Raw genomic sequence first — 113,049 nt, forward strand, 5'->3', positions numbered from 1 at the left:
CCCACGTCATTGGTCACCGCCGCAGTTTTGGTGCCGTTGATCGAAGCGTTCTCGGTAACCCGCAGCTCGGTTTTATCGTCGTCGGTGTTGCCGTCTTCGTCGTCAGCATCGTCCGTCACATCCGTCACGTTGTTGCCTGTGCCGGACGGAGGCGTACCGATCACGGTGGCCGTGTTCAACAAACCACCAGCGTCGATGTCGGCTTGGTCCACAAGATAAGTCGCTGTGAACGACACGCTCTCACCAGGCGCCAGAGTCGTCGAACCGTTGGTTTCGATCGTGAAGGACGACAGGCTGTTCGCAGGAGCGGTGCCGTCCGCTTGCGTCAACGTATCGCTGTTCACGCCCACGTTCGTCAGAGTGACGTTACCCGTGTTCGTCGCCGTCACGGTGTAGGTCACTGTATCGCCAACGCCAAAGCCATCGCTGTCCACATCGTTGGTCACCGCCGCAGTTTTGGTGCCGTTGATGCTGGGATCCTGCGTAATTGCCTTGGACGTGGCAGACCCATTCCCTGCACCAACCGTCGTGTTACCAGTCGAGCTAGTCTCAACGCTTTCAGGCGTGATTGAATTACGCGGCGTACCTGTGAAGGTAGCGATGTTGGAAACGCCACCAGCATCGATGTCATCTTGGGTCAGGACATAAGACGCGGTGTAGGTCCATGTTTCGCCAACCGCCAATGTCGTGTCTACGGTATTATCGTTCGTCGACGGAGCCGTCATGGTCAAGGTCGCGCCCGTACCATCGGTTCCGCGTGTCAGAGTATCGTTCGACAGGGATACAGACTCGTAGTCGACCTCACCCGTGTTCGACACTGTGATCTCAAAGTTCACGGTATCGCCGGCAGAATCCTTCAAGTCGCCATTCGTATCAGCAATCGACGTGACCGTCTTTTGAGCGGTCAACTCTCGGATCAGGATTTGACGCTGAGTGACCGTACCAGAATATTTACTATTCGTCGGCGTCCCCGATGTTTCATTGCCCGAAGCGGAGCTTTCGAGGTCAATGTAATTGGTGCCATCGACGGTGTATGGGAGGGTCGCAATGTTCTCAATCGTGTCGGCGTTCAAGTCCGCTGCAACGAGTGTGTAAGAATAGGTCCATACGCAGGTTTCGTTTGCAGATAGAACCGCATCACCGTTGTTTGCGCCCCCAGAACATGAAGCAGACGACAGAGTCCCCGCCGGAGTGATCGCCGCAGCAATACTGTTTGTTGTTCTTGTGAACGTATCGGTCAACGAACCCATGGTGACATCGACAACGCCGATGTTTTCAGCGGTGATCGTATATTGAAGGGTGTCACCAATGTCCGCGCCGTCAGAGAGCGAACTAATGACTGGCAACGTTTTGGTAAGACGCAGAAGCGGATCCGCACCAACGATGGTCAATTCATCGGTTGTAACATCCGTAATCTGGTTGAAGTAGGGCAAAGTCGCAGTGATCGTCGCGTTCACATCATAAGTGCCCGTCGAAATGCCCGTGGTGGTTGTCAGGGACCAGGTAACCGCGCTTACGGTGTAGTTGGCTCCTGAAGTACAGGTAGTCCCGTCTGCAAGTTGGCTGTCACCCTGAATCGTGTAACCCACGGAAGTATAAATCGTTCCATCGACCTCGACAGAAATGGTCTCGGTGCTCACAGTGCTGTCAGTTGAGGATGTGACGAGACAGGCTTCACCTGTTAGGGTCGGCAATGCAGTGGTAGAGGGGCTAACAAGGTTCACGGTTTGCGACGACACCGTGATCGGACCATAGGGGCGTTGCGCTTTAACCTGCGCCAAGTATGCGTTCAAATCCGCTACATCAACGGGGTCATTTGAACCGCTCAAATCAGTCACGTTATCCGTGATCGAAAATTCCGAAACGGTATGAGGTGGACGAACCAACCCATAATTCGAAGTACCATCCAAGGTGATAGTGAACCCACCACCACTGATCGTGTAGGTCTGAAACCCTTCGGCAGACGCCGACGGTGTAAAGCCGAAGACTGTCAGGTCAGAGCCATTCTTCATTTTCCAGCTGACGTTGCCGGGAATTCGATATGTCGTCGAGCCTTGCATAAGAACAAGGGTTACCGGGATGTCGTTGCCCGTCGGCGATTCAAAGACAGCGGTCGAAGAGTTTTGCTGCACGAGTGAGGTGCTAATGCCAAGCGTACTCAACCTAATGACATTATTGGCCTTAGTGTTGGAGGTACCGATTGTCCCTACAAACCCCTCGGCGAAAGGCACCGAGATAATATCCGCATGCGCGACGGTCGAACCCGCCACAGAAAGGAAAAAAACAAATAATCTTAACGAAAGTGCGGAACGCAAATGTTGAGTTAGACGAACCTTCGACACTGCGACATCAATCACCGCCCCAACGTACATAAGGAGCGTGTTGAGGACTGCGAGGATGAAACGGAACATTTAAGGCACTCTCTGTTTGCGTTAGACAACCAGAGAGGAACTATCTGATAACTCAGATTTAATGATTATCGCTTACGAAGAGTTAAAAATGCATTCCGAAGTATCCGGAATTCCCAAAGGGGTAGCGTAGCACCTACGTCGGTGGATCAGCCTAACTTAAAGTGCGTAGATGCACCCTTATTTTTGAAACTTCTCAAAATTTTGCTAAGTTTCGTTCGGTGGTGAACAGAACGTAATTCTCTTTACACCAAACCCCAGGATTGAACTTTCTTGATCAAACAATAAAATTTATACATCTGGGATACTCATTTTACCGCAATCAAACGGTGTATCGGCGGACGTTTGATCCGTCCGCCAACAAGCCCGATCAGTAGAACATCGCGATGTTGTTGATCAGGATGATCCGGATTGCCTCTAGGCCCAAAAGCGCAACAACCGGCGACAGATCCAACCCACCCATGCGCGGCAGGAAATTCCGCAGCGGGCGGTAAATCGGGTCGAGCAACCGCTCAAGACCATACCAAACCTGCGCAACCAGAGGCTGACGCACGTTGAGAACTTGGAAGCTGATCAGCCAGCTCATGATAAAGTGAGCGAAGATCATAAAACGGGCCACGCCGATAATCATCAGCAGGATTTGGAAGATAGAGGTCATATCGCGTCCTTTCAGTTGCTCATCAGGTAATGTGCGCAGGGCCATTCGGCAATCCCTGCCCCAACGTTCCAGTTGACCTTGGGTGCGGCTGACGTTTCTTTGCATCTGCAGAATGAAAGGTCACACATGTATCCGTTCCTCCGATTGATTTGGCAGATGTTCGTTCATCGCAACGACCCAAAGGTGAAGTTTGGTGAAACCTATGTGACCCATCATATCTGCTGGCCGTGGGACCTAGACCTCTGGTGGGAACTGAACAACGGACGAACGCTGACCCTGTTTGACATGGGGCGTTTGCCGCTCGGTCAGGCGTCTGGCCTTCTCAAGGCGCTCAAACAGAACGGGTGGGGCCTAACGGTTGCTGGTTCGACCCCGCGTTATCGCCGTCGTATCCGCATGTTCGATAAAATCACGATGAAGTCCGTGCCCGTCGGCTGGGACGATAAATTCATTTACATTGAGCAGAGCATGTGGCTCTCGAACGGGGAATGCGCAAACCACGTTCTGATCCGTTCGGCTGTGACCAGTAAATCAGGCATCGTTGCCCCTGAAAAAGTCGCTGCCTGTATGGGCCACACAGGCCCATCGCCAGACTTGGGCGAATGGGTCAAAGCGTGGATCGATGCAGAGACCAAACGTCCTTGGCCGCCGCAACACTGATAACACCCTGTTACTAAAGGTTTGCTTGCCAGACCGACGGTTTCTCTGATCTATATCGATCAAACGGTTGGGGAAACATTATGTCAGTATCAGCGAAAAAGCGCATCTGGGGCTGGATGGCCTTTGATTGGGCGCAACAGCCTTATTACACGCTCGGCCTGACGTTTATCTTTGGCCCCTATTTCGCTGCCGTCGCAGCCGACTGGTTCACCGCGAGCGGTTCCGCAACACCCGAAGCCGACGCGCAATCGCTCTGGTCCCTCGGCTCTGCCATCGCGGGCGTGATCATCGCAATCTCAGCGCCATTCATGGGAGCTTGGGCCGACCTCAGCGGACGTAAAATCCCGTGGATCGCCTTCTTTTCAGTGATTTACGTGGTGTCCTCTGCCTTCCTCTGGGGCCTGACACCAGACGGTGCCACCCTCACCATCTCGCTGATCATCTTCTACATCGGCTTCATCGCCGCTGAATCTGGTCTGAATTTCGTCAACGCGATCCTACCCTCGCTCGGCACGGACCAAGAGGTCGGCAAAATCTCTGGCTCAGCCTCTGCCTTTGGCTACTGGGGCGGCGTGGTATCGCTGTTCATCATGCTCTTGCTGTTTGCCGAAGGTGACAGCGGCAAAACGCTTTTGGGCATCGACCCCATCTTTGGCCTCGACGCCTCGACCCGCGAAGGTACCCGTTCGGTCGGTCCCTTCATCGCGATCTGGTATCTCGTGTTCATGATCCCGTTCTTCCTCTGGGTCCGAGATGACACCTCAACGCCTCGCCGCAAAACCAGCTTTGACGAAGTCGTCCCCGAACTGATCCGCGCGGTGAAATCCATCGGTCAAAGCCGCAGCCTGACCTCGTTCCTCGTGGGTTCGATGCTCTACCGTGACGCACTGAACGCTCTTTATGCCTTTGGCGGCGTCTACGCGAAATTGGTGCTGGGTTGGGCAACGATGCAGATCGGCGTCTTTGGTATCATCGGCGCAATCACCGCAGCGATCGTTACATGGATCGGCGGCATAGCTGACAAACGCTACGGCCCTAAAACGGTGATCACAGCGGCCATCGTCGTCCTTATGGTGGTCTGCACCATCATCGTCAGCATGTCGCGCACTCACATTGGCCCGATAGCCTTGCCCGAAGGATCGAGCCTGCCCGATATCATCTTCTACATCTGTGGGGCCGCGATTGGCGGTGCGGGCGGTGCGCTCTATTCTGCATCGCGCTCTTTGATGGTGCGCCACACGAACCCCGAACGCCCCGCCGAAGCCTTTGGCCTCTTTGCTCTCACAGGCAAGGCAACCGCGTTCCTCGCGCCCATGATGATCGGCATCACGACCTACGCCACGGGCAGCAACCAGTTGGGCTTTATCCCTGTAATCGTCCTTTTCCTGATCGGTCTTCTAATGCTACGCTGGGTCAACAGCGAAGGAGATCGCGCAGCATGGTCCGCACACTAGGGGCATTGTGTGTATTGCTGGCCCTCACGGCCTGCAAGGCAAACGACACCGCACAGACAACGACATCGGTGATGTCGTCACAATCTTCGAACGACACACGCGTCGCCAAAGAGGTGTTCGGCCACATCCCGACACCCAGCAACGGCGCGTCGGAGGCCATCGGTTCCTACGCCCGTGGGTGCCAATCCGGCGCGATGGAGCTGCCTGAAAACGGTCAAACATGGCAAGCGATGCGCCTTAGCCGTAACCGCAACTGGGGCCAGCCGCAGCTTGTGTCCTTTGTCGAAGACCTCAGCGCCTTTGCCGCGACCCAGCCAGGTTGGGACGGCCTTTATATTGGCGACATGAGCCAACCGCGTGGCGGCCCGATGCTGACAGGACACGCCAGCCACCAAATCGGCCTCGACGTCGATATCTGGATGCTTCCCCCCAGCCGCCTCGACCTGTCCGAGGCAGAGCGCGAAAGCCTCTCCTCCATCACCATGCAACGTGCGAACGGTGCCTACACCAACAACGATTGGTCGCCACAACACGAGGCCATCCTTCGTCGCGCCGCCGAAGACCCCCGCGTCGCCCGTATCTTTGTGTTCGCAGGGGCCAAGGTCGAAATGTGTAAGAACGCGACAGGCGACCGTGATTGGCTCCGCAAAATCCGTCCATGGTGGGGCCACCACTACCATTTCCACGTGCGTTTGAACTGTCCCGCTGGCGATGACGCCTGTCAGGATCAGGCCCCTATTCCTGCGGGCGATGGCTGCGAAGATGCGGAAAAATGGGTGAATGACATCCTCAATCCGCCGCCGCCCTCTGGCCAACCGCCTGCTCCGCCACGTGGTCCACTGCGGATGAATGACCTTCCCGATCAATGCGCTGTGGTCGCTGGACGCTGACATTGAAACACTGGATTACTGTTGCATTCGCCCTGCTCGGGGCCACCCCTGCGCTGTCCGAAGCCCAACTTGTCGCCAAGTTCGCCTTCAACATCCCAGGAGCGGAGGAGCTGTCCGCCATTGAGCTAGACCCAACGGGCACGGACTTCACCATGGTCACGGACCGCGGCTATCTCATGAAGGGCGAATTGACTCGAAACGACGAGGTTCTGACGGGCTTGTCCGTCAGACAAATGATCCCCCTAAACGGAGAGGATGGTCGGCCTCTGCCCGAAGGACAGACCGACTCCGAAGGGATCGCCTTTGGTCCCGACGGCCAGATTTATATCAGTTTCGAAGGCCGTTCCCGCATCATGGCCTACGATCAGCCCGACGGCCCTGCCCTGCCATTTACACGCGCCGCCGACTTTGACAGTTTTCAATCGAACGCTGGGCTAGAGGCTCTCGCCACTGGGCCAGATGGCACGATCTACACCGTCCCCGAACGCTCTGGCCGCTTTGACCTACCGTTTCCCGTCTACCGCTACCGCAATGATTGGGACGTCGCTTTTACCATCCCGCGCAGCGACTCTTTCCTCGTAACGGGCGCGGACATCGGACCCGATGGGAAATTTTACCTGCTTGAACGCGATTTCCTCGGCGTTGGATTTCGGTCCCGTGTTCGTCGTTTCGACATGGACGGCACGAATGAGGAAACCCTCCTCCAGACCGAACTGCGCACCCACAGCAACCTCGAAGGCATCGCCGTCTGGCGCGATACAACAGGCCATATCCGCTTCACCATGGTATCCGACAACGGCCAGACCTTTGGCCCGAGCACTCTGGTGGAGTATCAACTGACCGATTGACAGAAGGTCGCAGCGGCACTAATCAACCGCGTCCCCGAAAGGGGCCAAGTCGCCGCTACCTTGTAAAAACGGAATATAGACATGACCCGTATCCTCTTTGGCGTTCTCGCCATGGCCATCGTTGTGGTGGCCTCGAACATCCTCGTTCAGTTCCTCATCCTTGATGGGATCCTAACTTGGGGTGCCTTCACTTATCCGATCGCGTTCCTCGTGACCGACATCATGAACCGCGTCTATGGCGCGCAGGCAGCTCGCAAGGTGATCCTTGCTGGCTTTGTCGTCGGTATCGTCTGCTCGCTGATCGGCAACCAGATCCAACTCGAGTTCGGCCCAGCCGTTCCGCTGCGTATCGCGATCGCGTCTGCAACGGCGTTCCTCGTCGCGCAACTCCTTGATGTTGCTATCTTTAACCGCCTTCGTGATGGCAACTGGTGGAAAGCTCCGATCATCTCGACTGTCATCTCATCGACCGTTGATGCTGTGCTTTTCTTCACCATCGCTTTTGCTGCGTTCATCAATTTCGGGGAAACGGCGAATGCTGAGATTTCTTGGGCTTGGGACGCGATGCCGTTGATGACGGTGGGCGCTGAGATGCCGTTTTGGGTGACTTTGGGCGTTGCGGACTATGCCGTGAAACTGGCGATTGCGCTTCTCGCGCTTGTGCCTTTCCGCGTCATTGTCGGCCAAATGTTGGCCAAAAAATCGGCAGCGTAACAAAAGTTTCACTAAATCTGGCACAAAAAGTTTTGACATACACGACATCTGTGTCACCCTGAGTTTACAGGCGAAACTCATTGAAAGGAGGTGATCCAGTGTCAAGAAAGGTATTGGAGAATGGTGTCGGGACAGCTTGGGGGGATCGCAGCTAAGGCAGCCCTTGGCTGACGACGAACTCAGGTGGGACGACCTAACCGCACCCACCTCCTGGACTTTCGAAGGGTCGCCTCATCGCCGGGGCGGCCCTTTTCCTTGCAATCGAACCTGTTTCGGGCAGATTCAGGACGTATTTGGGGAGCCACGGACGGTATCCAGATACCGCAAAACCCGCAATCGCACCCTTTTCGCCGCAAAACAGGTCTTATTTACGCTTATGCTACGGATTTCTAACGAAATCACCCTGCAAGACTGGGAACTGACCGAGCAATTTGTCCGCGCCTCCGGCCCCGGCGGTCAGAACGTGAACAAAGTGTCAACAGCGGTCGAGCTGCGGTTCGAGGCCGAACGCAGCCCCTCTCTGACCGATGCGGTGAAGCGACGACTGCGGCGCATCGCGGGGTCCAAATGGACGACCGAGGGCGCCATCGTGATCTTTGTGCAGGACACCCGTTCGCAGGCCACCAACCGAGAGATCGCCCGCGACCGCCTCGCCCAGATGATCCTCAAAGCCACCCACGTCCCCAAACGCCGCATCCCCACAAAGCCCACGAAGGGGTCGGTCAGGAGACGGCTTGAGGCGAAGAAGATCAGGGGGGAGGTTAAGGCGCTCAGGGGGAAGGTGGAGTAAGAATCACTAAGTCGTGCCCGAAATCGTTTTTGATTTTGGCCTCTTAGCACCGCTTTTTACACCATCAATGTGTTCAAAAAGGTTCGCAGATACAGTCCGCCACAACGGGTCTAATATCACTTTGACACCTTCTCGCCGCGCAAGTTTCGCGGCAGGCACAAAATCTTCATCCCCTGTAACTAGGATAATCGTTTCAGCTTGTTTCTTTAGAGCAAGAGACGCGATATCTACACCAATACGAATATCGACTGTCTTCTGACGCAATCCAGGCACGAAGTCATCGTCAGCGAGATCAGCAACAGTGCGCTTACCACTAAGTAGATCTTTTTGTGCCTCTTCTTTGATGATCCACGAACGTTCTTTGCGAACTTCCCCCAATCTCACTGCTGTGTTTGGCGACTTTCTCAACTGTTCAAAGAGCGCAAGCCTAAATCTTGCTTCCTCGGTTTTAGAATAGTCAAACCCTAAACCTGAAATAGGCTTATGAGCCTTCTCTAAATACGGAAGTGCGTCATAATAGAAAATTCTGTAGAGCATTGAACGCGCGTGAGGCAGCCGCTCAACTTTGTTCTGCTGTTCCAGATGACTAACAACCAAGGTCCAAATTGAGCGGCAAACAGCTTGGGCATCGGTCTTGTCGACATCGGGAAACACTGTAGGAAGTCGCTTTAGAAAGAAGCCACCATCAATAAGTATCGCAACTTTACCCAAACCAACTTCCTAAACAAATAAGCCCCAAGGGATCGGCTGCTGTCATGATTGCGAGGACTGCAGCTTACTGCCGAGGGGCGAATACCTTCTAGATAACTTGTGCACGAATCCAGTGTCAACAAAAAAGGTTGAAACCTCGTTAAACCCTAACCTCCCGCGCCTCCTGCTCGCCGACTCCAAACACGCGTTTGTAGCGGGCGACTTCGTCGGTGGGGCCCATGGCTTTGTTGGGGTTGTCGGAGAGTTTGACGGTGGGGGCGCCGTTGGCTTCGACCGCTTTACAGACGAGCGAGAAGGGGGCGAGGGCGTCTCCGTCGGTGAGGCCGATAAAGTCGTTGGTGAGCATGGTGCCCCAGCCAAAGGAGGCCTTTACGCGCCCACGGAACTGGTCTGACAGTTCGTGGATTTTGTGCACGTCCAGCCCGTCCGAGAAGATGATGAGCTTTTTCGTGGGATCTTCGCCACGGGCCTTCCACCATTGGATCGCGGTCTCGGCCCCTTCGGCGGGATCGCCAGAGTCGATGCGGATGCCCGTCCACTGGGCGAGCCAATCGGGGGCGTTGTCGAGGAAGCCCTTGGTCCCGTAGGTGTCGGGCAGGATGATGCGGAGGTTGCCGTCGTGTTCCTCGTGCCAATCGGCGAGCACGTCATAGGGCGCGCGGCGGAGGTCCTCGTCGGTTTGGGCGAGGGCGGCGTAGACCATGGGAAGCTCGTGGGCGTTGGTGCCGATGGCTTCGATGTCGCGCTTCATGGCGATTTTGCAGTTTGAGGTGCCGATGAATTTTTCGCCGAGGCCTTCGATGAGGGCCTGAACGCACCAGTCCTGCCAGAGGAAGCCGTGGCGGCGGCGGGTGCCGAAGTCCGCGAGTTTCAGGTCGGGGATCGTGCGGAGGGATTCCACCTTTTCCCAGAGTTTCGTCATGCCGCGTGCGTAGAGCACTTTGAGTTCGAATTTGCCCATGGTGTTGAGGACAGCGCGGGAGCGGAGTTCCATCAGGATGGCGAGCGCGGGGATTTCCCAGAGCATGACCTCGGGCCAGGAGCCTTCGAAGGTGAGTTCGTATTGGCCGTCGTGTTTTTCGAGGTGGTAGGCGGGCAGGCGGAGGTTCTCGAACCACTCCATAAAGTCGGGGCGGAACATCTGGCGTTTGCCGTAGAAGGTGTTGCCGCGCAGCCAAGTGGATTCCCCGCGGGTGAGCGACAGGGACCGTACGTGGTCGAGTTGTTCGCGCAATTCGCCTTCGTCGATCATGTCGGCAAGGCGGATGTGTTTGGCGCGGTTGATCAGGCTAAAGGTCACGCGGGTGTCGCGTTTGTTGCGGAACACCGACTGACACATCAGGAGCTTGTAGAAGTCCGTATCGATGAGCGACCGCACGATGGGATCGATCTTCCATTTGTGGTTATAGACGCGAGTTGCGAGATCGACCATGACACGGGGCCTTTCGGATTACGTTAGGGCCGCTTAGATCAAAGATCAGGGGGCAGGTGCAAGGTTCACTTGTCCCGAGGGGTCCAATCGGGTGGATTTGCGTTGCGGCGAAGGCGCAGGGCGAGGCCCAGCGTGACGCCTGTGCCTATGGCGATGGTGAGGTCAGTGAGGACCGTCAGGCCGAGCGTGATCAGGAGGAGCGCGACGTTTGCACGGTCGTCGCGCATCCATTCGCCCCATTTGTGCGGCTCTGCCATGTTCCATGCTGTGAGGATCAGGAGACCAGCCAGCGCGGGCATGGCCAGACCAGAGGCGAGCGGGGCTGCGACCCACATCACGACGAGGATCACCAGCGCGTGGATCATACCAGCGAGCGGTGTCCGGCCCCCTGCCCGCACGTTGGTCGCGGTGCGTGCGATGGCGCCTGTCGCGGGCAGTCCGCCAAAGAGCGGCGAGGCGAGGTTGGCGATGCCTTGAGCCAAAAGCTCTGCGTTTGGTTTATGACGGTCCGAAATCATGCGGTCGGCGACGATGGCGGACAGTAGGGATTCAATACCCGCAAGGAAGGCGATGATCAGGGCTGAGGGGAAGAGTTCCCTCAGGCGGGCGAAATCCATGTCGGGGAGCTGCGGGGCAGGTAGAGATGCGGAGAGCGTGCCGAAACGGTCGGCAATCGTGTCAACGGGTAGGTTAAACAGCGGCACAGCGACCGAGGTCGCGGCGACAGCGACGATCAAACCCGGCCAACGGGGGGCGGCACGGCGCAGCGTATAGATCAATACCATCGTGACCAGAGTGACCCCAACAGCGGCGAGGGAAAGGGTGTCTCGGGCTTCCCACAGGGCGGGGATTTTCTCGATCATATCGGCGGGTAGATGGTCCATCGTCAGGCCCAGACCGTCCTTGATCTGGCTGGATGCGATGATGACGGCGATGCCGATGGTAAAGCCGTTGATGACGGCTTCGGGGATATGTCGGATAAGGGTGCCAGCGCGCAGCAGGGCAGCAGCGATCAGGATGATCCCTGCCATGAAGGTCGCGATCAGCAGACCATCGAACCCGTGGCGGGCAATCACGCCATAGACAACGACGATAAAGGCTCCTGTCGGTCCACCGATCTGCACGCGGCTGCCGCCAAAGGTCGAGATCAGGAAGCCCGCGACAATCGCAGTGACCAGCCCCGTCGACGGATCAGCGCCCGAAGCAATCGCAATCGCGAGGCTCAGCGGCAAAGCCACCATCGCCACGGTGATGCCAGCAAACACATCGGCACGCAGACTGGCCAGCGTGGTCGCTGGCAGGGTCGATAGCAATTTGGGGGTCATGATGTCCGTCCTCTCGGGCGGATGCTGATCCTCAAATGCTGTTATTGCAAGGAAATTTAGAGGACCGATACGCCTGCGCTTTTCATCCCCTCAATGGCGGCGGCAAGCGATCCGTCAAAGTCGATCCCACGGCAGAGGTCGGTTCGAACGGTCACTTTGAACCCGAGGTTCGCCGCATCAACCGCCGAATAGTTCACGCAGAAATCCGTCGCGAGGCCCACGAGGGTGACGTCGGTGATGCCGCGCGTTCGAAGATAACCTTCGAGGCCCGTTGGGGTGGTATGGTCGTTCTCGAAGAAGGCAGAGTAGCTGTCGATGGCGGGGTTCATGCCCTTGCGGATGATCAGGTCGGCATCGGTACGGAGTGCTGCGTGGAAATCGGCGCCCGTGGTGCCTTGGATACAGTGATCGGGCCAGAGGACCTGCGGGCCGTAGGGCATGTCGATCAGTTCGAGCGGGGATTTTCCTGCGTGAGACGAGGCAAAGGACGAATGGCCCGCGGGGTGCCAGTCTTGGGTCAGTACAACGACCCCGAAGTCATCCATCAGCGCGTTGATCCCGCTGACGATGTCATCCCCACCCGCAACGGCGAGCGCACCACCGGGGCAGAAGTCGTTTTGAACATCGATGACGATTAGCGCATGGGTTTTGGGGTGCATGGGACTCTCCGTTTCAGGCGTGGCCATACCCTAGCGGTTGCAGGACGACCGTCAATGCGCCTACCTCGTTTGGCCAGACTTGCCCGCACGCCGCGACAGGCGTATGGAAACCCCATGTATACTGTCTGCGCGCTCTATCATTTCACCCCGTTCCCCGACCCCGCCGCAATCCGTGGGCCGCTCCTTGAGCTGTGCCAACGCGAAGGGATCACGGGGTCGCTCCTCCTTGCGAAAGAGGGGATCAACGGCACCGTTGCTGGCTCTGAAGCTGCGATCAACACCATGCTGGCGCATATCCGTGCGCTGCCTGGCTGTGCCGATCTGGTCTGGAAGAACTCGACCGCGAAGGATCAGCCCTTTGGCAAAATGAAGGTGCGCCTGAAGAAAGAGATCGTGACCATGGGCCAGCCGGACATCGATCCGCGTGCTGCCGTGGGCCACTACGTCGAGCCGAAAGATTGGAACGATCTGATCACCGCGCCCGACGTTGTGGTGATCGATACGCGCAACGACTACGAATATTCGATCGGCACCTTTGAAGGTGCGATTGATCCGCAGACCAAATCGTTCCGCGAGTTCCCGCAGTGGTGGGAAGAGAACAAAGATCGGTTCCACAACAAACGGATCGCGATGTTCTGCACGGGCGGTATTCGCTGCGAGAAATCGACGAATTTCGTGAAACAACAAGGCATTGACGAGGTTTACCACCTCAAGGGCGGCATCCTGAAATACCTCGAAGAGGTGCCTCAGGAAGACAGCAAATGGCAGGGTGATTGCTACGTGTTCGACGGACGTGTGTCAGTTGGGCATGGGTTAGTTGAGGGTCCGCATGAGCTCTGCCATGCGTGCCGTCGTCCTGTGATGCCAGAGGACAAATCGCGCCCCGAATGGGAAGACGGCGTATCCTGTCACCAGTGCGTTAACGAGACCTCGGACGAGGATAAGGCGCGGTTCCGTATGCGCCAGAAACAGATCGAGCTTGCCCGTGAACGGGGCGAAAAGCACTTGGGTCGTTAACCCGCACGAAGCCCCGTTTCGACCAACAGGCCAAGGCGTTTGGCCTCGTAATAGTAGCCGCGCGCATACCACATGATCGCTTCGTCCTCGTCTCCGCCAGAGACGAGCCATGCGCCGCGCAAATAACGTCCCGCGTACTGCAGGTTAGTTTCTGCGTCCAAAAGACCGCTGTCAGGGCCTTCATACCCCATCGTCCGCGCCGTCTGCGGAAGGATCTGCATGAGGCCGTAATAGGGGCCATTGCGGGCACCCGCGCGGTAATCGCTTTCGCGCTGGATCACACGGTGTAGCAGCGTTCTAGGTATTTCATGCCTATCCGCCCATTTGTTGACCAAGACCCGCATTTCAGGCGTCTCACCCGGGAAAAGCGGCGGGTTATAGCCGTGGTCGAAAGTGGTCAAATCCCCGCCTTTGCCGCAAGCAGCGAGCGCGGAGAGGGTAACAAACATGGCGTGGCGACGTGTGATCATGGCCTGTCTTAGCGCGGGGCGATACCGTCGGATAGTGGGTGCGAAAAGATCGGCGAACTTGCGCCAAGCGGTTTGCCCCTTTACCCCTTAATCATACGACAGCGGGAGGCACGAGATGCTGGGCTATCTAACACTGATTTTCAGTTGCCAATTGATCGGCGAAGTCATCGTGGGCACGCTCGCCCTACCCGTCCCCGGCCCCGTGGTCGGCATGGTCCTGTTATTTATCTATCTGATAATACGTGGTTTTGTCCCAGAGGATTTAGGCGAAGTAGCGGGCGGATTGCAGAAATACATGTCGCTGTTGTTCGTGCCCGCGGGCGCTGGCGTCATGATGCATTTCGGGCTGATCGGTGAGGCGGCATTGCCCATTGCGGCGGCATTGGTCGTCAGCACGCTGGTCACAATCGCGGTGACAGCGCTCATCATGAGCCGCCTGATGAAGCGAGGCAACTGATGGAAAACCTTCGCGATACATGGGTTTATCTGAGCGCCTCACCGCTGTTTCACCTGACGTTGACGCTGGTCGCGTTTCAGGGGGCGTTTTGGCTGTTCGAAAGGGCGGGGCGTAACCCGATTTTGAATCCCGTTCTAATTTCGGTGATCGTGATCGTCGGCGTGTTGATTTCGACGGGGACAAGTTACCCGCAATACTTTGAAGGCGCACAGTTCGTGCATTTCCTCCTTGGCCCTGCGACAGTGTCACTGGCGGTTCCGCTCTATCGGCAATTGGCAAAGGTCAGACAGTCGGCCTTGGCAATTGGCGTGAGCCTGCTCTGTGGGTCGTTAACCGCGATTTTCACCGCTGTCGGCATGGCTTGGCTACTAGGCGGTGGGCCAGACATCCTCGCCACCCTCGCGCCGAAATCGATCACCGCGCCCGTCGCAATGGCTGTCGCGGAAAAGATCGGTGGACTACCGTCACTCACCGCGGTCGTCGTGATTATCACCGGCATTTTCGGCGCGATGTTCGGGACGTTCATCCTGAATGCGGTCGGGGTCAAAGACTGGGCCGCGCGTGGGTTCGCGATGGGCACGGCGAGCCATGGGATCGGGACGGCGCGGGCGCTTCAGGTCAACGAAGTCGCGGGGGCGTTTGCGGGATTAGCGATGGGCCTCAATGCCTTAGCGACCGCGATCTTGCTGCCTGTGCTCTGGGCAATCGTGTTCTGATCAGACATCGCCTTCGGTCCGAATGTAGATCGTTTCGCCGCAGTGTTTGCAGTGAACGGCGTCCGCATCGTGGAGGATGAGGCCGCAGGTCTTGCATTCCTGTCGGACCTTGGACGGGCGAAAGAGGACTTGGAGGAGGCGCAAAAACAGCGTCACGCCAAAGATCATGACGCCGACTGACAGCATACGACCCCACGGTCCCGTAAGGGTAATGTCGCCGAAGCCCGTCGTGGTCAGTGTCGTCACAGTGAAATAGAGCGCGTCGGCGTAGTTGCGGATCTCTGTGTTCACGTTGACTTGAGTCGCGTAGATGAGACCGGTCATGACAAAGAGGAACACGCCGAGGTTCAGGGAGGCGAGGACGATATCTTCGTTCTTTCGGAAGAAGCTGAAGTCCTGACGAAGTCTGCTAAGTAATTGATATGTATGCAGCAAACGGAGCGTGCGTAGGATACGGAGGAAGCCGACGCCTTCGCCTGTGACCGGCGCGAGGAAGGATAGTACCGCTGCAACATCAGCCCATGTCGCGAGGCGGAATGCCATGAGGCGTTTTTCTTTTTCGATCCAGAAGCGGATGAAGAAGTCCGTCAGGATCAAAACGCCGAATACCGCATCGATGATTTCGATGGTGACGGTATGGTCATAGAATGATGTTCCAATCACAAAGAGGATCGTGGCTATGTCGAACACAAGGACGCCGTAGCGAAACCGATGCGCGGCGACGGTGTCGTCTTCGTAGAGGGAACGTATTTTTTCCATATCGTCGGGCCGAAAGCAAAAGACCCGCCCAGTTGGGGCGGGTCAGATTGTTTAGAAGTCGAGGTTTTCGACGCTCAGCGCGTTTTGCTGGATAAAGTCGCGCCGTGGTTCTACTTCATCGCCCATCAGCTTGCTAAAGATGTCGTCGGCCTCAACCAGATCGTCGATCTTAACCTGCAAGAATGTGCGTGCATCTGGGTCCAGCGTGGTTTCCCAAAGCTGGTCAGGGTTCATTTCGCCCAGACCTTTATAACGTTGAATCGAAAGACCTTTTTCTCCCTCTTCGAGGATCGCTTGCAGCAGGCCGAGCGGACCGTAGATGACCTGAACGCGGTCTTTGCGGATCAGTTTCGCGGGTTCGTTGTAGACTTCTTGCAGCGCCTCGGTGAAGGAGCCAGTTTTGCGCGCCTCGCCAGAGCGGAGCATACCGCCGTCAAGGGTGCGGACCTCTTCTACGCCGCGCAGAATACGGGCGAGGCGGATGCCGTGATCCTGAGTGATACGGCCCGTCCAACCGCGTTCGTATTCGAGCGCGATAAGGTCCAGACGTTTCGCGACCTTGTCCGCGACGCCCTGAAGGTCAGCGTCCACAGCACCCGGAACAAAGGCACCAGCGACAGCGGCCTGTTCAAGGATGTGGCGCGGGTAGTGGGTCGGGAAAGCGTCGATCACGCGTTTCAGACTGCGTGCGTTTTCGACAACGCGGAGCAAGTCCTGACCCGCAAGTTCAGCGCCATTCGACAGACGCAGGATCGCGCCATCCACGCCCTGCTGGATCAGGTATTCATCCATCGCGGCCTGATCTTTGAGGTAAACCTCTGATTTACCGCGCGAAACCTTATAGAGCGGGGGCTGCGCGATATAGAGGTGACCTGCTTCGATCAGTTGCGGCATCTGACGGAAGAAGAAGGTCAAGAGCAGCGTTCTAATGTGTGCACCGTCTACGTCCGCGTCAGTCATGATGACAATCTTGTGGTAGCGGAGTTTCGACAGATTGAATTCGTCGCGACCAATGCCAGTTCCGAGCGCCATGACGAGGTTGCCGATTTCCTGCGACGACAACATGCGGTCAAAACGAGCGCGTTCGACGTTCAGAATCTTACCTTTGAGAGGCAAGATAGCCTGCGTGCTACGGTCACGACCTGTCTGCGCGGAACCACCTGCGGAGTCACCCTCGACGAGGAAGACTTCGGTCTTGGACGGGTCTTTTTCCGAACAATCCTTGAGTTTGCCAGCGAGGAAGTTGACGTCCATCGCAGTTTTGCGGCGAGTCAATTCACGCGCTTTGCGGGCTGCCTCGCGAGCGAGAGCGGCCTCGATGATTTTGCCAACGATCTGTTTGGCTTCGTTCGGGTTTTCCTCGAACCATTCAGACAGTTTTTCGCCAACGAGGTTCTCAACCGCAGGACGGACCTCGGATGAGACGAGTTTGTCTTTGGTCTGGGACGAGAACTTCGGATCGGGCACTTTGACCGAGAGAACGCAGGTCAGACCTTCGCGGGCGTCGTCGCCAGAGAAGGAAACCTTTTCCCTTTTCGCGATCCCGCTTTCCTGCGCGTATTTGGTCAGGGTGCGGGTCAACGCGGCGCGGAAGCCCGCCAAGTGGGTGCCGCCATCGCGCTGCGGGATGTTGTTGGTAAAGGGCAGAACGTTTTCATGGTAACTGTCGTTCCACCACATCGCGACCTCAACGCCGATGCCGTCACGTTCACCGTTCACAAAGATCGGCTCTGGGAACATCGGGTGTTTGGAGCGGTCGAGGTATTTCACAAACTCCTTAACGCCACCGTCGTAGAACAGTTCCGTCTTGATCGCTTCGGCCGGACGCTCATCTTCGACGAGAATGCGGACGCCAGAGTTCAGGAAGGCCAGTTCGCGCAGACGCTTTTCCAGAACATCGTAGCTGTATTCGAGGTTCAAGAAGGTGCCGTCGGGCGAATTCGTGCGGGAGGACGCCATAAAGCGGACCTGCGTGCCTTTTTTGCCCGGAGTGTCGCCGACCACGCGGAGCGGTTCGACGGTCACGCCTTTTTCAAAGCGGACGTAGTGTTCTTTGTCGTTGCGCCAGATGCGCAGTTCGAGCCAGTCGGACAGCGCGTTCACAACGGAAATACCCACGCCGTGCAGACCGCCAGAGACCTTGTAGGAGTTCTGGTCGAACTTACCGCCCGCGTGCAGCTGGGTCATGATAACCTCAGCGGCGGAGATGCCTTCTTCGGAGTGCATGTCGACGGGGATACCGCGACCGTTGTCGGTCACGGAAACAGAGCTATCCGCGTGAATTTTCACAGAAACATGGTCGGCGTGGCCAGCTAGTGCTTCGTCGATGCCGTTATCGACGGCCTCATAGATCATGTGGTGCAGGCCAGACCCGTCGTCGGTGTCGCCAATATACATCCCAGGGCGCTTGCGGACAGCGTCCAAGCCCTTGAGAACTTTAATAGAATCGGCGCCATATTCGGCTGGCTGCTGCTCTTGATCGGACATTCGGTGTTTTCCCGTTATTCAGTTGCCAAAATATAGAAAATTGGCGGGGGAATGTCACGCAATTCGCACCATATTTTGTGTTTATAAAAAGGGTATAACGACCCCGACAGCTACCAGTAGCCACCCTGCCGTCAGGTTCATCCGTTTGAGCGCGCGTGGTGAGGTCAGAAGCGCCCGCACCTTGCCTATAAATGCGCCCATGATGAGGTTGCCGATCAGCGGCACGATGGCCGAAAGCGCACCGATGGCGACGATGTCCGCGACGGTGAGTTGGGACAGGTCAAAGAAGCCCGGCAGCATGCCCATGTAGAACAAAATCGCCTTGGGGTTCCCGATGATCACGGCGAGGCCCGCGACAAAGCCTGCGATGACGCCTGGACGGGTTAGGCGGCTGTCAGAGGCGATGGATTTGTCGGCGTTGCGGATGACCATGTAGCCCATGAACAGGAACGTCACCGAGGCCACGTAGCGCATCAGGTCCAAGAAGCCCGCGTATTGACTCACGATCCACGACACGCCGAGGATGGCGAGGACGGACCACATGACATCGCCGACCACCACGCCAAGGGCGAGTGGCCATGCGGCGCGAAACCCGCCCGACATAGCACGCGCCATGAGCGCGACCCAGACAGGACCGGGGGTCATGAACAGAATGAAAAGCGCGCCTGCGTAAAGCGCAAGCTGTTGAATCGTCAGGGTCATTCGGACCTCGGTAAAGTTAAGCTGCCGTCGTCGGAGAGCGGCCAAAATGGATTGTGAGCGAGTTCCCAAACGTGACCGTCGAGGTCGGCGTAGTAGCCAGAGTAACCGCCCCAGAACACTTTTTCGGGCCGTTTCAGGCAGGTCGCGCCTGCGGACAAGGCAAGGTCAAAGGCAGCGTCGACGTCTTCGACAGTGTTGAAATTCTGCGCCAATGTGACTGCCCCCGTCCCGAGCTGCGCGTCTGGGCGACCTTGGTCTTTCGCCAGTTCGTCGAGCGGGAACAGGCCTAAGAGTTGCCCGTGGAGTTGGTAGAATGTCACTCCAGGCTGCTCTTCGGCGGGTGACCAGCCGAGGGCCGCGTAGAAGGCCTTGGATTGTTCGAGGTCTGCCACGCCGAGGGTGATCAAGGTGACGCGCTGAGGGGTCATGGCAAATCCTTTTGGGTGGTAATGGACGTGCCATTATCTTCTGTGATTTCAATATATTGCGCGCGCGATTGCAGTTCTTCGAACAGTTCTGGACCCGTGCCAGTCATGAACGCCTGTGCCCCCAACGCGCATATTTCATCATAGAGCGCGGCGCGGCGGCCCGCGTCAAGGTGGGCTGCAACTTCGTCCAGCAAAAGGATCGGCGGGGCGCCGAAATCACGAGCCAAAGCGCGACCATTGGCGAGGATCAGCGAGATCAGAAGCGCCTTTTGTTCACCCGTCGAGCAATCAGAGGCGGGAACGCCTTTGGCGCGGAATGTGGCGTCCAGATCGCTGCGATGCGGGCCGATCAGGGTGCGGCCAGCGGACATATCGCGCTGACGATTGGCTGCGAATTGGTCGCGCAGGGTGGTTTCGTCCTCGGCCAAGTCCTCTGCATGGGTCAGCGCCAAATCCGCGATGGGAAAGGCGGTTTCGGCAGCGTCTTGGGCATCATGAAGCTCTGCTATGGCGCGGTTACGATTGGCGGTAATCGCAATGCCAGCCTGCGCCATCTGCGTCTCTAGAGCGGCATACCAATGGGCATCACGCACCATGTCTTTGAGCAGACGATTGCGTTCGCGCATGGCCTTTTCATAGGTCAGAACGGCCTCTGCGTGGGAGGGTTCAAAGCTCATCGTCATACGATCAAGGAAGCGACGACGCCCGTCCGCCCCTTCGAGCCAGAGGCGATCCATGGAGGGCACGAGCCAGAGGACGCGAGCAATGCGGCCCAGTGCGACTTGCGGCGCGGCTTTACCATCAATGCGAAGCTGGCGGCCTTTGTCAGGCTCCATCCACGTCTCGACCTCGTGAAACTGATGGAGAGACGTAATTTCCGCGCTGATTTTCCAGCCGAGCGCCTCTTGCTTGCGGATCATATCCTCGGCTGCGGCGCGACGAAGGCCACGACCGGGGGAGAGGAGCGAGACGGCCTCTAGAATGTTGGTCTTGCCCGCGCCATTCGGCCCATAGATCGCAACGGGGCGGCCATCAAATTCGGCCACGGCGCGCTTGTGCGACCGAAAGTGCGAAAGCTTGAGCACATCAACAGAAAGGCCGCTCATGCGCGGCCCTCCCTCATTCCAGTCTGTCGGTGGCTGCTGACCAAGGTCAGACGCGCATCGGCATGACGACGTAGACGGCAGAGGTGTCGTTACCCTCGCGCATCAGGGTCGGGTCGCCAGACGAGTTGAACAGGAATACTGCGTTTTCGCGGTCCACTTGGGAGGCGATTTCAAGCAAGTATTTGGCGTTAAAGCCGATTTCCAGACGTTCGTCGTCATAGGCAACAGCCAGCTCTTCGGTCGCGGCACCGCTGTCAGGGGCGTTGACGGAGAGAACCAGACGGTCCTCGTCGAGCGAGAGTTTCACGGCGCGGGAGCGTTCGGACGACACGGTTGCCACACGGTCCACGGCCTTTGCGAAATCGCTCGCGTCGACTTCGAGCCTACGGGTGTTCCCCTGTGGGATCACGCGGGTGTAGTCGGGGAAGGTGCCATCGATGACCTTGGACGTCAGGGTGATGTTCGGTGTCGCAAAGCGGACTTTGGTTTCCGAAACCGATACGGCGATCTGCATATCGTCATCGTCGAGCAGCTTGCGAAGTTCGCCAACGGTTTTGCGCGGAACGATTACGCCCGGCATATCGCTTGCGCCATCAGGCAGAGCGGCGTCGATGCGGGCCAGACGGTGACCGTCGGTCGCAACGCAGCGCAGCGCGGGGCCGTCTTCGCCCGTGGCGACGTGCATGTAGACGCCGTTCAGGTAATAACGGGTTTCTTCGGTCGAGATCGCGAATTTCGATTTATCGAACAGACGGCGCAGAACGGGTGCAGGTGCAGCAAAGTTCGTCGCGTAGTCAGACGACGCCATCACGGGGAAATCTTCTTTGGGAAGGGTCGCGAGGCTAAAGTTCGAACGACCTGCTTCGATGGTCAGGCGGCCTTTGACGCCGTCTTCGGTCAGGGTGACCAGCGCGCCATCGGGCAGTTTGCGAACGATTTCGTTCAAGGTAACGGCGGCGACCGTGGTGGCGCCAGCGCGTTCGACCATTGCGGATGCTTTATCAACGACTTCGATGTCGAGGTCGGTGGCGCGGAACTGAACGCTATCGCCTTCGGCTTCTATCAAGACGTTGGCCAGAATTGGAATAGTGTTCCGGCGTTCAACAACCGATTGGGCTTGTGCGACTGCCTTGAGCAAAACCGCGCGTTCGATACTGAATTTCATGTCCCTCGCTCCGCTTCTCGGACCTGACAAGGCCGGGAGGTGAAAACTATACGTTTCCCCTCTCGGCTCAAGCTCTTTTTGTCACTGTTTAATACTGCGCGTGCAGCGTCAAGACGCGAGCGTGCGGCGAAGCAGTTCCAATTCGTCGGAAAGTTGCGAATCTGCCGCGGAAAGTTCGTCTATGCGGCGCACGCCGTGCATCACGGTCGTATGGTCGCGGCCACCGAATTTCCGACCGATTTCCGGCAAGGAACGGTTGGTCAGCTGTTTCGCCAGCCACATCGCAACCTGACGCGGACGAGCATAGGCGCGCAGACGTTTCGGGCCGATGAGGTCGGACAGGCGGATGTTAAAGTGCTCTGCGACCTTGCGCTGAATTTCGTCGATGGTCACGCGACGTTCGGACGATTTCAGAAGGTCGGCAAGGCAGTCTTGCGTCATCTCTAGGGTGATCGGCTTACCCACCAGCGATGCCATCGCAAAGAGACGGTTCAGCGCACCTTCGAGAACGCGGACGTTCGTTGTGATCTTGTGCGCAAGGAATTCCAACACACCGTTGTCGATCTGAAGACCTGGGAATTGTTCTGCGTAGAGTTCCGCTTTGGTCTGGAGAATGCCGACGCGGAGTTCGTAATCGGTCGGGTGCAGGTCAACGACGAGGCCACACTGGAGACGCGATTTGATGCGGTCTTCAAGGTCTTTGATTTCACCCGGCGCACGGTCAGCAGAAATGATGATCTGTTTGCGGGATTCAACGAGCGCGTTGAAGGTGTGGAAGAACTCTTCTTGGGTCGAGTCTTTGCCCGCGATGAACTGCACGTCGTCGACCATCAGGACGTCGACCGAACGGAACATCTGTTTGAAGTCGATCATCTTGCGATCTTTGAGCGCCGAGATGAAGCGATACATGAATTGCTCAGCCGAGAGATACACCACGTTCTTTTCCGGCGAACGGCGGCGGATTTCATGGGCAACGGCGTGCATCAGGTGGGTTTTACCCAGACCAACGCCACCATAAAGGAAGAGCGGGTTAAAGGTGACGGGGCCACCTTCGGCAACGCGACGGGCCGCAGCGTGAGCGAGCTCGTTCGGTTTTCCGACGACGAAATTCTCGAATGTGTAACGCGGGTCCAGCGTTGCATCGGGAATCGAGGGATCGATGCTCGCAGGGGACTGGCGCACAGGCGCAGCTGCAACAGGCGCGGGACGGGCGCTGTTGGCGGCGGGGCGCACATCAAACGCGAGGCGTTCGACTTGGGCACCATTGCGGTTCAAATGATAGATAATCTGGTCCGCATAGTTTTGCGTGACGTAGTTACCAAAGAACGAGGTCGGCGCTGTAAATTGTGCCACGCCTTCGTTCACACTTACTAATTCAAGCGGCTCGATCCAGTTCGCAAAATTTCCAGTCCCCACACTGTTTTTTAGCGTTTCGCGAATCGTGCCCCACATAGTCGTCGTCATATCCCAATGCCTGTCCCATACGTTTCTTGCGATAGGTTTCCCCCGACACATCAACTCCACAAAAGACAAAGCACCATCGTTTGCCCGATCCCAAATTCGGACAGCCAAGGTCACCTGCATCTCTGGTCTGGATCCGTTTTACCGCCTGTCGGACGGCACATAACGAGCCCAATATGGGGTGTGCGTTCGTCACCCTGCCAGAGTGAAAAACGTCAGAACATTGTGGCCGTACTAAATGGTACTGACCAGGTGAGCGCAAAAATCAGGTGTCATCCAGAGCAGATCCGGATGCTACAATGACATCACTTTCACCATGCTCCCCCAGGAACGATGTGAATCGCTGAGTGACACTAGCAACCTCACTCGGACCGCTTCAACACAACAACGATCTTGACTCGGACTTTGGCCAAAAAGAATCTGTTCGTTTTTTGAAAGCGCTTATAAAATTGGGGTTCGGTGGTAAGTGGGCAACAAAAAACGCGCCCCGAGAGGCGCGTTCATTTTTCGTTTTTCTACCCTAAAGGATGGAATCAGGCGATCGCTTTAACACGCGATGCAAGGCGCGACATTTTGCGCGATGCGGTGTTCTTGTGGAAGATGCCTTTGGTGACGCCACGCATCAGTTCCGGCTGAGCAGCTTTCAGAGCTGCAGCAGCTGCGTCTTTGTCGCCCGAAGCGATTGCTTCTTCGACTTTACGCAGGAATGTGCGGATGCGCGAACGGCGCATTTTGTTGATGTCAGCGCGAACAACGTTCTGACGGGCGCGTTTTTTGGACTGCGGCGTGTTTGCCATGTGCGGTTCCCCTCTCTCGGGCTAATTTGAATATCGTTCATGCAACGGAGCCCGACCGGGTTTCTGAACCGGCTGATTCTGGCCAGAGCGGGCCTCACACGCATGTATCGGGCGGCGTTTAAGGCCCGCCGCCCAAAAAGGCAAGTGTTTTAGCGGTCGCGGAACTGCGGTTCGCGCTTTTCGAGGAAGGCAGCCATGCCTTCTTTTTGGTCTTCGGTCGCAAAGAGCGAGTAGAACACTGCACGTTCGTAAGCGACGCCTTCGGAGAGCGAGGTTTCGAACGCCTTGTTCACGCAGTCCTTCGCAGCAGCAGCAGCGATCAGCGATTTCTCTGCGATCTTACCAGCGGCGGCCAGTGCTTCTTCTTTCAGCTTTTTCGCAGGAACGACGCGGGACACAAGGCCCGAACGCTCTGCTTCTTCGGCATCCATAAAGCGGCCCGTCAGGTGCATATCCATCGATTTGGATTTGCCGACGTAGCGTGACAGGCGCTGCGTGCCGCCGATACCAGCGATCACACCAAGGTTGATCTCGGGCTGGCCGAATTTAGCGTTGTCGCCTGCGATGATGAAATCGCACATCATTGCGAGTTCACAGCCACCGCCCAGCGCGTAGCCAGCAACGGCTGCGATAATCGGTTTCTTTGTGTTGTTGAAACGGTCGCTTTCGGTCGCAAAGAACTTTGCGCTGACCATATCAACGAAGGATTTTTCCGACATTTCGGAGATGTCAGCACCAGCGGCAAATGCCTTTTCTGAACCAGTGATGACGATGCAGCGGACCTTCTCGTTTTCATCAGCGGCTTCGAGTGCATCGCACAGTTCGCCGAGAAGTTTCGAGTTCAGCGCATTGAGAGCCTCGGGACGGTTCAGGGTTATCAGTGCGACGTATCCCTGAACGTCGACGATGATGGTCTCATAAGCCATGTGCAGCCTCTGTTATCATTTTCACAGGACCAACTGCTTAACAAAGCTGTGACATCGATCAAGCTATCTTTGGCATTGCGGACAATAGAAAGTTGAGCGTCCTGACTGTACGAATCGATGAATGACGTTAGGGCATCCCTCTGTTTTGCAAGGGTTTCCTTCCTGATCGTAGACGCGGAACGTATGCTGAAAATATCCCAGTTCTCCATCGGCTTGACGGTGGTCTTTGAGCGAAGAACCGCCTGCTTCTATCGCCTCAGAGAGGACTTCGCGGATGATCGGGACAAGCGATGCGATACGAGCGGCAGAAATTTGGCCTGCTTTGCGCTTTGGGTTGATGCCTGCGCGATAAAGAACCTCGCAGACGTATATATTCCCTAATCCAGCAACGATTCCCTGATCGAGGAGGGTCGTTTTGATGGGCGAATTCTTTCCCCTGAGTCGCTCGGTCAGGTAGTGTTCGTTGAAGCTGTTGGAAAACGGCTCTGGCCCGATGTCCCGCAACAACCAGTGGTCGTCGGCCTTAGCCGTCTCCATCAGATCCATCGCGCCGAACCGACGGGCGTCGTTAAAGGTCACGCGCGCACCGTTCGCCATATCAAAGACAACGTGATCGTGTTTCGCAGGCACGGGGTGCGGGTGGTGGAATTCGCCGATGGTGACGCCAGAGACGGTCATGCGCCCCGACATCCCGAGGTGAATCAGTAGCGTTTCTCCACTATCAAGGTCCGCGAGGATGTATTTGGACCGCCTGCGCAGGGCATTGATCCGCTTGCCTGTTAGACGATCCGCCATATTTTCGGGGAACGGCCAACGCAGGTCGGGACGGTTGACCGAGGCTTTGGCGATGATTTCGCCTTCCATCGCGGGTTGCAGGCCGCGGCGGACTGTCTCTACCTCTGGCAATTCGGGCATGGCGTGCTTCCTATCTGCGGGGGTCCAGTGTATGCCCCAATTGACCCCTAAAGATGTGACGCAAGCACGAGGACGGCAAGTGCCATGACCGAGACACCAGAAAACACCACCCACTTTGGTTTCGAAACCGTGCGGGAAGACGAAAAAGCAGGCCGCGTGCAGGGCGTGTTTACTTCGGTCGCGTCGAAATATGACATTATGAATGACGTGATGAGCGTCGGCATCCACCGCGTTTGGAAAGACGCGATGATGGATTGGCTGGCCCCGCGTCCGGAACAAAAGCTGTTGGACGTTGCAGGCGGGACAGGCGACATTTCGTTCCGTTTCCTGAAGCGGGCTGGCAGCGGACATTCGACGGTGCTCGACCTCACGGAATCGATGCTGGTGGCTGGGCGTCAGCGGGCCGAGGCGGACGATATGGCCGATAGCCTCGATTGGGTTGTGGGCGACGCGATGAAGCTGCCGTTCCCCGACAATACGTTCGACGTTTACACGATCAGCTTTGGCATCCGTAACGTGACCCGCCCCCAAGAGGCGCTCAATGAGGCTTATCGCGTGTTGCGCCCAGGTGGTCGCCTGATGGTGCTGGAGTTCAGCCAGCTACCGAACCCGATGATGCAAAAGGCCTACGACCTCTATTCGTTCAACGTCATTCCGCGCATGGGCCAACTGATCGCGAATGATCGGGACAGCTACCAATACCTCGTCGAATCGATCCGAAAGTTCCCTGATCAGGACACGTTCCTATCGATGGTGAAAAAGGCAGGGTTCGAGAACGCGAAGTATCGCAACCTGTCGCTGGGCATCGCAGCGCTGCATTCGGGGTGGAAAATCTGATGCGCGGTCCTCACAACATTTGGCGGCTTGTCCGTACGGGTGCCACGCTGGAACGCGCGGGCGCTATGAATGTCGTTCTAGATGCGTTTGAGGCTGGGCCGTTGCTGCGGTTCACGGCGCGGACGCTGGCGTTGCCGTTTCGCTGGCTGGGCTACCGTGGCGATGCGTCTTTGCCGCCGACGACGCGAGCGCTGACGGCGCTGGGGCCTGCATATATCAAATTCGGTCAGATCCTTTCGACGCGTCCTGACGTAGTGGGCGACGACCTCGCACGGGAACTACGCGTGTTGCAGGACCAGTTGCCCGCGTTTTCGGTCGATATCGCGAAACGCGAGGTCGAGCACGAGCTGGGCATTTCTGTCGATGAAGTATTCGCCAGCTTTTCCGAACCCGTTGCCGCCGCATCGCTCGCGCAGGTTCACAAGGCCATACTGCGGTCGACGGGTGAAGAAGTCGCCGTAAAGGTTCTGCGCCCCGGCGTGGAAAAGGCGTTCCGCAAGGATATCGACGCCTTCTACTTTGCCGCCAATATGATCGAGTTTCTGTCGCGCAAATCCCGCCGTCTGCGCCCGATTGAGGTGATCGAACATTTCGACGGTGTTGTGCGTGGCGAGTTGGACCTCAGGCTCGAGAGCGCGTCGGCCTCTGAATTTGCGGCGAACACCGAAGCCGACGAGGGCTTTACCGTTCCGCGCGTGAATTGGCAGTTGTCGGCGCGGCGCGTGATGACGCTTCAGTGGGCTGAGGGCACCAATATGGGTGACAACGCGGCGCTGGATGCTGCAGGTCACGACCGCAATGCGCTGGCGACCCGCGTGCTGCAAATTTTCCTGAGCCAAGCACTGCGCGATGGTCTGTTCCACGGTGATATGCATCAGGGCAACCTCAAGGTCGCGGCGAACGGCGACATTATTGCTTATGATTTTGGGATCATGGGCAGCATTGATGAATATACGCGTCGTGTATACGCAGAAATCCTCTACGGGTTCATCAAACGCGACTATAAACGCGTGGCCGAAGTGCATTTTGAAGCGGGATATGTCCCTGCAAATCAAGATGTTGATGAATTCGCGCGTGCGCTGCGTGCGGTCGGGGAGCCGATCTTTGGCATGGATGCGAGCCGCATTTCGATGGCGCGCCTGTTGTCCTACCTCTTTGAAGTGACCGAACGGTTCGGGATGCAAACCCGCACCGAGCTGATCCTTTTGCAGCGCACGATGGTCGTTGTCGAAGGCGTTGCGCGGTCGCTCAATCCGAACGTCGATATCTGGGCTGATGCCCGTCCTGTCGTCGAGTCCTACATTAAGAACGCGATCGGACCCAAGGCGGTCATGCGAGACCTCATACGGACGGCGCGGGTCCTGTCCCGCTTTGGTCCGCGCCTTCCAGAAATGGCCGAGGCCGCACTGGTGCGTCAGGGTAAAAACTTTGGCGAAGAGGAAGAAGTGCGCAGCACCTCTGCTCTCTGGGCGATTGCGGGCGCGGCTGTCGTTGGGGCGGCTTGGGTCGCGACACTGTTCATCTAGCACGCAGGGCGGTGACGGTTGCGACCGGCACCTCCGCCCCGTTTTCAAGGACCAGCACGGTTGCACCAGATTCGGTGCGGACTTCGGCTACGGTGCCGTAAACGCTCGCGTGTGTGGTCGCGATGAGGGTGTCCGATTGATAACTCTCAACATAGAAACCGTAGTCGCCAGAGGTCATCGGCGACCCGTAGTCATCAACCCCCGCCCAGGTCACGGTGCCCGAGGTCGGATCAATGGCGATGCGTTGCACTTCGGCCCCGTAACTGTTCACCACGACCAAATCGGCAGAGTCCGCTCCAGCGTCGACCGATGTCGTGACCGAAATGGGCGTTCCGTCGAAGTGCGCTGTGGTCGGCGCCCTGACGTCTTGACCGATCCATGCGCCCATGTCGGATATCGCGGAGGATGACATAACGGCCATCAACTGCGCCAAGAGGTCGTTGGTTTTGACCTGCTGTTCGACTGACGAAAAGGTCGCCAATTGCACGGCGTAATCCGACGGATCGGTTGGGTTTAGCGGGTCCTGATTCTGCATCTGGACTGTCAGCATGTTCAAGAACGTCTCGAAATCCGAGCTGATCGCGGATGACGAGGTGGGTGCCGTCGTGGTTGTCGTTGATATCGTTGCAGTCACATCCATTTTATCATCCTTTTCAGAGCCTTATGTCGACGCCGCTCGATACGATTTGCTGCGTGGGAGTTGGGTCGTCGGGAGGGACTTCGACGAGGATTTGCATCGGTTTAGGGGTCTCTTTGGGTGAGTTTCGCCCGCCTTCGTCCGCGAACCCCAGATCGACGGATTGGAAGCCAAGCGACCGAAATTCCTGCTGCAACACGTCCAAATGCCGCCGCATAAGGTCAGAGGTTTCAGGTCGTTCCGCAGCGATCACAATTTGAACGGTTTGATCCGTCACGGTCATGTGCAGCCGCACGCGGCCTAGTTCTTCGGGGTCCAGTGCAATTTCGGTGGTGCCGCTGTCATCGTTGGCGACCGAAACCACAATCTGTTCGGCAATGCGTTGAACGGTTTGCGCAGGGATGAGGATCGGTTTGGGCGCCGTGATCGGAATTGGATCAATCGGATGATATGGCAGCGGAAATGTGGGTGTTTGGTCGATCGGAGGTGGTGTCGAAATGAGAGTAGAGCGATGCTCTATATCTTCCATCATTTCGGGTTCAGTTGCTTTCACCGAAACAAGTTGCACCGCGTCCGTCCGTGTTGGAGGAGCCGTCGACACCTGCGCATCGGGACCGTCAGATTCGCGTTCCACTTCGGCCACAGGCGCAATCGGTTGCTTCGGTTCGACCGTAAAGTCACGATCCACCTCATCCGCTGGCGCCATCGGTTGTTCTGGCTGGGGCACAAAGACCCGAGCCACAACGGGGACCGATATGACCTCCCACTCAGGCGCGATCATTTCGGTGCCAACCTCCAATTCAGGCTCCTCTGTCTCGACCTCAGTGATCTCCTGCAATACCCTCGCGAAATCGGGCAGCTCTTGCGGCATTGCCTCTGCAGATTCGACGGGAATCTGGGGCAAAATCGGCAGAGCGCAGATGAGATCGGGTTGAAGCATCATGGGTCGGGTTTAGCGCCCGATGCTTACCGAATCTTTACCGCCATCGATTTATTTCATCCCCGAAACCCAAGGATCGGAGGTGCCGATGATCCCCCTTTTGACCGAACAGCCCAACGCCGTTAGTTCGACCTCGCAATTGCGAACGGTCGCCAACGAAATGGAAACCGCGTTTTTGGCAGAAATGCTGAAATATTCGGGACTTGGCGACACGTCGGGCGCCTTTGGTGCGGGCGCAGGAGGTGAACATTTCGCGTCGTTCCTGCGCGAAGAACAGGCCCGAATTATGGTCGAAGGCGGCGGGATCGGCCTCTCGGAATCGATCTTTCGCGCCCTTTCGGAGAGAGCCCATGACTGACCAGACACAACACGCATTGGACCTGCTGGATCAAGCGCGACAGGCCACTTTATGCGGTGATTATCGTGCTTTGGATCAGCTGTCGGCGCCCTTGCAGGCAATCACCGAAAAGGCCAGCACAGATGCCGCTTTTGCAGCGGCTATTCGACCAGCAGCAGAGAGAAATGCGCGGCTGTTACAGATGGCGCTGAACGGGATTGAGAACGTGCGAAAACGGCTCGTTGATCAGAAACAGCAGATGGCGAACTTCGGGACCTATGACGCGGCTGGGCACCATGCCGTTCACGTGATGCGGCCTGAAGCCCTGCAACAAAAGATCTAATTTGAACGATTTTTGAGGCGGCGATTAGGACTTCGTTAGCCGACTCTGCCCAAGGTGGCCTCACATCCGAAATGGATTGTCGGGCCTGACCTGACCCCCGTCAGAACGACGATTTCTCCGGCCGGAATGGCCATTGAACTCACGGCGCAAAAGCGCCCCTCCATGAAAAGGACTCGCACACATGTCGAGCATTCTGACGAACAACGGCGCAATGGTTGCGCTGAACACTTTGAAATCGATCAACAGCAACCTGTCCAAGGTTCAGGACACCATTTCCACGGGTAAAGAAGTCAATTCGGCCAAGGACAACGCCACGGTTTGTATGACCTTAGCGTTCGACGAATAGGCACGCTGGGTTTGGATCAGTTCGGTCAATTCACCCGCCACATCGGTCGAGGATTCCTCGCGTGCATAGGCCACGATGTCACCCGTCGGACCATCACCTGCGTCCCAAAGGAAGAATGATCCGCTGTCGGGGGTGGGTCGGTAGCTTTGGTAATCGAGGGATTCGAGGCCGTTGATATTGGACACGTCAACGAGCGGGATTTGGTAAATCACTCGCGTGATTCCGATGTCAAAGGCGGCAGAGACAAAGCCGTTCGCATCGACTTCGATGGAGGTCATATTGCCGACAGGGGTTCCATTTTTCGACACTGATACTGGCTGAAACGCGTCAGAAAGTTGGGTCAGACCACCAGAGGTGCCCAGAATACCAAGGTTTAGATCCATTGGCCCGCCGTTCACGTTCAGGCTGATGTAACCGTCGGTCCCATCGTAAGCGCCACCCGTAACGGGCGTGACTGATTTCAGCGTTCCGCCCGCGCCGCGCGTGTCGTCGAAGGTCAGGTTATATTCACCCACAATCGCATTGGCAGAGGCGCTGTCGCGCACAACCATTGTCCATGAATTGGACGAGCCGCTCGCAGGTACAATCGGCACGAACTCGATCGTTAGGCTCTCTGATTTGCCCAGGTTGTCGAAGTATTCGACCGATAGTTCTTCGGTCTCTCCGACGGCTGAGGAGTCGGTTGAAGTCGCGGGCAGGTTCACCGCAAGATCGACATAGGTCGTCGCCTCGCCCGCGAATTGGTTCGTGTTGATTTTGACAGGTTCCAACCCGTCCGCTGTGTCGCGCGGATAGGTCGGAATGGTGCCGTCAGTGTTAGCGGGCCAGCCCATGAGAATCAGCCCGCTGGACGTTGTGAGATACCCGCGATCATCGGTGCTAAACGACCCTGTCGTGGTCAGCATCATCGGGTGATCACCGTTGTCGACATTCACCGAGGCTTCGGTCGTGACGGGCAACATGCCGCGCCCACGAACGGCTAAATCAGTCGCGCTCGACGTGGAAACAAGTGCGCCGCGCTGGTCGATCAAACGCGTGTTCGTCGTGCGCACACCACCAGCGGAATAAGTGCCTGTGCCCGTTTCAATCACCATGGAATGAAAGTCGGTCACGGCGCGTTTGTAGCCATAGGTCGAAGAGTTCGCGATGTTGTCAGAGATCGCAGCCAGACGGGTCGCGTTCGCGGCCAAACCAGCAACGGAAGCATTAAGCGAAGATGAAATCGTCATACGGAGCCTTTCTGCATCGGGGACGATGATTTCAGGCAGAATACCCGCCACCTCTTAACAGTCGCCTAACGCAGCGGACCGCGGAGTAAGATGACCTCGAGCCGATTGTTCCGCAGGGCTGTCGGTATCGGATCCGCTGGTTCGCGATCCGCATGACCCGTCACACGGCGGAGTCGTTCTGGCGGCAAACCTGCCCCTTCGAGTAGGGTTCGGAATATGGCAGCATGATCGGTCGACAACTGCCACACGGGATTGTCTGCGATGACCAGCGGACGCGCCGCGACATGACCCTCGATTGCGATTCCGTTGGTCACCATCGTCGCAACGCGAGCGATGACCTTTGCGAGGTCTTGTGTTGTCTCTGACGGGTTCACACCATCGAACAATGGCGCGTCGGGTACATCGAAGAGTTCGATGACAAGGCCCTCGTCGGTGATGCGGGTTACGACGTGGCGCATCATGCGGTCGGATAGTAGAACCTCACCGCCTTGACCGATCAGGATGGATTCGAGTTCCTCTAGCGCAGCCACATCGGGCGGCACGGCGCCGCCATCCCCGCCTAGGTCAGGCGTGCCACCGTCACCTGATTTGATAAACGTATCGCGTGTCGCGATGTCTACGCCGCCAAACATCCCCTCGCCGCCCGCAGACACCTGACTGAGCGGGATCGAGGGTGCGAAGTAATCCGCGAGTCCCGTGCGTTGCTGTTCTGACGTAGAGTTCAGAAGCCACATCAGCATAAAGAACGCCATCATCGCGGTCACAAAATCTGCGTAGGCAACCTTCCAAGCGCCGCCGTGATGACCGCCACCGGCCACGACCTTTTTGCGCTTGATGATCACCGGCGCGTTCGATTGAACTGCCATCTCATCCACCTTTATTCACCCGCAATCAGGGCTAAGGGGAGAGGTTTAACAGGTCGTAAATTCAGGACCGGCGACGGTAGAGTTCATCAGGGCCTGCGAATTCGATCAGATCGTAGCCGTTCGCACGCATGATATCGGCAATCTCGGTGGTCTTGGAGTTGTTCTCAATCGACCAAAACGCGACCCGATGATGATCAAAGGGAAACGCCTTTAAAACAGCGACTTCGCCGCCCTCAATATCCAGAGAAATGAAGTCGGGATGAGGGATGTCGCTCTCGGTCAAAATACGGGACAGGGTGCGCGTCTCAACGGTGACCAATTCTTCGGCGTGACGGGGGTCATCGCGGACAGTTTGAAGCAAATCTTCATCATATAAATCGGCAAGCCCGCTCATCTGCGTGAAGCCGCGTGTCACCGCGATAAACGATGCGGTGCCGTCTGTTGGGGCCACGGCCACCTCGACGCAGGGACACTTCCGTGCAATCCGCGCCTTTGCGATCTGGGACGCAACGGGTTCGACCAGAACCCCTGTCCACCCGCGGATTTGTTCAAAGAACAGAGAATTCGACCCTGTTACGCCGTCATAGCCGCCCACATCGACAAAGGTTCCGCCTGTTTTATGGTCCAGCAAACGGTCAATAACCCAGTCCTGACCCGCCTGCGACATGTAGTGATATGTCGGATCAGAGGCGCGGCGCAGTTGATGCAATTCTCGTAAAATCGCACCCCGTTTGCGGGTCTTTTCGGCGACTAAAAGACCGTTCAACTCGGCCTGCAATTGGGCGATTTCGGTTTTTACAGTGCGTAGGCGGCTATCAATCGTCACTATGGCACCTCGAAGTAGGATTTTTCCTCAACGATGGCCGAGCCAAGCAGTAGGTTGATCTGTTTCTTAACCGCCGCCCGACGGTCATTGGTTTGATACACGGCACGAGCAAGTCGGATGAACTCTGCGCCGAAATCCTGACGAGATTCACATTCGCGGATGTCATCTTCGATAACCCAAAGGCTCGCGTTAATCTGGTAAAGTGTTTCCCACAAAAGTCCCAATTTCTTGGACTCGGGCAGAGCCTGATCAGCGATGTCTTGCAGAACTTTGCGCTCATGGGCGACATTCGTAAGCTTTGCCGCATCCAAGATACGTTCGGATTTCAGGCGGAGAATGGTCAGTTTGTCGATCAATTCACCCGGCGCAGTCGGAACCAAAATATCATCCATGTGCTGCTACCTTCCGTTCCAATTCGACCCTAACACGGCCCATAACTTCATCCCATTTCAGCGCCTCTTGTTGTCTGAACAACCGCATCGTCGGATACCAAGGCGTGGTGTCCCCGCTGTGCCGATAGACCCAAAACGCATCGGAATGCAGAACCACCCATGTCGGCAAACCCAGCGATCCCGCGATATGCGCGGTGGCCGTGTCTGACGAAATGATCAGGTCCATCTCCTCCATCGTCGCTGCGCAATCGGCAAAGTCCCTGTCCGATGACGCCGCATCCACGATCAAACCCGCGCTTCCGTCAGCGTAAAAGGCATCGATCATCGGACCCTTGTAGAGCGAAAACAACTGTACAGATTTTACATCCGCTAGGGGTAAGAAGTCAGTGTGACTAAATGACCGAAACGCGTTGGCCTTATAGGTGACGGAGCCCGTCCAGACGACGCCGACCTTGAATTTATCGCGATATGGCGCGGTGATGGCACGGGCGCGAATGCGGGAATCTTCGGGGATCGATAGCTGGGTCGGGTGACGCAGATCGGCATCCGTTTTCAACGCGATACCACCCAAGTCCATCATATTGATCCAGTAGTCGGCTTCGGACTTTGCGTTGATCGAACTGACGACACGATCCGCACCCGGAAGGCCATGGAAAAGACGGAACAGAGGTTTTTCAGCCAAAACAGTGACTGTTTTTGCACCCAGACGTTTCAGATCAGGCAGGTGACGCGCCATCAAAACGCAATCGCCAAATCCTTGCTCTGGCAGAACAAGGATCGTTTTGCCGTCGAGAGGTTCGCCCTTCCATTCGGGAAACGACAAGTCACGCTTTGTGAGCTCGCCCAAGTCCCAACGCGCCTTGTAGAGATCGAAGGCCTTTTCATAGTCGCCCAGCGCAAGTGCTGACATGGCCGCTTGAAGCGACATGTCGTGATAGTCGGGAAACTGAGGGATCAGGGGAGAGAGATAATCGACAGCTTCTTCGTAACGCCCCATTCCGCGCAAACACCGCCCGATGAGGGAATGCTGTTCAGGCAGGTTAGGGTCTTCAGCGAGCAGCAGTTTCCGCAATGCGATCGACTCTTCGTATTTGCCGAGGTCCGACAAGATATTCGCAAAGTTCGCCCGCACGACCGTGCTTTCGGGGTCGATGGCATAGGCGCGCCGATGTGCCCGTTCTGCGTTGTGATACTGTTTGATCCGCCGCAACAGAGCGCCGTAGTTCGACCACATCTGGGCGTCGTCGGGCCGCGCCGCGAGATAGTCTGCATAGTCTCGCAAAGCCGTATCCAGCTTGCCCGATTGATGGGCGCTGATCGCTGCAGAGCGGATCTCTCTGGCGGTCCGTTCAGTCATCTGTTTTGCGGCGCTTCACGGGTTTGATCAGCGTATCGGGGCGCACCTCTTCGGCGCGTTCAAACAGGCTAAACGTCTGGTTCACAAAGTTCACAGCGCCCGACACGAAATCAACGTAATCGGCCAGTTCTTTGGTCAATTCAGTCTCTACCAAGGCGACACCGCGGTCGGGCGTGGCGGCTTCGAACATGACGTAGAACAGGGGATCGCCGCGATTGATCTTGAGCGGCTTTGACGTGTCGTGCCATTCAAAGGCCCACATCAACGGGCGCGGCCACACATTAATGGGGAACCGCCCGCCAAAGATCGTGCCCGGCCAAGGGTCCTTTTGGTAATGCATAAACGGCGCAAGCTGGGTCGCATAAACGGGTTCGTCCGCGACCAAGACATAGGGCAGCGACAGTTGGATGGTCGGCACGTTTGGATGCCGCCATTCCTTTTCAGAGGTCACATGGAGGTGCTGGCTAATCTTATTCGCCCGAACGGGGCTAAGATCGCCGTTCAGGTTGCGCAGCCCAGGTTTGCCGTCCTTGTCCCGCACGAATTGCAGGTGCAGGTCGAACGGAGCGCGGAATACGAAATACCTGCTCTCCATGTTGATCACAGCGGGGCAGCGTGACGCAGATTTGGCGTGGGTCTTATTCTTTTCCGTGCTGCGGAACCGTTCGGGCGGATAGAAAATCACACCCGCCTTTTGTGAATTCAGGAACCATCCAACGGTCACCGGACCTTTGTTCTCTGGCAAACCGGGTGCGTTCTCGAACTTGACCGAAAATTCCATTCTCGTCGTCCTATGGGCGCAGTTAACGCTGCGCTATTGTTATACGTCAGGTGTCGCAGCGAGCCGCGCTTGAGCCTCTGCGTTACAGACCCGCTTTCCGTCACGGCCATAAAGCGGGAAACCTGTGGGCGGCTCTGAAACCTCAATCGAATAAGCGTAGCAGCCATCAGCGGCCAAAAAGACGATCGCAGGCGGCACACCTTCAGGCAGAGCCGCGATAATCTCTGGCGGATAGATCGGTTGACCGTTCTCATCTAAGGGAAAGTCGCTCATCACGCAGGCGGAGAGAGAGGTGCAGGCGAACAGCACAAAAGCAAACACACGGGTCATAATAAATCGTCCGGTTGTATTCAGTTACATCTAGTTAACCCCCAAGCAACCAATTGGTCCAAGGGAAAGTAAACCAATGTCCCACCGAAACGCTGATTTTCCGTTTCAATTCGCGTTGACTAGGGGTCATATAGGTAACGAGGATCTTAAGTATGGCAAAAGTTACTACACGCACACGTATTCAAGAACGGAACCGCGGCGCGATTTTGGATGCCGCTTTGGGCATTTTTTCCCAATACGGGTTCCGTGGATCAACGCTCGACCAGATTGCGGAGGCGTCCGGGCTCTCGAAGCCGAACCTCTTGTATTATTTCCCATCCAAGGAAGCGATTCACGTCGAACTGTTGGAGAGTTTGCTTGATACGTGGCTCGACCCTCTGCGTGCTATGAAGGCGGATGCCGATCCCGTCGAAGAGATCCTCGCCTATGTGCATGGCAAATTGGAGATGGCACGCAAGTTCCCGCGTGAAAGCCGCCTGTTTGCCAATGAAATCCTGCAGGGCGCCCCACGTATCCTCAACGATCTGACCAACGGTCTGAAGCCGCTCGTCGATGAAAAGGCCGCTCTTATCCGCGAGTGGAGCGATGCCGGAAAAATCGCACCCGTCGACCCCTATCACCTGATCTTTTCGATTTGGGCGATGACGCAGCACTACGCTGACTTTGACGTGCAAGTGCGTGCTGTTTTGGGTGGCGTAGACCCGTTCCCTGGTGCTGATGCCTACCTCGACCAGCTCTTTAGAAAGATGCTAACGGTCTAACCTAAGGATTTGGCCCCCAGCCGCCTGTGCGTCGTCCATGTCATGCGTCACCAATAACACGGGCAAGGACTGCGCCTTGGCGTGGTTGAAAACCAGTTCCCTCACCTGCTGTCGCAAATCCTGATCGAGCCGTGAAAAGGGCTCGTCCAAGAGGAGCGCCTTGGGGTTAGATAAAAGTGTACGCATGAGTGAGACGCGCGCCCTTTGCCCACCCGACAACGTGGCTGGATCACGATCGAAAAACCCAGCAAGCCCGACGGAGTCGAGTGCGGCGTTGATGCGATCTGTTCTCTCCGCTCTCGGGATGGAACGATCTAGTCCGAACGACAGGTTCGCGCCGACCGACATATGCGGAAATAAGAGATCGTCCTGAAACAATATCCCGATTTGACGTAAATGGGCTGGTTTAGTGTCGATATTCTCACCATCGAGGGTGACGTTGCCCTTCGCCGTAAAGGCAGCGTCAAGCGACCCAGTGATGTAGGACAGGAGCGTCGATTTACCAGAACCTGACGGCCCCATGATCGTCAGCGCCTCACCTCGATTGATATGGGTATCAACGGACAACAAGAGCGTTTCGCCCCTGTATATAGCGACATTGCTCAACCCCAATCCGTCAGCCATGCGACATTCCTCGTCTATTGCGCCAAAGGATCATTGGAAGACCCAAAGCGATCACAAAAGGCACCAGAGCGGCCAGCAATTGCAACACTGAAAAGACCGCAATCGCGCGTCGATCACCACCAGAAGCCAAAGCCACGGCCTCGGTCGTCAGCGTTGAGATGCGGCCACCTCCGATCAGCAACGTCGGCAAATACTGCCCTACGGAAACCGCAAAGCCGACGGCAAAAGCAGACACGAGCGGCGCCAAAAGCATGGGCAAACGAATGTGCCAAAAGACCCTGCTGGGTGAAGCTCCAAGGGCATGACCCACACGCGCGAAATCGCGGTTCCATGCGCGATAGCTGCCGCCTAAGGTCAGGATCACATAGGGCAGGACAAAGACCATATGCGCTGCAATCACGATCGCCAAGCCGCCCTTTAGCCCTATGTTCAACAATAGAATTTGGACACCGGGTAAGAATGCGACTTGAGGAATGATAAGGGGAAGAAAAATGGTCCAATTTGGCAATGTTCGGGTCGATTCAAGGTAAAGGACCGCGACCACTAGTCCGATCGTCGCCGCAGAAAATCCGATGATCGCCGTTTGCCCCAATCGGTCCAGCAAACCGTCGGAATGGCGGGCCCAGTTCGACAGTGAGATGCTGTTTGGCATGAGATCAGGAAAGGCCCAAAAGCCCGCAACTGACCACATCAAAAGACCGCACATTCCGATCAAGAGAGTGACGAATACCACCGAACCGAGGCATCGAAACAGCACGCGAAGCGGCTCTAACGTGGCCAAACGAAGCCCACCTGTGATGAGCCATTTCCCCAGTCCGCCCATCAAACGCTCGATTACCCGCATGGCCAAAATCGCGACGAAGATCAATCCGAATTGAAGGATTGCCCCCGCAGCCGCTTGGCCTCGGAGCGATATATCGGGGTCGTTCATCCATTTCAGAACTTGGACCGCTAAGGTGTTGGGCGTCGTCGGACCAAGGATCAGCGCAACATCGACGACCGACATTGAGAACGCCAAGACGAGGTAGATCGGCAGCCGTATTTGTTTGTAGACGGCAGGTAATACCGCAAGAATCCACCCCGCGATTGGCCCATATCCGAGTGACGCGCTGACCTTTAGCCGCGATGGGGCATCGGCTTGCGGTAGGGCCGCGATGATCATGAGAAGAAGAAACGGAACTTCTTTGATCACCAGACCGAGGACGAGCGCCACGCCCCACGGGTCATTTACGATGAGCAGGTCGGGCGGTCTGTCCCATCCCATGATGGGTGCCAGCGCACGCGCGATCCAGCCCGATGGTGCAATCAAGAACACCATCCCAAATGCCGCCGCCGCATGTGGCACGGCAAGCAACGGTCCCAGTATCGACTGAACCCGCCGCCACCAAGGTGACGCCATCATAGACGCGGTGAAACCAAGTGCGATCAGACAAGAGAGCGCAGTCGCAAGTAGCCCCGTAGTGATGGACAGTCGAACCGCGGACGCGAGGCCGTTCCATGCGAATAGGGTGCGAATAGGCTCTAAACTGAACTGATTGGCGCCCGCCGCAGGGAAGTAGCCAAGAGCTGGCAAGATCACCCCGATCAGACCAGCGATCACTGGCCCGATCAGAATGAGAATGACCAGCGCTCGGGCCACTTATTGACTACCGAACCGAAGCTGCCAATCGTCCGCGATACGGGTCATCCATGACGGATGGGGTTCAGCCTGCACCGTGCCAAGCTCGGTTGGTGTCAGGGTCGCAACGCCTAGGTCAAGACTGTCGAAAACAGCGCGTTCGTCGTCAGACAATTTCGCCATATCCAGCACGGTACCGTAGCCGAGGACATTCGGATCTTGGGCGCGGGCTTGAGCCTCGGGGGACATGAGGAAATCAGCGACGACCATCGCGCCCGCCTTTGATCCTGAATTGTAAGGGATCGCGACGAATGAGGCGTTGCCGATCGTTCCTTTATCCAAAACGAAAGTCCGCACGGTATCGGGCAACTGGCCATTGGCAATCGCTGTCGATGCTTCGCCTGGGCTAAAGGAAATCGCCAGATCCACCTCGCCGTCGGCAATCAATTGTAGCTGCGCTGGACCAGTTTGCGGATAGGCTTGCCCTTGCCGCCAGAGGTTCGGCGTCAGCTCATCGAGCCAAAGCCAGAGCGGTTCCGTAACCTCAGCGTAGGTTTCATCCGTGGCGGGTTGCGACAGGACCGCAGTGTCGTCAGTCAGATCGACCAGCGCCTGTTTTAGGAACGTCGTACCGAGGAAATCCGGTGGCTGCGGATAGGTAAAGCGACCGGGATGTGTGACCGCCCAATCGAGCAAAGCGTTCATATCACCCAATGGCGCCATATCCGCCGTGTCATACATGAACACCACTTGCGCCATCGCCCAAGGGCTCTCATATCCTTCAACAGGCACGGTAAAGTCTGTCTGAACGGTCTTACCTTCAGTGTCTACATAGGCCCAATTCGGTAGGCTTTCGGCAAATGGACCAAAGAGGAGGCCCGCGTCTTTCATCGACGCAAAATTTGATCCGTTAATCCAGATCATGTCGATAGCGCCGTCGTCATCTTGACCAGCCTGCTTTTCCGACAGAACGCGGGTCACAGCGTCAGCCGTGTCGCTGAGTTTTACGTGCTCGAGCGTAACGCCGTAGTCCTCTGAAACGCGATCGCCAACCCACGCGATAAAGTCGTTCGTCGCAGTCGATCCGCCCCACGCATTCCAATAGACCGTTTGGCCTTGTGCCTCGTCGAGTACAGAGGCCCAGTCAGATGGGTTTGGATCAGCCAGAGCGACGGTTGGGAGAACACATGCCAAAGCAAGGCTAAGATAATTCATCGCGTTTCCTTTCATGAAACAAAGAGACGACGCGCGCCAAAGAGGCGCAAAGCACCGGTTAGAAAACATAGAGCGCCAAAAATGAGAGCAAGGATTGGGAAGCTGGCGGGAAAGATGCACAGAAGGACAAAGAACCCAATGGTCTCTGTGCCCTCGAGCAGACCGTTAGAATAATATAGCGATTTCACACCCTGCGCAGCGGTCTCTAGCCCGCGCTTTTCAGCAAGGATCGCATAGCCGAGGAAGCTCGCCCCGTTGAAATAGAAAGACGTCAGGAGGATGGCACCCGCGGTTCCATTAGTCGCTGGATCAGCGATGACAAAGGCCATCGGGATCGCGCCGTAGAACAGGAAATCGCAAGTTATGTCGAGGTAACCGCCGAAGTCGGTGCGCTTACTGGCCCTTGCAACTGCGCCATCCAGACCGTCGGCAACCCGACTGAGCAGGATGAAAACCAAGGCCCAAGTATAACCACCCATGGCGACGAAACCTGCTGCGGTGAGGCCAAGCAACAGTCCAATAATCGTCACTAAATCTGCCGAAACACCCGACCGCGCGAGAATTGTCCCAGCCGTATTCAGAGGCGGATCAATGAGTTTTCGGACTGTTGCATCCAGCATGGGATTTCTCCTTGGGGTTCAGAACTTGTGACGAATGTTACGGCTCCGCGCAATTGCCCTGACGCGTATTTGAGGAGTTGACACAATCCAAAATAAACCGACTTAAATTGTCAGAATTGACAATCCTTATATTTTTAGTCAGGTAATGGCCATTCTGACTCGCCAGTCAGTTTAGCTGCATTGAAAGGACCACCATGTATCGAACATTTTTAGCCGGTTCAGCCACTCTCGCCCTGACCGCAACGAGCGCTTTGGCGGACGAACGCTCGAACGTTTTGTCCAATTACGCCGATATTGCTCTCGCTGGATATTCCGATAGCCTCGTGACCGCGCTGGCGCTTCAGGATGCAATTAATGCGCTCGTTGCTGCGCCTTCTGTCGAAACCTTGGATGCGGCGCGAACCGCATGGATCGAGGCCCGAGTACCCTACCAGCAGACCGAAGTGTTCCGCTTCGGCAACCCGATTGTTGATGACTGGGAAGGCAAAGTGAACGCTTGGCCGCTCGACGAAGGTTTGATGGACTACGTGGACGCGTCTTATGGCGGTCCAACGGATGAGAACGAATTCGCCGCGCTGAACGTGATTGCGAACCCGACCTTTTCGATCGCGGGCATGGATGTAGACGCAACGGCGATCACCCCTGAACTGATCGGTGACGTCCTGAACGAGGCCGACGGAATCGAGACTAACGTTGCCCGTGGCTATCACGCGATTGAGTTTCTCCTTTGGGGTCAGGATTTGAACGGCACTGATGCTGGTGCGGGTGATCGTCCCTATACCGACTTTGTCCAAGATGACGGTTGCACAGGCGGCAATTGTGATCGCCGCGTTGATTATCTAACTGCCGCGACCGACCTCCTGATCACTGACCTCGAATTCATCATCGACCAGTGGGACGAAGATGGTGCGGCGCGGACTGAACTGCTTGCCGGTCCAGACGCTGGGATCGTCGCAATGATCACGGGTATGGGGTCGTTGTCCTATGGTGAGCAAGCAGGTCAGAGGATGCGGTTAGGGCTGATGCTGAATGACCCTGAAGAAGAGCACGACTGTTTCTCGGACAACACTCACAACAGTCACTATTACGACGGAAAAGGCGTGCAGAATGTTTATCTCGGTCGTTATGAACGCATTGATGGCACCGTTGTCGAAGGCCCTGGCCTGACCTCTTTGGTCGCTGCTGTTGACCCAGCGCTGGATAGCGAAGTGCGTGGCAAACTGGACGCCACCATAGGTGCCCTGACCGCAATCGTAACCGCAGCCGAAAACGGTATGGCGTATGACCAGATGCTCGATCGTCAGAACGCCGAAGGTGAGGCGCTGATCATGGCTGGTGTGAATGGCTTGATCGACCAAACTCGCAGCTTTGAGAAAATTGTCGGCGCGTTATCCCTGCACAATGTGGCGTTCGAGGGGTCAGACAGCCTCGACGATCCGAACGCCGTATTCCAATAATCCATTAACGGGGGTCGCGCGCTGCGCGGCCCTCTAGACCATAGGTTTACCATGAAATTTGCTTCCGTCGTTTTTGCCACCGCCCTTCCCTTTGCCGCGGTTGCCCAAGAGATCAGCGACCTTCACCTGAACGTAGTGCCACGCACCGCGGAGGAAGCGGCGCGTATCGCGGCGATTGTGCAGCCGACGACGGATTTCACGACCCCTGAACGGTTCGAAGAACGCCCCGCTGGTGCCGCGACGGTGCGCGTCCATTCGACCTCTGACGCGTTTTCGCAACCGTCCAGCAATATCAGTTTTGAGTGCGAATTGGACTTTAAAGTCGGGGATGGGCTATTTCGGAAAATATGGGTCTCGGCCCCATCATCGACGCTCGCTTCTGACGGTTTAGGGCCGCTTTATAACGCGCGGGGATGCCAGAATTGCCACCTCAAGGACGGGCGCGGCCATCCGCCCGAAGGCCCGAACGACAACGCGATTTCAATGTTCCTGCGCATCTCGATCCCCGCGTCAGATGACGAGGTGATCAAGGCCATATCCGATTTTATACCAACCGCACCTGATCCGACCTATGGGCTACAGCTCCAAGATTTCGGAATCGCAGGCCACGATGCGGAATACCGACTCGACATTGAATACGAGGACATCGAGGTCGAACTGGCTGGCGGCGAAGTGGTGACGCTTCGCAACCCAACCTACCGCGCTGCTGATCTCGGCTACGGCGACCTTCACCCTGACGCGAAGTTGTCGCCGCGTATTGCCCCGCAGATGATTGGACTCGGACTTCTGGAAGCGATTCCAGCGGCGGATATCCTCGCCCTTGTGGATGAAACTGATGCCGATGGTGACGGGATTTCCGGTAGGGCCAATATCGTTTGGTCCGCCGAATTTGATCAGCCAATGTTGGGTCGTTTCGGCCTAAAAGCGGGCGCTCCGACCATTCGTCAGCAGTCCGCCGATGCGTTTGCTGGTGATATTGGGATCTCGACCCCACTACATCAGAATGGTTGGGGCGAATGCACCGATACTCAAGCGGCGTGCCGCGCTGCAATCGACGGTGGCGATGAGGCGCATAGCGGGCTTGAAATTGATGACGATGGGCTTGATCTGGTGACCTTCTACTCTCGCAATTTGGCGGTCCCTGCACGGCGCGATTTGGATGATCCAGAGGTGCTTCTCGGTAAAGAAATCTTTTACGAAACGGGCTGCACCGCATGTCACACTCCAAAATTCGTCACCGCACGTCTGGAGGATCAGCCAGAGCAGTCGTTTCAGCTGATCTGGCCTTATTCGGACCTGTTGCTGCACGACATGGGCGAAGGCCTCGCCGATCACCGTCCCGAAGCTCGCGCAACGGGCACCGAATGGCGGACGCCGCCGCTCTGGGGGATTGGTTTGACCGAACAGGTCAGCGGTCATACCTATTTCCTGCATGATGGTCGTGCGCGGTCCTTGCTTGAGGCTGTTTTGTGGCATGGTGGTGAGGCACAACCGCATCGCGATGCAGTGGTTTCCATGCCGAAAGACGACCGCGACGCCCTCATCCGTTTCTTGGAGAGCCTATGATACGCCCACTCGCCTTTGCCCTGATTTGCGCAACGCCTGCGGCGGCGGATGTCGCGTCGGTCATGTCGAACAACGTGCTGCCAGATTTCGCAAAATTCGACACTGTTGCAGCCCAAATGGCCGAAATGGCTACCGCAGATTGCGGTATTGAAACGATGCGTCCGCAGTATAACGCAGTGTTTGACGCTTGGATGAGCGTTCAACATTTGCGGATCGGACCGACCGAGAATGGTGCCCTGTACATCGCGTTTTGGCCCGATGAGCGTGGTTTCACGGCCAAGACGCTTTCTGCGATGATTGCGGACACTGACCCGTTGATCAACGATGCCGAAGGCTTTGCCGAGTCTTCGATCGCAGGCCGTGGTTTGTTCGCGCTCGAAATGCTACTTTTTGACGACCGGTTCGATGGCTACGATGCCGATAGTTACACCTGTGCCTATGTCCAACGCGTCGCCGCTGACATTGCCCGCGAGGCGCACGCACAGGCGACGGACTGGCAGGATCGCTATGCGCTGATCATCCAAGGGCAGGGCGACGGGGAAACACTGCCCATTGTGTCCGATGCCGATGCGTTTGCGACGCTTTATACGCAGATCGTGAACTCACTCGAATTCACCGCCGATAGTCGCGTGGGTCGGCCATTAGCCGATTTTGCCCGTCCGCGCCCAACGCGGGCCGAGGCATGGCGATCCGACCGTTCGCTTCGCAATATCGTGCTGGCGGTCGATACGGCATATGCCCAAGCGGTCGAACTCATGGGCACACCTTTGCCTGCTACAGCGCAGGCCGTTGCCGAATTCCACGACGCAGCGAACGCCATCCCTGACCCGAGCTTTTCCGATATCGCGGACAACTCCCAAAGCTGGCTGAAGCTGCAAATCCTCGGCCAGAAGGTTGATGGGGTTAAGAACGCGATTTCGAACGAAATAGGCTCTGTCATGGGCATTTCGGCGGGCTTTAACGCCTCTGACGGGGATTGATATGACCACACGCCGCCGCTTTTTAACCACGTTTTTAGCTGCCGCAGCGACGCCTCGTCTAACATGGGCAAGCGTGGGCAGCCCGTCCTATATCGCCGCCGCGAAAGAAGGGGACGATTACGCACTGTTCGGCCTCACACCTGAGGGCGCGATCACATTTCGGGTTCCACTGCCCGCACGAGGACATGCTGGCGCAGGTCACCCAACACAGCCCATCGCCGTCGCCTTTGCCCGTCGTCCTGGAAACTATGCGATCGTGATTGATTGTGTAAGTGGATCAATTCTCAAAGACCTGCAGGCCCCCGAGTGTAACCACTTCAATGGTCATGGGCTCTATGTCGACAATGGCAGTATTCTGATCACAACAGAGCAGCGTTCTAGCGATAGCGCGGGGCGATTGGGGCTCTGGGATGCCGAGAACGGTTATTCTCGCCTCGGTGAATTGGACACCTTTGGGGTCGGCCCCCATGATGTGCGATTGATGCCAGATCTGCGAACGCTGGTCGTAGCGAACGGAGGCATTCAAACGGACCCAGGTGGGCGGACGCCGCTAAATGTTGGCGCGATGCAACCGAACCTTGTTTATCTGACCTTGGATGGCGTGGAAGAGATCGTCACGCTCGAAGCGGACCTGCATTTCAACTCCATCCGCCATCTGGCAGTGCGCGATGATGGCCTCGTGGCCTTTGCGATGCAGTGGCAGGATGACCCGTCTTATTTACCGCCGTTGTTGGGGCTTCATTGTCGCGGATCAGACCCTGTTCTGGCCCAAGCGCCCCTATCTGACGAATATCCGATGCAGGGATACGCGGGGTCGATTGCCTTTGCCCCCGACGGTTCCGAGGTTGCGATTTCATCGCCCAAGGGCGGGCGTTTGCATCGGTTTGATGAGAACGGAGCCTTCCTCGGTGCAGTGATCCAGCCCGATGTTTGTGGCTTGGTCGCGGGCACGGACGGCTATCTGTCCAGCGACGGGTTCGGCAATATCGCCGCCGTTCGCGATGGTATCGCGACGCAGGTCGCGCAGCATCGTGTGAACTGGGACAACCACATCATCGCGCTTTAGGGTTTGCGGAACAGGCGTGCGGCCTCAAAGATCTCGTCGAGCCGTTCATAGCGGTCCTTGGCGCGCGGCCAGTTTTCCTCTTGGACCGCAGCGATCAAAGTTTCGAGCAACATCATCGTTGAAACGTTCGAGTCCCAAGCCGAGGGAATTTCGACCCAACAGTTAAATGTGTAGTCCGCGATGCTGGCGATCGGGCTTGCCCATTGGTCCGTCACGACGATGACCGTGACGCCGCGCTCTTTGGCAAGTTCGGCGAGGCGGAGGAGGTTCGTCTCGTAGCGGCGAATGTCGAACATCAGAAGCGTGTCGCCTGTGACCATATCCAACACATAGTGCGGCCACGTCGCGGACGAGCTGGTCATGTGAGTGACGCGTTCGCGGATCGCTTGGAAATGGGTAAACGCGTATTCGGCCAAGGCACGCGTTATGCGCCCACCCACGATATAGAGCCGCCCGTTTGTATCAGCCAAACACCCTGCAGCCTTATCGAATTTATCGTGATCGACGTTGGATAGTGTCTGACTGAGGTTGCGCGTGATCGCCTGAGAGAAGCGGTTAAGAAGGTGTGACTCTGGGGCTTCGGTCGCCCAGTTCGCGCGGCGCTGGGTGGGACCCTGAACCTTCGCCTGCAATTCAGACAGCAAGGACTGGTGAAACTGTGGGAAGCCCTTGAACCCGAGTTTTCCCACCATACGCGCCACGGTCGGCGTCGATACATCCGCGTTCTGCGCCACGACCGTGATAGAGGCGATCCCCGCCGCCGGGTAGTTTTCCAACAGCGCATTGGCGAGCTTCTTTTCGGAAGCGGTCAGCGTCGCGTATTTCTCGCGGATCAGTTCGCGCACGGTGGTTTTCGGTTCAGACACAACGCCTCGCTTTCACAAATGCTGCTTTCCTAAGCAGACGCTGCGATTGATCAAACCGCAAGAAAAGATTCAACACCACCGTTTAGGAAAATTATTGACGCACTAGCAAAGTGTGTGGAAAGATTTTTACAAACGACAGGGAAATCGCATGAACAAAGCGGCGAAAACGCAACGAACATCGGCGGTTGAGGTGTTTAATCCGGAGGGAAAATCTCCGGTCGTGATTCTCTGCGAACATGCATCACACGCTATTCCCGAACGGTATAATGGCCTTGGTTTGGCGGAAAACGACCGCAAAAGCCACGCGGCGTGGGATCCAGGTGCCTTGCTCGTCGCCCAGATCCTGTCTGCTGCTTTGGATGCACCTTTGGTCGCATCAACAGTGTCGCGGTTGGTCTATGACTGCAATCGCCCGCCCGAAGCGCCCAGCGCAATGCCCGAAACCTCTGAACTGATCAAAGTGCCCGGCAACCGCGGCCTGACCCAAGAACAAAGGGACGAACGGACCGAGTCCGTCTATGCGCCCTTCTGCGAAGCGGTGGCCGAGGCCATCTCGAGCCGCACTAATCCGATGGCGATCGTGACAATGCACAGCTTTACCCCGATCTATTTCGGGAAGCCTCGTGCGACTGAGATCGGTATCCTGCACGACAGCGATACACGGCTCGCCGATGCGATGATCGCGCAATCCGATGCCATTGCGTTGGGGGTTGAACGCAACCAGCCGTATGGACCGGACGATGGTGTAACCCATTCTTTGCGCTTGCATGGTATTTCTAACGGCATCGCCAATGTGATGATCGAGGTCCGCAATGACCTTATCGATACACCTGATGCCCAGCGCGATGTGGCACATCAACTCTTGGCACTTTTACGTCCGGCACTCGCCAGTTTGGAGGTCATGAATGCCTAGTGTGATCGTAAGCTACATCCACGTGATTGACGCGATTAACCGCTTTATCGGTCGGATCGCGATGTATGGGATTTTCGCCCTGATCGGCGTTCTGCTCTGGTCATCGGTATCCAAGACCTTCTTTACGCCGTCGCTTTGGACGCTTGAGACAGCACAGTTCATCATGGTCGCTTATTATGTCTTGGGCGGGCCATACTCGATCCAGCTCGGGTCAAACGTGCGGATGGACCTGTTTTACGGCAATTGGTCGACCAAACAGAAAGCGTGGATGGACGGCTTTACCGTGTTCTTCCTGCTCTTTTATTTGGGCGTGCTGCTCTATGGCGCGCTGGGCTCTTTGTCTTATTCGCTGGGATATTTCGGCACCGAGCCGATCACCTATTTCAAGGATCTGATCGTCGCCTTTGTCACTGGCGGACCGACCGCAGCGGGCGAGGAACTGGGCTATCTAGAACGAAGCTCTACCGCATGGCGGCCTCACATCTGGCCGATCAAGCTGATCCTTGCAGCAGGCGTATTCCTGATGATCCTACAAGTCCTTGCCGAATTCTTCCGAGATATTGGCCGCATTCGTGGAGTTGAACTCTGATGTCCTATGAAATGATCGCCATAGTGATGTTCAGCACCATGATGGTGATGCTCTTTACGGGGCAGCGCGTCTTTGGGGCTATCGGCTTTGTTGGTGCTGCCGCGGGCATGATGCTCTGGGGTGTGGGTGGTGTAGACGTGCCGTTCTCAGCCGCGATGAAGCTGATGAAATGGTATCCGATGCTCACACTGCCGATGTTCATTTTCATGGGCTACGTGCTGTCGGAATCGAAGATCGCAGATGACCTCTACAAGATGTTCCACGTTTGGATGGGTCCCGTGCGCGGCGGTCTGGCCATCGGGACCATTGGCCTGATGGTTCTGATCTCTGCAATGAACGGTTTGTCAGTCGCGGGCATGGCGATTGGTGCAACGATTGCGCTGCCTGAACTGCTAAAGCGCAAATACGATAAGATCATGGTGACGGGCGTTATTCAGGCGGGATCGTCGCTTGGCATCCTCGTGCCGCCCTCTGTTGTTCTCGTGCTTTATGCGATGATCGCGCGTCAGCCTGTTGGGCAACTGTGGCTCGCTGGGGTAGTGCCTGGTCTGATGATGGCCGCGATGTTCATCATCTATATCTACATTCGCTGCCGCATTAATCCCGACCTCGGCCCTGCGCTGCCCGAGGATGAGCGCAATGTCTCGACCGCTGAAAAGATGCGCCTGCTGCGCGCTGGTGTTCTGCCGCTGGTGATCTTTGCATCGATGATGGTGCCGTTTGTGAACGGCTGGACCTCGCTGGTGGAAAGCTCTGCGATTGGCGCAATGGCGGCGTTTGTTGCTGCCGTTCTGAAAGGCCGCATGACGAAAGACGTCTTTGAGACCTCGGTCAAACAGACCTTGGGCATTTCGTGCATGTTCATGTGGATCATTCTAGCCGCGCTCGGCTTTGGGGCGATCTTTGACGGCTTGGGCGCGGTTAATGCGATTAAGGACCTGTTCACCGAACAAATGCACCTGAGCCCTTGGACAATCCTGATCCTGATGCAGCTGAGCTTTATCATCATGGGCACCTTCCTAGACGATACGGCAATGCTGGTGATTGTGGCGCCGCTCTATGTGCCGCTGGTGGATCAACTAGGCTTTGACCTAATTTGGTATGGCGTTCTCTACACGATCACCACGCAGATCGCATATATGACGCCGCCTTTTGGCTATAACCTCTTTCTCATGCGGGCCATGGCCCCGCCAGAGATCGGACTTCGCGATATCTACCGCTCCATCGTGCCGTTTGTGATGCTGATGGTGTTGGCACTTACTCTCGTGATGATCATTCCCGACATCGCGATGTGGCTGCCGAACTCGGTTTACGGAAATTAACCAATAAAAGAGCCTGAACAGGGCCGATCAACCCCAACAAGGAGAAGAGAAATGACGACAAGACGTAAGTTTCTAGCCACCGCTGGTGTCGGCGCATTGGCAACGCCACTCGCGGCTCCGGCTATTGCTCAATCGACCATCACTTGGCGGATGCAGACCTATGCGGGTCCGGCTCTGGCTGAGCATGTTGTGAAACCCGCAATCGACATGTTCAACAAGATCGCAGGCGACCGCATGCAGATCGAACTCTACTTCGCGGACCAACTGGTTCCGACAGGCGAATTGTTCCGCGCCATGCAGCGCGGCACCATTGATGCGGTGCAGTCGGACGATGACTCCATGGCGTCCCCGACCGAAGTGACCGTGTTCGGCGGCTACTTCCCCTTCGCATCGCGCTACTCGCTCGACGTGCCAGTGCTGTTCAACCAATACGGCCTGAACGAAATCTGGGACGAAGAATACTCCAAGGTTGGCGTCAAACACATCTCGGCTGGTTCGTGGGACCCCTGCCACTTTGCAACCAAAGACCCGATCAACAGCCTCGCTGATCTTCAGGGCAAGCGTATCTTTACCTTCCCGACGGCTGGCCGCTTTATGTCCCAGTTCGGCGTCGTTCCAGTGACTATTCCGTGGGAAGACGTGGAAGTCGCGATGCAGACAGGCGAACTGGACGGTATTGCGTGGTCGGGCATCACCGAAGACTACACCGTCGGCTGGGCTGACGTGACCAACTACTTCCTCACAAACAACATCTCTGGCGCTTGGGCAGGGTCGTTCTTTGCAAATATGGATCGTTGGAACGAGCTGCCTGAGGACCTACAGACCCTGTTCCGCGTCTGCACCGACCAGTCGCACTACTATCGTCAGTGGTGGTATTGGGGCGGTGAAGCATCGCTGCGTGTCGATGGCACCAAGATGCAGCTCACCTCGATCCCGGATGCTGAATGGGCAACCGTCGAAGCCAAAGCGATGGAATTCTGGGACGAGATCGCCGCAGAATCCCCGACCAAAGCGCGCGTTGTTGAGATCATCAAGAAATACAACGCGGACATGGCCAAAGCAGGCCGTCCTTACCGCTACAGCTAAGAGCAATCGCCCTGCCGGTATCCCATCGGCAGGGCACCTAAACGACGGAGAACATCGCCATGCTAGACTTCGACACGCTCAAGGCTCGGGTATCTGACGGCACTTACGATACCATCTTGGTCTGCGGTATCGACATGCAGGGTCGCCTCATGGGCAAACGGTTCCATGCCCAGCATTTTATCGACAGCGCGTGGGAAGAAACCCATTGCTGCAACTACCTGCTGGCCACCGACCTCGAGATGGCGACGCCTGACGGCTACGCCTCGACCTCGTGGGAAGCGGGTTATGGCGACTACGTGATGAAGCCTGATCTAAGCACGATCCGCCCTGTGCCGTGGCTCGAAGGCACAGCGATGGTTCTGTGCGACCTGATCGACCACCACACCCACAAAGAAGTCGAACACTCCCCCCGTGCGATGCTGAAAAAGCAGATCAAACGGCTTGAGGCGTTGGGCTATACCGCGATGATGGCGACTGAGCTCGAATTCTTCTTGTTTGAGAAGAGCTATGACCACATCCGCAAGAGCAATTTCCGCGATTTAGAGCCTATTTCGGGCTATAACGAAGACTACCACATCTTCCAAACGACCAAGGAAGAAGGCGTCATGCGCCCGATCCGTAATCACCTTTACGCCGCAGGTATCCCGATCGAAAACTCGAAAGGTGAGGCCGAGGCGGGTCAGGAAGAACTGAACATCAAATACGCCGAAGCGATGCTGACGGCCGACTACCACACCATCGCCAAAAATGCGATCAAGGAGATAGGTTGGCAGAACGGTCACGCGGCGAGCTTTATGGCGAAGTATCACCATAGCAAGGTTGGCTCTTCCGCTCACGTTCACCAGTCACTCTGGAAAGACGGCGCGAACGCGTTTTATGATCCTGCGGACAAACGCGGCATGTCGGCGGTGATGAAGTCCTACATGGCGGGTCTGCTGAAATACGCAGCGGATTACACCTATTTCCTCGCGCCCTACATCAACAGCTACAAGCGGTTCCAGAAAGGCACCTTTGCTCCGACGCGGATCATCTGGTCGGTCGATAACCGTACTGCGGGCTTCCGTCTGTGCGGTGAAAACACCAAAGGCGTTCGTGTTGAATGTCGCGTGGGTGGGTCCGATTTGAACCCATATCTCGCGATGGCGGCTCAGCTTGCCGCTGGTATCGCGGGTATCGAAGAAGGCCTGACCCTCGGCGCGCCATTCACTGGGGATGCCTATGACGCAGAGGTCGAGTCGATCCCGCAAACGCTCCGCGATGCTCGGTCTGCATTGGTGAAATCTGACATGCTCCGCGAAGCATTCGGTGACTGGGCCGTTGACCATTACGCCCGCGCCGCAGAAGTAGAAATCGAAGATTTTGACCGCGTCGTGACTGATTACGAAGTCGCACGCGGCTTTGAACGCTCTTAACCCTATGAGGACATTATGACAGGGCAACTGAAGTGTATTTCGCCCATCGACGGGTCAGTTTACGCCACCCGTGATACGCTGAGCCGCGATGAGGCTTTTGCCGTCGCCGAACGCGCTCGTGCAGCACAGGCCGCATGGGCCGCGCGTCCGCTGAAGGAACGCATTGATCTGGTGCTGGCCGGCGTCGCTGCCGTTGGCGCGATGAATGATGAAGTCGTGCCAGAACTGGCGCATATGATGGGTCGCCCTGTGCGCTACGGTGGCGAATTCCGCGGCTTTGAAGAACGCGCGAGCTATATGGCGCAGATCGCAGAAAGCAGCCTTGCGGACATGCAAGTGGGCGAAGACGCGACCTTTAAACGCTACATCAAACGTGTTCCGCATGGCGTCGTGTTCGTCGTGGCGCCGTGGAACTACCCCTACATGACAGCGATCAACACGGTCGCGCCAGCGCTGATCGCGGGCAACACGGTTATCCTCAAACATGCGACGCAGACCCTATTGGTCGGCGAACGTATGGCTAAGGCGTTCCATTCCGCTGGCGTGCCAGAGGACGTGTTTATCAACGTCTTCCTCGACCACGACACAACCAATGATCTGATCGCAGGTCGCGCCTTTAACTTTGTGAATTTCACAGGCTCTGTTGGCGGCGGCAAGGCGATGGAGCGCGCTGCGGCGGGCACCTTTACGGGTGTTGGCCTAGAGCTCGGCGGTAAAGACCCAGGTTACGTCATGGAGGACGCCGATCTGGATGCAGCCGTTGATACGCTGGTTGACGCAGCGATGTTCAACTCTGGTCAATGCTGCTGTGGCATCGAACGGATTTACGTCCACGAAAGCCTCTATGATGCCTTTGTCGAAAAGGCCGTTGCGGTGGTTAAGGGCTACAAGCTCGGCAATCCGATGGACAGCGACACGACGATTGGCCCGATGGCCAACGTCCGCTTTGCAACAGAGGTCCGTGCGCAGATCGCAGAGGCTGTTGAGGCTGGTGCCGTTGCCCATATCCCGACAATGGAAGGTGACGATGGTGCAGCTTACCTGACGCCGCAAATCCTGACCAACGTCACCCACGACATGCGCGTCATGCGTGAAGAGTCGTTCGGCCCTGTCGTTGGCATCATGAAGGTTTCGTCCGACGCCGAAGCCGTCGCGCTGATGAACGACAGCGACTACGGCCTGACGGTGTCCCTCTGGACCCAAGATGTGGAGCGCGCGCAGGCCGTGGGCGATCAGCTCGAAACGGGCACTGTGTTCCTTAACCGAGCGGACTACCTCGATCCGGGTTTGTGCTGGACGGGCTGCAAAGATACGGGTCGCGGCGGTGGCTTGTCCGTGATCGGCTACCATAACCTCACACGTCCAAAATCCTACCATCTCAAGAAGGTGACGAAATGAACCTCATCGGTAACTGGTCCTATCCGACCGCTGTGAAATTCGGCGCAGGCCGGATCAAAGAGCTTCCTGCGGCATTGGCCCAAGCAGGCATCACACGCCCGCTCTTGGTGACGGACCGTGGGCTTGCCAGCATGGCGATCACACAGCAGACCTTGGACATCATGGACGAGGCTGGTTTCGGTCGCGCGATTTTCGCCGAAGTAGACCCTAACCCGACCGAATTGAACCTTGCTGCGGGCGTTGAAGCCTACAAAGCGGGCGGTCATGACGGCGTGATTGCCTTTGGTGGTGGCTCTGGCCTCGACCTCGGTAAAATGGTCGCTTTCATGGCGGGTCAAACCCGTCCGATTTGGGACTTTGAGGACATTGGCGACTGGTGGACCCGTGCGGATGCGGACGCGATCGCGCCGATCATCGCTGTTCCGACGACTGCTGGCACAGGGTCCGAAGTGGGCCGCGCCTCGGTCATCACCAATTCGGAAACACACGTCAAAAAGATCATCTTCCACCCGAAGGTTCTGCCGACCGTTGTGATTTCAGACCCTGAACTGACCGTCGGCATGCCGAAGTTCATCACTGCTGGCACAGGCCTCGATGCCTTTGCCCACTGTGTCGAAGCTTTCAGCAGCCCGTTCTATCACCCGATGAGCCAAGGTATCGCGCTCGAAGGGATGCGCTTGGTCGTCGAAAACCTGCCACGCGCTTATGCAGACGGCACCGACCTTGAGGCTCGCGCAAACATGATGGCAGCAGCTGCGATGGGGGCAGTGGCCTTCCAAAAGGGCCTCGGCGCTATTCACGCGCTGTCGCACCCGATCGGCGCAGTTTTCAACACGCACCACGGCACAACCAACGCTGTGTGTATGCCTGCCGTTCTTGAGCTGAACGCGCCGCTGATCGCTGATCGTTTTGATCGCGCAGCCAGCTATATCGGCGTGTCAGGTGACTTTGACGGGTTCCGCAGCTTTGTCCAAGAGTTCAACGACAGCTTCGCCATCCCGCGCAAACTCCGCGAAATGGGTGCAACTTTGGACAAGATCGACGAATTGGTTCCAGCAGCGCTTGCCGATCCGTCCTGCGGCGGTAACCCCGTCGAACTGAACGAGGCAAACGTTCGCGCGCTATTCGAAGCCGTCATCTAATGCCTAAGCCCTGATCCGAATATCATCGGATCAGGGCAAATTCTGCATATCAGACTAAAGTTTTCCGCGAAAACGCACCAAGATTCTGATCTGGATCAGTTACGGGCGCACAGAAACGTGATTTTTGACCTCTAATCAGTTGATGAGAGGAAGTTTCAGTTGCGTCTCACCACCCGCACAAACCTTGCGATACGCGTTTTGATGTATTGCGGCACACATTTGGACCAGATCACGCCATCGTCCATCATTGCAGACGCCTGCAACGCCTCCGCCAACCATTTGGCGCAGGTCGTTCATACGCTGCACGTAAACGGGTTCGTGGACGCAACACGCGGTCGCACTGGCGGGGTTCGGTTGGCGCGGGACGCAGCCAAAATCAATATCGGCGAAGTGTTCCGCATTTTTGAGGCAGACGTTCCTTTTACGGAGTGCTTCTCTGAAGCCACAAACACCTGCCCATTGGTAAAAGCCTGCCGCCTTCGCGTCGCCATCGGCCGCGCACTCGAGGCGTTCTTTCACGAGCTTGACCTCGTCACGCTCGAAGACCTGGTCAAAGGCAACTGCGGTCTGGTCGACATCTTTGCAATGACCGCACCATTGGCATCGGTTGAATGTAACGGCGCTGATGTGGCGGGCTGAGTCTCTGGCGGACTGAATCCACTAGAAACAATAGCTCAATACTCTTCCAGAAAAACTGGTGCCGCTGAAGGGACTCGAACCCCCGACCCCATCATTACGAATGACGTGCTCTACCAGCTGAGCTACAGCGGCGCTGGGGCGGCTATTAACACTGCTGTGCCGCCCCGAAAAGTGTTATTTTTGAACCTCGGCTGAGGAAATATCCTCAGCTTCGATTTCATCTTCCTCGTCAGGCGACGGCGTGGCCCCCACGATGAGCGGTAGCATCTCAGTGCCAGCGGGCATTGCAACTTCGGCCTTGGCGGGCGCTTTCCACGAAAGCGTGTCGAACGATCCGCAGCTTTGGCAGACGGGTTCCCACTCGGCATGTATGCTCTGACATTTGTCGCAAATCCATTGCGGACCGCGTGGTGCCACGAGTGCTTTGGTCAGCCAACCGCGAACCACTTGATCCTCAGACCCAGACCCGCGTTCAATCGCCGCCATGAGCGTCAGGACGCGTGCGGTTGGTGCATCTTCGGGCAAGGAGCCCAGCGCGCGACGGGCCGCCGGGAAATCCTCGGCTGCGATCTGCAACTCGGCCAAGAGCATTTGGGTTTCGGGGTCAGTCGGGTTCACTTTGGTCAGCGCGTTAAAGCGTTTCAGGCGTTGGGCGGGTGTTTCGTTTGGCTCAATCTCGGCAAAAGTAGCGGCGAGATCAGGATGCGGTTTCGCGGTCCAAGCCTTTGTCAAAACACGCGCAGCGAGCTTGGGTTTGCCTTTGGCGATGTGCGCGCGCGCGGCCATGACCGCTGCGGGGATCAGGTCGGGCGACTGTTTGTTGGCGGCAATTGCAGCCTCTTGAACATCGATCGACGAGTCTTCGCTGATCAGGTCTTTGGCCTCGGACAGGGCCAAGACCGCATCGCGACGACGGAGCACATCTTTGGGCAAGCCACCCGACTTCGCCTTAGCAGCCAAGGTCGCACGTGCGCCCGTCCAATCGCCGCTATCGGCCTGAAGTTTCAGGAGAGTGTCCTGAGTGGCTTCATGCTTGGGCTTCAGCTCAAAGGCTTTCTGCGCGAGCTTCAGCGCTGTGTCAGTATCACCCGCTGCAAGTTTCTGCTGCATCAGCCCACGGATGCCGACAAAACGTGTACGGTCTTCGGTCAGGAGGAGCTTATATGCAGCTTCCGCCTTCTTGCTATCGCCTGCGACCTCTGCGGCTTGGGCAATCAAGAGGGTCGTCAGTTCAGGCTTATCGAGCAGCTTTTCAGCCTTGGCGGCTTTGGCCAACGCAAGGTGTCCCTCGCCAGAGGCAACAGCCATCATGCCTTCTGTTAGAGCTTGATACCCACGTTCTACTCGGTTGCGGGTGAAGTAGCGCGATACAGCCGTTTCATCGCCGTTCAGGAACTTGAGAAACGCCACCAACATGCCAAACAGCTTGAACATGACCCAAGTGAGAACGACCATGCCGACAAGAGCGAAAGCGAGTTCAAGGGGGCCGAGCCGCATTTCTAAACCCGCGAAGGTGATCAGCACCTCGCCCTGAATTTGGGACAATTCCATCGCACCGTAGGTCAGTGCAGTTACGCCCAACACGAAGGCAAGGATCTTAATTAGGGACCAAAGCATCATCGGGGCCTCACTGGTTCATCGTTACAACTAGGTCATCAAGCGCGGCAAAAGCGGCGAGCCGCGTCTCTGCCAGTTCGCGCCATGCAGCAGTTTGCGCCGCTGCCTGTTCGGGTAGACCATCAAGTTCTGCAATTGCGTCCGCTACACGTCCATCGCGGACCGCAGCTTCGGCACGGGAGAGGATAGCGTCCACGTCAGTGCCCTCACGCGGAGCCACGGAGCGCACGTTGAACAGGTTGCTCATGAACCCACCAACCGTGCCGCCCGTTTCACCTGCCACACCAGCACGACGAGCCGCATCGAGTGCAGCACGGGCGGCGGCAGGGAAATCATCCTGCAATGTGACCAAGGTCGCGACGCCCTCTTCTGCAGGGGCTGCAAGCCCAGCTGGGATCGAGACACCAAGCACCGATTCCAGATCAGGAAGCGCATCGGCAAAGGGTGTCCCTGCCTCTAACGCTGTTTGAACACGCGCAATCGCAACACGTTGCATCGCTGCTTTTTCGGCCTCCGCAGCTGCGGCCTCATCGGCGGCGGCGGCATCGCGGGCTTGTTGCAACTGATCCGCCGTTGCGGAGGCTATGGATTGGATCCGCGCCTCTTGCTCCGCCAATTCTGCACGCAGCGCATCAGATTGGGCCTGCACAGTTTGCGTAATCGACGCGACAGTGGCTTCACCGCCGAGCGGGAGCGCCTCTACTGCAGCGATCCGCGTATCGATTGCATCCAATTTGGTCGCGATCTCAGCAATCGAGGCCGTCAAATCACGCTGAACAGCATCCGTGCGAGCGCCGACCGTGCTGTCGATCATCGCCTCTGGGTCAAACGCCTGCAGAGTCTCAATCGACTTCCGCAACTCAGCGATCTCTGTCGATTGGGCGTCGATTGCAGCAGGATCAACCTTGGGCAACGTATACCACGCCGTGCCATAGCCGATGCCACCAGCGATCAAACCGCCAAGCACAACACCCAAAAATCCACCTTTTCGGGGCCTTTCGGACTGCGCAGCAGCAGGAGTTTCCGGCTTTTCTTCTTCGACAATGGCTTGATCGTCGCCTGACGGCTCTTCGGTTAGAGCTTCATTATCTTCTGGCGCGTCGTCCTCGACGACTTCGGCATCTTCGATGTCATCGGTTTGTTCAGTCGCCTGCTCGTCGTCATCAAGTTTTTCACCACTCGTGGCTTCAACTTCTGGTTCGACTTTCGGCTTTTCTTCCTCTGACACTGACGAATCCTCGCAACCCATTAAAATTTAAGTCCAACCTATGCCCTGCCGCGTCGCGCCTCAAGCACGACCACGCCGCAAAAGGCTGTCCAGACGGCGACAGGTCGCCGCAAGCATGGCATCGAAATTGGGATTTTCAGCGATTGTAACAGTATCCGCGCCAAGGTCGGCCACCTCAGCCGCAACAGCACTGCTCATGGCAATGACATGCACAGGGGCCTGTTGAACCGCTGGAATCAGCAATGCGCTACGCGGTGAAAATAACGGCAGAACGATTGGATCAGTCCCCGCGAGAGCCTGAAGCGCAGCCTCTGTGGGGGGAATATCGCGCTGATCGTAGGCTATCGCCTCTTTACACAGGCGGCCCTGCGCGATGAGCCGCGCAGAGACCTGCCCCCGCGAGTGAATCCCGCGAATATGGCAGAGCGTTCCTGTGGGCTGGGACAGGATAAGATCAACCAAGTCGTCCGCATTTCCATCGGCAGAAATAGGCTCTAATCCAGCCTCAGAAGCAATGATCGCCGTTCTTTGACCAACGCACCACGCTCGCGTCCCAGCTTTGACACCCAGCCGCTTCGCCTCTGCCACCCCATTCGCCGAAGTTAGGATAACCTCATCATAGGACGGCAGATCAACGGGTAGCGAAACCACCTCTATCACGGGGGAAATAACCGCCTTCACAGGGCCAAACTCCGCCTCGACCGCAGCTAAAAACCGCTCAGAGTCGGCTTGAGGGCGAGTGAGAACAAGAATGGTCATAGCGGCTCCGGCATTGTTCAGGCGCGTGCAGAGTGATACCTGCCATTAACACCTAACCAACAGGACCACATGACAAAAGCCCTGACCATACTTGGCATCGAAAGCAGCTGTGACGACACAGCGGCCGCGGTCGTGCGTTTGGATGATACCGCGACCGTCCTCGCGTCGGTTGTGAAGGGTCAAAACGACCTACATGCGGACTTTGGCGGCGTGGTGCCTGAAATTGCGGCCCGCGCCCATGCGGAGCGCGTTGATATTTGCGTCGAAGAGGCCTTGGCCGAAGCAGGTATGACCTTAGACGACATCGACGGGATCGCCGTTACCTCTGGGCCTGGGCTGATCGGGGGCGTTCTCTCTGGCGTGATGTGCGCAAAAGGCATCGCGACGGCGACTGGTCTACCGATTGTCAGTGTAAACCACCTTGCGGGTCACGCACTAACCCCGCGCCTGACGGATGCGGTGACATTTCCCTATCTGATGCTGCTGGTCTCGGGTGGGCATTGCCAGTTCCTGATCGCGGAAGGGCCTGAAACCTTCCGTCGGATCGGTGGAACGATCGACGATGCACCTGGGGAAGCGTTCGACAAAACGGCACGACTTTTGGGGCTGCCACAACCGGGCGGTCCTCATGTGGAACGCGCGGCGCAGTCTGGCGATGCAAAGGCGTTTGCCCTACCGCGCCCGCTATTAGATCGTGCTGGCTGCGATATGTCGTTCTCAGGGCTTAAAACCGCGCTTCTGCGCGCACGAGATGCGGTAGTTACGGAAAAAGGCGGGTTAACGGAAAAAGACCGTTCCAATCTTGCTGCAGCGTTCCAACTAGCGGTTTCCGATATTTTATTCGAGAAAACCCGTCGCGCGTTGATGGAATATTTCGAGCTTCAGCCTGAGAAACGCGTTTTTGCGATTGCTGGTGGTGTGGCTGCAAACAGGCCAATCAGGGCCGCTCTCATGGCGCTTTGCGCTGAATTAGAGACTGATTTTGTCGCGCCTCCATTGAGCCTATGCACCGATAACGCAGCCATGATCGCCTATGCAGGCGGTGTTCGATTGCTCGCAGGTCAGAGCGACGATATGACGTTTAAGGCCCGCCCAAGATGGCCACTAGACGACCGTGCCCCCACCCTTTTAGGCTCTGGCAAAAAGGGAGCGAAAGCATGACCATCGCAGTAGCAGGCGCAGGCGCATTCGGCACAGCACTGGCCGTTGCCTTGGGCAAAAAAGCACCCGTCCACCTGTGGGCGCGCGACGCTGAAATGGTAGAAGCCATGCGTTCGACCCGCGCGACCCCCCGCCTGCCCAATGTGATCTTGCCAGAAAGTATCGACGTTTCCGCCGATTTAGAGACTGTTTTTCAGGCCAACACGATCTTACTAGCCGTTCCTGCTCAGCAGATCGGGACGTTTCTAACGACCCACGCGGATCGCCTCGCTGGCAAAACCATCGTGTCCTGCGCCAAAGGGATCGATCTGACCACGCTCAAAGGCACTGCATCGTCGATCTCTGAACTGATCCCAACCTCAACCGCCGCGATCCTGACTGGACCGAGCTTTGCCGCGGACATTGCAAAGGGGTTGCCAACAGCGCTGACCTTGGCCTGCGCCGATGACGGCGTCGGCACGCAGCTTCAAGCCGACCTTTCGACCAAAACATTGCGGCTCTATCGTACAACAGATGTGATCGGCGCCGAACTAGGTGGATCGCTGAAAAACGTGATGGCGATTGCCTGTGGCGCATGCATCGGTGAAGGCATGGGGGACAGCGCCCGCGCGGCCCTGATGACGCGCGGCATGGCGGAAATGATACGTCTTTCCATCGCGATGGGTGGCCAATCCGACACCCTGATGGGGCTGTCAGGCTTTGGGGATCTGGTTTTAACCTGCACGTCGGAACAGTCCCGCAACTATCGCTACGGCCTAGCTCTTGGACGCATGGAAGGGTTCGATCCGACGGTCACCGTCGAAGGCGTCGCAACCACGCACGCTGTGGCAAAACTCGCTCGTGAAAAGGGCATAGAAATGCCAATCGTCACCATGTTGTCTGGACTGCTTGATGGGAAATCGAGCATCGCGGATGCTATTCAAGGGCTGTTGTCGCGCCCACTCAAGGAGGAATAAAATGCGTTTTGCAATCATCACCAAAGACAAAGACGGCGCGCTCCAAGTTCGTCTTAACAACCGCGAGGCACACCTTGCCTACATCAAGGAAACTGGCGTGGTCGAAATGGCCGGCCCGTTCCTGAACCAAGCGGGCGAGATGCACGGGTCGATGATCATCCTCGACGTGGCTGACTTCGCCGCGGCGCAGGCTTGGGCAGACAATGATCCCTACGCCAAAGCTGGACTGTTCGAAAAAGTCCGCATCGAAGAGTGGAAAAAGGTGATCGGCTAATGGCCTATTGGCTGTTCAAGTCTGAACCGGATGTTTTCGGCTGGGACCACCTCGTTGCCAAAGGCGACGCGGGTGAAGAATGGAACGGCGTTCGAAACTACCAAGCCCGCAACAACATGCGGGCCATGGCGATTGGCGACAAAGGGTTCTTTTACCATTCGCGCCAAGGGTTAGAGATTGTCGGTATCCTAGAGGTCTGCGCCACATCACACCCTGACAGCACCACCGACGATCCCAAATGGGATTGCGTTGACGTGAAAGCGGTCACTCCATTCCCGCGTCCAGTAACGCTCGACCAAATAAAGGCTACGGCGGAACTGGCGGACATGGTTCTGGTTAAGAACTCTCGCCTCTCTGTCCAGCCCGTGACAGAGGCAGAATGGCAATTGATCTGCACGATGGGCGGCATTTAAACGGGATTGGGGTCCAGCCACACAACGAAGGCTAGACCCCTCTCTCACCCGCGCTCCCACACGCTGGAAAAGGTCTGCCGTTCTGGCTGGTTGTCTAACCCATACACTCAAAAAGGGCTTCTCCTCAAAGGAAAAGCCCTTCGCATTTTCATCAATCCCTAAGGATTAACCGTAAACAGCTTCTTTGCCGAAGTGCTTTACCAGCATGTAGTAAACAACGGCGCGGTATTTGTTGCGCTCCGACTTGCCGTAGGTTTCGATCACAGCATTCAGACCTTCGCCCAGCTCTGGGCCGTCTTTCAGGCCAAGCTTTTTGATAAGGAAGTTCTTTTTTACGGTGTCCAGCTCGGACTCTTGCGAGGCCGCAACGGTGCTTGCGTCAGCGTCGTAAATCGACGGACCGCAGCCGATGGTAACCTTTTTCAGCAGGTCCATATCCGGTGTCATGCCACATTTGTTCTTAAGATCGTCGGCATATTTGGCGATCAATTCGTCCCGTTTACCCATTCTGGTGCCCCCTCGTTTGTTTTGCACGCGGGCCAAATTAATAAATACAGCCCTAGGATGAGCAAAGCCTATGCCCGCTGCCGTGTAACGGTAAAGCAAAATCCGCCCTTAAATCGCGATGCCTGCGAAAATTCGCATGTTTTGTGTTGCACTCTGACACCACCATCGCCGCAAACGAAAACCGCCGCCCCATTGGGACGGCGGTCGAATTCGCAAATCTACCGATGATTAGTAGCGGTAGTGCTCTGGCTTGAACGGGCCTTCGACGGTGACGCCGATGTAATCTGCCTGCTCTTTCGAGAGGGTCGTCAGTTTCACGCCAATACGGTCGAGGTGCAGACGCGCGACTTTCTCGTCCAGATGTTTCGGCAGGATGTAGACGCCCGGCTGATATTCGTCACCTTTGGTCCACAGCTCGATCTGAGCCAGAACTTGGTTGGTGAAGGATGCGGACATCACGAACGACGGGTGACCCGTTGCGTTACCAAGGTTCAGCAGGCGGCCTTCGGAAAGAAGGATGATCTTGTTGCCAGACGGCATCTCGATCATGTCAACCTGATCTTTAATGTTGGTCCACTTGTGGTTCCGCAGGCTAGCGACCTGAATTTCATTGTCGAAGTGGCCGATGTTGCCAACGATCGCCATGTTCTTCATCTCGCGCATGTGCTCGATGCGGATCACGTCTTTGTTGCCAGTGGTGGTGATGAAGATGTCAGCCGAAGACACGACGTCTTCGAGCAGCACAACCTCAAAGCCGTCCATCGCAGCCTGAAGCGCGCAGATCGGGTCGGCTTCGGTCACTTTCACACGAGCGCCAGCGCCAGCGAGAGATGCAGCCGAACCTTTGCCAACGTCGCCGTAGCCGCAAACAACAGCCACTTTACCAGCCATCATCACGTCAGTTGCGCGGCGGATGCCGTCAACGAGCGATTCTTTACAGCCATATTTGTTGTCGAACTTCGACTTGGTCACAGAATCGTTCACGTTGATCGCAGGGAACGGAAGCTGGCCTTTTTTGTGCAGGTCGTAGAGGCGGTGAACACCGGTGGTGGTCTCTTCCGATACGCCTTGGATCGCCTCTTTGGTCTTGGTGAACCAACCCGGGCTTGCCTTCATGCGCTTCTGGATCTGCGCCTTGATAACGGCCTCTTCTTCGGACTGGGGTACTGGAATGATATCTTCGCCAGCTTCGGCGCGAGCACCCAGCAAAACGTAAAGGGTCGCGTCGCCACCATCGTCTAGGATCATGTTCGCGCCTTCGGGGAACATGAAGGATTTGTCGAGATAATCCCAATGTTCTTCAAGGGTTTGACCCTTAACCGCAAAGACCGGAATGCCAGCCTCAGCGATCGCCGCAGCGGCGTGGTCTTGGGTCGAGAAGATGTTGCACGATGCCCAACGAACGTCTGCGCCCAACGCGACCAGCGTCTCGATTAGCACAGCGGTTTGGATAGTCATGTGGAGAGAACCAACGATGCGCGCACCCTTGAGCGGCTTTGATTCACCGAACTCAGCGCGGCAAGCCATCAAGCCCGGCATTTCGGTTTCAGCAATGTTCAATTCTTTGCGGCCAAATGCTGCAAGTGAGATGTCCTTAACGACGTAATCCATGGCACCAGGCCCTTTCCAATACAATTGTTGCGGGTCAGATAGCACTGTAGACCTATCCCGACAACTTCGACGGACGGAAAAATAATGGCCGCAAAACAAACCCGCGCTTGGCAACGAATGTTATCGGGTCGACGGCTCGATCTCTTGGACCCGACTCCAATGGATATTGAGGTCGAAGACATCGCCCACGGATTAGCTTTTGTTGCGCGCTGGAACGGCCAAACAATCGGCGACTACGCTTATTCGGTCGCTGAACATTCGCTTCTCGTCGAAGAGATTTTCAGCCGCGATAACCCAGGTATCGCGACCAAATGGAAGCTCGCGGCGTTGCTGCACGATGCGCCTGAATACGTGATCGGCGACATGATCAGCCCTGTTAAAGCGGCAGTTGGTCCAAACTACGGCGAATTGGATGAACGGCTGACTGCCGCCATTCACATTCGCTTTGGGCTACCTGCAAAATTGCCCACTGAGATTAAGAAGCGGATTAAGGAAGCAGACAAAGTCAGCGCGTGGTTGGAAGCGACACAGATCGCGGGGTTTTCCACGAGCGAAGCGGACAAGCTCTTTGGGAAACTCGACAAACAACTAGTTGCGAAACTCGGCATCCGTTTGCGGCCTCCCGTAGAGGTTCGCAAGGATTTCACCGCGCGTCACGCGGCCTTGCTTGCTGAAATGTAGACCTTACTTCGGGCTGCGCTTTGCCAGAATACGCTGAAGCGTCCGACGGTGCATGTTCAGACGACGCGCCGTTTCCGACACGTTGCGATCACACAGTTCGTAGACACGCTGGATATGCTCCCAACGCACGCGGTCCGCGCTCATTGGATTTTCAGGCGGTGGCGGCAGTTCGTCGCCTTTTTGCAGCAAAGCGTTAACGATGTCGTTGGCGTCAGCTGGCTTTGACAGATAATCCGTTGCGCCGATTTTCACTGCAGCCACAGCCGTCGCAATCGCGCCGTATCCTGTCAGAACAACAATACGGCTGTCTGGGCGGCGCTCGCGGAGCGTTTCAACAACGTCCAGACCGTTCCCATCTTCGAGCCGTAGATCGACGACCGCATAAGCGCTCGGTCGGGCGGTGGCGATTGCCTTACCAGCAACAACAGAGCCAGCGGTTTCTACAGAAAACCCGCGCTTCTCCATAGCCTTGGCGAGCCGCTTCAAAAACGGTTCGTCATCATCCACCAAGAGCAGCGTTCTGTCTTCGCCCAGATCAATGGGTTCATTATCCATTAGGTCCGCCTCATATGTCGCGCTCTCAACAGGTAGCGGGCAGAGCCCCCAAGGTCAATTCGCACCGACCATTTCGATCAAGCACTCCATCCTTTGCGCCACATTTTCAGGAGTGTCGTTGTGACCGAAAACGTCGATCACACCATAGCCCGGGATGTTGAAATAGGACTGAACAGAGTGATCCACGAGGTAATACTCAGGATCGCCATTCGCCTCTTTCTGGTAATACGTCCGATAGGCTTTGGAGGCTGCGTCGGTCTGTTCTGGCGTCCCCGTGAGGCCGATCATACGGTCGTGGAAGTTATAGGCAAACTCGCCCACGCGTTCTGGGGTGTCCCGCTCAGGGTCGATGGAGATAAAGACTGGCGTGACAGAAATCCCTTTTTCATCAAGGATCTGAACCGCCTGAGAATTGCGCATGTTGTCGAGAGGGCAAACATCTGGGCAGAAGGTGTAGCCAAAATACAAAACGGTCGGACCTGTGATAACGTCAGCATCGGTGACTGTCACACCGTCCTTATTCACCAGCTCAAACGGACCGCCGACAGAACTGCCAGCGACTGCAGTCGCACCACATTGGGCGAAATCCTGATCGGGCGCGTTCAATTTCACCACGGCAAGGGTGCCACCAATGAACAACGCTGCAACCGATACGGCGGCTAGTGCAATTTTCTTTTCCATCGAACTCTCCTTTGGTCGCGCATTGATTGCCGCTGCGGGTCCAAATAACAATAGTTCAGCATGACGCAGATTGGACGAAAATGATCCCTGACCGGCAAATCAAACATCACGATCGCGAGAGAAGCAGCTGGGTCCGCTTACGGACCTTGGTCATTTTGCGGTGGATCGCCATTCTAGGCCAGATCATCGCGCTCGTTGTTTCGGTGCGAATTTTGGGCCTCGACCTCGAAGTTGGCCTTGCTGCGATGGCAATCGGTGCATCGATCATCGCCAACCTGTTTTCAACCTTCCTGTATCCCGAAACAAAGCGTCTGTCCGAACTCGAAGCGATGCTGATGCTTCTCTTCGATTTGCTGCAGTTGTGTCTGCTGTTGTATCTCACGGGCGGTTTAAACAACCCGTTTGCCCTGTTGGTTCTGGCGCCTGTTACCATCGCAGCAACTTTCTTGCGGCTCCGCGATACGGCGATCCTCGGGATCATCACGATCCTCATTCTGACCGCCCTCGCCGCGTGGCATATACCGCTGCGCTCAATGGCAGGTGACGTATTGCAAATGCCCGACCTCTTTCGGTTCGGATTCTGGGTCGCGCTTGTGATTGGCGTTGTTTTCCTTGGCGCTTATGCGCGTCTGATCACCTCTGAGATCCACGAAATGTCCGACGCGCTGCTGGCTACGCAAATGGCTCTCGCGCGTGAACAAAAGCTCACCGATTTGGGTGGTGTTGTCGCTGCTGCCGCGCATGAATTGGGAACGCCTCTCGCCACGATTAAGTTGGTCAGCGGTGAATTGTTGGATGAACTAGGCGATGATCCAGACCTCGCCGACGATGTGCGCCTGATCGGGGAACAAGCCAATCGCTGCACTGCGATCCTTCGGTCGATGGGCCGCGCAGGTAAAGACGACCTGCACATGCGCCGCGTTCCGTTGGAGGGTCTTTTGCGAGAGGCCGCTGAACCCCACCTGATGCGCGGCAAACGGTTGGAGTTCGTGATCTCTGACGAAACAGAAATGCCTGCACGCCAACCGATCATCGAACGTCGGCCAGAGATCGTGCATGGACTTCGCAACCTTGTTCAAAATGCGGTCGATTTTTCGTCTGATAAGGTCCTGATCGAAAGCACATGGACCGACAGATCCGTTAGTGTGCGCATTTCGGACGATGGGCCGGGCTATCCGTCCGCTATTCTCGCCCGCATCGGTGATCCGTTCATGCGGCGACGCGAGGACACAAGCCGCCCAGGGTATGAAGGCATGGGTCTGGGCCTGTTTATCGCGAAAACGCTGCTGGAACGGTCAGGCGCGCGGCTCGATTTTGCAAATGGCGGGTCGCTCGGTGGGGCTTTGGTCGCCGTCACATGGAACCGCGACCAGATCGACCCGTCCAAGGGCGACCGCCCTGGCGGTTTGGGAGAAAACCTGCCCTTTGGCGATTAACGCGCAATTAACCCTGATCCGCAAAAGTTCCTTTGTTGCTAACAGGGGATTCGACCGATGTCGGGCATGTATCTTTTTGGGCTCTGCCTCATCTCTGTCGCGGCGGCGGGACTGATCGTTGCCGTTCTGGCGCGGTTCTTGGATCAGAAAAACCAAAGCGCGCGCGCCATGATCCGCGAAGCCGAAGATGAGATCGTGTTTCTCTTTGACGAGACACGATTGATTGACGCGACTCCATCTGCGCGTGCCCTCCTGCGCCGCAGGGCGACAGAGAAGACGGATTGGGATCGCTTCCTCGGTTTCTTTGCGGCGAATTTTCCGCAACTCCGGACCACGATGTCGTCGATCCAATCAGGTGGGTCAAAGGTGCTGACATCCCCCTCAGACCCAGATTTACGACTGGAGGTCGAACTAAGTGACGGGATCATCCGCGTTACATATCAAGAAGGATTTCGACGCCGAACTGCCGTCGATATCGCGACACTCACTTCGATTGAGGACGAGCTTCATACCCTGCGGGGAATAGCAGAAAGCGCACCTCAGTTGATCTGGAAACAGGATGACATAGGGACAATCACTTGGGCCAACCGCAGCTACCTCGACCTCGCCGCGCAGGTGGCCGGCTGTGCAGAGACAGATATCCCACCATGGCCACCTGCGGAGTTGTTTTCTAACCTCGATGCCCAAGACGACCTTATCCCAACACGTCACAGCATTGATCTGGGCACTGGTCGGCCGCCAAAATGGTTTGAAGTCACAAAGGCGCATCGCAACGCCGAAACGATCCACTTTGCCGTCGATGTTACAAAGGTGACGAAAGCCGAAGAAACCCAGCGAAGCTACGTGCAAACCTTGGTCAAAACCTTTGCCCAACTGTCCGTGGGTTTGGCCATTTTCAACAGCGACCGCGAATTGATCGTCTTCAACCCTGCCCTTCATGATCTGACCGAAATCCCTGCCGATTTCCTAGCTGCTCGGCCCAAACTGCACACCTTTTTCGACAGGCTTCGGGACCAAAAGAACATCCATGTTGCAGCAGATAAGCGATCATGGCGCGATCAGATTGTCTCGCTCGAGAAGGAAGCCAAAGCAGGCCTGTATTCGATGAATTGGGAACTGCCCAACGGCCAAGTGTACAGAATTGTCGGACGACCCCATCCTGACGGTGCATTGGCATTTCTCGTTGAAGACGTAACCTCTGAAATCTCGCTCACTCGTCGATTTGAGGCGCAGATCGAAACAGGCCAGGCCGTCATGGATAACCTCGATGACGCAATCGCGGTCTTTTCGGCGGCTGGAACTTTGGTCATGTCGAACCAAAGCTATCATCAGCTTTGGCACTACACAAAAACTGCGCCCTTTGTTGGGTCTACGCTACTTGATGAATCGCGCATTTGGCAGGATGCCACCGCCCCAACACCAATCTGGACGAGGCTGCGCGAAGATGGTGGCCCTAACCGATCTTCTCAGGTCTGGAGCGATACCATTCGCCACAATGATGGTCGATTGCTGGAATGCAGTACCCGCCCTATGCCCAACGGTGCGACGCTCGTTCGGTTCCGTCACACGGGCGATAGCAAGTCTGGGCGCGAAGCCGTCATCGCACTTTGGGCGGCACAGGGTTGATTGCCTCTTGCGAGTGCACCACCAACCCTTAGTTTGGGGGTATGACATTTACCAAAGGCCCAGTTTTGCTACCGTCCGAAGAGGACACCGATGCGCTCGCACAGCGGATCGCACCGATTTTGCGAGCTGGCGATGTATTACTCCTCGAAGGGGACATCGGCGCTGGCAAAACCGCTTTTTCACGTGCCCTTATCCGCGCCCGCCTTGGCTACGAAGAGGACGTACCGTCGCCAACCTTTACATTGGTTCAAACCTACGAGGACGACGTCGATATCTGGCACTGTGACCTCTATCGACTTAGCCACCCCGATGAGGCGATCGAGCTTGGTCTAGACGAAGCATTCGAAACCGCGATTTGTCTGATCGAATGGCCGGATCGGTTGGCCGATCTTGCGCCAAAATCGGCTCTAACTTTGCGGTTTGTGGCCGCCGATCCGCACCATGTCACGTTTGTTGGCCCTGCTAATTGGGAAACACGTTTGGGCGCAATCGATGTCTGAAGTTTCTGCATTTCTCGACGGGACGCGTTGGCAAAACTGGCACCAAACGCCTGTCGCGGGCGATGCCTCTGCCCGTAGTTATCGACGGCTCACCAGTCCCGATGGTGACAGCGTGATCCTGATGATCGCGCCGCCCGAAGCTGGTGAGCACCTCGCGCCGTTTTTGCAAATTGCAGACCACCTCGCAGGCATTGGGCTATGTCCGCCAGAGATCCTGAAATGCGATGAAATGGCAGGCCTCGCAATCATTGGCGATCTCGGCCCTCGTCACTTTGCCGATTGGATTGCGGCGGGTGATGCAGATGAGCTGACCCTGTATCAAGCCGCTGCGGACTGTATCCAAAAAATCGGCGCATCCCCTGCGCCAGCCGGTCTGAAAACGATGACGCCCGAGGTCGGCGCTGACATGGTTGGGCTTTATTCCGAATGGTTTTCGCCCAGCGCTGATGGGTTGAAAATCGCCGTTGCAATGAAGGCCGCGTTAGAGCGTTTAGCCCCGCACACCTACACCCTGTCGCTACGGGATTTTCACGCCGAGAACCTGATTTGGCGTCCTGAAAAACAGGGAACCGATCGCGTCGGCCTCCTTGATTTTCAGGACGCGTTTTTAGCGCACCCCTTATATGATCTCGTGTCGCTACTGCGCGATGCGCGGCGGGACGTATCTGATCGCACGGTTGAAGCACTGACCAAAGACATCGATATGGCAGCATTTTCGACGATCGCTGTTCAGAGAAACCTCCGCATCCTCGGTATTTTCGCTCGACTGGTGCGGCGTGACAAAAAGCTGAAATATAAGCCGCTGATCCCGCGCGTGATCGACCACCTCAGACGCGATCTGGCTCATCCAGAATTGCGCGACCTTTCCGAATTGATCCTTCCGGACCTGACCATATGACGCCCAATTCCGCATTGTTCTTTGCTGCTGGCCTCGGCACCCGAATGGCGCCACTGACAAACGACAGGCCCAAGCCGATGGTGAATGTTGCGGGCAAGCCGCTCTTGTTTCATGCGCTCGATCTGGCGGAAGGACTCACTTGCGTGGTGAACGTGCATTACAAGGCAGAACAAATCCGCGATGCCGTCCCTGCCGACCTACACATCTCGGACGAAACCGATCTGCTGCGCGAAACAGGCGGCGGTTTGAAACATGCTTTGCCGTTGCTAGGCGATGGGCCAGTTTTCACGATGAACACCGATGCGGTTTGGCGCGGCGACAACCCCTTTGACACGCTGCGCCAACATTGGCGCGATGACATGGATGGCTTGCTTTTGCTCGTCAGCAAGGACAACGCGCTCGGTCATACGGGTCAGGGTGATTTCCTGACTGATGAGGCAGGGCGAATTCGCCGTGGCGCTGGCGCGATCTATACGGGCTGCCAGATCATTCGAACGGCCGATCTGGATGAGGTCATGGAACAGTCGTTCTCTATGTGGGAACTCTGGAATCGGATGCTGGCTAGAGGAACGCTCTACGGCGTCGAGTATAATGGTAAATGGTGTGACGTTGGCCGCCCAGAAAGCATCGCGGTGGCCGAAGGGATGTTGAGTGATGATGTTTGAACCGACCGATAAGCCTCGCATTTTTGGCCTGCCCCCTGGGGTGGATTTCGCTGACTCCCTAACCAAAGGCGTGATGGAGCGGCTGCGGGGGATGCCGCCCGAAGAGGTCGCCAAGGTTGAGATCTTCCTGAACACACGTCGCATGCAGCGCCGAACGCGCGAGGTTTTCGACAATGGTCCTGCGGGACTATTGCCACGACTGCGTCTGGTCACTGATCTCGCGCGCGATCCTGTGGCAATAGACGTGCCGCCCCCCGTTGCGAGCCTGCGTCGTCGGTTGGAGTTGGCGCCACTTGTGAGCAACTTGCTCTCAAAGGAGCCTGAATTAGCACCGCGTTCGGCACTCTACGCGCTCTCAGACAGCCTCGCCAAACTGATGGACGAAATGCATGGTGAGGGGATCAATCCACAGATCATCTTGGACCTAGACGTGACAGATAGGTCAGGCCACTGGGATCGCTCCAAGAAATTTATCGGAATCGTTCTCAAGTATTTTGATTTTCTTAAGTCGCCACCTGACGTCGAAGCCCGTCAGCGCATGGTGATCGAACGCCTCATTACCCGTTGGTCTGACACGCCCCCGACGCACCCGATCATTATCGCGGGTTCGACAGGCTCGCGTGGCGCAACCGCGATGTTGATGGAGGCCGTATCACGCCTGCCCCAAGGCGCGGTGATCCTCCCTGGTGTGGATTATGACATGCCCCCCGCAATTTGGGACGCCATGACCGACAGACGACAGTTTGAGGACCATCCCCAGTACCGCTTTAAACTGCTGATGGAGCGGCTAGACCTTTCGATTTCGGACATACGGCCTTGGGACACGACCGAAGTGTTTAGCGCAGCGCGTAATCGGGTGATTTCGCTATCGCTGCGCCCTGCCCCTGTGACCGATCAATGGCTGACTGACGGCAAAGAGTTAGGCGACCTACCCAGCGCGATGGAGAACGTGACCTTGGTCGAGGCGCCCTCTCCAAGATCAGAGGCCGAAACGATTGCGTTACGGCTCCGCGCTGCAATGGACGAAGGGATAACGGCCGCGCTGATCACACCCGACCGAATGCTCACCCGTCAGGTGGCGGCAGCGTTGGATCGCTGGAACATCGTTCCAGATGACTCTGCAGGTCAACCTTTGCACCTTTCCGCGCCGGGGCGATTGCTGCGTCAGGTCGCTGGTTTGCGTGTCGATCAAATCACGGGCGAAAGCCTCCTCACGCTGTTGAAACATCCCCTGGTGTCATCGGGTGGGAACCGTGGCGACCATGTCCGTCTAACGAACGAACTGGAGCTCTCAATTCGCAAGAAAGGCCCAGCCTATCCAACGGGTGCCGACCTGCGCGGGTGGGCAGAAAAGGATGCACAAAAAGATTGGGCCGAATGGATCGCGGGGTTGCTCGATCAAATCCATAGCGGGCCAAAGCCTGACGATGATCTGCCGCTTCCTGATCACGTGGCGCAGCATCTCGCGCTGACCGAAGCCTTTGCCGCTGGCCCGCTGGCTGGCGAAAGTGGGCTCTGGGACGAAGCCGCTGGTCGTAAGGTTAAGGCGGTGATGGCTGATCTTACGCTGCACGCCGAACACGGTGGTGCGCTGTCGGCACGTGACTATAGTGGGATTGTTGGGTCGATTTTGTCAGGTGCCGAAGTCCGCAATCCCGACATCAGCCATCCAAACATTCTGTTTTGGGGGACACTAGAAGCCCGTGTTCAAAGCGCCGACTTGGTGATTTTGGGCGGAATGAACGATGGTACGTGGCCTGAAACGCCAACGCCTGATCCGTGGTTGAACAGGGATATGCGGCTGAAATCGGGTCTTTTGCTGCCCGAACGCCGCATTGGTCTGTCCGCCCACGACTATCAGCAAGCCATCGCAGCCAAGGAAGTCTGGATCACCCGTGCAGCGCGATCCGAGGAAGCCCAGACCGTGCCATCGCGCTGGGTGAACCGATTGACCAACCTGCTCGACGGTCTTGCGGATCAGTCTGGACCCGAGGCGCTAAAGGCGATGCGAGAGCGCGGGTCGAAGTGGATCAAAACCGCCGAAGCCATCAGCGCGGCCGACAAACCACGCGGCACCCCTGCGCCCCGACCATCGCCCTGCCCGCCTATCGAGGCTCGGCCCAAAGAGCTATCCGTCACGCAAATCCAAACGCTGATCCGCGATCCATATGCAATCTACGCGAAAAAGGTGCTCGGGCTTTATGCGCTAAACCCTCTGGTTCCCACGGCGGATGCCCCGTTGCGCGGTAACATCATCCACGACGTCCTGCAGAAGTTCATCAGCGAGGATCATGATCCCGCCACTCCTGCGGCGCGTGATCGTTTGATGCAACTCACCAAAGACGAACTGGAGGCGCAATGTCCTTGGCCTGCGACACGGCGACTTTGGTATGCGCGGATGGACAGCGCTGCGGATTGGTTCCTCTCGACCGAAGTTGACCGTCGGAAACGCGGTGCTCCTGCCAAGCTCGAAGCGTGGGGGGAAATCACCCTCCCCGACCTTGATTTCAAACTCAAAGGCAAGGCCGACCGAATTGATAAGACCGACGACGGTCGGGTCATCCTTTACGATTACAAAACGGGCACCCCGCCGAGCGAGAAACAGCAGCTCTACTTTGACAAACAGCTTATCCTTGAGGCGGCCATGGTTGCGCTGGGCGCGTTCAATGACATTGGCCGCAAAGAGGCCTTGGATGCGGAATTCATCCCAATCAAAGCGGGTGCAAAATCGGTTCGTGCGCCGATCCTGACGGATGCCTCCCCGAAGAAGCGCAAAGATTCGATAGAGGATCTATCCGTCGATGATGAATGGATGAAGTTCCAACTCCTGATCAAAGCCTGGACCGATCCTGCGCGGGGATACACGGCGATGATGGCCGCCGAAACCTCGGCCTATGGCAGCGATTACGATCACCTTGCGCGATATGGTGAATGGAACCTCAGCCAAGCGCCCAAAGCGGAGGTTCTGAAATGAAGGACGACGCAACACTTCGCCAAATTGCCGCCGCCAATCCACGGGCATCGACTTGGGTTTCGGCAAACGCTGGGTCGGGCAAAACACGGGTTCTGACGGACCGCGTGGCGCGGCTGCTCCTCGATAAGGTCGATCCCTCGCATATTCTGTGTCTGACCTACACCAAGGCCGCCGCAGCAGAGATGCAGAACCGTCTGTTCAAGCGCCTCGGCGAATGGGCAATGATGCCCGACGACAAACTTCGGCAGGACTTACTCGATATGGGTGTCGAAGGTGGCCTAACGACCGAAGAGCTCGCCGATGCTCGTCGTCTGTTTGCGACCGCGATCGAGGTTCCGGGTGGGCTGCGTATTCAAACCATTCACTCGTTCTGTTCGTCGATCCTGCGACGGTTTCCGCTAGAGGCTTCCGTCTCTCCGCAGTTTGCAGAGATGGAAGATCGTGCGGCAGAGCTACTGCGCGCCGAAGTCCTCGACCAAATTGCAGAAGGCCCTGACGCCCGTGTGATCGACGCCGTGGCCAAGCACGTATCCGACGATCAGCTGATGGCACTGGCCAAGGATGTGCTGCGGTTCAAGGACGACTTTCAACGTGATGTGACCCGTGATGATCTGGCGGTTGGGTTTGGCTTGCCCGCAGGCGCACAGCCATCTGACGCTATCTCAATCGCACTGATCGGAGGCGAAGATGCGTTAGCGGAAGAGATCGTTCAATGCGCGGCTTCAACGACCGATACCTACAAGAAATTCGCAGTGACGCTGAAGTCGCTCGATTACAAAAATCCAGATTTTGCCCTGCTTTCGACCCTTTTTTCTGAATTCCTATACGCGGGAAAGAATACCTCAAAGTCGGTCAACTACCCACAATCAAATCACACAAAAGCGGTCGACGCTTTCGCCCCCGTGATCGACGATCTTCATGCGTGGATGGATCGAACGGCCGCTGCCTTCCAACACCTCAAGGCCTGTGCTGCGCTCGACCGCACCATGCTCCTCTACGATTTTGCGAAGGTATTCATTCCCGCCTATGAGAACCGCAAGGTTCAGCGTGGCTTGCTCGATTTCGACGATCTTATCCTAAAAACACGCGATCTTTTGAAACGCTCGGAAGTGGCGGAATGGGTGTTGTTCAAACTGGACGGTGGGATTGACCACATTCTGGTGGACGAGGCCCAAGACACCAGCCCAGCGCAATGGGACGTGGTTAAAGCGCTGGCAGGTGAATTTGCCGCTGGCGAAGGGGCCCGTGCCGATCAGCAACGCACCATTTTCGTAGTCGGCGATAAAAAACAGTCGATCTATTCATTCCAAGGCGCGGACCCCGAGAAATTCGACGACATGCGCCTGTATTTTGATGCGGCTCTGGAAAACACAGAAACGCCTCTGAATACGACAGAGCTTCAGTATTCGTTCCGTTCCTCTCACGCGATCCTGTCGTTCGTGGACCATGCATTCACTGGCGATTTGGCCGAAGGTCTCAGCGATGAGGTGATCCACAGCGCCTTTAAGTCCGAGATGCCGGGGCGCGTCGATCTTTGGCCGTTTGTGGAGAAAACCGAGAAGCCAGAAAAGAACGATTGGCACGATCCGCATGACCTCGTCAGTGATGAAGAGGCTGATGTTCAGCTGTCTCAACGCATCGCACAGAATATTAAGGTGATGCTGGAGACAGAGACTATTCCAGCGGAAAACGGAAAAACGGGCACCTATCATCGACGTCCTGTGCGGCCCGGTGACATCCTGATCCTCGTCCAGCGGCGCAAGACTTTGTTCAACGAAATCATCCGCGCGTGTAAGGATCTGAACCTCCCAATTGCCGGCGCCGACCGATTGATCCTGAACGACCAACTGGCGGTTAAGGATATCCTCGCGCTCCTGCGCTTTATCGCCTTGGCAGAGGATGATCTGTCCCTCGCCGCGGCCCTTAAATCGCCACTGTTTGGGTGGTCTGAACAGGACCTCTTTACCCTCGCCTATGGTCGTAGCCGCGACCTATGGGCAGCGTTGCGCGACCAAACCGAACAGCACGGAAAAACGCTCGCCGTCCTGCATGATTTACGGAACCGCGCTGACTTTTTGCGTCCCTATGATCTGATCGAACGCATTCTAACCCGCCACGGCGGGCGCAAAGCGCTCGTTCGGCAATTGGGGGCCGAGGCTGAGGACGCCATCGACGCGCTCTTGTCTCAGGCGCTTTCTTACGAACAAGGCACGGTGCCGAGCCTCACGGGTTTCCTGCACTGGATGGAGGCCGAAGACGTCACCGTAAAGCGGCAGATGGACGGCGACAGCGACGAAATCCGCGTGATGACTGTTCACGGGTCCAAAGGCCTCGAAGCGCCGATTGTAATTTTGCCAGAAACCCAGACGCGGGACGTCAAAGCGCGTGGTAGTATTCTGAAGTCAGAAGTCGGACCCATTTGGCGACCGCTGAGCGAGGAAACGCCAGAGGCGATCGCCCCCCTAATCGACGACGCGAAGGCAGCAGAAATCCGTGAACGTCGACGGCTGCTCTATGTGGCGCTAACGCGGGCCGAGAAATGGCTCATTCTTTGTGGCGCTGGTGATGTCAAAGACAACACAGAGGCATGGTATGACATCGTTGGTTCAGCGATGGAGCATATGGGCGCTGAGACGGTGCCATTCGGTGGAATGGATATTCTCCGTTATTCTGTGCACGATTGGAGTGGTTTAGAACTTAATTCTACAATCGAAGAATTTAAAGCAACCATCACTATTCCTAATTTACCAGTCGTCGACGCACCCCCACAACGCGCCTCAACGATTTCTCCTTCTGATTTGGGCGGGGCGAAAGCACTCGCAGGGGAAATCATAGACGGGGATAAAGAAGTGGCGCTTGCCCGCGGTCGCATGGTTCACATGCTGCTCGAACATCTGCCGAGCCACCCCGAATCTGAACGCCCTCGGATCGGTCAGGCGCTTATGTCAGGCGATGAGGACATTGGTTTAGTCGAGGATCGCGATAAACTTCTCAATGATGTGATTGCGATGTTGGGCAATCCTGATTTGGCTCCTGTTTTTGCGTCCGATACGTTGGCTGAGGTCGAAATCACTGCTGACCTGGCTGAACTTGGCGGGCGGATTCATGGCGCAATCGACAGGCTGATCATTTCCAAAGATCGCGTAACCTGCGTGGATTTCAAAACAAATCGCATCGTGCCCGAACAGCCCGAGCAAATCCCCGAAGGTGTCCTGCGCCAAATGGGGGCCTATTACGCGGCACTATCGCAAATTTATCCTGATCGTCAGATAGACTGCTCGATCCTATGGACGACGACAAGAAAACTGATGAATTTGCCATCTGAAATTGTCATGGCGGCGTTGCGTCGTGCCGCTACGCCTTGACCATCTGTTGGGGTCTGCATACCTTCTGCCCCGACATCCTGTAGGAGAGACAAATGGCCACCGTAGCTGTCACCGATGCAACTTTTGACGCCGAAGTGCGTCAGTCCGATATTCCCGTCGTCGTAGACTTCTGGGCTGAATGGTGTGGCCCGTGCCGCATGATCGGCCCCGCTCTCGAAGAGCTGTCTGCTGAAATGGACGGTAAAGTTAAGATCGTCAAAGTGAACGTAGACGAAAACCCGAATTCCCCTGCTCAGCTGGGTGTGCGCGGTATTCCGGCTCTGTTCGTTTTCAAAGGCGGCGAAGTTGTCGCCAACAAAGCAGGCGCTGCGCCGAAAGCGGCACTGCAGGCTTGGATCGAAGACTCGATCTAATCTAACCACCCTATCCTTTCGAAAGGGCGCCCTAACCGGCGCCCTTTTGCGTTGCTCTTGTTCCGATGCGCCCTGCCCGCCATATAGGAACAAACGACAGGAGGCCCGATATGGCAGAGAGCGAATTCCCCGGATGGCACGGCACGACGATTATCGGCGTGCGCAAAGGCGGCGAGGTTGTCGTCGCGGGTGACGGTCAGGTGAGCCTCGGTCAAACCGTTATCAAAGGCACCGCACGCAAAGTGCGCCGTTTGTCCCCCGGGGGTCAGGACGTTGTCTGTGGCTTTGCTGGATCAACAGCGGATGCGTTTACCCTGCTGGAACGGCTTGAGAAAAAACTAGAGGCGACACCCGGTCAATTGATGCGCGCCAGCGTGGACCTCGCCAAAGATTGGCGGACGGACAAATACCTTCAGAAACTTGAAGCGATGCTGATTGTCACGGACGGTAAGGATTTGTTCGTGATCACGGGAGCAGGTGACGTTCTGGAACCAGAACACGACGTGGCCGCAATTGGCTCTGGCGGGAACTTTGCCCTCGCTGCAGCACGAGCAATGATGGACACCGATAAAGACGCAGAGACGGTTGCACGAGATGCGATGGCGATTGCGGCAGACATTTGTGTTTATACCAACGGCAAACTGACCGTCGAAAAAATCAAAGCTTAATCAGCGTTTATGAGATTTCATATAGGCCCGCAGGACAGCGTTCATGCGGGTCTGATACCCTTTTCCCCCTGATTTAAAGAACTCCAAAACGTCCCGATCGACACGCAGGGAAATGGCCTGTTTGGGTTCGGGAAGGTCGAGGGGGCTATCTTCCCAACTGGATACCTGCGGTGCGTTCTCTTCGGTTGCACGCGGACGCACTGGCGAGGTGACGCGCCGAACCATGATCTTTTTCTTCGGTAGGTTCTCGGTCATCTTTCGTCCTCCGATCACAGGTTATCACGTATATATACAAATCCAACACGACAGTGCGGGTTGGTTTTTGCCGCTCAGATGCCTAGATCGGAAGTGTTGAAAAGAGGACACCATGACAGACCTTACCCCGCGCGAGATCGTATCCGAGCTTGATCGTTTTATTATCGGCCAGAATGAGGCCAAACGCGCCGTCGCCGTTGCGCTTCGCAACCGTTGGCGCCGCAAACAATTAGGCGATGATCTGCGCGATGAGGTCTACCCAAAGAACATCCTGATGATTGGACCAACTGGCGTCGGTAAAACAGAGATCAGCCGTCGTCTGGCAAAACTCGCCCGCGCCCCGTTCATTAAGGTCGAAGCCACAAAATTCACCGAAGTCGGTTATGTAGGCCGCGATGTGGAACAGATCATCCGCGATCTGGTTGATATTGCGATCCTGCAAACCCGTGAATTCATGCGCGAGGACGTTCGGGCAAACGCGCAGCGCGCTGCCGAAGAGCGCGTGATCGACGCGATTGCAGGGACCGAGGCTCGCGATGGCACTCGCGAGGCGTTCCGCCGCAAGCTCCGCTCTGGCGAGTTGGATCAAACTATTATTGAGTTGGAAATTCAGGACACATCAAACCCGATGGGTGGCTTTGAAATCCCTGGTCAGCCGCAGATGGGCGGTATGATGAACCTCGGTGATCTGTTCGGTAAGGCATTCCAACGATCGGTGAAGAAAAAGCTCACCGTGGCTGAGAGCTATGATGTGCTCGTTTCGGAAGAAGCCGATAAGCTGCTCGACGACGAACTGGTTAAGAAGACCGCGATTGAGGCCGTTGAGCAAAGCGGCATCGTGTTCTTGGACGAAATCGACAAGGTGTGCGCCCGTGCAGACGCGCGTGGTGCTGACGTGAGCCGCGAAGGCGTGCAGCGCGACCTGCTTCCGCTGATTGAAGGCACGACGGTGTCGACCAAGAACGGTCCCGTTAAGACCGACCACATCCTGTTCATCGCGTCGGGTGCGTTCCACGTTGCGAAACCGTCGGACCTACTGCCTGAATTGCAGGGTCGTTTGCCCATTCGGGTTGAATTGAATGACCTGACCGAAGGTGACTTCGTTCGTATTTTGACGGAAACGGACAATGCGCTGACACTGCAATATTCGGCTCTGATGGGCACCGAGGACGTCACTGTCGAATTCACCGAGGATGGGATCGCAGCGATCGCGAATATCGCGGCGACGGTCAACAAATCGGTCGAAAACATCGGTGCGCGGCGTCTCTACACCATCATTGAACGGGTATTCGAAGAACTGTCCTTCAACGCGCCAGATCGGTCGGGTGAATCCGTCAAAATCGATGCGGCCTATGTCGAAGCGAACGTTGGTGAGTTGTCACGCTCCACCGATATGAGCCGCTACGTGCTGTAACCTAAGCGCGTACGCCGCAGGTAAACGTAATACGCGCCATGCCCGCCGTGTTTGAGGTGGGCGGGCGTCGTCTGCAGAACCAACCGCCCCAACGGCGGCAGACGGAGCCACTGTGGTACTTGATGCCGCAGAACGCCCATGCGCGTTGGGATCGGACCGCCTTCGTCACGATCCTTGCCTTTCCCCGTGATGACCAAGACCAATCGATGCCCTTTTTCATGCGATGACAGGATGAAGTGGGTCAGCTCACCATGCGCCTCGTTTAGGGTCATGCCGTGCAAGTCGATCCGCGCATCTGGGGAAAGTTTGCCCTTGGTCATCTTGCGGTGGGTTTTGTGGTCCATCGAAACGGGCGCAGCGGCTAGGGCCTCGTGAATCGGGGCGGCTATACTGTGTTTGGGTTTTAGATCCACCTTTGCCCCAACTCGAAACCGAGGGATCGGCGCGGGTGCTGGAACAGGATGATGGGACGGAGCCCGAACAGGTTCATCGGGCGCAACTGTCGGGGCCTCAGGTGCTAAACGCGTTGTAGTGCTAGCCACCTGATCCCAAAGGGCTTTTTCTTCAGCGGTAAGCTGACGGCGACGGCGGGCCATCAGATGACCTCGGGGACCAATGCATAGGCCATCTGGATCGGCAAAAGCATGATCATGCGACCCGTATCCTTTATTTCGCCCGCTTCCAGACCAGCCTCAACGCCCGTGCCGATAAAGATATCAGCCCGCTGTGCACCCTTGATCGCAGAGCCAGTGTCTTGGGCAATCATCAAACGGTTCATCGGATTTGCGCCGTGACGTTCGATCCACACAGGTGCGCCAAGCGTCGTGTAGGCTGGATCAACAGCGATAGAGCGCATGGCCGAAATGGACCTGTTCATCGCGCCAAGAGGTCCTTTTTCAGCGGGAACCTCGGTCACGTTGCGAAAGAACACGTAGCTTTCGTTGGTCCAAAGCAGGGCGCGGCCTTCGTCTGGGTTATTGCGGACCCAATTCCGAATGACCGTCGCACTGACCTGATGTTCGCTATAGATGCCACGTCGGATCAGTTCCTGACCGATTGACGAATAGGGGCGTCGGTTGTTCCCTGCATATCCCACACGGATCACAGAACCGTCTTGGAGGCGAATACGACCTGACCCTTGGACCTGCAGAAAAAACCGATCAACTGGATCAGCGAGCCACGCGATCTCAAGCCCTTGGGACGCTAGAGCGCCGTTCTCTTCGATCTCTTGGCGCGTCAACCAAGGACCAGTTGGGGGCAGGGCGCGGGGTAGGCGGTAAATCGGGTAGCGAAAGGTCGCCGTTCGCTGAAGGCTGCCACGCAGTTCAGGCTCAAAATACCCCGTGAACAGCATCGGTTCACCATCGGTGGCCATAACGGGCTTAAAGAACAGCTCGAAAAATCCTCGGGCATCGGACACGTCGTTGGACAGATTACAGAGCGTCGTCCATTCGGGATCGCTCATCAGGTCGCAGGTTTCTTTGAATGCAGTAAAGGCAGCGGAATGATCATCCTCTGCCCAACCGTTCAAGTCCGAAAAATCAAGAAGCGTGTAGGTCGTTTCGGCCATCGCCGCCCCCGAAAATAGGGTCAGACAGAACGCTATCGCGTGCCCGACCCGCCGCATTATTCACCTGTAGACACAAGGACCCAGTTCGGATCGTTGCTGCCCATAGCGCGTGCAAATGTCCAGACATCGCGCTGACGTTTGGTGCTATTTGGTCCACCTTCGATGATGTCACCAGCCTTATCACGAACTGTGTAAGTGTATTCGCCCGTAAAGCGGATTGCGACTTCGGCTTCTTTGGTATCAGCGCTAAATTCAACGTCCTGAACCGCAATCTCGGAAATCCCGATAAAGGTGGCTTCGACAGTCAGACCTTCGGCCTCACGCGATGCGATCACGTCAGAGAAGGCGTCATAAATGTCCTCGGAAATAAACGGGCGGATCGATGCAATTTCGCCTTTTTCAAAGGCCATGAGGATCATTTCATACGCGCCACGGGCACCCTGCAGGAACTCGGATACGGTGAAGTCTGGGTCAACACGCTTCATCGCAGCCAAAGCATCAGCCGCCGGGCTAGCTTCGGGAACGTTATCAACGATGTCACGGTCTGGGCCGCCCTCAATCACCTCGAAATTGGCACGACGATCAGGCGCCTCGTTTCGCGTGACGGCAGGTTTTTCAAATCCCTCACGGGTCCCAAGAACGCTGCGCAAGCGTAGGATCAGGAAAACAGCAACGCCAGCTAGGACCAGCAGCTGAATTAGGACTCCGTTCATAAGAAAAACCTCTTGTTCATTGGGTGGGCATTCAAAACGCTACCCACCCGACTTATGTATGGCAGAGGCCCGGTCAAGTCCACCACGGGTCAGAAAGGACTTATAATGTGGCTTTTGATACCTTTTGTTGCCGTTCCGATGATCGAGATCGCGCTTTTCATCTCTGTTGGCGGAGCAATCGGGCTTGCTTGGACGCTTCTCATCGTGCTGGCGACCGCCGTCATCGGTGCGAATTTGGTGCGGAGCGAGGGCGCAAAAGAGCTCGGTAAACTGCGACAGAGCTTTAGCAGCCTCAGTGACCCGTCAGAGTCCTTAGCCAGTGGTGCAATGATCCTGTTTGCGGGGGCGCTGCTTCTGACACCTGGATTTTTCACAGACACCGTTGGGTTCTTACTGCTCATTCCGCAGGTGCGGAGCCGCGTTTTTCAGTATCTGCGAACCAAGGTAAACGTTCAGAAGTTCCAATTCGGTGAGCCGCCGCGCCAACAGCAACGGTATGACGATGTGATTGACGGCGACTTTGAACCTGTTGATCCAGACAAACATCCGACCCATCCATCGGGATGGACACGTCATTAACCAGCCCATGAGCATTGAGGGTCTGGTAAAGGCCTGATAGACAATCCCCGACCTTTTAAATGTGGAGTTGCCCGATGGCCGAGACCCAGACCCCCGAAGCGGCGCAGCAGCCGCAAATCAAGAACCGCATCATCGCACAATTCGTGCGTGACATGTCGTTCGAAAACATCCTCGCTCAAAAGGGCGTAAAGGGTGATCCGCAGCCAGAAATGGGTGTGAAGGTTAGCCTTGATGCGCGCAAACGTGCAGACAACCAGTACGAAGTCATCACGAAACTAACCGTTTCGTCGAACACCAAAGCTGACAAAGAGCCGCTGTTCCTTCTCGAGCTGGAATATTCTGGTGTGTTCCACATCGAAGGCGTGCCGGAAGACCAGATGCACCCCTACCTGATGATCGAATGCCCGCGCCTGACCTTCCCGTTCATTCGCCGCATCGTATCTGACGTCACCCGTGACGGTGGCTTCCCGCCGGTGAACCTCGACACGATCGATTTCGTTGCGATCTACCGTGGTGAAATTGCTCGCCGCGTTCAGGCTCAGCAAGCCGAAGCGCCCGCACAGCCTAACTAAGCTTTTTCCAAAGCGCGCTGTCGCCCATCTTACCGATAAATTCGGCATGGGCGGCGGCTTCCTCTTCGGTGATCCGCGAGGGCAGGGGCGTAGATCGCGGCTTTGGTCGCCAATCGTCCACTTCCGCAACATTTGTTCTGCCCGACGATTGCGACGACGTTGCCAAAGCAAAGTCAGGCTGACGGCCCCCGATCAGTTCGAGATATACATCCGCCAAAATTTCAGAGTCGAGCAGCGCGCCGTGGAGCGTGCGGTTCGAGTTGTCGATGCCAAATCGACGACACAGCGCATCAAGCGAGGCAGGCGACCCTGGGAATTTCTTGCGGGCAATCGCCAGCGTATCCAAAGCCTGATCGTTCGGGATCAATGGCAACCCCATCCAACCCAACTCTGCGTTCAAGAATTTCATGTCAAAGCTGGCGTTGTGGATGACCAGTTTTGAATCCTGAATGAAGTCGAGGAATTTCTGGCCGATCTCGGCGAACAAAGGTTTGTCCCGCAGCTTAACCTGCCCCGGTTGCGCCTCTTGCGGCGGTTCAAGAAGGTCAGGACCGATGCCGTGGATCTTGAACGCGTCCATTGGCATGGACCGTTCGGGGTTGATATAAACGTGAAACGTTTTGCCTGTAGGCATGTGGTTCAGCAGTTCGAGACACCCGATTTCAACAATGCGATCCCCACTGTGGGGTTCAAATCCTGTGGTCTCTGTATCGAGAACGATCTCACGCATGGGACTGCCTTGTTTTCAACTCTGCAATCAGGTTTCGCACGGCGGAACGGGTCGCGTCCAGCGTCAGCGTCTCAATAACATGATCCGCGCGCGCGCGTTTTTCGGCGTCGGGCATTTGCCGCGATAGGATCATTTGAAACTGTTCAGACGACATCGTTCCACGATCCAAAACGCGTTTGGCCTGAACCTCTGACGGGCAGGTCACGACCAACACGGAGTCGAGCCACGTATCAGCACCTGTTTCGAACAAAAGCGGGATGTCAAAAACGACGAGTTCAGCCTTATTAGTATCTAAAAACTCTGCTCTGTCCGCTGCAACGAGCGGATGAACAATAGCTTCGAGTTTCTGCAATGCCATCGCATCTTTCGCAATGATCTGTTTGAGTTGATCGCGATCAACAGCCCCATCCACGATGGCATCTGGGAACTCTTGTCCAATCGGCAGAACAGCTGCACCGCCTTTCGCGTAGAGCTTATGAACCGTGGCGTCTGCGTCCCAAACGGGCACACCGTCATCGCGGAACATGGCAGCCGTCGTGGATTTGCCCATCCCGATTGATCCGGTCAGGCCAAGCTTCCACGTCATGCCAAAATCACACGCCGCGTTTCGTCGTCCACGTCAGGACGATGACCGAACCAGCGTTCAAATCCTGGAACCGCCTGATGGAGCAACATTCCGAGGCCATCGACGGTATGACAGCCAGCCTTTTCGGCCTCATCGAGGAGCGTGGTCCGCAGGGGAGTGTAAACAATGTCGGCAACGATCGTTTTTGGCTTCAGCCCATCAAGGTTCACTTTGAACTCCGGGCCGCCCGTCATGCCCAGCGACGTCGTATTGACCACGGTAGAGGCGGAACCAAGGGTCGCTGCGACTTGTACCCACTCGATGACTTTAATCTTTGCCCCGAAATCGTTTTTCAGCGCTTCAGCATTCGTCCGCGTGCGGTTCGCGAGTAGGATTTCAGGAACGCCACTGTCCAAAAGCGCAGTGATCACAGCGCGAGCAGCTCCACCTGCACCTAAAACAAGCGCCGGACCCGCATCAGGCTGCCAGTCTGGGGCACCTTGCCAGATGGAAGCTGTGAAACCGTATCCATCTGTATTGTCAGCGTAGATTTTTCCATCACGGAAGGTCAGCGTGTTAGCGGCGCCGATCATTGACGCACGATCAGTTACAACATCAGCAATTTCGATCGCGCGGATTTTATGTGGGATCGTTACGTTGCAGCCAACAAATCCGAGCTTGTGCATATTGCGGACAGCAACTTCGAAATCGGCAGCTTCGACGTGCATCGGAACATAATGACCTGCGATTCCGTATTTCTTGAGCCAATACCCATGGAGGATTGGAGACCGCGAGTGCGAAATAGGGCAGCCGATAACACCAGCTAGGGGGATCTTAACGTCGCTCATGCGGGTAGTGCTCCTCGGACGGTCAAATAGTTTAGGAGCTCGATCATCGGGAGACCGAGCACGTTGAAATAATCACCTTCAATGCGCGACATCAATCGCACGCCTTCTTCTTCTAACTTATATCCACCGACTGACCAGCGGACGGACTCCCAATTGCGATCAACATAATCGCAAAGATAGTCGTCTGAAAACTCACGCATCGTTAAACGCACCACACCGACGTGCCGCCAGAGGGGTTCACCATCTTTATAGATGACCGCAGCGGAAAGCAGACGGTGCGTTTTGCCGCGCAGGGCGGTTAGTTGGGCGAGACATTCGGACGGGTCTGCAGGTTTTGACATGACGGAGCCGTCGAAATCCAAAACCTGATCACAGCCAACCACCAATGCCCCGTTGGCCTTTAGGCTCACCTTTCGGGCTTTAGCTTCGGCAAGGAAATCTGCAATATCACGAGGCGATGCTTCTTCTGCTTCTAACGAGGCGCGGATCATCTCTTCGTCGACACGGGGCTTTTCTGTTGTGAAAGGAACCCCTGCGTTGCGCAGCAGGGTTGCCCGAATTTCAGAGCTGGATGCAAGGATGATAGGGTCAGCCATGTGGATAAAACCGCGGATAAACCGATGAGAGTTTGGGTGTTCTTTGGGGAGTTCTTAGGGCTTGACGGCGCTGGGGGCAAATAGCCTGTCATTCATTCCCGATTCCAGCACAGTTCACCAAGATGGGGATAGGATAACTTTGCCATGTGAAACGCAGAGCAAGAATCGACAAAGGACTCCGACAGCTCCAAGAGTCAATTTGGCGCATGATGCGTTAAACTCTTATTAAACATTGTTAATTTTTATATCCACAGATGATTTCAACCTTGTGGATGCCTGTGAGTATCTGGATAAACTTGGGGAAAATTGCGAATAGCTGTGTTATCCACAGTACAACAATCAAAATCCTTTCTTCTTTCTTTATTTATTTAAGTAAGAAGACCTGAGAGAGGCAAAGAATGATCGATTGGATTCAAGACGCTCTAAGCGCGTCCTATTTTTGGACAAAGAGCCTGCACATCGTTTCGGTCATGTCTTGGATGGCTGGGTTGTTCTATCTTCCACGTTTGTATGTCTATCACGTTGAAGGCCTGAAAAAGCAGGGCGTCGAAGCAGATAGCGATATGGACAAGCTATTCCAGCATCAGGAGCGGCTTTTGCTGAGAGCGATCATGAACCCTGCAATGATCGCCACATGGATGTTCGGTTTAATGCTGGTTTTCACGCCCGGAGTTGTGGGGTGGAACATGGTTTGGCCTTACACCAAAGGCGCGTCCGTGATTGCTATGACATGGTTCCATCATTGGCTTGGCTATCGTCGTAAGGATTTCTTAAACGGGAAAAATACGCTGACAGGGCGCCAGTATCGTTTAATGAACGAGGTTCCGACCGTTCTGATGTTGATCATCGTCTTCTCGGTCATCTTTAAATTCTAAATTTGACTCCAGCGCGGTCCTGCGCGTAATAGAAGGGCCCTTTCGTCCGAAGGGGACTCTGTCTGTAAAATTTACCAATATGCCGGCCGGATGGCCGCGAAAGGGTTTGTCATGTCGCAAGACCGCCTGAACCTTGCCGATCTCAAGGCGAAAAGCCCCAAAGACCTGCTTTCTGTTGCTGAAGAGCTGGAAATCGAAAACGCATCGACCATGCGCAAGGGCGATATGATGTTCTCGATCCTGCGTGAACGCGCAGATGAGGGCTGGATCATCGGTGGCGATGGCGTGTTGGAAGTTTTGCAGGACGGTTTCGGGTTCTTGCGTTCGCCAGAAGCGAACTATCTGCCCGGTCCTGACGATATTTACGTCTCTCCTGACATGATCCGTCAGTTTTCGCTACGTACAGGCGATACCGTTGAGGGTGTGATCAAGGAACCGAACGACAACGAACGTTATTTCGCGCTCACCAGCGTTGAGAAGATCAACTTTGAAGACCCAGAAAAGGCGCGTCACAAAGTTGCATTCGACAACCTGACCCCGCTTTATCCCGATGAACGCCTGAAAATGGAGATCGAAGATCCGACCGTTAAGGATCGTTCGGCCCGTATCATCGACCTCGTCGCGCCGATTGGTAAAGGTCAGCGTTCGTTGATCGTGGCTCCACCGCGTACTGGTAAGACGGTATTGCTGCAGAATATCGCTCACAGCATCGAAAAGAACCACCCTGAGTGCTATCTCATCGTTCTGCTGATCGATGAACGCCCAGAAGAAGTTACCGACATGCAGCGCTCTGTGCGCGGCGAGGTGGTGTCGTCAACTTTCGACGAACCGGCATCGCGCCACGTTGCCGTATCCGAGATGGTCATTGAGAAGGCGAAACGCCTCGTGGAACACAAACGTGACGTTGTGATCCTGCTAGACTCGATCACGCGTCTTGGCCGTGCGTTCAACACGACCGTTCCGTCGTCGGGTAAGGTTCTGACGGGTGGTGTGGACGCAAACGCACTGCAACGCCCGAAACGCTTCTTCGGTGCGGCTCGTAACATCGAAGAAGGTGGTTCGCTGACCATCATCGCGACCGCGCTGATCGATACAGGATCGCGTATGGACGAGGTTATCTTTGAAGAATTCAAAGGTACGGGTAACTCTGAAATCGTTCTGGACCGTAAGGTTGCTGATAAGCGCGTCTTCCCAGCGATGGATATCCTCAAATCAGGTACCCGTAAGGAAGATCTGCTCGTGGATAAGGTCGATCTGCAGAAAACCTATGTTCTGCGTCGTATCCTCAACCCAATGGGCACGACCGATGCGATTGAATTCCTGATCGGTAAGCTGAAACAAACCAAATCGAACGCTGATTTCTTCGATTCAATGAATAGCTAATCCCCACAAGGAGGATTTGGTTATGGATACGATCTATGCCCTGGCCACGGCGTCGGGCAAAGCAGGCGTTGCTGTCATCCGGATTTCGGGCGCTCTCGCGTTCGTAGCTGGACGGCGGTTGTGTCGTGATCTCCCTCGGGGTCGCGGCTTGCGTCGGATCGTGGACGGGCAGGGCGATCTGATCGATGAAGCCTTGGTTCTGACTTTCGATAAGGGCCGGAGTTTTACAGGCGAAGAGGTTGTTGAGCTCCAACTACACGGTTCACCCGCGATTATCGCAGCGGTTTTGTCCGAGTTGTCTGGTTTCGATGGCCTTCGGCTGGCTGAAGCGGGTGAATTCACACGGCGTGCACTTGAAAACGGGCGTCTCGACCTCGCACAGGTTGAAGGCCTCGCTGATCTGATCGATGCAGAGACAGAAGCACAACGAAAACAAGCACTTCGTGTGTTTCAGGGAGCTTTGGGTGATAAGGTCATCGCTTGGCGAGAGCGTCTAGTTCGCGCGGCGGCGTTGGTCGAGGCAACGATCGATTTCGTCGATGAAGACGTACCCGTCGATGTGATGCCTGAAGTGACCGAGTTGTTGCGCGGCGTTCAAACAGAAATGCAAGCCGAGGCCGAAGGTGTGCGCATCGCTGAACGTATTCGTGATGGCTTTGAGGTCGCGATTGTTGGTTCACCGAACGTTGGAAAGTCGACACTCCTTAACCGTCTGGCGGGGCGCGAGGCGGCGATTACCTCGGAAATCGCTGGGACGACCCGCGATGTGATCGAGGTCCGTATGGATTTGGGTGGTCTTCCAGTCACCGTTCTGGATACGGCTGGCCTGCGTGAGACCGACGATATCGTCGAAGGTCTGGGGATCGAGTTGGCGCGAAAACGGGCTGAGGCTGCTGATCTTGTTATCTACATGTTGGATATCGCTGAAGATATCTCACAGCATTTTGATAACGATACGCTGATTGTCCGGGCTAAGCAGGATCAGTTTAATAGCTCTGAAATCGGTGTCTCAGGCAAGACGGGCGCGGGTATTGATCGTCTTGTTGCTCTGATTGAAGAGCGACTGGTTGCTAAGACTGCTCGTATTGGCGTTGCAATGCGGGAACGTCATCGAATTGCGCTCCTGCGTGGGTGTGAGGCGTTGGATACTGCGATTGCGCTCGTGGACAGCGAAACGGGAATGACCGATCTTATCGCGGAAGAGATTCGAACAGCGGCTCGGGCGACAGAATCGCTCACGGGCCGTGTGGATGTTGAAGATTTGCTGGACGTCATCTTTTCCAGCTTTTGCATCGGAAAATAGGAGTGTTTCACGTGAAACATTTGGACTTTGATGTTGTCGTGATCGGTGGTGGTCATGCTGGAACCGATGCAGCACATGCCTCGGCACGTATGGGTGCTAAAACCGCACTGGTCACGTTGAGCTTTGACTCCATCGGTGTGATGTCGTGCAATCCCGCTATAGGTGGCCTTGGTAAAGGGCATCTAGTTCGCGAAGTTGACGCGCTCGATGGCGTCATGGGCGTTGCGGCGGACATTGCCGGCATTCAGTTTCGTCTGTTGAACCGCAAAAAGGGGCCGGCTGTTCAAGGGCCTCGGGCGCAGGCGGACAGAGCTCGTTATAAGGCCGCAATGCAGCATTTGGTCCAGATTCAGCCAAATCTCTCGGTTGTTGAGGGTGAAGCGACCGATCTAATTATGGACGGAGCTCGCGTTGCTGGCGTGATCTTGGACGATGGATCAGAAATTGAAGCACGCGCTGTGGTCCTGACGACTGGGACATTCCTGCGTGGCGTTATTCATATTGGAGATGTCCGAAAATCGGGGGGTCGAATGGGTGATAAGCCTTCGATCAAGTTGGCGGAACGCCTTGATGGTTTTGGATTGCCGCTCGGTCGATTGAAGACGGGCACGCCTCCGCGACTAGATGGTCGAACGATTGACTGGACAGACCTTGAAAGTCAGCCAGGTGATGATGAGCCATCGCTCTTTTCGTTCCTATCCAAGTCCGTCACTGCACCGCAAGTTTCTTGCGGAATTACCCATACAAACGAAAAAACACACGAGATTATCCGCGATAACCTGTCTCGTTCCGCGATGTATGGTGGACACATTGAGGGGATTGGGCCTCGGTATTGCCCGTCGATTGAAGATAAAGTCGTGCGTTTTGCCGATAAGTCCTCGCATCAGGTTTTCCTTGAGCCCGAAGGTGTCGATGATCCGACGATTTACCCGAATGGCATTTCGACTTCTCTCCCCGTTGATGTGCAGGAAGCTTATGTTCGATCAATGAAGGGTTTGGAGAATGTTACGATCCTCCAGCCTGGGTACGCGATCGAGTATGATTACGTTGACCCTCGAGCGCTGAAGCCGACGTTGGAGCTTCGTGATGTCGGGGGTCTATTCTTGGCAGGCCAAATCAATGGTACGACTGGGTATGAAGAGGCGGCGGCGCAGGGGCTCGTCGCTGGTCTGAATGCTGCGCGGACTGCCCAAAGCGGCGATGCAATCACGTTCAGCCGTACGAGCAGCTACATTGGTGTCATGATCGATGATTTGATCACCCGCGGTGTGTCCGAACCGTATCGCATGTTTACGTCGCGGGCAGAGTTCCGCCTTTCGCTACGTGCAGACAACGCGGATCAGCGTTTGACCGAATTTGGTCGGGACGTAGGTTGTGTCGGTGATGATCGTTGGGAGTCATTCAGCGAAAAAATGTCAGCGATTTCAAAAGCACGAGACGTTCTGTCAGGTGTGGCTTTGAGTGCGCGTCAGATCTCGGATACTGGTGTTAAATTGAACCCAGATGGTCCTGGAAGAACTGCTCTAGATGCGCTGTCGCTCGCCGAATTTGAAGATGCCGAATTGCTCGCTCTGGTACCGGAAGCGTCTGAGATCACTACTGAGGTTCGTCAGCAGATCAAACGCGACGCGCTTTATGCTCACTACATTACCCGTCAGGCAAAGGATATCGAAAGCCTGCGCCGAGACGAAGAAGTGCAGATTCCTGAAGGGTTTGAATACACGGGTGTGTCTGGGTTATCGAACGAACTGGCATTGAAGTTAAACCGTGTTCGGCCAACGACCATTGGACAGGCCTCGCGTATTGAGGGGATGACGCCCGCAGCACTTGTCTTGCTGCTCGCGCGGATCAGGAAACATGAAAAGGCGAAGTCGGCATGATCGCAGGTGTAGATGTTTCACGTGAAACATTGGAGAGGTTAGGTGCTTTTGAAGATCTCGTTCGTAAGTGGACGAAAAAGATCAACTTGATCGCTCGTAATGATGTCGAGCATATCTGGGATCGCCATATCGTGGATTCCGCACAGGTTTGGGCATCCGCGCCAGCCGAATGGAACCACTGGGCTGATATCGGAAGTGGCGGTGGTTTTCCGGCCATTATCCTTGCGGCCATCGCCGTCGAGAAGAAGCCGGAGGCACGTTTTACTCTGATTGAGAGCGATCAACGCAAGGCGACGTTCCTGCGCACAGCGATCCGTGAACTTGGTTTGAATGCTACTGTCCTAGATGACCGCATCGAAATGGCGCCGCCTCAGTACGCTGATGTAATCTCAGCGCGGGCCTTGGCGTCGTTAACCATTCTACTCGGTTTTGCGGAGCGTCATCTGGCTCCAACCGGTTTTGCTGTATTCCAAAAGGGGAAAACAGCTGACGACGAAATAATTGAGGCAAAGCAAACTTGGGCCTTTGATTACAATAAGGTGCCAAGTATCACCAATGGCGATGCTTGCGTGATTTCAATCAAAGGATTTTCCCGTGTCTGATTTGAGCCGGACAACTCAGCCAAAAATTATCGCGGTGGCGAACCAAAAAGGTGGAGTTGGCAAGACAACCACCTCAATTAACCTCGCCGCTGCGCTTGCCGAGTTGGGCCGAAATGTTTTGCTTGTTGACCTGGATCCGCAGGGGAACGCCTCGACTGGCTTGGGTATCGAGCCAGATGAACGGAATGTGACGACATACGATCTGCTCGTTGGTGAGGAATCACTTTTTGATGCGATTCATAAGACGACCGTCGAAAATCTATTGGTCATTCCCGCGACAACGGACCTTAGCTCGGCTGATATTGAGCTAATATCCAATGAAAAGCGGAGCTTCCTGCTCCATGATGCGCTTCGTCAGCCGGCAATTGATGCTTTTGCCCTCGATTATATCATCATCGACTGCCCGCCGTCTCTGAACCTTCTGACTATCAATGCGATGGTTGCTGCGGATTCGGTTATCGTGCCGCTGCAGAGCGAGTTCTATGCGCTCGAAGGTCTGTCACAGCTGATGTTGACCATCCGCGAGGTGCGTCTAACGGCGAATCCCGATCTCGCCATCGAAGGTGTTGTTTTGACGATGTATGATCGTCGGAATAACCTATCTCAGCAGGTTGAAGATGACGCGCGCGAAAACCTACGTGATTTGGTCTTTAAAACGGTCATTCCGCGTAACGTGCGTCTGAGCGAGGCGCCGTCTTTCGCGATGACCATTTTGGAATATGATCCGCAGTCACGTGGCAGTCAGGCTTATCGCGAATTGGCCGAAGAACTGATTGAACGAGAAAAGAAATAGGGAGAGGCTGATGGCTGATAAACCGAACCGAAATCGTGGGCTTGGCCGTGGTCTTTCCGCGCTCATGTCGGACGTAACCGCACCTGTTGATCGCAGCACCGGAGCCCCAACGCCGCGCGCCCCTGATCTTATGGTCGCTATTGAACGTATTGAACCGAACCCTGATCAGCCGCGCCGTTATTTTAATGAAGACGCGCTCAATGAACTTGCGTCGTCGATCAAAGAAAAAGGCGTCATTCAGCCGCTGATCGTGCGTAAATCGCCGCGCGACGAGTCCAAATTCGAAATTGTTGCTGGGGAACGTCGTTGGCGTGCCTCGCAAATCGCTAAACTTCATGAACTGCCTGTCATTGTGCGGGATTTCACCGATACTGAAGTCCTCGAAGTCGCGATCATCGAAAACATCCAGCGCGCTGACCTGAACGCAATTGATGAGGCGGCAGGTTACAAACAGCTGATGGATCGCTTCGGGCATACTCAGGAACAGCTCAGCCAAGCGCTGGGTAAGAGCCGTAGCCATATTGCAAACCTGATGCGTCTACTGAACCTTCCGCAGGATGTGCAGACGCAGGTTATCGAAGGCAAACTTAGCGCGGGTCACGCACGAGCTTTGGTCGGTAACGATCAAGCCTCTTCGATTGCGCAAAAGATCATTCAGCAGGGGCTGTCCGTCCGCGATACTGAGAAATTGGTTAAAGTGGATCCTGCGAAAGAAAAAGTGGCCCAGAACAATCGCGTTCGTGCGGCCGCAAAAGACCCTGATACAGCCCAACTCGAACAGGAATTGAGCGCGAACTTGAAAATGAAGGTATCGATCGATCATCCAGTTGGGAGTGAAGCTGGCAAGGTGACGATCAGCTATTCGAACCTTGATCAACTCGACGATCTGCTACGGATTTTGTCGGTCGGTTAGTCGGCCAGAAGCTCTCGCAGAACACCATTTAGAACGGGCCGCCCAGTTGCAGAGACGCACAGGCGGCCCGCTTTCGTTTCGACAAAGCCCATTTCGGTCATACGGTTAATGTTGTTTGAGAACCGATTGCCGCCCAATGCGTGAAGACGAGAAATGTCAACGCCCTCAGTGAGGCGCATACCCATCAAGAGAAACTCTGTGACTGCATCTTCGGCGGTTAGCGCGTCAGATAGGGTTTCACCGCTCCCCTTAGTTTCAACTGCATTGAGCCACATCTGGGGAGCAGTATGGGTTTCGGTCGCATGTCTGATGCCGTTGAGCGTTAGTCGCCCATGCGCGCCTGGGCCGATCCCAGCGTAATCGCCGTAGCGCCAATAGATCAGATTATGTTGGCTCTCTGCGCCTTCTGGGGCATGGTTCGAGACCTCGTATACAGGGAACCCCATTTGATCGCAGATCTCTTGGGTTGCGTCATACATGTCTGCAGCCGCGTCGTCGTCGGGTAAACCGCGAAGTTTACCGACCGCGTAACGATCACCAAATGCTGTGCCGTCTTCGATTGTGAGTTGATACAAAGACAGGTGATCAATGGCCAAAGATAGAGCCTGTTTCAGCTCAATTCGCCAATTTTCAAGCGTTTGGTTCTGTCGTGCGTAGATCAGATCGAAACTGACGCGATCAAATACACTTCGTGCGACATCGAAGGCTTTCATAGCGTCTTCGACACTGTGTAAACGGCCCAAAAGACGCAAATCATCGTTATTTAGAGACTGAAATCCCATTGAGACGCGGTTGACGCCTGCATCACGGTATCCGTGGAAACGGCCCGCCTCTATAGACGTGGGATTGGCCTCTAGCGTGATCTCGCAGGAGTTGGTCATCCGCCATGTCTTGCGGACTTTGTCGAGGATGGCGTGGACCAATTCTGGATCCATGAGGCTCGGTGTTCCGCCGCCAAAGAAAACTGATTTGAGGATGCGACCTTGGGTCAATTGTCCGACGCGATCGATCTCCGACAAATAGGCGCGCGCCCAGCGATCTTGGTCGATGGACGCGACGACGTGACTGTTGAAGTCACAATATGGGCATTTCGACTGGCAAAACGGCCAGTGGATGTAGAGCCCAAAGCCCCCGTTTTCCCAATCCTCAGGCAAAGCAACCCTTTACCAGTTTGGCGAACGCGTCCGCACGGTGGCTGATCTTGTTCTTTTCCCAACGGTCCATTTCACCAAACGTGATGTCGTAGCCGTCGGGTTGGAAAATGGGGTCGTAGCCGTGGCCTTGGTCGCCGCGCATCGGCCAAACGATCTGTCCAGACATGATCCCAGGGAACACTTCGTCGTGTCCGTCTGGCCAAGCTAAAACCAGCGTACAGCAAAAACGAGCGGTCCGTGGGAAGGGGGCGTTAACCTCTTCCAATTTTGCCCACGTTTTCTCCATCGCCATGACGAAATCACGGCCGTTTGCCGTTTCGGCCCAGTCTGCGGTGTAGACACCCGGTGCGCCATCTAGCCCGTCGATTTCGATCCCTGAATCATCCGAGAGAGCAGGCAAACCAGTCTCTTTTGCAGCGTAATGTGCCTTGATCCGAGCGTTTCCGACAAAGGTGGACTCGGTTTCTTCAGGCTCAGATAGGCCATGATCTGCAGCAGAGGTCAGCGTGATCCCGAACGGGCCGAGGAGATCAGCGATCTCCTCGAGCTTGCCTTTATTGTGAGTGGCAACAACCAGTTCTTTCCCGTCAAACCGCCGTGTCATTTTACGGCCTGAAGCTGGGCTGCAACGAGTTCCGCAATCCCTTTGTCCGCGAGATCCATCAGCTTTGCCATTTGATCGCGGGTAAAGGTTGCCCCTTCAGCGCTCATCTGGACTTCGACCAGACGGTCTCCCGCCATGACAAAGTTGCCGTCAACGCCTGCTTCGGAGTCTTCTGGGTAGTCGAGGTCCAGAACGGGCTGGCCCGCGTAGATGCCACAGGACACTGCCGCAACAGGGTTCACCAGCGGATCAGAGATCACGTCGCCAGTCTTCATCAGCTTGTTCACGGCGAGTTTCAATGCGACCCAACCGCCCGTGATCGATGCGCACCGGGTTCCGCCGTCGGCTTGGATTACGTCACAGTCGATTGTGATCTGGCGTTCACCCAGCGCAACACGGTCCACACCAGCGCGAAGCGAGCGACCGATCAGACGCTGGATTTCAACGGTGCGGCCACCTTGTTTGCCTTGCGTGGACTCGCGGCGCATCCGCGAACCCGTCGAACGCGGTAGCATGCCGTATTCAGCAGTCACCCAGCCAAGGCCCGAGCCTTTGATGAACGGAGGCACGCGGTCTTCGATCGTGGCAGTGCAAAGGACATGAGTGTCACCCACTTTGATCAGGCAAGACCCTTCGGCATGTTTCGTGACACCGACTTCGATTGAAATCGGACGCATTTCATCTATCTGACGACCTGAGGGGCGCATTAAACTCTCCTTTATCTGTTGAGGGTGGGATACGCTGGACGGGTCCGAAAACCAAGCCCGATTGACGCGCCGATCCCCAGCGTTTTAATTGTCTCGCCCTAGGGAAACGCTGAAATGAACAATACGCCACTGTTAAGTGAAATGAATGACCGCTCACGCGAAGTCTTTCGCCGTGTTGTTGAGGGGTATCTCGACACTGGTGCGCCCGTCGGGTCGCGCACTTTGTCCCGCGAAATGTCTGAAAAGGTCAGCGCGGCGACGATCCGTAACGTGATGCAGGACCTAGAATACCTCGGCCTCGTCGGTAGTCCTCATGTGTCGGCTGGCCGTATTCCGACCCAAACGGGTCTTCGGATGTTTGTAGATGGTCTGCTTGAGGTGTCTCTCAGCGGGGATGACCGTGAAAAGATCGACCAAACGCTAGACGCGGCCAATGGCGATGTGAATGTGCTTTTGGATCGGGTTGGGTCTGCGCTGTCTGGTGTGACCCGTGGTGCATCTTTGGTTCTGACGCCGAAACACGAAGCCCCGATCAAGCATATTGAGTTCGTATCGCTCGGCCCCGACCGCGCTCTGGTCGTTCTTGTGTTTGCGGATGGCCATGTGGAAAACCGTCTTTTCACGCCGCCCGCTGGTCAAACGCCGAGTTCACTTCGTGAGGCCGCGAACTTCGTCAATTCTTTTGCCGAGGGCCGTACGCTATCCGAGCTGTCTACGGTCATGACCCGCGAGATCAACGCAAGGCGTCAAGAAATTGACAGTCTTGCCGCGCAGCTGGTCGAAAGCGGTATCGCTGTCTGGGAAAACAAGGGCGAATCGACCGAGCGCCTTATCGTGCGCGGACGAGGCAATCTGCTTGCTGATCAAGAGAGCGGTATCGACCTCGAACGCATTCGGAGCCTGTTTGACGACCTAGAACGCAAGCAAGATATCTCTGAATTCCTAGAACTTGCCGAAGAAGGCGAGGGCGTTCGCATTTTTATTGGCTCAGAGAACAAGCTTTTTTCACTTTCGGGTTCCTCTTTGGTGGTTTCTCCATATATGAACGCCGACCGTAAGATCATTGGCGCTGTTGGCGTCATTGGGCCGACTCGTCTCAATTACGGACGGATCGTGCCAATCGTAGATTATACAGCGCAACTGGTCGGGCGTGTCCTGTCCGGACAAAGTTGAGGAAAAGAAATGAGCGAAGAACCGAAAAGCCTTGATGAACTTGCCGCCGAGGCTGACGAGATTGAACTGGGTGCAGAAGATCAGGCCGAAGGCGAGGGCGAAGTTGATGTGGTTGCCCAACTGACCGCAGAGCGCGATGAGTTCAAAGACCGTTTCTTGCGTGCCGTTGCGGATGCCGAAAACTCGCGCCGCCGTGCTGAGCGTGATCGTCGCGAAGCCGAAAACTATGGCGGTTCGAAACTGGCGCGTGATTTGCTGCCTGTTTACGACAACATGCACCGTGCGATTGATGCGATTTCTGAAGATCAGCGTGAAGCTCAAGCCGCTCTGATTGAGGGTATCGAACTGACGATGCGCGAACTGCTGAACGTGTTTGCAAAGCATGGCATCACCAAAATTGAACCAGCTGTTGGAGACAAATTCGATCCACAGCAGCATGAGGCGATGTTTGAGGCACCGCTCCCAGGCACGAAAGCGGGTGACATCATTCAGATTTCCGCGCTTGGCTTTATGCTCCACGACCGTCTGCTGCGCCCTGCGCAGGTCGGTGTGTCGTCGATGCCTGCGTCCTAATCGGACCACACACAATCAGTCAAAATTCGGAGCTGGCGTTATTTTTGCGCCAGCTCTTTTAGTTCGTAGAGCAGGGATAGCGCCTCTTTGGGCGATAGGTCGTCTGGGAAAATATCCTTGAGACGGTCTTCGACCTCGGACTGCGCCGGTTTTGCGGGCGCAGGTGCTGGGGCAACGGCGGCAAAGAGCGGCAGGTCGTCGATCAGCGCTTTCTGGGCCGTCCCGCCTTCGCGTTCGCCTTTTTCCAACGCCTCCAGAACAACCTTGGCTCGGTTCACAACGGCAGTGGGCAAACCAGCAAGGCGCGCGACTTGAACGCCGTAGCTGCGGTCCGCCGTGCCACGTTTGACCTCGTGGAGGAAGATCACATCGCCATCCCATTCCTTTACGGTGACGGTTGCGTTGTCGACACCGTCCAATTTGTCCGCAAGCTGGCACATTTCATGGTAATGGGTCGCGAACAGTGCGCGGCAACGGTTCACGTCATGCAGATGCTCTAGCGTTGCCCAAGCGATCGACAGGCCGTCATAGGTCGCCGTCCCGCGTCCGATTTCGTCCAAGATGACCAAGGCGCGGTCGTCTGCTTGGTTCAGGATCGCTGCGGTTTCCACCATCTCGACCATGAATGTCGAACGACCACGGGCAAGGTCATCGGATGCACCCACGCGGCTAAATATCTGGCTGACCAAACCAATATGTGCTGACTGCGCAGGCACCCAAGCACCCATCTGCGCCAGCACCGCGATCAGTGCGTTCTGACGAAGGAAGGTCGATTTACCAGCCATGTTCGGACCCGTGAGAAGCCAAATGTTCGATTTTGACAGGTCGGTATCGTTCGCCACAAACGGGTCGCCCGATTTCTTCAACGATTGTTCCACGACAGGGTGGCGCCCCTTGGAAATGTTAAAGGCGCGGCTGGAATCGACGACTGGGCGGGTCCAATCCTCGGCCTTCGCTAGATCAGCGAGGGCTGCAGAAACGTCCAATTCAGATAGCGCCCGAGCAAGAGCCGACAGAGGGGCAGCCTGCGCAATAATAGCCTCTCTTAGGCTGGAATAGAGACGCTTTTCGATCTCCAGCGCACGACTACCTGCGTTCAGAATTTTCGTTTCAATCTCGCTCAATGGAACGGTGGTGAAACGCATCTGATTGGCGGTGGTTTGGCGGTGGATAAAGGTTTCGTTCAGCGGTGGCGTCATCATCTTTTCCGCGTGGGTCGCGGTGGTTTCGATGAAGTAGCCCAGAACGTTGTTGTGCTTGATCTTAAGGCTCGGAACCCCAGAGAGCTCTGAATACTCCGCCTGCATTGCTGCAATCACGCTGCGGCCTTCGTCCCGAAGGGTGCGCGCTTCGTCGAGTTCCTCGTCATACCCCGGTGCGATAAAGCCGCCATCGCGGGTCAGTAGCGGCGGTTCTGTGATCAGCGCTTGATCCAAGAGATCCAAGAGGTCGTCATGCCCGATCAGATCACCCGTCACGGACTGCAGATGGTCGGGCAAGCTGTCTGGCAAACTGGCCGCGATCTGCTCTGCCTGACCCAGAGTGTTGCGGATTGCAGTCATGTCCCGCGGGCCTGCTCGATCGAGTGCAAGACGGGAAAGGGCGCGGTCGATATCGTGCACGCCACGCAGCCCATCGCGGATTGATTGGCGCAGTTTGGTCTGTTCGACAAAATAGCTCACCGCATCTTGTCGGGCCTGAATAGTGTCGATTGTGCGCGACGGAGAGGACAGTCGACGCTCTAGCAAGCGGGCGCCAGCAGCCGTAACCGTGCGGTCAATCGTAGCGAGGAGCGATCCAGCACGACCGCCCGCCATAGAGTGGGTCAATTCGAGCGACCGACGCGTCGCAGCGTCGATCTGCATATTGGCCGTTTCGCCTTCGGCAACGGGCGGACGCAGGAGGGGCAGATTCCCTTTTTGCGTAATCTCCAGATACTCAACGACCGCAGCCATGGCCGAAACTTGCGCGCGGGTGAAGGTTCCAAACGCGTCGAGAGAGGCGACATCATAGAGACTGCAAAGGCGCTTTTCGCCCAAAGTGCTATCAAATGCTGCTTTACCGAGTTCCGACACGGCAGAGCCTGACTCTTCGACCGTTGTGCGGTGTGCGCTATCGTCGGACAGCAGAACTTCACGCGGGGTGAGGCGCGCCAGTTCAGGCCCAAGTCGAACCGCTGCGCAGGGCACTACGTGAAACGCGCCCGTTGAAATATCGACCCACGCCAATGCGCCCTCATCCCGCACTTCGGCAAAAGCGGCAAGGTAGTTGTGGCGACGTGCATCCAAAAGGCTGTCTTCGGTCAGGGTGCCAGGTGTGACCAGTCGGACGACATCGCGTTTGACGACCGCTTTGTAGCCGCGCTTTTTTGCCTCGGCGGGGTTTTCCAACTGTTCGCAAACGGCAACGCGGAACCCTTTGCGGATCAGCGTCAGCAAGTAGCCTTCGGCGGCATGAACGGGGACGCCGCACATGGGAATATCTTCGTCGTCATGCTTCCCGCGTTTGGTCAGCGCAATATCCAACGCCTCTGAGGCCGCGACGGCATCCTCAAAGAACATCTCGTAGAAATCGCCCATGCGATAGAACAACAATGCACCGGGGTGAGCGGCCTTGATTTCGAGATATTGCGCCATCATCGGCGTAACGTTGGACATAATTTTCCTCTTTTCGGTCGGGAATATACCTAACCAGCCAATGTTAGCGACGAAAGTGCAAAGATATCCCGTTGCGGCAATAGTGTAAGGAAAGGTAATGGGTTGTGGCGCTAACGGAGGAAGCAATGTCCAAATCTAAGGTCACACGCGAGGATGCACTGACGTTCCACATGGAACCAACCCCCGGTAAGTGGGAGGTCTCAGCGACCGTACCCATGATGACCCAGCGGGATTTGTCGCTTGCTTATTCGCCTGGTGTTGCAGTCCCGTGTGAAGAAATCGCCGCCAGCCCTGAGACGGCATATGACTACACCAACAAGGGCAACCTTGTGGCTGTGATCTCGAACGGCACGGCTGTTCTGGGCCTTGGTAACCTCGGTGCGCTGGCGTCTAAGCCCGTGATGGAAGGCAAGTCCGTCCTGTTTAAACGGTTCGCAGATGTGAACTCTATCGACCTCGAAGTTGATACCGAAGACCCAGATGAATTCTGCCGCGCTGTTCGTCTGCTTGGTCCATCGTTTGGCGGTATCAACCTCGAAGATATCAAAGCGCCTGAGTGCTTCATCATTGAGCAACGCCTCAAAGAAGAGATGGATATTCCCGTCTTTCACGACGACCAGCACGGGACCGCTGTTATCTGTGCCGCTGGCCTGATCAACGCGCTGCACATCTCTGGCAAAAAGATCGAAGATTGTAAGATCGTTCTGAACGGCGCAGGTGCGGCAGGGATCGCATGCCTCGAACTGGTCAAAGCGATGGGCGCAAAGCACGACAACTGCATCATGTGCGACACCAAGGGCGTGATCTACAAAGGTCGTACTGAAGGCATGAACCAGTGGAAGTCGGCTCACGCTGCAGCCACGGATGCCCGCACCCTCGCGGATGCGATGAATGGCGCTGACGTGTTTTTGGGCGTTTCGGCCAAAGGTGCCGTGACGACCGAGATGGTTGCCAGCATGGCGCCCAACCCCGTTATTTTCGCAATGGCAAACCCTGATCCAGAGATTACGCCCGAAGAGGCGCACTCTGTCCGTGAAGACGCCATCGTTGCGACGGGCCGTTCTGACTATCCGAACCAAGTGAATAACGTTCTGGGCTTCCCTTATCTGTTCCGTGGTGCACTGGACGTGAACGCTCGTGCGATCAACGACGAGATGAAGATCGCCTGTGCGAATGCGCTTGCTGAGCTGGCTCGTGAAGATGTGCCTGACGAAGTTGCTGTGGCCTACGGTAAAAAACTGACCTTTGGCCGCGATTACATCATCCCGACGCCGTTCGACCCGCGTTTGATCCACCGCATCCCGACCGCCGTTGCCAAAGCGGGCATGGATACAGGCGTTGCGCGTCGTCCGATCGTCGACATGGAAGCCTACGAGCTGTCGCTCAAATCCCGCATGGACCCTACCGCGAGCATCCTGCAGAGCCTCAGCGCTCGTGCGCGTGCTGCCCAAGCGACTATCATCTTTGCAGAGGGCGACGATCCGCGTGTTCTGCGTGCAGCGGTTCAATACCAGCGCAGCGGCATGGGCCAAGCACTCGTTATCGGTCGCGAACAAGAAGTTGCTGATCTGCTGACCCAAGAAGGTCTGTCTGACGCGATCGACGAAGTTAAAGTCGTCAATGCGCGTAACACGCAGCACCTCGAGCAGTACAAAGAGTTCCTGTATCAGCGCCTTCAACGCAAAGGCTTTGACCGCAGCGACATCAACCGTCTCGCATCCCGTGACCGCCACGTGTTCGGCGCGCTGATGTTGGCTCACGGTCACGGTGACGGCCTCGTCACTGGTGCGACCCGTAAATCTGCACACGTCCTCGAAGCGATTAACCACGTGTTCGACGCAAGCCCGAAATCGGGTGCGGCTGGCGTTTCTGCCATCCTGAACAAAGGCCGCATCGTTCTGATCGCTGATACTCTGGTTCACGAATGGCCGGATCAAGAAGACCTTGCTGACATCGCAGAGCGTGGCGCTGCGGTTGCCAAAGACCTCGGGCTTGATCCGCGCGTTGCGTTCGTCTCGTTCTCGACCTTTGGGTATCCAGTGTCTGAACGCGCTGAAAAGATGCACATCGCGCCGAAAGTTCTCGATAAACGCGGCGTCGACTTCGAATACGAAGGCGAGATGACCGTTGACGTGGCTCTGAACCCGAAATCGGCGGAACATTACCCGTTCAGCCGTCTCACAGGTCCAGCAAACGTTCTCGTCGTTCCTGCACGTCACTCGGCCTCTATCTCGGTCAAGTTGATGCAGGAAATGGGTGGCGCGACCGTGATTGGTCCGATCCTTGCTGGCGTGGACAAGCCAATCCAGATTTGTTCTACGGTATCTACAGTGAACGATATTATGAACATGGCGGTTCTAGCTGCCTGCAACGTAGGATGATGACATGGCGGTATGGAATTTAGGGTCGATCAACACCGACATCGTTTATTCCATGCCGCATATTCCCGCCCCAGGGGAAACTCTTGCGTCACTCAGCCGACAGGTTTTTCTGGGTGGTAAGGGCGCGAACATGTCCGTTGCGGCAGCGCGGGCGGGATCGCACGTTCGGCATATTGGCGCGGTGACCGCCGACAGCCTTTGGACCCGTGACAGATTGATGGAGTACGGCGTTGATACGCGTTTCATCAAAGAGGTCGATGCCGATCCAGCCCAAGCCATCATCATGGTCGATGCAGAGGGCGAAAATGCGATCATCCTGCATCAAGGCGCGAACATCGCCATACCCGACGATCTGATCCGTGGCGCATTGTCCGAAGCCCAAGTCGGCGACTGGATTGTGACGCAGAACGAAACCAACGGTCAGGCGGATGCTCTGGCCCTTGGTCGCGAAATGGGGCTTCGGGTGGCATATGCTGCCGCACCGTTTTCTGCGGAAGCGGTTGAGGCCGTTTTGCCATACCTCGATTTCTTGATCCTGAACGAGATTGAAATGGCGCAGCTCCGCGATGCGCTGGGCAAGGATGCCGAAGACCTCGGTGTTGCGTCGGTCATCATCACGATGGGATCGAAAGGCGCGGTTTTGATCGAAGGTGGAACTCGCACCGAATTCCCCGCGATCAAAGTTGATCCCGTCGATACCACGGGGGCAGGGGACACGTTCACGGGATATGTCCTCGCTGGGTTGGATCGTGGGATGCCGATGGCTCAGGCGATCCAGCAGGCGACGAAGGCGGGCGCACTAATGGTGACGCGCAAAGGCACCGCCGATGTGATCCCTGATCTGGCCGAAGTGCAGGCGTTTCGCCCTTAAATTAGACCCTAATAAGGGGTTTTAGAGTCTATTTTTGTATTATGTTTACATTTGGATTCTCTCGTCCCGCTCGGCAATTTTGGTCGTTGAATTCCACGCTGAGCTAAAGCCGATTTTTCGCTTTTCTACGCCCAATCTCGCGTCTAGCCTTTTGATCAAAAGGAGGATGCGATGACACATGTGACCACGCACCAAGCGGAAGAAGACAGCCGAAACGAAGCCATCCTCATTTACCTAAACGGTCGTATCGTCCCCAAAGCCGAAGCTTTGGTGTCGGTCTATGATTCAGGCTTCATGTTGGGTGACGGCGTATGGGAGGGGCTGCGTCTATACGACGGGCGCTGGGCGTTTCTCGACGATCATATGGATCGACTGTTCGAGGCGGCCAAGGCGATCGACCTCAATATCGGGATGACCCGTGCCGAGGTGATTGGTGCGCTCGAACAAACGCGGGCGGCGAATGAGATGACAACAGATGCGCATGCGCGGTTGATGGTGACGCGCGGTGTCAAAAGTCGTCCGTTTCAACATCCGTCACTGTCGCGTCAGGGACCGACGGTGACGATCATCATGGAACATTCGAAACCCTCCATTCCGCGTCCGATCCGTCTGGCCACAGTTCCGCATATCCGTGGGTTGCCGATGACCCAAGATCCGAAGCTGAACAGCCACTCTAAACTGAATTGCATCCTCGCCTGCATAGCGGCGGAAAAAGCCGGCGCGGACGAAGCCCTGATGCTCGACGTGCATGGGTTTGTGAACACGACCAACGCGTGCAACTTCTTTATCGTTCGAAAGGGCGAGGTTTGGACGAGCACGGGCGACTACTGCATGAATGGGATTACGCGGGCTAAAGTGATCGACGTCTGTCGTCAGAACGGCATTCCAGTGTTCGAGAAAAACTATTCTCTTGTCGATACTTACGGCGCGGATGAGGCATTCCTTACGGGTACATTCGGTGCGCAAACACCTGTGTCAGAAATCGATGGACGGCAGATCGGAACGGGCACAATGGGGCCCGTGACGCAGCGCATTCGTGACCTCTACAAAGCATTGATCGAAAGCGAGGCAAACTGATGCGGATCGCGATGTGGTCTGGGCCAAGGAACCTTTCGACGGCGATGATGTATTCTTTCGGCGCGCGCGAGGACTTCGCCGTTGTCGATGAGCCGTTTTACGCTGCCTATCTGGTGAAAACGGGATTGGATCACCCGATGCGGGATGAGGTGATCGCCTCGCAGAAAACGGATGCTGTGGCGGTCGTTGACGATCTTTTGGGGCCCATTCCATCGGGGAAACCTCATTACTACCAAAAACACATGTGCCAACACATGCTGCCCGACATTCCGCGCGATTGGATTTCTGCGGTAGAGAATGTGTTTCTATTGCGTCATCCGGCCCGTGTGATCGCGAGTTTTTCGAAGAAGTATGCCGACCTGACTTTGGCCGATATTGGGTTCACCCAGCAGAGCGAGCTGTTCGATCAACTCGTCGCGGATGGAAAACAGCCCATTGTGATTGATAGCTTTGACATACGCCAAAATCCCGAAGGTATGCTGCGCGCATTGTGTGATGCGTTGGGTCTGGTTTGGGACTCAGCGATGCTGTCGTGGCCCACGGGTGGGCATCTTGCTGACGGCGTCTGGGCCAAAGTTTGGTATGACGCCGTTCATAATTCGACAGGATTTGCCGGCGCAGAGGGTCCACAGCCCGCCGTTAAGGCAGAGCACGAAGCTCTGCTAGAGCAGGCGATCCCGCATCATGACCGTCTCGAAAAACTGAAAATACGCTGCTAGCCCAGTAACTTACCGAGTTTCATGGCGACAGCTGGATTACCAGAAATCTTTAGTTTGCCAGTCACCACACCCGTCATCGGGTTCAGCTTTCCAGCGAGCAGCTTGGCAAGGTTTTCGGTCGTTATTGCGATGGTACAATCGGCATCTTGATCTACGGTACCGACCCCATTGGGACCAAGCGTGACAACGCCATCTTGCCCGCAGTCGAACTTTAGAACGTCGCTCAAACGGCTTGGGTCTAGCCCTTTTGATAGCCGTTCTACGATCTCTGAAAATAACATGGCCACCCCCTGTATCTGCCGTGACATACGGCTAGGGAGCGGCCATCAATTGCGCAATTGAAACGCTGCGTCAACCTTTGACGCGGTTGTTGCGTGCAGCCAAAAGCTTCAGGCGCAGAGCGTTCAGCTGGATAAAGCCTGCAGCGTCTTTCTGATCGTATGCACCAGCATCGTCCTCGAACGTGACGTGTGCTTCGGAATAGAGGCTGTGATCCGACCAGCGGCCAACGGTATTGACCGAACCCTTGTAGAGTTTCAGGCGAACGGTGCCAGTGACGTGCTCTTGCGATTTGTCGATGGCAGCTTGCAGCATTTCGCGCTCAGGCGAGAACCAGAAGCCGTTGTAGATCAGCTCGGCATAACGCGGCATTAGGCTGTCTTTGAGGTGGCCAGCGCCGGAATCGAGGGTGATCTGTTCGATACCACGGTGTGCTTCGAGCAGGATGGTGCCGCCCGGAGTTTCGTAGATGCCGCGCGATTTCATACCGACAAAGCGGTTCTCAACAAAGTCGAGACGACCAACGCCGTGCTTGCGACCGTATTCGTTCAAAGCGGTGAGGATCGTTGCGGGCGACATTGCCTCGCCATTGATCGCGACTGCGTCACCTTTTTCAAAGGTAACTTCGATGAACTCAGGCGTATCGGGTGCTTCTTCCGGCGAAACGGTGCGCTGGTAGACGTATTCCGGTGCTGCATCGGCTGGATTTTCCAGCGCTTTACCTTCGGACGAAGTGTGCAGGAGGTTCGCGTCGACAGAGAACGGTGCCTCACCGCGTTTGTCTTTTGCGATCGGAATCTGGTTCTGTTCAGCAAACTCGATGAGTTTGGTGCGCGAGGTCAGATCCCATTCGCGCCAAGGTGCGATCACTTTGATCGACGGGTCGAGCGCATATGCGGACAGTTCGAAACGCACCTGATCGTTGCCTTTGCCTGTTGCGCCGTGGGCCACAGCGTCAGCACCAGTGGCGTGCGCGATCTCAACAAGACGTTTGGAGATCAGCGGACGCGCGATCGAGGTGCCGAGCAGGTAGAGACCTTCGTAAACAGCGTTGGCGCGGAACATCGGGAAGACGAAGTCGCGAACGAATTCTTCACGAACGTCTTCGATGTAGATGTTTTCGGATTTAATGCCGAGCATTTCAGCCTTGGCACGTGCAGGTTCCAGTTCTTCGCCCTGACCAAGGTCAGCAGTGAAGGTAACAACTTCGCAGCCGTATTCGGTCTGCAACCATTTCAGAATGATCGACGTGTCGAGGCCGCCGGAATAGGCGAGGACCACTTTCTTGGGTGCAGACATCGGGCTCTCCTTTAATAAGATCGACAGGGCGATACCTTCTTTTCATGGCGCAAGCAAGGGAAGCCCATTGACGGAAGGGGGGTGATCGTGGCTCTTTCTGCGAAATATTTAAATAGGAGCTACGTTATGGCGTGGAAATTGATTTTACACTCTTTCAACATGATCTTCGGCAACCTCGCTGAAGCGCTTAAAGTGTCGGTCGGACCGATCCTGATCGGTCTATTGCTGATCGGTATCAGCTTTTTCGGGTTAGGCCTGAATTTCGATTTTATTTCTCAGATGGAACAAGGTCGCAGTTCTAATGCTGGCGCTGCTTTGATGTTCGTCCTGCTTGCGATCGTCATCTTCACGGTCGTCTTCGCGTGGATCGCAGTTGCATGGCACCGCTTTGTCTTACTGGAACAATATCCGGGGATGTTGCCTGCGTTTAAGGGTCAACCGATTGGCGCCTACATCGGAAAGACATTGGTTCTGTCGTTACTCGTTGCGTTGGTCGCGTTTGCTTTTGCCTTTGTTATCGGCTTTCTAACAGCGGTGACGGCTTCAATGGGGGTGGCGATCTTCCTCGGCGTCGCATTGGGTTTTGCGGTCTCATATATTTGGCTGCGTATCGGTCTGGTTCTCCCTGCAACCGCACTGCGTGAACCGCTCAAAGTCTCCGAATCCATGGCTGCGACCAAGCCGATGTCTGGCACCATTTTCGGTGTATCTGTGATTTTGGCTGTCCTGAACTTCTTGATCAGCTTGATCATCGGTCAGGTCTATAACTTTGCGGGCATCATCGCGTTTGTTTTGGATGTGGCTGTGAACTGGGTATTCATCATGGTCGGAATCAGCATTCTGACCACGCTTTACGGTCACCTGATCGAAAAACGTCCGTTGATCGATTAAAGTGACGCGATAAAGGCGCGGTCGCCCTCGTTTGATACGAGAACCTCGGCCGCGTCTTTGTCCATCCAAAGCGCCGTGTGACCTGCTTCGGTCGGGGCGCTAATGCGTGCGACAGGGCGCGCGAGATAGATGTGGCAGATTTTTTCGGCCCACATATCGTAATCAGGCATATAGCAGAAACGGCGATAAAACCCAATTTTACGTGGGGTTGCGATGTGCCAGCCTGTTTCCTCGAACACTTCGCGGTGAAGCGCGGCAATCGGGCTTTCGCCTGCGTCGATGCCACCGCCGGGGAGCTGATATTCGTCCTCAGGGTCCGCCTGATGGGTCAGCAAAAGCCGTCCACCGAGGGGCAAAATGGCATAAGCGCCGGGGCGCAATTTGTATTTCACGTCGCGCCGGATCGGCTCACCAAATCGAATACTCATGATAATACCCCTTGGACCTGCGCTTGATGCGCTTATATGGACGCGGTATGCCAAACCTCGCCTAACAAGGAAAGCCTATGACACTCGGCAGCCAGATCGCTTGGGACGACACTGTACTCCCGTTTCAACTCGATGCGTCGGACGTGCGTGGTCGTGTGGCCCGTTTGGACGGGGTGCTGAACCGCGTCTTGGAGCAGCATGATTACCCAGACCAGATCGAAGCCTTGGTCGCAGAGATGGCTCTGCTGACGGCTCTGATCGGTCAAACGCTGAAACTGCGTTGGAAACTGTCCCTTCAGGTTCGGGGTAGCGGGCCAGCGCGTCTGATCGCGACGGACTATTACGCGCCGCAATCCGAGGGCGAGATCGGTCGTATTCGTGGTTACGCGTCGTTCGACGAAACCCGCCTCGATCCGTCGAAGCCCCCGTTCGAGATGATTGGACAGGGTTATTTCGCGATCCTCATCGACCAAGGGCAGGGCACCACCCCATATCAAGGCATCACACCGATTGCGGGCGGATCGCTCTCGGCCTGCGCTGAAACATATTTCGCGCAGTCCGAACAGCTCCCGACACGGTTTGAGCTGTCGTTCGGTAAATCCACCCTTCCAGGCAAAGACGAGGCGTGGCGCGCTGGTGGTGTGATGCTGCAGCACATGCCAAAGGCGTCTCCATTTGCCAAAGGCGAGGAAGCGACTGGCGAAGAAGGCGTTCTGACGGCTGCTGATCTGTTGGATGAGGACGAAGGTGAAAACTGGAACCGCGCGAACATCCTGCTAGACACGGTCGACTCTCTGGAATTGATCGGGCCAGTGGTCCCGCCGACCGACCTCTTGGTCCGTCTGTTCCACGAGGAACGCCCCCGTGTGTATGATGCTCAAGCCGTGAAATTCGGCTGCTCGTGTTCGTCGGACCGTGTTCGTCAAAGTCTGTCGATTTATTCGGCAAAAGATATTGCACATATGACCACTCCAGAGGGTATCGTAACCGCAGATTGCCAATTCTGTGGCGCGCATTACCAGTTTGACCCGAAAACGCTCGGGTTCGAAGCAACGGAAAAACCGGATGATTCAGAGGAATAAGGCAGAAGACCGCCTGATCGCCGCCTTGCATGCTCAGGGCGGTGAAACCTCTGATTTCGACCTGAACCCAGATACCAAGCTCCCTGAAAACCGCTTGTTGAAACCAGCCGCGGTTTTGGTTGCGTTCCACGAGGATGGTCGGCTTTTGCTGACCAAACGGTCCGCGCGGCTGAAACATCACCCAGGCCAGATCGCCTTTCCCGGTGGGAAGGTTGAGCAGGGCGAGACCTTGATCGATGCGGCCTTGCGTGAGGCGCAGGAGGAGGTCGGTTTGGACCCTGCTCAGGTCAATGTCTTGGGAACCTTGCCGTCACACGAAACCGTCACCAGCTACGTTGCGACACCAGTTGTCGCGATGATCCGTGGCGACTGGACCCCCGTTCCTGAACTTGGCGAGGTTGAGGAGGTCTTTACCGTCCCGTTTGACCATATCGCTGATCGCACGAATTATCGGATTGAGGGGCGTCGTTGGCAGGGACGCCGACGGTATTATTTCACCGCGCCCTATGGCCCGTATTACATTTGGGGGGCCACAGCGCGGATGTTGCGTGGATTGGCGGAACGACTATGCGACTGACGGCAGAGTGGTTAACGCACTCCGCGTCGCAAGCAGTATGCAAGGCGCTGACGGACGGCGGGTTTCAGGCCTATTTTGTCGGTGGGTGCGTGCGGAATGCTCTGCTTGGGCAACCCGTGTCGGATTTGGATATTTCGACCGATGCGCGGCCAGAACAGACTCTAAAGCAGGCAAAACAGGCCGGTTTGAAGGCGATCCCGACAGGCATTGATCACGGCACAATCACCGTAGTCGCTGACGGTATCCCATTCGAGATTACCACCTTCCGCAGGGATATGGACACCGATGGTCGTCACGCGGTCGTCGATTTTGCCGACACGATGGATGAGGACGCCCGCCGCCGTGATTTCACGATGAACGCGCTGTATGCCGCGCCGAATGGTGAGGTGTTTGACCCCATGAATGGTTTGCTCGACCTTCGCGCTGGGCACCTTCGATTCATCGGTGATGCGGATCAGCGTATTCGCGAAGATTACTTGCGCATCCTTCGATTCTTCCGTTTTTCGGCTTGGTATGGCGATCCTGCGCTGGGCATCGATGCGGATGGATTGGCCGCCTGTGCTGAAAACCTCGATGGTTTGGCCCAATTGTCGGCGGAGCGTGTTGGTTCTGAAATGCGTAAACTACTGTCTGCTGCTGACCCTGCGCCTGCGATGGTAGCAATGGCGGCGAGCGGAGTTCTTTATGCGGTCCTCCCCGGTGCGCAGGCACAAAGCCTCGCGATTCTTGTGCATTTAGAGGGCGACCGTAGTCCTGATCCGATCCGTCGATTGGCAGTCATTGGGGGCGAGGATGTTCCTGAACGGTTGCGGTTGTCGAACACGGACAAGCGGCGGCTTGAGGCTATTCAGGCTGGCATCAGTATGGATTTGGGCGAACTAGGGTATCGGTGCAAAGATACTGCCGAAGACAGCTACCTCGTGCGGCAGGCATCAATGGGGCAACCAATTGATCCCGACGAACTGGCGATTGTGCTGCATGCCATGCAGCAATCGTTTCCCGTCAAGGCGGCTGATCTTATGCCAGCATTTACGGGGGCTGCATTGGGCGAACGGCTCCGCAAACTCGAAGCGGATTGGATAGCCTCTGGATTTACGTTGTCGCGAGATGCTCTGATCTCTAGCGCTGGATGAATTGCCCCGCTAAGGAAGCGCCATGAAGATTCAAAGCCTCACACACACTGGTTTAGGTCGCGCCGAAGACGGCACGATGGTTCCGCGTACGCTTCCCCTAGAAGAAGTTGAAGTGACAGATGATGGCGTTCGCATCGTCTCACCTTCGGCTGACCGAGTTAGCCCACCGTGCCGCCATTATAGATCCTGCGGCGGCTGCGCGATGCAGCATGCGTCTGACGCCTTTGTTGCGGCTTGGAAGGCATCGACTGTTGAACGCGCTCTGTCGGCGCAGGGGATTGAAACGACCATCGCGGACACGATCACAAGCCCGATCAAATCCCGTCGCCGTGCAAAACTGGCTGGCCGTCGCACGAAAAAGGGAACTTTGGTCGGATTTCACGCACGTGCCTCTGACACGCTGGTTGAGGTGCCCGATTGTCAGCTTTTGGCGCCAGAACTGATCGCAACCCTTCCCGCGCTCAATGCACTGACAGCCCTCGCGGCGAGCCGGAAGGCTGAAGTCGCGATGACTGTAAGCCTGAGTGTCGATGGTCCCGATGTCCATATTCAGACTGAAAAAGAACTCACGACCGATCTACGGGTCGATCTGGCGCAGTGGGCGAACCAATACGGGATCGCCCGTTTGGTTTGGGTTGATGAACCCGTTGTGACCATCCACCCGCCGCGTCAGGATTTCGGTGGATCGCTCGTCGTGCCACCGCCTGGGGCATTCCTACAAGCGACAAAGCATGGTGAGAAAGCCCTACAAGACGCGGTGAGCGCGATTGTCGGCGACGCGGATAAGGTCGTGGACCTCTTTGCGGGGTCGGGGACGTTTACCCTGCCTTTGGCGCGGAAGGCCTCGGTTCATGCGGTTGAGGGCGTCCGAGAGATGATGGACGCATTGGACCGTGGTTGGCGCAGCACTGGCGGGTTGCACCGCGTT

114 protein-coding genes, 1 tRNA gene and 1 pseudogene (1 of these 116 cut by a window edge) are annotated in these 113,049 nt (G+C 56.1%); 62 read left to right on the forward strand and 54 right to left on the reverse strand.

Annotated elements, in window-relative coordinates:
• Positions 1–2,132: beta strand repeat-containing protein (locus tag AC07ED_RS14015; RefSeq protein ID WP_478242316.1), on the reverse strand; the 2,132-nt coding region annotated here is incomplete at its 3' end.
• 646 nt (positions 2,133–2,778) lie between these two features.
• Positions 2,779–3,066, reverse strand: a complete 288-nt coding sequence (locus AC07ED_RS14020) for a YggT family protein (protein WP_105233988.1) — start codon at positions 3,064–3,066, stop codon at positions 2,779–2,781.
• A 126-nt stretch (positions 3,067–3,192) separates the two neighbouring features.
• Here AC07ED_RS14020 and AC07ED_RS14025 point away from each other — a divergent pair, with 126 nt between their 5' ends.
• The 6 genes from AC07ED_RS14025 to arfB all read left to right on the forward strand — a co-directional run bounded on the left by AC07ED_RS14025 (position 3,193) and on the right by arfB (position 8,422).
• Positions 3,193–3,726, forward strand: a complete 534-nt coding sequence (locus tag AC07ED_RS14025; RefSeq protein WP_105233987.1) for an acyl-CoA thioesterase — start codon at positions 3,193–3,195, stop codon at positions 3,724–3,726.
• 80 nt (positions 3,727–3,806) lie between these two features.
• On the forward strand, positions 3,807–5,180 hold the full coding sequence (locus AC07ED_RS14030; protein WP_105233986.1) for an MFS transporter: 1,374 nt from the start codon (positions 3,807–3,809) through the stop codon (positions 5,178–5,180).
• Positions 5,165–6,070: a penicillin-insensitive murein endopeptidase gene (mepA, locus tag AC07ED_RS14035; protein WP_105233985.1), complete on the forward strand. Its 906-nt coding sequence runs from the start codon at positions 5,165–5,167 to the stop codon at positions 6,068–6,070. The genes AC07ED_RS14030 and mepA overlap by 16 nt, the downstream gene beginning before the upstream one ends.
• Positions 6,071–6,072: 2 nt before the next feature.
• The gene (locus AC07ED_RS14040; protein ID WP_245918099.1) at positions 6,073–6,918 is read left to right on the forward strand and encodes an esterase-like activity of phytase family protein; all 846 of its coding nucleotides are present in this window, start codon (positions 6,073–6,075) and stop codon (positions 6,916–6,918) included.
• Between the two features lie 81 nt (positions 6,919–6,999).
• On the forward strand, positions 7,000–7,632 hold the full coding sequence (locus AC07ED_RS14045; protein ID WP_105233983.1) for a queuosine precursor transporter: 633 nt from the start codon (positions 7,000–7,002) through the stop codon (positions 7,630–7,632).
• A 376-nt stretch (positions 7,633–8,008) separates the two neighbouring features.
• Complete coding sequence (gene arfB / locus AC07ED_RS14050) at positions 8,009–8,422, forward strand: alternative ribosome rescue aminoacyl-tRNA hydrolase ArfB (protein ID WP_105233982.1); 414 nt, start codon at positions 8,009–8,011, stop codon at positions 8,420–8,422.
• 6 nt (positions 8,423–8,428) lie between these two features.
• Here the strand turns inward: arfB and AC07ED_RS14055 are convergent, their stop codons facing one another.
• From AC07ED_RS14055 to pncA, 4 genes are all read right to left on the reverse strand, one after another.
• Positions 8,429–9,133, reverse strand: a complete 705-nt coding sequence (locus tag AC07ED_RS14055) for an NYN domain-containing protein (RefSeq protein ID WP_105233981.1) — start codon at positions 9,131–9,133, stop codon at positions 8,429–8,431.
• Between the two features lie 139 nt (positions 9,134–9,272).
• Positions 9,273–10,565, reverse strand: coding sequence for a nicotinate phosphoribosyltransferase (gene pncB, locus AC07ED_RS14060; protein ID WP_105233980.1), 1,293 nt, complete (start codon positions 10,563–10,565; stop codon positions 9,273–9,275).
• Between the two features lie 65 nt (positions 10,566–10,630).
• The gene (locus tag AC07ED_RS14065) at positions 10,631–11,890 is read right to left on the reverse strand and encodes a SulP family inorganic anion transporter (protein WP_105233979.1); all 1,260 of its coding nucleotides are present in this window, start codon (positions 11,888–11,890) and stop codon (positions 10,631–10,633) included.
• 56 nt (positions 11,891–11,946) lie between these two features.
• Entirely contained in the window at positions 11,947–12,549 is a 603-nt protein-coding gene (gene pncA / locus AC07ED_RS14070) for a bifunctional nicotinamidase/pyrazinamidase (RefSeq protein WP_105233978.1), read from the reverse strand.
• Between the two features lie 114 nt (positions 12,550–12,663).
• Here pncA and trhO point away from each other — a divergent pair, with 114 nt between their 5' ends.
• Entirely contained in the window at positions 12,664–13,566 is a 903-nt protein-coding gene (gene trhO / locus AC07ED_RS14075; RefSeq protein WP_105233977.1) for an oxygen-dependent tRNA uridine(34) hydroxylase TrhO, read from the forward strand.
• Here trhO and AC07ED_RS14080 read toward each other — a convergent pair.
• Positions 13,563–14,036: a lytic transglycosylase domain-containing protein gene (locus AC07ED_RS14080; protein WP_105233976.1), complete on the reverse strand. Its 474-nt coding sequence runs from the start codon at positions 14,034–14,036 to the stop codon at positions 13,563–13,565. The two genes, trhO and AC07ED_RS14080, sit on opposite strands and share 4 nt — an antisense overlap.
• 115 nt (positions 14,037–14,151) lie before the next feature.
• On the opposite strand from AC07ED_RS14080, the gene AC07ED_RS14085 reads away from it, so the two are divergent.
• Positions 14,152–14,493, forward strand: a complete 342-nt coding sequence (locus AC07ED_RS14085) for a CidA/LrgA family protein (RefSeq protein ID WP_105233975.1) — start codon at positions 14,152–14,154, stop codon at positions 14,491–14,493.
• On the forward strand, positions 14,493–15,209 hold the full coding sequence (locus tag AC07ED_RS14090; RefSeq protein ID WP_105233974.1) for an LrgB family protein: 717 nt from the start codon (positions 14,493–14,495) through the stop codon (positions 15,207–15,209). The genes AC07ED_RS14085 and AC07ED_RS14090 overlap by 1 nt, the downstream gene beginning before the upstream one ends.
• Here the strand turns inward: AC07ED_RS14090 and AC07ED_RS14095 are convergent, their stop codons facing one another.
• The 10 genes from AC07ED_RS14095 to mutM form a co-directional block, all read right to left on the reverse strand.
• Entirely contained in the window at positions 15,210–15,968 is a 759-nt protein-coding gene (locus AC07ED_RS14095; RefSeq protein ID WP_211096415.1) for a potassium channel family protein, read from the reverse strand.
• A gap of 51 nt (positions 15,969–16,019) precedes the next feature.
• Entirely contained in the window at positions 16,020–18,455 is a 2,436-nt protein-coding gene (gene gyrB / locus AC07ED_RS14100; protein WP_105233973.1) for a DNA topoisomerase (ATP-hydrolyzing) subunit B, read from the reverse strand.
• An 81-nt stretch (positions 18,456–18,536) separates the two neighbouring features.
• Positions 18,537–19,157, reverse strand: a complete 621-nt coding sequence (locus AC07ED_RS14105; RefSeq protein WP_105233972.1) for a LysE family translocator — start codon at positions 19,155–19,157, stop codon at positions 18,537–18,539.
• On the reverse strand, positions 19,154–19,585 hold the full coding sequence (locus AC07ED_RS14110) for a VOC family protein (RefSeq protein WP_105233971.1): 432 nt from the start codon (positions 19,583–19,585) through the stop codon (positions 19,154–19,156). Before AC07ED_RS14110 ends, AC07ED_RS14105 begins: the two co-directional genes overlap by 4 nt.
• Positions 19,582–20,691 (reverse strand): DNA replication/repair protein RecF, encoded by a 1,110-nt coding sequence (gene recF, locus AC07ED_RS14115; RefSeq protein ID WP_105233970.1) that lies wholly within the window; start codon positions 20,689–20,691, stop codon positions 19,582–19,584. The genes AC07ED_RS14110 and recF overlap by 4 nt, the downstream gene beginning before the upstream one ends.
• Positions 20,692–20,737: 46 nt before the next feature.
• Positions 20,738–21,856, reverse strand: a complete 1,119-nt coding sequence (gene dnaN, locus AC07ED_RS14120) for a DNA polymerase III subunit beta (protein WP_067551899.1) — start codon at positions 21,854–21,856, stop codon at positions 20,738–20,740.
• A 108-nt stretch (positions 21,857–21,964) separates the two neighbouring features.
• On the reverse strand, positions 21,965–23,320 hold the full coding sequence (gene dnaA / locus AC07ED_RS14125; protein WP_105233969.1) for a chromosomal replication initiator protein DnaA: 1,356 nt from the start codon (positions 23,318–23,320) through the stop codon (positions 21,965–21,967).
• Positions 23,321–23,850: 530 nt separating this feature from the next.
• Complete coding sequence (rpsT, locus tag AC07ED_RS14130) at positions 23,851–24,114, reverse strand: 30S ribosomal protein S20 (protein ID WP_105236247.1); 264 nt, start codon at positions 24,112–24,114, stop codon at positions 23,851–23,853.
• Positions 24,115–24,263: 149 nt separating this feature from the next.
• Positions 24,264–25,040, reverse strand: coding sequence for an enoyl-CoA hydratase (locus AC07ED_RS14135; protein WP_105236246.1), 777 nt, complete (start codon positions 25,038–25,040; stop codon positions 24,264–24,266).
• Positions 25,041–25,103: 63 nt separating this feature from the next.
• Positions 25,104–25,955 (reverse strand): bifunctional DNA-formamidopyrimidine glycosylase/DNA-(apurinic or apyrimidinic site) lyase, encoded by an 852-nt coding sequence (gene mutM / locus AC07ED_RS14140; RefSeq protein ID WP_105236245.1) that lies wholly within the window; start codon positions 25,953–25,955, stop codon positions 25,104–25,106.
• An 84-nt stretch (positions 25,956–26,039) separates the two neighbouring features.
• Here mutM and ubiE point away from each other — a divergent pair, with 84 nt between their 5' ends.
• Positions 26,040–26,792, forward strand: coding sequence for a bifunctional demethylmenaquinone methyltransferase/2-methoxy-6-polyprenyl-1,4-benzoquinol methylase UbiE (gene ubiE, locus AC07ED_RS14145; RefSeq protein ID WP_105236244.1), 753 nt, complete (start codon positions 26,040–26,042; stop codon positions 26,790–26,792).
• Complete coding sequence (ubiB, locus tag AC07ED_RS14150) at positions 26,792–28,318, forward strand: 2-polyprenylphenol 6-hydroxylase (RefSeq protein WP_105236243.1); 1,527 nt, start codon at positions 26,792–26,794, stop codon at positions 28,316–28,318. Before ubiE ends, ubiB begins: the two co-directional genes overlap by 1 nt.
• On the opposite strand, the gene AC07ED_RS14155 is transcribed toward ubiB, so the two are convergent.
• Positions 28,311–28,958, reverse strand: coding sequence for a flagellar hook capping FlgD N-terminal domain-containing protein (locus tag AC07ED_RS14155; RefSeq protein ID WP_105236242.1), 648 nt, complete (start codon positions 28,956–28,958; stop codon positions 28,311–28,313). The genes ubiB and AC07ED_RS14155 overlap by 8 nt on opposite strands.
• A 13-nt stretch (positions 28,959–28,971) precedes the next feature.
• Positions 28,972–29,898 carry a flagellar hook-length control protein FliK gene (locus tag AC07ED_RS14160; RefSeq protein ID WP_105236241.1) on the reverse strand — a complete coding sequence of 309 codons (927 nt, stop codon included), beginning with the start codon at positions 29,896–29,898 and terminating at the stop codon, positions 28,972–28,974.
• Positions 29,899–29,983: 85 nt separating this feature from the next.
• Between AC07ED_RS14160 and AC07ED_RS14165 the strand changes: the two genes are divergently transcribed.
• The 3 genes and pseudogenes from AC07ED_RS14165 to AC07ED_RS14175 form a co-directional block, all read left to right on the forward strand.
• Positions 29,984–30,253, forward strand: a complete 270-nt coding sequence (locus AC07ED_RS14165) for a rod-binding protein (protein ID WP_105236441.1) — start codon at positions 29,984–29,986, stop codon at positions 30,251–30,253.
• Positions 30,246–30,575: a hypothetical protein gene (locus AC07ED_RS14170; protein WP_105236240.1), complete on the forward strand. Its 330-nt coding sequence runs from the start codon at positions 30,246–30,248 to the stop codon at positions 30,573–30,575. Before AC07ED_RS14165 ends, AC07ED_RS14170 begins: the two co-directional genes overlap by 8 nt.
• Positions 30,576–30,756: 181 nt before the next feature.
• Positions 30,757–30,894, forward strand: a pseudogene (locus AC07ED_RS14175) (flagellin N-terminal helical domain-containing protein); the annotation flags it as partial.
• On the opposite strand, the gene AC07ED_RS14180 reads toward AC07ED_RS14175, so the two are convergent.
• The 7 genes from AC07ED_RS14180 to AC07ED_RS14210 all read right to left on the reverse strand — a co-directional run bounded on the left by AC07ED_RS14180 (position 30,837) and on the right by AC07ED_RS14210 (position 36,702).
• Entirely contained in the window at positions 30,837–32,150 is a 1,314-nt protein-coding gene (locus tag AC07ED_RS14180) for a flagellar hook protein FlgE (RefSeq protein WP_105236239.1), read from the reverse strand. The pseudogene AC07ED_RS14175 and the gene AC07ED_RS14180 overlap by 58 nt on opposite strands.
• Before the next feature lie 65 nt (positions 32,151–32,215).
• Positions 32,216–33,016, reverse strand: coding sequence for a flagellar motor protein MotB (locus tag AC07ED_RS14185; RefSeq protein ID WP_105236238.1), 801 nt, complete (start codon positions 33,014–33,016; stop codon positions 32,216–32,218).
• Between the two features lie 61 nt (positions 33,017–33,077).
• Entirely contained in the window at positions 33,078–33,842 is a 765-nt protein-coding gene (locus AC07ED_RS14190) for an FkbM family methyltransferase (protein WP_245918098.1), read from the reverse strand.
• Positions 33,842–34,234, reverse strand: a complete 393-nt coding sequence (locus tag AC07ED_RS14195; protein WP_105236237.1) for a DUF6165 family protein — start codon at positions 34,232–34,234, stop codon at positions 33,842–33,844. Before AC07ED_RS14195 ends, AC07ED_RS14190 begins: the two co-directional genes overlap by 1 nt.
• On the reverse strand, positions 34,227–35,591 hold the full coding sequence (locus AC07ED_RS14200; RefSeq protein WP_105236236.1) for a tetratricopeptide repeat protein: 1,365 nt from the start codon (positions 35,589–35,591) through the stop codon (positions 34,227–34,229). The genes AC07ED_RS14195 and AC07ED_RS14200 overlap by 8 nt, the downstream gene beginning before the upstream one ends.
• Positions 35,584–36,372 carry a hypothetical protein gene (locus tag AC07ED_RS14205; protein ID WP_105236235.1) on the reverse strand — a complete coding sequence of 263 codons (789 nt, stop codon included), beginning with the start codon at positions 36,370–36,372 and terminating at the stop codon, positions 35,584–35,586. Before AC07ED_RS14205 ends, AC07ED_RS14200 begins: the two co-directional genes overlap by 8 nt.
• A gap of 39 nt (positions 36,373–36,411) precedes the next feature.
• Entirely contained in the window at positions 36,412–36,702 is a 291-nt protein-coding gene (locus tag AC07ED_RS14210) for a hypothetical protein (RefSeq protein ID WP_105236234.1), read from the reverse strand.
• 152 nt (positions 36,703–36,854) lie between these two features.
• Here AC07ED_RS14210 and AC07ED_RS14215 point away from each other — a divergent pair, with 152 nt between their 5' ends.
• Positions 36,855–37,463: a TetR family transcriptional regulator C-terminal domain-containing protein gene (locus AC07ED_RS14215; RefSeq protein ID WP_105236233.1), complete on the forward strand. Its 609-nt coding sequence runs from the start codon at positions 36,855–36,857 to the stop codon at positions 37,461–37,463.
• Here AC07ED_RS14215 and AC07ED_RS14220 read toward each other — a convergent pair.
• Genes AC07ED_RS14220 through AC07ED_RS14235 form a run of 4 tightly spaced genes read right to left on the reverse strand, consistent with a single transcriptional unit; the run spans position 37,452 to position 41,540 of the window.
• Positions 37,452–38,087, reverse strand: a complete 636-nt coding sequence (locus tag AC07ED_RS14220; protein WP_105236232.1) for an ATP-binding cassette domain-containing protein — start codon at positions 38,085–38,087, stop codon at positions 37,452–37,454. The two genes, AC07ED_RS14215 and AC07ED_RS14220, sit on opposite strands and share 12 nt — an antisense overlap.
• Complete coding sequence (locus AC07ED_RS14225) at positions 38,080–39,726, reverse strand: ABC transporter permease (RefSeq protein WP_105236231.1); 1,647 nt, start codon at positions 39,724–39,726, stop codon at positions 38,080–38,082. Before AC07ED_RS14225 ends, AC07ED_RS14220 begins: the two co-directional genes overlap by 8 nt.
• On the reverse strand, positions 39,727–40,920 hold the full coding sequence (locus AC07ED_RS14230; protein WP_105236230.1) for an ABC transporter substrate-binding protein: 1,194 nt from the start codon (positions 40,918–40,920) through the stop codon (positions 39,727–39,729). It lies immediately after the preceding gene.
• Positions 40,921–40,931: 11 nt separating this feature from the next.
• Positions 40,932–41,540, reverse strand: coding sequence for a CDP-alcohol phosphatidyltransferase family protein (locus AC07ED_RS14235; RefSeq protein WP_105236229.1), 609 nt, complete (start codon positions 41,538–41,540; stop codon positions 40,932–40,934).
• A 194-nt stretch (positions 41,541–41,734) separates the two neighbouring features.
• Between AC07ED_RS14235 and AC07ED_RS14240 the strand changes: the two genes are divergently transcribed.
• Genes AC07ED_RS14240 through AC07ED_RS14255 form a run of 4 tightly spaced genes read left to right on the forward strand, consistent with a single transcriptional unit; the run spans position 41,735 to position 46,609 of the window.
• On the forward strand, positions 41,735–42,997 hold the full coding sequence (locus tag AC07ED_RS14240) for an imelysin family protein (protein ID WP_105236228.1): 1,263 nt from the start codon (positions 41,735–41,737) through the stop codon (positions 42,995–42,997).
• A 51-nt stretch (positions 42,998–43,048) separates the two neighbouring features.
• On the forward strand, positions 43,049–44,563 hold the full coding sequence (locus AC07ED_RS14245) for a di-heme oxidoreductase family protein (protein ID WP_105236227.1): 1,515 nt from the start codon (positions 43,049–43,051) through the stop codon (positions 44,561–44,563).
• Positions 44,560–45,543: an imelysin family protein gene (locus tag AC07ED_RS14250; protein WP_105236226.1), complete on the forward strand. Its 984-nt coding sequence runs from the start codon at positions 44,560–44,562 to the stop codon at positions 45,541–45,543. The genes AC07ED_RS14245 and AC07ED_RS14250 overlap by 4 nt, the downstream gene beginning before the upstream one ends.
• A gap of 1 nt (position 45,544) precedes the next feature.
• Positions 45,545–46,609 carry a DUF1513 domain-containing protein gene (locus AC07ED_RS14255; protein WP_105236225.1) on the forward strand — a complete coding sequence of 355 codons (1,065 nt, stop codon included), beginning with the start codon at positions 45,545–45,547 and terminating at the stop codon, positions 46,607–46,609.
• On the opposite strand, the gene AC07ED_RS14260 is transcribed toward AC07ED_RS14255, so the two are convergent.
• Positions 46,606–47,475: a MurR/RpiR family transcriptional regulator gene (locus tag AC07ED_RS14260; RefSeq protein ID WP_105236224.1), complete on the reverse strand. Its 870-nt coding sequence runs from the start codon at positions 47,473–47,475 to the stop codon at positions 46,606–46,608. The genes AC07ED_RS14255 and AC07ED_RS14260 overlap by 4 nt on opposite strands.
• 148 nt (positions 47,476–47,623) lie before the next feature.
• Between AC07ED_RS14260 and AC07ED_RS14265 the strand changes: the two genes are divergently transcribed.
• The 8 genes from AC07ED_RS14265 to AC07ED_RS14300 all read left to right on the forward strand — a co-directional run bounded on the left by AC07ED_RS14265 (position 47,624) and on the right by AC07ED_RS14300 (position 55,976).
• Positions 47,624–48,388, forward strand: a complete 765-nt coding sequence (locus tag AC07ED_RS14265) for an N-formylglutamate amidohydrolase (protein ID WP_105236223.1) — start codon at positions 47,624–47,626, stop codon at positions 48,386–48,388.
• Positions 48,381–48,977 (forward strand): TRAP transporter small permease subunit, encoded by a 597-nt coding sequence (locus AC07ED_RS14270; protein ID WP_105236222.1) that lies wholly within the window; start codon positions 48,381–48,383, stop codon positions 48,975–48,977. The genes AC07ED_RS14265 and AC07ED_RS14270 overlap by 8 nt, the downstream gene beginning before the upstream one ends.
• The gene (locus AC07ED_RS14275; protein WP_105236221.1) at positions 48,977–50,299 is read left to right on the forward strand and encodes a TRAP transporter large permease; all 1,323 of its coding nucleotides are present in this window, start codon (positions 48,977–48,979) and stop codon (positions 50,297–50,299) included. Before AC07ED_RS14270 ends, AC07ED_RS14275 begins: the two co-directional genes overlap by 1 nt.
• A gap of 51 nt (positions 50,300–50,350) precedes the next feature.
• Positions 50,351–51,385, forward strand: a complete 1,035-nt coding sequence (locus AC07ED_RS14280) for a TRAP transporter substrate-binding protein (protein WP_105236220.1) — start codon at positions 50,351–50,353, stop codon at positions 51,383–51,385.
• 59 nt (positions 51,386–51,444) lie between these two features.
• Entirely contained in the window at positions 51,445–52,797 is a 1,353-nt protein-coding gene (locus AC07ED_RS14285) for a glutamine synthetase family protein (protein WP_105236219.1), read from the forward strand.
• 15 nt (positions 52,798–52,812) lie between these two features.
• On the forward strand, positions 52,813–54,195 hold the full coding sequence (locus tag AC07ED_RS14290; protein WP_105236218.1) for an aldehyde dehydrogenase family protein: 1,383 nt from the start codon (positions 52,813–52,815) through the stop codon (positions 54,193–54,195).
• On the forward strand, positions 54,192–55,337 hold the full coding sequence (locus tag AC07ED_RS14295) for an iron-containing alcohol dehydrogenase (protein WP_105236217.1): 1,146 nt from the start codon (positions 54,192–54,194) through the stop codon (positions 55,335–55,337). Before AC07ED_RS14290 ends, AC07ED_RS14295 begins: the two co-directional genes overlap by 4 nt.
• A gap of 159 nt (positions 55,338–55,496) precedes the next feature.
• On the forward strand, positions 55,497–55,976 hold the full coding sequence (locus AC07ED_RS14300; RefSeq protein WP_105236216.1) for an RrF2 family transcriptional regulator: 480 nt from the start codon (positions 55,497–55,499) through the stop codon (positions 55,974–55,976).
• A 56-nt stretch (positions 55,977–56,032) separates the two neighbouring features.
• Here the strand turns inward: AC07ED_RS14300 and AC07ED_RS14305 are convergent.
• From AC07ED_RS14305 to AC07ED_RS14320, 4 genes are all read right to left on the reverse strand, one after another.
• Positions 56,033–56,108, reverse strand: a tRNA-Thr gene (locus tag AC07ED_RS14305).
• Between the two features lie 42 nt (positions 56,109–56,150).
• Positions 56,151–57,593, reverse strand: coding sequence for a heme biosynthesis protein HemY (locus AC07ED_RS14310; protein WP_105236439.1), 1,443 nt, complete (start codon positions 57,591–57,593; stop codon positions 56,151–56,153).
• Positions 57,594–57,603: 10 nt separating this feature from the next.
• Complete coding sequence (locus AC07ED_RS14315; RefSeq protein ID WP_158664572.1) at positions 57,604–58,821, reverse strand: hypothetical protein; 1,218 nt, start codon at positions 58,819–58,821, stop codon at positions 57,604–57,606.
• A gap of 60 nt (positions 58,822–58,881) precedes the next feature.
• Complete coding sequence (locus tag AC07ED_RS14320; RefSeq protein ID WP_105236214.1) at positions 58,882–59,580, reverse strand: uroporphyrinogen-III synthase; 699 nt, start codon at positions 59,578–59,580, stop codon at positions 58,882–58,884.
• Between the two features lie 69 nt (positions 59,581–59,649).
• On the opposite strand from AC07ED_RS14320, the gene tsaD reads away from it, so the two are divergent.
• From tsaD to AC07ED_RS14340, 4 genes are read left to right on the forward strand one after another with little or no spacing between them, the layout of a single operon-like run.
• Entirely contained in the window at positions 59,650–60,741 is a 1,092-nt protein-coding gene (gene tsaD, locus AC07ED_RS14325) for a tRNA (adenosine(37)-N6)-threonylcarbamoyltransferase complex transferase subunit TsaD (protein ID WP_105236213.1), read from the forward strand.
• Positions 60,738–61,697 carry an NAD(P)H-dependent glycerol-3-phosphate dehydrogenase gene (locus tag AC07ED_RS14330; protein WP_105236212.1) on the forward strand — a complete coding sequence of 320 codons (960 nt, stop codon included), beginning with the start codon at positions 60,738–60,740 and terminating at the stop codon, positions 61,695–61,697. The genes tsaD and AC07ED_RS14330 overlap by 4 nt, the downstream gene beginning before the upstream one ends.
• A gap of 1 nt (position 61,698) precedes the next feature.
• Positions 61,699–61,971, forward strand: a complete 273-nt coding sequence (locus AC07ED_RS14335) for a YciI family protein (protein ID WP_105236211.1) — start codon at positions 61,699–61,701, stop codon at positions 61,969–61,971.
• Positions 61,971–62,384 (forward strand): EVE domain-containing protein, encoded by a 414-nt coding sequence (locus AC07ED_RS14340; RefSeq protein WP_105236210.1) that lies wholly within the window; start codon positions 61,971–61,973, stop codon positions 62,382–62,384. The genes AC07ED_RS14335 and AC07ED_RS14340 overlap by 1 nt, the downstream gene beginning before the upstream one ends.
• A 165-nt stretch (positions 62,385–62,549) precedes the next feature.
• Here the strand turns inward: AC07ED_RS14340 and AC07ED_RS14345 are convergent, their stop codons facing one another.
• On the reverse strand, positions 62,550–62,891 hold the full coding sequence (locus AC07ED_RS14345; RefSeq protein WP_105236209.1) for a DUF2853 family protein: 342 nt from the start codon (positions 62,889–62,891) through the stop codon (positions 62,550–62,552).
• 228 nt (positions 62,892–63,119) lie between these two features.
• Positions 63,120–64,502 carry an adenosylhomocysteinase gene (gene ahcY / locus AC07ED_RS14350; RefSeq protein ID WP_067552336.1) on the reverse strand — a complete coding sequence of 461 codons (1,383 nt, stop codon included), beginning with the start codon at positions 64,500–64,502 and terminating at the stop codon, positions 63,120–63,122.
• An 84-nt stretch (positions 64,503–64,586) separates the two neighbouring features.
• On the opposite strand from ahcY, the gene AC07ED_RS14355 reads away from it, so the two are divergent.
• On the forward strand, positions 64,587–65,183 hold the full coding sequence (locus tag AC07ED_RS14355) for an HD domain-containing protein (RefSeq protein WP_105236208.1): 597 nt from the start codon (positions 64,587–64,589) through the stop codon (positions 65,181–65,183).
• A 3-nt stretch (positions 65,184–65,186) separates the two neighbouring features.
• Here the strand turns inward: AC07ED_RS14355 and AC07ED_RS14360 are convergent, their stop codons facing one another.
• Both AC07ED_RS14360 and AC07ED_RS14365 read right to left on the reverse strand, forming a co-directional pair.
• Positions 65,187–65,738, reverse strand: a complete 552-nt coding sequence (locus AC07ED_RS14360) for an ActR/PrrA/RegA family redox response regulator transcription factor (protein ID WP_067552343.1) — start codon at positions 65,736–65,738, stop codon at positions 65,187–65,189.
• A 54-nt stretch (positions 65,739–65,792) separates the two neighbouring features.
• Positions 65,793–66,419, reverse strand: a complete 627-nt coding sequence (locus AC07ED_RS14365) for an SCO family protein (RefSeq protein WP_105236207.1) — start codon at positions 66,417–66,419, stop codon at positions 65,793–65,795.
• Positions 66,420–66,499: 80 nt separating this feature from the next.
• Between AC07ED_RS14365 and regB the strand changes: the two genes are divergently transcribed.
• The 9 genes from regB (at position 66,500) to hslV (ending at position 78,925) form a co-directional block, all read left to right on the forward strand.
• On the forward strand, positions 66,500–67,855 hold the full coding sequence (gene regB / locus AC07ED_RS14370; RefSeq protein WP_105236206.1) for a sensor histidine kinase RegB: 1,356 nt from the start codon (positions 66,500–66,502) through the stop codon (positions 67,853–67,855).
• 57 nt (positions 67,856–67,912) lie between these two features.
• Positions 67,913–69,481 carry a PAS-domain containing protein gene (locus AC07ED_RS14375; RefSeq protein WP_105236205.1) on the forward strand — a complete coding sequence of 523 codons (1,569 nt, stop codon included), beginning with the start codon at positions 67,913–67,915 and terminating at the stop codon, positions 69,479–69,481.
• Between the two features lie 41 nt (positions 69,482–69,522).
• Positions 69,523–69,981 carry a tRNA (adenosine(37)-N6)-threonylcarbamoyltransferase complex ATPase subunit type 1 TsaE gene (gene tsaE, locus AC07ED_RS14380; RefSeq protein ID WP_105236204.1) on the forward strand — a complete coding sequence of 153 codons (459 nt, stop codon included), beginning with the start codon at positions 69,523–69,525 and terminating at the stop codon, positions 69,979–69,981.
• Positions 69,974–70,879: a phosphotransferase gene (locus AC07ED_RS14385; protein ID WP_105236203.1), complete on the forward strand. Its 906-nt coding sequence runs from the start codon at positions 69,974–69,976 to the stop codon at positions 70,877–70,879. The genes tsaE and AC07ED_RS14385 overlap by 8 nt, the downstream gene beginning before the upstream one ends.
• Complete coding sequence (locus AC07ED_RS14390; protein WP_105236202.1) at positions 70,876–71,544, forward strand: nucleotidyltransferase family protein; 669 nt, start codon at positions 70,876–70,878, stop codon at positions 71,542–71,544. The genes AC07ED_RS14385 and AC07ED_RS14390 overlap by 4 nt, the downstream gene beginning before the upstream one ends.
• Positions 71,534–74,518: a double-strand break repair protein AddB gene (gene addB / locus AC07ED_RS14395; protein ID WP_167668776.1), complete on the forward strand. Its 2,985-nt coding sequence runs from the start codon at positions 71,534–71,536 to the stop codon at positions 74,516–74,518. The genes AC07ED_RS14390 and addB overlap by 11 nt, the downstream gene beginning before the upstream one ends.
• Positions 74,515–77,883, forward strand: coding sequence for a double-strand break repair helicase AddA (gene addA / locus AC07ED_RS14400; protein WP_105236201.1), 3,369 nt, complete (start codon positions 74,515–74,517; stop codon positions 77,881–77,883). Before addB ends, addA begins: the two co-directional genes overlap by 4 nt.
• 53 nt (positions 77,884–77,936) lie before the next feature.
• Positions 77,937–78,257 carry a thioredoxin gene (trxA, locus tag AC07ED_RS14405; protein WP_067552369.1) on the forward strand — a complete coding sequence of 107 codons (321 nt, stop codon included), beginning with the start codon at positions 77,937–77,939 and terminating at the stop codon, positions 78,255–78,257.
• A 110-nt stretch (positions 78,258–78,367) separates the two neighbouring features.
• Positions 78,368–78,925: an ATP-dependent protease subunit HslV gene (gene hslV, locus AC07ED_RS14410; RefSeq protein WP_105236200.1), complete on the forward strand. Its 558-nt coding sequence runs from the start codon at positions 78,368–78,370 to the stop codon at positions 78,923–78,925.
• Here hslV and AC07ED_RS14415 read toward each other — a convergent pair whose 3' ends face one another.
• Positions 78,926–79,180 carry a BrnA antitoxin family protein gene (locus AC07ED_RS14415; protein ID WP_105236199.1) on the reverse strand — a complete coding sequence of 85 codons (255 nt, stop codon included), beginning with the start codon at positions 79,178–79,180 and terminating at the stop codon, positions 78,926–78,928.
• 112 nt (positions 79,181–79,292) lie between these two features.
• Between AC07ED_RS14415 and hslU the strand changes: the two genes are divergently transcribed.
• Entirely contained in the window at positions 79,293–80,594 is a 1,302-nt protein-coding gene (gene hslU, locus AC07ED_RS14420; RefSeq protein ID WP_105236198.1) for an ATP-dependent protease ATPase subunit HslU, read from the forward strand.
• Here hslU and AC07ED_RS14425 read toward each other — a convergent pair.
• The 3 genes from AC07ED_RS14425 to AC07ED_RS14435 are packed head-to-tail and all read right to left on the reverse strand — an operon-like array spanning position 80,582 to position 82,877.
• Positions 80,582–81,190, reverse strand: coding sequence for a Smr/MutS family protein (locus AC07ED_RS14425; protein WP_105236197.1), 609 nt, complete (start codon positions 81,188–81,190; stop codon positions 80,582–80,584). The genes hslU and AC07ED_RS14425 overlap by 13 nt on opposite strands.
• Complete coding sequence (mltA, locus tag AC07ED_RS14430; RefSeq protein WP_105236437.1) at positions 81,190–82,164, reverse strand: murein transglycosylase A; 975 nt, start codon at positions 82,162–82,164, stop codon at positions 81,190–81,192. Before mltA ends, AC07ED_RS14425 begins: the two co-directional genes overlap by 1 nt.
• Positions 82,165–82,220: 56 nt before the next feature.
• On the reverse strand, positions 82,221–82,877 hold the full coding sequence (locus AC07ED_RS14435; RefSeq protein WP_105236196.1) for a Tim44/TimA family putative adaptor protein: 657 nt from the start codon (positions 82,875–82,877) through the stop codon (positions 82,221–82,223).
• A 105-nt stretch (positions 82,878–82,982) separates the two neighbouring features.
• Between AC07ED_RS14435 and AC07ED_RS14440 the strand changes: the two genes are divergently transcribed.
• Together AC07ED_RS14440 and secB are read left to right on the forward strand one after the other, a co-directional pair.
• Positions 82,983–83,456, forward strand: a complete 474-nt coding sequence (locus AC07ED_RS14440; RefSeq protein WP_105236195.1) for an FxsA family protein — start codon at positions 82,983–82,985, stop codon at positions 83,454–83,456.
• Between the two features lie 74 nt (positions 83,457–83,530).
• On the forward strand, positions 83,531–84,028 hold the full coding sequence (gene secB / locus AC07ED_RS14445) for a protein-export chaperone SecB (protein ID WP_067552434.1): 498 nt from the start codon (positions 83,531–83,533) through the stop codon (positions 84,026–84,028).
• On the opposite strand, the gene dnaQ is transcribed toward secB, so the two are convergent.
• Genes dnaQ through AC07ED_RS14465 form a run of 4 tightly spaced genes read right to left on the reverse strand, consistent with a single transcriptional unit; the run spans position 84,021 to position 86,767 of the window.
• On the reverse strand, positions 84,021–84,758 hold the full coding sequence (gene dnaQ, locus AC07ED_RS14450) for a DNA polymerase III subunit epsilon (protein WP_105236194.1): 738 nt from the start codon (positions 84,756–84,758) through the stop codon (positions 84,021–84,023). The two genes, secB and dnaQ, sit on opposite strands and share 8 nt — an antisense overlap.
• The gene (gene coaE, locus AC07ED_RS14455; protein WP_105236193.1) at positions 84,751–85,344 is read right to left on the reverse strand and encodes a dephospho-CoA kinase; all 594 of its coding nucleotides are present in this window, start codon (positions 85,342–85,344) and stop codon (positions 84,751–84,753) included. Before coaE ends, dnaQ begins: the two co-directional genes overlap by 8 nt.
• Positions 85,341–86,171 (reverse strand): shikimate dehydrogenase, encoded by an 831-nt coding sequence (locus AC07ED_RS14460; protein WP_105236192.1) that lies wholly within the window; start codon positions 86,169–86,171, stop codon positions 85,341–85,343. Before AC07ED_RS14460 ends, coaE begins: the two co-directional genes overlap by 4 nt.
• Complete coding sequence (locus AC07ED_RS14465; RefSeq protein ID WP_105236191.1) at positions 86,168–86,767, reverse strand: Maf family protein; 600 nt, start codon at positions 86,765–86,767, stop codon at positions 86,168–86,170. The genes AC07ED_RS14460 and AC07ED_RS14465 overlap by 4 nt, the downstream gene beginning before the upstream one ends.
• A 398-nt stretch (positions 86,768–87,165) precedes the next feature.
• On the opposite strand from AC07ED_RS14465, the gene AC07ED_RS14470 reads away from it, so the two are divergent.
• From AC07ED_RS14470 to AC07ED_RS14500, 7 genes are all read left to right on the forward strand, one after another.
• Entirely contained in the window at positions 87,166–87,642 is a 477-nt protein-coding gene (locus AC07ED_RS14470) for a CopD family protein (protein ID WP_105236190.1), read from the forward strand.
• 111 nt (positions 87,643–87,753) lie between these two features.
• Complete coding sequence (rho, locus tag AC07ED_RS14475) at positions 87,754–89,025, forward strand: transcription termination factor Rho (RefSeq protein WP_067552437.1); 1,272 nt, start codon at positions 87,754–87,756, stop codon at positions 89,023–89,025.
• 22 nt (positions 89,026–89,047) lie between these two features.
• Complete coding sequence (mnmE, locus tag AC07ED_RS14480; protein ID WP_105236189.1) at positions 89,048–90,328, forward strand: tRNA uridine-5-carboxymethylaminomethyl(34) synthesis GTPase MnmE; 1,281 nt, start codon at positions 89,048–89,050, stop codon at positions 90,326–90,328.
• Between the two features lie 2 nt (positions 90,329–90,330).
• Positions 90,331–92,208 (forward strand): tRNA uridine-5-carboxymethylaminomethyl(34) synthesis enzyme MnmG, encoded by a 1,878-nt coding sequence (gene mnmG, locus AC07ED_RS14485; protein ID WP_211096414.1) that lies wholly within the window; start codon positions 90,331–90,333, stop codon positions 92,206–92,208.
• Positions 92,205–92,810 carry a 16S rRNA (guanine(527)-N(7))-methyltransferase RsmG gene (gene rsmG / locus AC07ED_RS14490; protein ID WP_105236188.1) on the forward strand — a complete coding sequence of 202 codons (606 nt, stop codon included), beginning with the start codon at positions 92,205–92,207 and terminating at the stop codon, positions 92,808–92,810. Before mnmG ends, rsmG begins: the two co-directional genes overlap by 4 nt.
• On the forward strand, positions 92,803–93,603 hold the full coding sequence (locus AC07ED_RS14495) for a ParA family protein (protein WP_105236187.1): 801 nt from the start codon (positions 92,803–92,805) through the stop codon (positions 93,601–93,603). The genes rsmG and AC07ED_RS14495 overlap by 8 nt, the downstream gene beginning before the upstream one ends.
• A gap of 10 nt (positions 93,604–93,613) precedes the next feature.
• Positions 93,614–94,516 (forward strand): ParB/RepB/Spo0J family partition protein, encoded by a 903-nt coding sequence (locus AC07ED_RS14500; protein ID WP_105236186.1) that lies wholly within the window; start codon positions 93,614–93,616, stop codon positions 94,514–94,516.
• On the opposite strand, the gene hemW is transcribed toward AC07ED_RS14500, so the two are convergent.
• From hemW to rph, 3 genes are read right to left on the reverse strand one after another with little or no spacing between them, the layout of a single operon-like run.
• A complete protein-coding gene (gene hemW / locus AC07ED_RS14505; protein WP_105236185.1) occupies positions 94,513–95,670 on the reverse strand; it encodes a radical SAM family heme chaperone HemW in 1,158 nt (385 codons plus the stop codon). The genes AC07ED_RS14500 and hemW overlap by 4 nt on opposite strands.
• On the reverse strand, positions 95,663–96,274 hold the full coding sequence (gene rdgB / locus AC07ED_RS14510; protein ID WP_105236184.1) for an RdgB/HAM1 family non-canonical purine NTP pyrophosphatase: 612 nt from the start codon (positions 96,272–96,274) through the stop codon (positions 95,663–95,665). The genes hemW and rdgB overlap by 8 nt, the downstream gene beginning before the upstream one ends.
• On the reverse strand, positions 96,271–96,981 hold the full coding sequence (gene rph / locus AC07ED_RS14515) for a ribonuclease PH (protein ID WP_105236183.1): 711 nt from the start codon (positions 96,979–96,981) through the stop codon (positions 96,271–96,273). The genes rdgB and rph overlap by 4 nt, the downstream gene beginning before the upstream one ends.
• 114 nt (positions 96,982–97,095) lie before the next feature.
• Between rph and hrcA the strand changes: the two genes are divergently transcribed.
• Entirely contained in the window at positions 97,096–98,154 is a 1,059-nt protein-coding gene (gene hrcA / locus AC07ED_RS14520; RefSeq protein WP_105236182.1) for a heat-inducible transcriptional repressor HrcA, read from the forward strand.
• A gap of 9 nt (positions 98,155–98,163) precedes the next feature.
• Positions 98,164–98,727: a nucleotide exchange factor GrpE gene (locus tag AC07ED_RS14525; RefSeq protein ID WP_105236181.1), complete on the forward strand. Its 564-nt coding sequence runs from the start codon at positions 98,164–98,166 to the stop codon at positions 98,725–98,727.
• A gap of 38 nt (positions 98,728–98,765) precedes the next feature.
• Here AC07ED_RS14525 and mutS read toward each other — a convergent pair whose 3' ends face one another.
• Positions 98,766–101,384: a DNA mismatch repair protein MutS gene (gene mutS / locus AC07ED_RS14530; protein WP_478242342.1), complete on the reverse strand. Its 2,619-nt coding sequence runs from the start codon at positions 101,382–101,384 to the stop codon at positions 98,766–98,768.
• A gap of 125 nt (positions 101,385–101,509) precedes the next feature.
• Here mutS and AC07ED_RS14535 point away from each other — a divergent pair, with 125 nt between their 5' ends.
• The 4 genes from AC07ED_RS14535 to AC07ED_RS14550 all read left to right on the forward strand — a co-directional run bounded on the left by AC07ED_RS14535 (position 101,510) and on the right by AC07ED_RS14550 (position 106,432).
• Positions 101,510–103,765 (forward strand): NADP-dependent malic enzyme, encoded by a 2,256-nt coding sequence (locus tag AC07ED_RS14535; protein WP_067552446.1) that lies wholly within the window; start codon positions 101,510–101,512, stop codon positions 103,763–103,765.
• A gap of 4 nt (positions 103,766–103,769) precedes the next feature.
• Entirely contained in the window at positions 103,770–104,636 is an 867-nt protein-coding gene (locus tag AC07ED_RS14540; protein WP_105236180.1) for a ribokinase, read from the forward strand.
• Positions 104,637–104,807: 171 nt separating this feature from the next.
• Positions 104,808–105,713 (forward strand): D-amino acid aminotransferase, encoded by a 906-nt coding sequence (locus tag AC07ED_RS14545; protein ID WP_105236179.1) that lies wholly within the window; start codon positions 104,808–104,810, stop codon positions 105,711–105,713.
• Entirely contained in the window at positions 105,713–106,432 is a 720-nt protein-coding gene (locus AC07ED_RS14550) for a sulfotransferase-like domain-containing protein (RefSeq protein ID WP_105236178.1), read from the forward strand. Before AC07ED_RS14545 ends, AC07ED_RS14550 begins: the two co-directional genes overlap by 1 nt.
• Here the strand turns inward: AC07ED_RS14550 and AC07ED_RS14555 are convergent.
• Together AC07ED_RS14555 and AC07ED_RS14560 are read right to left on the reverse strand one after the other, a co-directional pair.
• On the reverse strand, positions 106,429–106,713 hold the full coding sequence (locus AC07ED_RS14555) for an SCP2 sterol-binding domain-containing protein (RefSeq protein WP_105236177.1): 285 nt from the start codon (positions 106,711–106,713) through the stop codon (positions 106,429–106,431). The two genes, AC07ED_RS14550 and AC07ED_RS14555, sit on opposite strands and share 4 nt — an antisense overlap.
• Positions 106,714–106,783: 70 nt before the next feature.
• Positions 106,784–108,010 (reverse strand): argininosuccinate synthase, encoded by a 1,227-nt coding sequence (locus tag AC07ED_RS14560; RefSeq protein WP_067552461.1) that lies wholly within the window; start codon positions 108,008–108,010, stop codon positions 106,784–106,786.
• A 126-nt stretch (positions 108,011–108,136) separates the two neighbouring features.
• On the opposite strand from AC07ED_RS14560, the gene AC07ED_RS14565 reads away from it, so the two are divergent.
• Positions 108,137–108,901 (forward strand): hypothetical protein, encoded by a 765-nt coding sequence (locus AC07ED_RS14565; protein WP_105236176.1) that lies wholly within the window; start codon positions 108,137–108,139, stop codon positions 108,899–108,901.
• On the opposite strand, the gene AC07ED_RS14570 is transcribed toward AC07ED_RS14565, so the two are convergent.
• Entirely contained in the window at positions 108,898–109,329 is a 432-nt protein-coding gene (locus tag AC07ED_RS14570) for an NUDIX hydrolase (protein WP_105236175.1), read from the reverse strand. The genes AC07ED_RS14565 and AC07ED_RS14570 overlap by 4 nt on opposite strands.
• A gap of 77 nt (positions 109,330–109,406) precedes the next feature.
• Between AC07ED_RS14570 and hslO the strand changes: the two genes are divergently transcribed.
• The 4 genes in view from hslO to AC07ED_RS14590 are tightly spaced (at most 22 nt apart) and all read left to right on the forward strand, a layout consistent with a single transcriptional unit that may run on beyond the window.
• Positions 109,407–110,411, forward strand: a complete 1,005-nt coding sequence (hslO, locus tag AC07ED_RS14575) for an Hsp33 family molecular chaperone HslO (RefSeq protein WP_105236174.1) — start codon at positions 109,407–109,409, stop codon at positions 110,409–110,411.
• Positions 110,395–110,988, forward strand: a complete 594-nt coding sequence (locus AC07ED_RS14580; protein ID WP_105236173.1) for an NUDIX hydrolase — start codon at positions 110,395–110,397, stop codon at positions 110,986–110,988. The genes hslO and AC07ED_RS14580 overlap by 17 nt, the downstream gene beginning before the upstream one ends.
• Positions 110,979–112,121, forward strand: coding sequence for a CCA tRNA nucleotidyltransferase (locus tag AC07ED_RS14585; protein WP_105236172.1), 1,143 nt, complete (start codon positions 110,979–110,981; stop codon positions 112,119–112,121). The genes AC07ED_RS14580 and AC07ED_RS14585 overlap by 10 nt, the downstream gene beginning before the upstream one ends.
• 22 nt (positions 112,122–112,143) lie before the next feature.
• Positions 112,144–113,049, forward strand: the 5' portion of a protein-coding gene (locus tag AC07ED_RS14590) for a class I SAM-dependent RNA methyltransferase (RefSeq protein ID WP_105236171.1). The gene runs 288 nt beyond the window's last position; 906 of the gene's 1,194 nt are visible here — the first part of the coding sequence; its start codon is at positions 112,144–112,146; the stop codon falls past the right edge of the window.

The organism is Aestuarium zhoushanense (assembly GCF_056431045.1).

Bases quoted from the DNA above. Each gene is read 5' to 3' on its own strand.
- AC07ED_RS14020 (WP_105233988.1), bottom strand. From the start codon at position 3,066: ATGACCTCTATCTTCCAAATCCTGCTGATGATTATCGGCGTGGCCCGT.
- AC07ED_RS14025 (WP_105233987.1), top strand. From the start codon at position 3,193: ATGTATCCGTTCCTCCGATTGATTTGGCAGATGTTCGTTCATCGCAAC.
- AC07ED_RS14030 (WP_105233986.1), top strand. From the start codon at position 3,807: ATGTCAGTATCAGCGAAAAAGCGCATCTGGGGCTGGATGGCCTTTGAT.
- mepA (WP_105233985.1), top strand. From the start codon at position 5,165: ATGGTCCGCACACTAGGGGCATTGTGTGTATTGCTGGCCCTCACGGCC.
- AC07ED_RS14045 (WP_105233983.1), top strand. From the start codon at position 7,000: ATGACCCGTATCCTCTTTGGCGTTCTCGCCATGGCCATCGTTGTGGTG.
- arfB (WP_105233982.1), top strand. From the start codon at position 8,009: ATGCTACGGATTTCTAACGAAATCACCCTGCAAGACTGGGAACTGACC.
- pncB (WP_105233980.1), bottom strand. From the start codon at position 10,565: ATGGTCGATCTCGCAACTCGCGTCTATAACCACAAATGGAAGATCGAT.
- AC07ED_RS14065 (WP_105233979.1), bottom strand. From the start codon at position 11,890: ATGACCCCCAAATTGCTATCGACCCTGCCAGCGACCACGCTGGCCAGT.
- pncA (WP_105233978.1), bottom strand. From the start codon at position 12,549: ATGCACCCCAAAACCCATGCGCTAATCGTCATCGATGTTCAAAACGAC.
- trhO (WP_105233977.1), top strand. From the start codon at position 12,664: ATGTATACTGTCTGCGCGCTCTATCATTTCACCCCGTTCCCCGACCCC.
- AC07ED_RS14080 (WP_105233976.1), bottom strand. From the start codon at position 14,036: ATGATCACACGTCGCCACGCCATGTTTGTTACCCTCTCCGCGCTCGCT.
- AC07ED_RS14085 (WP_105233975.1), top strand. From the start codon at position 14,152: ATGCTGGGCTATCTAACACTGATTTTCAGTTGCCAATTGATCGGCGAA.
- AC07ED_RS14090 (WP_105233974.1), top strand. From the start codon at position 14,493: ATGGAAAACCTTCGCGATACATGGGTTTATCTGAGCGCCTCACCGCTG.
- AC07ED_RS14095 (WP_211096415.1), bottom strand. From the start codon at position 15,968: ATGGAAAAAATACGTTCCCTCTACGAAGACGACACCGTCGCCGCGCAT.
- gyrB (WP_105233973.1), bottom strand. From the start codon at position 18,455: ATGTCCGATCAAGAGCAGCAGCCAGCCGAATATGGCGCCGATTCTATT.
- AC07ED_RS14105 (WP_105233972.1), bottom strand. From the start codon at position 19,157: ATGACCCTGACGATTCAACAGCTTGCGCTTTACGCAGGCGCGCTTTTC.
- AC07ED_RS14110 (WP_105233971.1), bottom strand. From the start codon at position 19,585: ATGACCCCTCAGCGCGTCACCTTGATCACCCTCGGCGTGGCAGACCTC.
- recF (WP_105233970.1), bottom strand. From the start codon at position 20,691: ATGAGCGGCCTTTCTGTTGATGTGCTCAAGCTTTCGCACTTTCGGTCG.
- dnaN (WP_067551899.1), bottom strand. From the start codon at position 21,856: ATGAAATTCAGTATCGAACGCGCGGTTTTGCTCAAGGCAGTCGCACAA.
- dnaA (WP_105233969.1), bottom strand. From the start codon at position 23,320: ATGACGACGACTATGTGGGGCACGATTCGCGAAACGCTAAAAAACAGT.
- rpsT (WP_105236247.1), bottom strand. From the start codon at position 24,114: ATGGCAAACACGCCGCAGTCCAAAAAACGCGCCCGTCAGAACGTTGTT.
- AC07ED_RS14135 (WP_105236246.1), bottom strand. From the start codon at position 25,040: ATGGCTTATGAGACCATCATCGTCGACGTTCAGGGATACGTCGCACTG.
- mutM (WP_105236245.1), bottom strand. From the start codon at position 25,955: ATGCCCGAATTGCCAGAGGTAGAGACAGTCCGCCGCGGCCTGCAACCC.
- ubiE (WP_105236244.1), top strand. From the start codon at position 26,040: ATGACCGAGACACCAGAAAACACCACCCACTTTGGTTTCGAAACCGTG.
- ubiB (WP_105236243.1), top strand. From the start codon at position 26,792: ATGCGCGGTCCTCACAACATTTGGCGGCTTGTCCGTACGGGTGCCACG.
- AC07ED_RS14155 (WP_105236242.1), bottom strand. From the start codon at position 28,958: ATGGATGTGACTGCAACGATATCAACGACAACCACGACGGCACCCACC.
- AC07ED_RS14160 (WP_105236241.1), bottom strand. From the start codon at position 29,898: ATGATGCTTCAACCCGATCTCATCTGCGCTCTGCCGATTTTGCCCCAG.
- AC07ED_RS14165 (WP_105236441.1), top strand. From the start codon at position 29,984: ATGATCCCCCTTTTGACCGAACAGCCCAACGCCGTTAGTTCGACCTCG.
- AC07ED_RS14170 (WP_105236240.1), top strand. From the start codon at position 30,246: ATGACTGACCAGACACAACACGCATTGGACCTGCTGGATCAAGCGCGA.
- AC07ED_RS14180 (WP_105236239.1), bottom strand. From the start codon at position 32,150: ATGACGATTTCATCTTCGCTTAATGCTTCCGTTGCTGGTTTGGCCGCG.
- AC07ED_RS14185 (WP_105236238.1), bottom strand. From the start codon at position 33,016: ATGGCAGTTCAATCGAACGCGCCGGTGATCATCAAGCGCAAAAAGGTC.
- AC07ED_RS14195 (WP_105236237.1), bottom strand. From the start codon at position 34,234: ATGGATGATATTTTGGTTCCGACTGCGCCGGGTGAATTGATCGACAAA.
- AC07ED_RS14200 (WP_105236236.1), bottom strand. From the start codon at position 35,591: ATGACTGAACGGACCGCCAGAGAGATCCGCTCTGCAGCGATCAGCGCC.
- AC07ED_RS14205 (WP_105236235.1), bottom strand. From the start codon at position 36,372: ATGGAATTTTCGGTCAAGTTCGAGAACGCACCCGGTTTGCCAGAGAAC.
- AC07ED_RS14210 (WP_105236234.1), bottom strand. From the start codon at position 36,702: ATGACCCGTGTGTTTGCTTTTGTGCTGTTCGCCTGCACCTCTCTCTCC.
- AC07ED_RS14215 (WP_105236233.1), top strand. From the start codon at position 36,855: ATGGCAAAAGTTACTACACGCACACGTATTCAAGAACGGAACCGCGGC.
- AC07ED_RS14220 (WP_105236232.1), bottom strand. From the start codon at position 38,087: ATGGCTGACGGATTGGGGTTGAGCAATGTCGCTATATACAGGGGCGAA.
- AC07ED_RS14230 (WP_105236230.1), bottom strand. From the start codon at position 40,920: ATGAATTATCTTAGCCTTGCTTTGGCATGTGTTCTCCCAACCGTCGCT.
- AC07ED_RS14235 (WP_105236229.1), bottom strand. From the start codon at position 41,540: ATGCTGGATGCAACAGTCCGAAAACTCATTGATCCGCCTCTGAATACG.
- AC07ED_RS14240 (WP_105236228.1), top strand. From the start codon at position 41,735: ATGTATCGAACATTTTTAGCCGGTTCAGCCACTCTCGCCCTGACCGCA.
- AC07ED_RS14245 (WP_105236227.1), top strand. From the start codon at position 43,049: ATGAAATTTGCTTCCGTCGTTTTTGCCACCGCCCTTCCCTTTGCCGCG.
- AC07ED_RS14250 (WP_105236226.1), top strand. From the start codon at position 44,560: ATGATACGCCCACTCGCCTTTGCCCTGATTTGCGCAACGCCTGCGGCG.
- AC07ED_RS14255 (WP_105236225.1), top strand. From the start codon at position 45,545: ATGACCACACGCCGCCGCTTTTTAACCACGTTTTTAGCTGCCGCAGCG.
- AC07ED_RS14265 (WP_105236223.1), top strand. From the start codon at position 47,624: ATGAACAAAGCGGCGAAAACGCAACGAACATCGGCGGTTGAGGTGTTT.
- AC07ED_RS14270 (WP_105236222.1), top strand. From the start codon at position 48,381: ATGCCTAGTGTGATCGTAAGCTACATCCACGTGATTGACGCGATTAAC.
- AC07ED_RS14275 (WP_105236221.1), top strand. From the start codon at position 48,977: ATGTCCTATGAAATGATCGCCATAGTGATGTTCAGCACCATGATGGTG.
- AC07ED_RS14280 (WP_105236220.1), top strand. From the start codon at position 50,351: ATGACGACAAGACGTAAGTTTCTAGCCACCGCTGGTGTCGGCGCATTG.
- AC07ED_RS14285 (WP_105236219.1), top strand. From the start codon at position 51,445: ATGCTAGACTTCGACACGCTCAAGGCTCGGGTATCTGACGGCACTTAC.
- AC07ED_RS14290 (WP_105236218.1), top strand. From the start codon at position 52,813: ATGACAGGGCAACTGAAGTGTATTTCGCCCATCGACGGGTCAGTTTAC.
- AC07ED_RS14295 (WP_105236217.1), top strand. From the start codon at position 54,192: ATGAACCTCATCGGTAACTGGTCCTATCCGACCGCTGTGAAATTCGGC.
- AC07ED_RS14310 (WP_105236439.1), bottom strand. From the start codon at position 57,593: ATGCTTTGGTCCCTAATTAAGATCCTTGCCTTCGTGTTGGGCGTAACT.
- AC07ED_RS14320 (WP_105236214.1), bottom strand. From the start codon at position 59,580: ATGACCATTCTTGTTCTCACTCGCCCTCAAGCCGACTCTGAGCGGTTT.
- tsaD (WP_105236213.1), top strand. From the start codon at position 59,650: ATGACAAAAGCCCTGACCATACTTGGCATCGAAAGCAGCTGTGACGAC.
- AC07ED_RS14330 (WP_105236212.1), top strand. From the start codon at position 60,738: ATGACCATCGCAGTAGCAGGCGCAGGCGCATTCGGCACAGCACTGGCC.
- AC07ED_RS14335 (WP_105236211.1), top strand. From the start codon at position 61,699: ATGCGTTTTGCAATCATCACCAAAGACAAAGACGGCGCGCTCCAAGTT.
- AC07ED_RS14340 (WP_105236210.1), top strand. From the start codon at position 61,971: ATGGCCTATTGGCTGTTCAAGTCTGAACCGGATGTTTTCGGCTGGGAC.
- AC07ED_RS14345 (WP_105236209.1), bottom strand. From the start codon at position 62,891: ATGGGTAAACGGGACGAATTGATCGCCAAATATGCCGACGATCTTAAG.
- ahcY (WP_067552336.1), bottom strand. From the start codon at position 64,502: ATGGATTACGTCGTTAAGGACATCTCACTTGCAGCATTTGGCCGCAAA.
- AC07ED_RS14355 (WP_105236208.1), top strand. From the start codon at position 64,587: ATGGCCGCAAAACAAACCCGCGCTTGGCAACGAATGTTATCGGGTCGA.
- AC07ED_RS14360 (WP_067552343.1), bottom strand. From the start codon at position 65,738: ATGGATAATGAACCCATTGATCTGGGCGAAGACAGAACGCTGCTCTTG.
- AC07ED_RS14365 (WP_105236207.1), bottom strand. From the start codon at position 66,419: ATGGAAAAGAAAATTGCACTAGCCGCCGTATCGGTTGCAGCGTTGTTC.
- regB (WP_105236206.1), top strand. From the start codon at position 66,500: ATGATCCCTGACCGGCAAATCAAACATCACGATCGCGAGAGAAGCAGC.
- AC07ED_RS14375 (WP_105236205.1), top strand. From the start codon at position 67,913: ATGTCGGGCATGTATCTTTTTGGGCTCTGCCTCATCTCTGTCGCGGCG.
- tsaE (WP_105236204.1), top strand. From the start codon at position 69,523: ATGACATTTACCAAAGGCCCAGTTTTGCTACCGTCCGAAGAGGACACC.
- AC07ED_RS14385 (WP_105236203.1), top strand. From the start codon at position 69,974: ATGTCTGAAGTTTCTGCATTTCTCGACGGGACGCGTTGGCAAAACTGG.
- AC07ED_RS14390 (WP_105236202.1), top strand. From the start codon at position 70,876: ATGACGCCCAATTCCGCATTGTTCTTTGCTGCTGGCCTCGGCACCCGA.
- addB (WP_167668776.1), top strand. From the start codon at position 71,534: ATGATGTTTGAACCGACCGATAAGCCTCGCATTTTTGGCCTGCCCCCT.
- addA (WP_105236201.1), top strand. From the start codon at position 74,515: ATGAAGGACGACGCAACACTTCGCCAAATTGCCGCCGCCAATCCACGG.
- trxA (WP_067552369.1), top strand. From the start codon at position 77,937: ATGGCCACCGTAGCTGTCACCGATGCAACTTTTGACGCCGAAGTGCGT.
- hslV (WP_105236200.1), top strand. From the start codon at position 78,368: ATGGCAGAGAGCGAATTCCCCGGATGGCACGGCACGACGATTATCGGC.
- AC07ED_RS14415 (WP_105236199.1), bottom strand. From the start codon at position 79,180: ATGACCGAGAACCTACCGAAGAAAAAGATCATGGTTCGGCGCGTCACC.
- hslU (WP_105236198.1), top strand. From the start codon at position 79,293: ATGACAGACCTTACCCCGCGCGAGATCGTATCCGAGCTTGATCGTTTT.
- AC07ED_RS14425 (WP_105236197.1), bottom strand. From the start codon at position 81,190: ATGGCCCGCCGTCGCCGTCAGCTTACCGCTGAAGAAAAAGCCCTTTGG.
- mltA (WP_105236437.1), bottom strand. From the start codon at position 82,164: ATGGCCGAAACGACCTACACGCTTCTTGATTTTTCGGACTTGAACGGT.
- AC07ED_RS14435 (WP_105236196.1), bottom strand. From the start codon at position 82,877: ATGAACGGAGTCCTAATTCAGCTGCTGGTCCTAGCTGGCGTTGCTGTT.
- AC07ED_RS14440 (WP_105236195.1), top strand. From the start codon at position 82,983: ATGTGGCTTTTGATACCTTTTGTTGCCGTTCCGATGATCGAGATCGCG.
- secB (WP_067552434.1), top strand. From the start codon at position 83,531: ATGGCCGAGACCCAGACCCCCGAAGCGGCGCAGCAGCCGCAAATCAAG.
- dnaQ (WP_105236194.1), bottom strand. From the start codon at position 84,758: ATGCGTGAGATCGTTCTCGATACAGAGACCACAGGATTTGAACCCCAC.
- coaE (WP_105236193.1), bottom strand. From the start codon at position 85,344: ATGACGTGGAAGCTTGGCCTGACCGGATCAATCGGGATGGGCAAATCC.
- AC07ED_RS14460 (WP_105236192.1), bottom strand. From the start codon at position 86,171: ATGAGCGACGTTAAGATCCCCCTAGCTGGTGTTATCGGCTGCCCTATT.
- AC07ED_RS14465 (WP_105236191.1), bottom strand. From the start codon at position 86,767: ATGGCTGACCCTATCATCCTTGCATCCAGCTCTGAAATTCGGGCAACC.
- AC07ED_RS14470 (WP_105236190.1), top strand. From the start codon at position 87,166: ATGATCGATTGGATTCAAGACGCTCTAAGCGCGTCCTATTTTTGGACA.
- rho (WP_067552437.1), top strand. From the start codon at position 87,754: ATGTCGCAAGACCGCCTGAACCTTGCCGATCTCAAGGCGAAAAGCCCC.
- mnmE (WP_105236189.1), top strand. From the start codon at position 89,048: ATGGATACGATCTATGCCCTGGCCACGGCGTCGGGCAAAGCAGGCGTT.
- rsmG (WP_105236188.1), top strand. From the start codon at position 92,205: ATGATCGCAGGTGTAGATGTTTCACGTGAAACATTGGAGAGGTTAGGT.
- AC07ED_RS14500 (WP_105236186.1), top strand. From the start codon at position 93,614: ATGGCTGATAAACCGAACCGAAATCGTGGGCTTGGCCGTGGTCTTTCC.
- rdgB (WP_105236184.1), bottom strand. From the start codon at position 96,274: ATGACACGGCGGTTTGACGGGAAAGAACTGGTTGTTGCCACTCACAAT.
- rph (WP_105236183.1), bottom strand. From the start codon at position 96,981: ATGCGCCCCTCAGGTCGTCAGATAGATGAAATGCGTCCGATTTCAATC.
- hrcA (WP_105236182.1), top strand. From the start codon at position 97,096: ATGAACAATACGCCACTGTTAAGTGAAATGAATGACCGCTCACGCGAA.
- AC07ED_RS14525 (WP_105236181.1), top strand. From the start codon at position 98,164: ATGAGCGAAGAACCGAAAAGCCTTGATGAACTTGCCGCCGAGGCTGAC.
- mutS (WP_478242342.1), bottom strand. From the start codon at position 101,384: ATGTCCAACGTTACGCCGATGATGGCGCAATATCTCGAAATCAAGGCC.
- AC07ED_RS14535 (WP_067552446.1), top strand. From the start codon at position 101,510: ATGTCCAAATCTAAGGTCACACGCGAGGATGCACTGACGTTCCACATG.
- AC07ED_RS14540 (WP_105236180.1), top strand. From the start codon at position 103,770: ATGGCGGTATGGAATTTAGGGTCGATCAACACCGACATCGTTTATTCC.
- AC07ED_RS14545 (WP_105236179.1), top strand. From the start codon at position 104,808: ATGACACATGTGACCACGCACCAAGCGGAAGAAGACAGCCGAAACGAA.
- AC07ED_RS14550 (WP_105236178.1), top strand. From the start codon at position 105,713: ATGCGGATCGCGATGTGGTCTGGGCCAAGGAACCTTTCGACGGCGATG.
- AC07ED_RS14555 (WP_105236177.1), bottom strand. From the start codon at position 106,713: ATGTTATTTTCAGAGATCGTAGAACGGCTATCAAAAGGGCTAGACCCA.
- AC07ED_RS14560 (WP_067552461.1), bottom strand. From the start codon at position 108,010: ATGTCTGCACCCAAGAAAGTGGTCCTCGCCTATTCCGGCGGCCTCGAC.
- AC07ED_RS14565 (WP_105236176.1), top strand. From the start codon at position 108,137: ATGGCGTGGAAATTGATTTTACACTCTTTCAACATGATCTTCGGCAAC.
- AC07ED_RS14570 (WP_105236175.1), bottom strand. From the start codon at position 109,329: ATGAGTATTCGATTTGGTGAGCCGATCCGGCGCGACGTGAAATACAAA.
- hslO (WP_105236174.1), top strand. From the start codon at position 109,407: ATGACACTCGGCAGCCAGATCGCTTGGGACGACACTGTACTCCCGTTT.
- AC07ED_RS14580 (WP_105236173.1), top strand. From the start codon at position 110,395: ATGATTCAGAGGAATAAGGCAGAAGACCGCCTGATCGCCGCCTTGCAT.
- AC07ED_RS14585 (WP_105236172.1), top strand. From the start codon at position 110,979: ATGCGACTGACGGCAGAGTGGTTAACGCACTCCGCGTCGCAAGCAGTA.